This is a genomic window from Kocuria sp. CPCC 205231, assembly GCF_040980965.1.
GTDB lineage: Bacteria > Actinomycetota > Actinomycetes > Actinomycetales > Micrococcaceae > Kocuria > Kocuria rosea.
Map to the genome: position 1 here is coordinate 1 of NZ_JAVKPP010000014.1, position 111695 is coordinate 111695.

Below are 111695 nucleotides of genomic sequence, written 5' to 3' on the forward strand. Positions count from 1 at the left end.
GAGGGTGTCCTCCCAGGAGGCGTACAACGTATGTCCGCCGCGGACCATCGTCCCGAGCATCACCCCCGGGGTGTCGACGCCGAAGCGAGCCGCTTGGGCGCGCGCCTGCTTCTGGGTGAACGGGGCGACGTCGCGCACCGATGCCATGCGCGGTGCGGCACGGTCGTGCTTGACGACCTTCTTCGCTTTCTGGTGGTGCTTGAAGCCCCACAGCACGAACAGTGCCGCCGCCACCAGCCCGAGGGCGGCGGCCAAGACGATCTCGGTGGTGCGCCACGGGAGGTCACCGGTGACCACGCCCAGGGACCGTTCCCAGTACCCGGTGGGCAGCGAATTAGCACGCGGAGTCAGGGCATGTCCGGCGGTGTTCACCACGTAGAGGATCGCGGGGATACCGACTAGGGCGAAGAGCAGGGTGAGCAGCAGGGCGACCTCCCCGCCGCCGGTCTTGTACTTGCGGTCCAGGGAGCTCATCGTTCGCCCCTCTCCTGGGCGGCGCGGGACTTGGCCTCGTGCCACTTCTTCTCGGTGTCGTGGACCTGGGACCGGCGCTCGGTGGGGGTGAACTCCATCGAGAACGGGATCCCCGCCCTCGCGCCGACCTTGATGAAGAACTTCCCCTGGCCCGGCGGCGGGGAGGTGGTGCGATCGTCGAAGTACCATTCCCGGTTCTCGGGGTCTTCCAGCCAGGCCCGCAGCTCGGCCTCATTGATGGCCGATGCGTCGGTGGGGGTGTACACGTCGTCGTTGGTGTACTGGATCTCCTCGTCGCCGCGGCGGTTCCAGGCGGGCGGGTCCTGCCAGGCGGCGAGCTGTTCCTGCTCGCGCATCGACAGCGGCACGGACTCGGTCAGCAGCGGCATCTCGGATTTGGCCAGCCCGCCGAGGATCTTGATCCCGCAGCGGTCCATGATGCCCTTGGCCTTCGCGCGGTCCTCCTCACCGCGGACGGCCATCAGGTCAGACGGGGTGTGGGAGGCCATGATCTGCCCGACCCCCATCTCCCGGTTCAGACGGGTCAGCGCGTTGACCTGATCCACGATGCCGGGCCCGGCCGCCAGGGTGTTCCACAGCTCATCGAGGATGAGCAGGAACCGCTGCCGCTCAATCACCCCGTCATCGGCGAGCATGTTGGAGGTCCGCACCGTTCCGGTGCCAACCGACCAGCACGCCAATAGAGTGGCCGCCCGCAGATCGGACTCGGACTGGGAGATCCGCGAGAGGTCGAAGACCATCGGCCTCGAGGCGTCGATCTTGTTGGTGGAGGGGCGGGCGAACATCTGCCCAAACGCCCCGGTCCCGCACAAGGAATTCAGCGAGGACTCCAGACCCTCCGTGATGGCCTCGTAACGCTCATCGTTGCCGCGGTCCAGGGAGACCTCGCGCACCTCGACCGGCTTGTCCTTGAGCACCTGGCGCAAATCCGCCATGACCGGGACCGTGCCGGATACGGTGTGGCGGGCTTCCAGGACAGTGAGGCACCGATCCAGGATCTGATCCTCGCGCTCGTCCAGCGGCTTCTTGCGCAGAATCGCGATCAGCGACCGGATCAGGTCGAAGCGCCGGGTGTGCAGATCGGCCAGCAGCTCCTCCGCCTTGGCCGCAGAGAGCAGCTTGGCCGCCGCCACGGCGCCGGCGTCATCGAGCGGGTTGATGTGGCCCACCCCGCGGCCCAGCGGTAAGACGGCCCCGCCCAGGGCCTCGATCATGGCGACGTGTTCGCCCTTGATGTCGCCGAGCACCATCGGCCACACCCCGAAGGCGGCCAGCCCGATGGCCATCCGCCGCAGCAGGGAGGACTTGCCCAGCCCGGGGTTGGCCATGATGAAGGCCGAGGGGTTGGCGATCACCCGCAGCTTCTGGAACCAGGAGATCGGGTCACAGCACACCGGCTCCCCCGACAGCAGGTTCCGCCCCAACGGCACCCCTTCCAACGGGGAGCCCCCGCCCATGGGGAAGGGGAAGAGCCCGCACACCTGGTAGTTGGTGCCGCGCATCTCCCGGATCGGGTGCAGCAGCTGCGCCTCGCCCAGGCCTCGGCCCTTGTGGCCCCGCGGACCCGGGCGACGGGCGGAGGAGGCGGTGACGGAGGTGCTGCCGGTGCGCTGGGGCTTGGCGAACACCTTGCCCAGCTTCGTCCGGGCGAAGGCACGGTCCAGGACGGTGGTCGAGGCGGCACCCCGGCTGGCCGGGAGGATGATCTGCTTACGGGCCTTGGTGCTCATCAGAGGGCGTTCCTCACGGTCGAAGGCAGGGCCAGGTGGTCCGGGATGACCACACCGAGGGGCAGGCCGGCGGCGAAGGCGGAGTCCTGGGCGCCGTAGGCCTCCTCCAGGCGGATCCTCGCCGAGGTCCCGAGGTTCTCGATGATGGCCTCGGCCTCATCCAACTCCGCTTTGGTGCGGACGGTGGCGGTGACCACCAGCCCGAAGTTCAACAGCCCCGCCCCGTCGGCCTCCTCAGCGGCGGTGGCCTGGGCCGCGCGGGTTTCGCGGGTGTCCCGGGCCGTCGCCCGGTTGCGGGAGGAGGCGTTGAAGGTGGCGGTGTTGATATCTGTTTCCACCATCTGCGCCGCCCTCGCCGGATCAATGGGGCGGTAGAGCAGCGTGACGCGCTTGCGCACCAGCTCCGGGTTCGGGGCGATGAGGGCTTGGAGCACGTTGGCCTGGACGGTGGAGCGCGGGGGCACCGACATCGCCCAGGACTTCGACCAGGAGTTGTTGTGGTGGTAGCAGTCCCAGAAGGTGTCGGCGGCCTGCGGGCCGACCTCACTCCAGTCCAGCTCCGGGGCCTTGCCGACGGCGTGGGCCCGGTCGAAGAGGATGGCCTCGGCCGGGTCGTAGGCCACCCGGATGACCTCGCACAGCTGCTGCGCTGTCAATGGTGCGGCTACGCCGGCTCCTGTGTCGTTGAGGGACAGGGTGAGGTTGGGCAACCGCGCCGCCAGATCATCGGCGACCTCGGCTGCGTTGCGGATGCGCCCGCCGGCCCGCACGGAGGCTTTGAAGGTCACCGCGATGTAGGCCCGGGTGACGGTGGCGCCGGTGGGCAGCATCTGCACGGTCTCGTTGATGACGTCGCGGGCGAAGGCCGGGGCGTTCTCGGCCATGCGGGCTTCGATCTTCCGGGCAAGCCGGTACCCGGAGTCCGGGGCGGTCTCGATCGTCACCGAGGCCGCGGTCAGTCCCGGTTCGTCGGTGAGCATGCCCAGCCAGTGCGCCCAGCGGTCCACCCACCGGTTGATGTGCTCCTGATCGACCATGCCCCCGCCATCGGGCTCGGAGGAGAACACCACGGTGTAGTGGTGCTTTTGCGGGACCTCGAGCAGGGCGAAGGGGCGGCCGTAGCCGTCGACGTGCTCGGTGATCTTCGACCGGGCCGAGATCCCGGGCAGCTTCGTCGTGCCCTCCGGCACCCGGGACACGGGCCCGGCCCGGTAGACGTTGGCGCCGGCGTAGACGGTGTTGGCCCACCCGGCGCGGCGCACGATGCGTTCGATGAGGGTGCGCCCGTGCTTGTTCTTCTGCATCGAGAGCGCGATCAGGGTGAGGATCACGGCCTCGAAGGCCAGGGCGACCAGCCACATGTTGAGCATCATCAGCAGGATCCCGCCGAGGACCCCACCGATCAGCAGCACGGTGCCAGCGGTCGAGAGCCCGGCCAGGCCCTTGGAGGTCGGGGTGCGGAAGTTGCCGTACACCCGCGGACGGTTCTCGTCCGTTCTAGCTTCGGTCTGCGCCATCAGGGCGGGCCTCGTTTCCGGTCTCGTTGGCAATCTGCGCCTTGAACGCACGTACCTGCTGCTGTGCGGCCTTGGCCGTCTGTCCCGTGCCGGCGGTGCCGGTCGGCCGCGCACCGGTACGTGATCCCGTGGGACTGGTGCCGGCACCACTGCTCGGGATGGGTCGGGCCCCGGTGCCGCTGCCCGGGGTGGGTCGTGCTCCTGCGCTGCTGCCCGGAGACGGGTCGGCGCCTGTGCGGGAGGTGGTCGCTCCACTGCCGCTTGAACCAGTCGCAGGTTGGGCACCTGCCCCGGCTGATCCGCCACTCGAGGAGGTTTCGGAGGGGCTGCCTCCGGCGCTGGACTGAGTGGCCTCGGTGACTGCTTCGCCGGTCTTCTGCGCGGCGTTGGCGGCTGCCATGCCCGCAGCGACGGGAGCAGCAGCTGCGCCAGCTGCAGCAGCACCAGCGGTGCTTGCGGTGCCCGCAGTTCCTGTAGCGCTGGCCCCCGTAGCACCGGTGGCTCCGGTGCTCGAGGACGGTCCAGACGCTGGGGACATGGGCCCGCCCTTGGAGGAGACGGAGGACTGCGACGGCGATGCGGAGGAGTCGGAGCCGAAGCCACGCCCCGACCGAGCCAGGTGAGAGGCGCCCTGCGGGATCGCCGCGCCCATCGCCGCGATCCCCAGCGCCCCGCCACCACCACCGGAGGAGGACATCGAGCCCAGCACGGGACTGAGGAACCCGATCAGCACGGGCAAGGCGAACACGGAGGCGACGATCATCATCAGCCCGGCGGCGAACTGGATCAGCCCGCTGCCGGAGTCCTCCCACACCCCGGTGGTGGACATCTTGATCGCCAACCCGTAAATCAGGGCCGCAGCGGGCTTGTAGAAGGCGAAGGCCAGGGTCCAGGCAATGACCTTCTGGAAGAAGTTCTTGCCCGTCTCGGTGTTCAGGAACGCGGCCGAGAGCGGCAGGATCCCGGCCATCAGGAACAGCATCCCGGTGCGCAGCACCATCAGCATCAACTGGATGAGGTTCACGACGATCGCCACGACCCCGCCGACGATGATGAGGATGACGTTGCCGCCCAACCACACCGGAGCCGCCGCACCGGCACTGGTGGCGTTGTCCAGGGCCAACAGCTTGAGCACATCGGTCTGGAAGTCCTCCCCGAGGGCGGAGTCGATGATCTGTACGGCCAGGGCGTCGGTGCCGGCCACCAGGACGTTGAGGATCGTCACCCCGGAGGCGGTCACCACGGCCAGGGTGAGCAGATTCTTCAGCAGGTCGCGGGCCGGTTCAGCACGCTGGGTCCAGGCCATCTGAGCCCCGGCGATCATCACGCTCAGCGCGGCCACGGCCAGGGTGAGGTAGAAGGTCTGGTCCTGGATGAAGCCCACCGACCCGGACAGGTTCCCCGCCCGGGCGGGGACGAGGAAGCCGATCAGGCTGGTGGCCCCACCGATCAGCGCCGCCCCGGAGGCCAGCACGGTGGCCGTGTTCACCAGGCCGGCCCCGTCGCCGCGGCGGGCGTTGGTGGCCAACACGATGCCCAGGAACAGCACCCCGAACACGCACACCCCCAGCCCGATCCAGCTCGCGTAGCTCAGCAGCAGGTCGATGTAGGCGTTGAACTCCCCACGCGCCGGAGCCTGGGAGGCGGGTGCACTGTTGCTGGTGAGGTTGGCGCTGCCGATCCGAGTCCACATGGAGCCCAGGGAGGCGATCGTGTCGACCACCGCAGCGGTCACACCGTCGGCGATCTGATCCAGCGCATCACCGGCCGCTCCGGTGAGTGCGTCGCTGACTCCTTCCTTGACCTTGCAGAAGCCATCGAGTGCGAAGCACTTCTCTTCCTCAGCCATCGTGGGGTCCCCACTCGATGTACCCGTTCAGGTCTGACACCTGGCCGGAGACGGGGCCTGTGTCGCCGTTGTCCTGCAGGGCGAAGCGCCAATCGCCGTCTTGCCACATGAGGTCTGCGCTACTGGTGATGTATGTCTTCTCGGTCCCGTCGTCTCCTGCCAGTACGACCTCGACCGTGGCTCGCTCGCCCGTGTACGAAAGCAGTCGGAAGCCGGCAACCTCGACCGGGACCGTGGAAGCATCCCCCGCGGAGACCCGCTGCTGGACCTGCCCCACGGCGATGTCCTTACCGGGGCCCTCAATGGCAAGCTCCTTGAGGGTGTCCAGCAGAAGCTGGGGATCGTTGCTCGAGGCCAGCATGTTCGCCGTCGTCAGCAACGCCCCTTCAGGAGTGTGGGAGTAGCAGGAGCGCACACCCGTCGACTCGTCCACGGTGCCCGGTCCGTGCTCCTCCGAGGACGGTGCGTAGATCGCCCCAAGAGCTGTCCACTCGACGTCCTCCGGCGCTTTCGTGAGAGTGGTGCCGCCGGTGGCGTCCAAACCGCACTCCGACTCCCCGTCCGCCACCGGTTCGGCGGTGGTGGCTGGCGCCGGGGCGGCTTGGGTGGGCTCTTCTCCCTCGGGCCACAGCCACAGGACCACGCCCAGCACGATCAGCATCGCGACGAGAACGGCTGAGATGAGGAAGCGGGGGGTCTTCCACCATGTGCTGTTGTCGTCGGTCTCGATGTGGTCTGTCACGTGTTGCTCCTCGTGTGTGGGGGCTGCGTCTGGTGGTGGTTATGCCCCGGCGATGAAGGTCAGGATCGAGGCTCCACCGGAGATCAGAGCCACGGCCAGGACGATCTTGATGATCCCGGATACTTCTTCAGTGGTCTCTCCGCGGCGGGCGTCGAAGGCCATCTTTCCGCCGACCACCAGCAGGCCCAGCACGGCGATGCCCAGGGCGATCCATTTGCCGACACCGACCATGCGGTTCCAGGTGTCGCCGATGCCGGGAGGGGCCAGGGGGCTGGAGTCGGGCAGGTTGGCCGGCAACGCCAGCACGGTGTCCTGGGCGGCAAGTACGAGGTCGATCATTGGGGGGTCCTCTCGGAGATGAGTTCATCGACTGCCTCACCGAGGGCGGTGAGGACTTTCCTCGGCTCACGGGCCATGGACTCCCAGTCCGTGGCTCCGGTGAGTCGGAGTTCTTCGATCCACGGCATCACCCAGGTGGAGGGGACACCACCGGAAATCACGCGGGTCGCTGCTACTAGGGGTTTCGGGGTCTTGCCCGGGGTGCCGGCCACGATCACCAACCCCGCGAGCACTACCTCCGGGTGTTGCCCGGAGGCCCAGTCCTGGGCGGCATGTCGAGCTGCTTCCAACCCGCGATGCGTCTGTCGGGCAAGAAGGACAACGACAGCAGGTGGTGCCTCTGGGGTGGGAGAAGGCCAACGGTGATGGCATTCGACACCGCCCAGCAGCTCCCGGAAGGTGGTCTCTCCCGCTCCGCCATGGGCGCCTAGCCAGTACGGACCAGCGGAGGACGTGGGGAACCGTTCGAGCCGTCTGTCGCCGTCCAGTGCGGAAATACCCTGCTGGGGCGCCTGCGCCCCCCGAAGCACCGGGGGCGGCTCAGGATGGGTCTCCTCCAGGAGCGAGACCGTCTGGGTCCCCGTGCCGGGTGCGACGAACCCCGTCCACCGATTGCCCATCTAGGCTCCTAAGTTGAATCCAGTGCACCGAGGTGCATCTTCATGGGTCACCCACGGAAATGAATTGAACATGTTCAACTATAGGCGGTTTCGAGCTATGGTGTGCAACCGTAAGCAACTTTTTCCCACTCTGATCTACCGGAGCCGCCGTGATCGCCGGAGCGCTCTCCATGACTGAGTCGCTGGACAGACTCTTCAACGGGCTGCCCGAGCGACTCACCGTGGCCCAGCTGACCGAGGTTCTGGGGCTGTCCAGCACCACGGTGACCTACCGGTGGCTGAGGGATGGGCGGGTGCCAGCCATACAGCTGGGCTCGCACTGGATCATCCTCCGGGACGACGTGAAAGAGCACCTGCGTGCTCACTACAACGTCTCTCAGCAGCCCAACCTCGGAGTGGGGGATACCGACTGATACGAAAGGCATCCCCATGGCGCAGGCGCTCGACCGTCCGCGATGCACCGCAACGATCACCGATGACGACACCGTTGAAGTCTCCATCGACGGTGTGGTGACCCCCCTGAACTCGATGGACGACGCCATTGCCCAGCTAACCGAGACCGCGCGTATCTTGGGTCGGCCCGTCAAAGTCGTAGCCGTCGACCCGTCTTCGGGAAGCGAACTCGAGACCTACCTGATCGTTGGACCTGACGGGGAGGTCTCCACCGACGGGACGGCCACCCGTCCCTCTCGGACCGGGCGTCGAGGCAGCCGTGCGGTCAGCCTCGATGAGCTCGTGCCCGCCGAGTCGGCCCCAGAGCCACTGCTAACCGAGTCCGAAAGTTCCTCTTTTGAGGAAGCCGAGCCGATGCCTTCCACTATCGTCACGCCGACTCTCGAGAACGCGTCGCAGCCCCGTCCCATGCAGGCAAAGTCCATGCCCTCCAGCGCCCCGGCGCTGCAATCATCGGACACGACCGTCTGGGACATCGACTCCGCCCCCAGTTTCATCGCCACCGACAGCTCCCTGGCCGACGCACCAGCCACCCACGGCTGGCGCGGAATGCTCAACCGCATCGGGATGCACCTGCCCCCCGGGCCTGGGGAAGTAGCCGAACGAGAAGACCTGGCCGCGGTCTCACGGCACTGGATCGGCTCCCGCACCATCGCGGTCGTCAACCAGAAGGGCGGTGCCAACAAGACCCCCACCGTTGCCCTGCTCGCCGCCCAGTTCGCCCGCCACGGCGGGGCCGGCGTGCTCGCCTGGGACAACAACGAAGCCATGGGTTCCCTGGGCTGGCGCACCGACGGCGCCGGCCACGACTCCACCGCACTGGACCTTCTCCACCACGCCAATCACTTCCTCACCGCCGAAGCCAAAGCGGCCGAGCTGGCCGCCTTCGTCCACCACCAAGCCCAGGATGCCTACGACGTCCTGCGCTCCGACGAATCGCCGTCCAATACCCACGAAATCACCGGGGCCGAGGTGGACGCCTTGCACCGGGTCGCCGAGAAGTACTACCGGCTCGTCATCATGGACAGCGGCAACTCCACCCGGGGCGAGAACTGGGCGCACATGATCGCCCACACCGACCAGATCGTCATCGCCACCACCACCGAGTCCGACAAGGCCCAGGGCGGGGTCAACGCCCTCAAGGCCCTGCACGCCGGAGGCCCCCATGCCGGGGAACTGGCCCGCAACGCCGTCGTGGTCATCTCCGAGCTGATGCCCTCGCACAGCACCAAGGCCCACGCCATTGCCCAGGAGTACGCCCCGTTCGTGCGTGAGGTGGCCATCGTCCCCTTCGACCCGCACCTGGTGCAGGGCCGCATCCACCACCGACAACTACGTCCAGCCACCCGCCGGGCCTGGCTGCACGCCGCGGCCCTGGTCTCCCAAGGCTTCTGATGGCAGGGCCCCGCCCCCGAACCCTCGGCGTGGCGGCGCTGCTTCTTCCCGGACTGCTGGTGGGCCTGATCATGACCGTGACCATGCTCGTGGCCACCCTGGCCGAGGATGAAGACGCCGCGGGCCTGTCCAGCAGCTGCACGGCCACCGCCGTCGGCACCAACGAGAAGGCCAATGTGGTGTCCGTTCCCAACGGCTGGGGGCCGCTCGTGGACGCGGCCGCCAGACAAGCCGGACTGTCGGCCAGTCTGGTCGCCGCGCAACTGGCCCAGGAGTCCGGGTGGAATCCGGACACCACCAGTCCCGTCGGCGCCCAGGGCCTGGCCCAGTTCATGCCCTCGACCTGGAACACCTACGGCCGCGGCGGCAACCCCTTCGATCCCGAAGATGCCATCGCTGCCCTGGGCCGCTACATGGCAGCCCTGAAAAGCCAAGTTCAGCCCATCGCCGGGGACGATCCGGATGAGCTCGTGCGGCTGACCCTGGCCGCCTACAACGCCGGACCCGGTGCGGTGCAGCAGCACCACGGCGTCCCGCCCTACCCGGAGACCCAGCAGTACATCGAGAAAATCCTCGACGGCGCCCAGGGGAACTTCTCCGCCGGCTGCAAGGCTCCTACCGGTGCCAGGGCCTGGGACGGCGACCTCGGTGACGGGCAATGGACGACCCCGCTGCCCGGCGGTGTCTTCACCTCCGGTTACGGCGGCCGCGCCCTGGCCGGTGTCCCGTCCTGGGCCAACCAGCACGTGGGCGTGGACATCGCCACCCCTGGGGCCGGCAACGGCAGCGGTGGAGTCGTCGTTGCCCCCACCAGCCTGCGAATCACCGGGTTCAACGCCGCCGATGGCTGCGTTATCGCCAAAGAGAACGGGTCCGACCCCGACTTCGGCTTCGCGTTCTGTCACCTGCACTCCTGGGACGTGACCAAGGACCAGAAGCTCAAACGCGGGGACATCATCGGCGTCGAGGGCAACCGCGGACGCTTCGGCATGGCCACCCACCTGCACTTTGAGATCTACAAGCCCGGCGCCCCCGACCTCGTCTTTCCCTACCAAGGGCACAACCTCGACCCCGAGCCCATCCTCAAAGAGAAAGGTGCGTGGCCGAGATGATGCGCCACCCATTCAGCCTCGCCGCAACCCTGCTGCTGTGCGCATTGCCGCTTACCGCCTGCGACTCGCCCAGCGAGGCCCAGCAAAGTTCCCCAGAAGCCACCGCCTCCACCGCGCCGCCACAACTGGGCGAGGGAACTTTCGCCACCCCGGACGACGCCGACCGAACCGACGTGGATTCCACCGCCGAGGTCGCCGCCCTGATGCTCCATTTCTGGGACACCGCCACCGACCGCACCGAGACCGCTGCCGCGATCCGGGCCAAGCCGCTAATGTCCGCCGACTGGGCCGCGCATCAGGTCGAGCCCGAACGCAACGCAGCAGGTGCCCCGTGGCTCGCGGCCGCTGAGCACCAGGGGTACAGCGCACCCACCATCGTCCCCGTCCACGGCGACGTCAATCAGGACGTCGCTCCGGACAAGGCCATCCGCGCCTACACCGTGGAATGGACCTGGAATACCCGCGACGGGGCCACCGTCCACGAAACGGGTCGTCGGCAGGTCACCCTCTACCTCGAGGAGCACGACGGCCAGTGGGAAGTCGTCGGCCATCAGTCCCGCGACATGGGTGACGCCGAGTAGGTAGATGAACGAAGGAGGCCGGCCCTGCCGTTGTGGCGGGGCCAGCCTCTTTTACCTACTGTGTGGAGTCGTCCCGAGAGGAACTTTCCTTCTTCTCGATGACGTCCAGGATCGCCTGAAGCCCTTCAGGATCGATCTGACCGAGAGCCCGGGCGGCGAAGTTGCGGACCTCGGCTCGCCGGAGGGCGCGGACCGTGTGGAGTTCTTGCTCAACCTGCTGAGGGAGCGGCCCATCTTCCTGCACGAGGTATCTCGGGTCCACCCCGAACACTTCCCCCAGCGCCCGGAGCAGTTTCTCGTCGGGACGCACCCGGGTGTCTGCGGTCTTGAGGTAGTGCCATTTCGTGCGTGAGATGGCCACGCCGCGGTCTTTGAGGCCTTGCTGGATCGTGGTGAAGTCGTAGGGCTGGCCGGCTTCGGTGCGCAGGGTATCCAACAGCAGGTTGATCTTGTCGGCCAAGATCTGGGCTGAGCGTTCCCGGTTGGCGTCCCCCACGTGGTTTCTCCTCATGTCACGATCCAGGCGTAGATGCTGCCCAGGAAGGCCAGCCCGTAGATGAAGCCTGAAATCACCTGCGGACCGGTGTGGTCCTGGAGCCGGATGCGGCTCCAGCACACCGCCAGGCCCACCGGAACGAACAGCAGCCCGATCACACCCCAGGATGTTGTCAGGGCAACAATAGTTCCGCCCATCATCATGCCGTGCCCGGAGATCTTCCACCACGGACTCACCACAGCGATCACCAGCCCGGCCAGGAACGTGGCCACGAGCAGCGCCACGATCTCGATCGGTCCCTGCAGCAGGATCGCCGCCGTGAGGTAGCTGAGGACCAGCACCAGCACCCCGGCCATCACCGGTCGGCGGTGCTCCTTCACGCTCACGTGGTGGTCAGTGAGGACCCCACGGCGCACCAGCAGGAGGACCACGGCCAGCGGAACCCCGCATACGATCAGGGCCGCGCTGATTCCCCACCACAGCGAGACCGCAGATGGGTTCGCCCCCCAGGGCAGCGCGATGAGCAGTGCCGCCAGCAGCACCGGTGGCTGGAAGGCTTCCGTGGCGGTTCTCTCCCAGCGGGGGACGACGATCGAGGTGCTCATGATGTGAGTTCAAATCTCCTCTCGGCGGCCTGCAGGGCACACCGTTGCTTTTCCGACAGGCCCGCGTTCTCTGCCCGCAGGGCGTCTTCGACGGCAATGACGGCACTGTAGAGAACCTTCTGGGGATCAGCCGACAGAGCGCTGGACCAACCCGGAGGGCGTCCACCAGGGCTCCACCGGTCCGCGCCGAGTTGGGCCCACACCGGGGCGATCCTCAGGATGTCCATGCGCAGACCCATCTTCAGGCGCCGGCCTTGGGCGTAGAGACCCAGCCACGCCACGGCCAAGCACACCAGCACAGCCCCGGGCAGGAAGACCGGGCCGAACGAGGCCCGCAGGGCCACAGCTACAGCATCCCACGTGTCTGAATACCCGAGGACTGCGTAGCCGGCCTCGAGCGTGCAGCCGAGCACGAGCAGGGAACCTCCCACACCCAGGCCGAGCAGCCCCGGCCACAGCAGGCGGTCGTGCCCATGCTGGCGCAGGGTGAGTTCCCGGAAGGCGACACGGGCAACATCGGCGGCGTTCCAGGCTCCCATCACCATGATGAGCAGCGTGTAAACCAGTGTGCCGCCCTGGGCAAGGTGGTCCGGAATGAACGCTCCCGAGGTCGGGCCCCGGTCGATCGAGAAGAACGCTGCCGTCAGTCCCAGCAGCAAGGCGCTACCTATGGCGGCCTCCCGCAATGTCCGCGACCGGCTCCAGTCCCTGCGTTGCAGGGACTGGACGAGGGCCGCCCGCAGGCACCATACGGCGCTGAGTGCGAGCAGGTTGCGCACCAAATGGAAGATGTTCTCCCCGCCCAGCCACGCATCCACGGTCCGTTCGGGAACCATGACCCCGTTGGCCGAGAAGGCCAGCGCCGCCAACGCCGTGCCCACCCAGACGAAGTCCACTCGGCGTCGCCGCGCCACTCGTGGCAGACGAACGACCACTGCCACGGCGGCGAAGAGGAACGCCACGGCCTTGAGCAGACTCAACACCGCTCCGAGGCTCATCAGAAGGCCTCGAGCAGAGGATCCACCTGCTGGATCAGTCGGGCGGCCAACCTCGTGGCGGCGTTCTCTGCCGCGATCTCCTGGGCCGTCCAGGTCGAGGACCGCCCGAGAAGGGTCTTGATCCGTCGGGAGCCCCCGATGTGGGCGAAGGCGTTCCCCAGCGTCAGCTCGCATCCACCGTGCATGAGGAGGATGTGTCCGTACTCGTGCAGGATCACGTGCCGGCGCAGCAGCTTGCTTTTCCCGGCAGCATGGAAAATCCAGGACCGCTCAGCCATCTCCAGCCACAACCCCGTGACGTCCTGACCCAACCACGCCGGCGCCGGCTCGATGTGGATGGGCTTGCCGTGCCGACGCTGCACCTCCAGATGAAGACCCTCCCAGGTGAGATGGTCCGGCAGCTCAGCCAGCACATCGGAGTCGGAACGGGAAACAGTTCCCCCTAGCCAAGACATGCCCTCCAGGCTACCTGGAACTTGAACATGTTTATGTTGAACATGTTCAACATGTATTAGGGTGGATGCAAGCCGCGTAGCACTTTGCGCCTGGCCGTAGGTGACTCAGGCCATCGCTGCTTGACTCGTGTACCGGAGGGATGAAAAATCACCGAGACACACCTGATACCGCTATCGGTAGCAGTGTCGATATGCCATGATCGACCCATGACCGAGTACCAGCAGCCGAAGTTGCAGGGCCACAAGGTGGCCCTGATGGCGCGTGTGTCTCCAGAACAGCACCGCGCGGCGATCGAAGCATCGCACCAGGCGGGGCTCAGCATGGCCGAATACATCGGCGCCTTGATCGACCGCGACGCTGGAAGGTCCAACAAGCTCGACAACAGGGAGGAGCCGCGCCTACCGCTGGCTAATTCCGCTTAAACGACTGACGACCCGCCTGGCAGGGCGGGCCGTCGAAGTCATTCGGCTGTCTCAGGTCGCCAAACTCGCGACAGCCGTTCCAACAGCTAACTGAATCGGAACCTGTCATGAATCCAATACCAGGGGACTGTTGTGTCCCCTAGTGTACCTGAGGCGCGTCCGCAAATGGACCCCTCTTCACTCAGTCACGCCGATTTTCGGTCACATTCCACCCCTGACGCTGCCCTCGAGACCGCTGGGAAGTTCCCCTCACATCGCCGGCGGGTGCGGGTGGAACACGAGCAGTCCAAGGCGGTCGTGCTGCGGGCGGTGCCCAAGGGTTGCCAGCTCGCCAAGCACATCGCCGCCTGGCGCCGGGCCGTGCTGGAGCACCCCAGCCTGGAGTTGATCCGTGCCGATGCCCGGGCGAACCTGCTGGCCGTGGTGGAGATCATCTGCCGCCAGCAGGACCCCGCCTCGCGCACCTGGCGCACGACCTGGGACTGGGTCGCTGCGAAGATCGATCGCTCCCGCTCCACCGTGGCGCGGGTGATCCGCCACCTGCGCGACTGCGGGCTGCTGGCCGTGGTGGCCACCGGCCGCAGCGCGGGGCGCACCCCGCGTGCCACCGGCCGCACCCAGGGCGAGGCCCCCGTCTACGCGCTCATCCACAGCACCCCGCAGCCGGCCCTTGAGCCTGTGGAACTAACTGACACCCCGGTCCCCACGAAGTGGGAGAGTCTTTCCCCGCACGCGCGCGAAGAGGTTTCCCCGAAGGACGCGGCTGCGCCGCGACCCACCCGAAAGCGCGCCGCACAGCGGCGCGAGGTGGTCGCCGCCCTGAGCCGTCGTACAGCCCCGCTATGGCCCCGTCATGCAACGACGGAGCCCTTGACGAGGCGGGTGACCCGTCGGGCGCGGAAGGAGGCTCAGCGGGCGGCTGCCCTGGAGCTCCAGCACGAGGCCATCGTGTTGCGCCAGCTCACCACCGCCCACGTTGGAAGCGTGTGCAAGCCGTTCTTCGAGGCCGGGTGGACCATCGCCGACGTGCTCACCGCCCTGGACTGGACGCCTCAGGGCACCCGCTACGGCTTCCTCACCGTGGAGGGCATCGAGAATCCCGCCGCCTGGCTGGCCGCCCGGATGCGCGCCTGGACCCACCCCGACGGCACCCCCCTGCGGTCCCGCGACCAGCGGGTCGCCGCCGAGGCCGCCCAGCGCCGCGCGGCAGCACGCGCGGCCGCCGAACGCTACACGGCCCGCATCGCTGCCTCCGCGGCCGTCCCAGCGAACTCCCCCGCCCCTGGCCCCCGCCGACCGTTCCGGCAACGCTGGGCCGCCCAGATCGCCGCCGGCCAAAACCAAGCGGCTGCTGCGTCCGTCTCGGTTCCATAGCCGGGCCCCCTTGGCGTGTCCGGTCGGCGGGGGAGAATCCGCCCCGTCAGCACTAGTCAAACCGCATATGTATACGAACTAAATGCACATATTGGCCTGACTATCGAATAGGTGTTCTATCCTGGCGGCATGAGACACCCAGTTCCGCTCACCATTGACCGCCCTGTGCTGGTCTCTGCGGTCCTGGTCCGAGTCCCGGCTGGCTTCCCCTCCCCTGCCCAGGACAGCTTTGACGACGGCCGGATCGACCTCAACGAGGTCCTGATCAGAGACGTCACCTCCACCTACGCATTCCGGGTCACCGGAGACTCCATGGAAGGAGCAGGGATCTACCACGGGGACGAAATCCTCGTGGACCGATCCATCACCCCCAAACACGGTGATGTGGTGATCGCCGTCTACGACGACGAGTTCACCGTCAAACGCCTGCACGTCTACGAACACGGCGTGGTCCTCCACGCGGAGAATCCCGCTTATCCCGACATCACGATTCCCTCGATGACCCAGCTCCAGGTGTGGGGTGTGGTGACCTACTCGATCCACCATGTCCATTCCCGGAAACTGCATTAGCCGGGCCAGACAAGGTGGTAACCGGTGATTGCCCTGGTGGACGTCAATAATTTCTATGCTTCCTGTGAGGCACTGTTCGAGCCCTCTCTGGCGGGTAAGCCGCTGGTGGTGCTCTCCAACAACGACGGCTGTGTCGTCGCCCGTTCTGCGGAGGCGAAGGCCCTGGGGATCAAGATGGGTGACCCCTGGTTCCAGCTGCGCGCCAATGCGGCCCGGTGGGGACTGGAAAAACGGTCCTCCAACTACCAGCTCTACGCCGACCTGTCCGAGCGGGTGATGCTGCTGCTGGCACGCCACGCGCGGGGGCAGGAGGTGTACTCCATCGACGAATGCTTCCTCATCCCACCCGACGGGACACCCGCAGAACAGGTGCGGTGGGCGCGCCGGCTCAAAGCCACCGTGGCCCGCAATGTCGGGCTGCCGGTGAGCATCGGGATTGCGAGTTCGAAGACGCGGGCGAAGATCGCCACCGAGGCCGCGAAGAAGCTGCCCGCCACCGGTGGAGTGGTGCACTGGGACCAGGCGCCGGAGGGGTACTGGGATTGGCTCATGGCGGCCCTGCCGGTCACCGAGGTCTGGGGCATCGCCGAAAGGCTGGCCAAGCGGCTGGAGGCGATGGGAATCCAGACCATCGCCCAGCTGCGTGATGCCGACCCGGCGGCCATCCGCCACAAGTTCTCCGTGGTGCAGATGCGCACTGTCCTGGAGCTCAACGGTTTCCCCGCTATCCCCGTCGAGGACGAGGTGGCCACCAAGCAGCAGATCCTGGTCTCCCGGTCCTTCCCGGACCCCATCTGGGACCCGGAGATCGTCGGGGCCGCGGTGGCCGAGTTCGCCCAGCGCGCCTCCCGCCGGCTGCGCAAAGAAAGCGAGGTCACTGGGCGCTTCACCGTCTTCGCCACCACCTCCCCGCATCGGCCCGGGCCCACGCATAACGTCTCCGCGCACGTGCGCCTGGCCGTGCCCACCAACGAGCCCACTCCCCTGGTGGCCGCCGCTCGGGCGGCCCTGGTGCCCAAGCTCATGCACGGGATGCAGTACATGCGCGCCGGCATCCTCTGCATGGACCTCGCCCCCGAGGGGGCCGTGCCCGTGCTGCCCGGCGTCATCGAACAACCAGCACCCCTCGGTGAGTTGATCGACGCCGTGAACCGTCGCTTTGGCAGTGCCACCCTCGCTTTGGGCCGACTCGGCACCCACTCCCCTGCCCCATGGCGCAGCCGGCAGGCCGACCTTTCTCCTAGCTACACCACCGACTGGGCAGAGCTGCGCACGGTCAGCTGAGCGCCCATGACCGACCGCACCACCGTGGATGCGGCCCGCGTCCCCGTGCCCACATGTGCACGGCAAAAGCTCCATCGCGCCCCTGGCTTTTCCCGCACCCATGGACACCGGGACCCAGCATCCCGCCTGTCCACAACGGCCAGGCTCCTTCCGCCGCAAGCTCACCTCAAATCCCGGCCGTTGTGGACAGGCTCATTCCAGCGTGCGAACCCAAGAACAACCGACACTCCGTGCCAATGTGTCATAAAGGCACGATGGCATAAGGTAGTAAAGGAAGAGACTCATAGGCACCATGCCTATGAGTCACAAAGGCACAACTGGAAAGGTGGCTCTGGCATGGCTCCTCCGCTCACCATCGCCGTAGCTCAGCAGAAGGGCGGAGTCGGTAAGACAACGACCACCGCCAACCTCGCCCACGCCGGCTGCCGCGCCGGCGCCCGAGTACTCGCTATCGACCTAGACCCCCAGGGCAACCTCACGCGGACTCTCTATGACCAAGAGATACCGGACGGTCAGCCCATCACCGCTGACGTACTCACCGAAGATGAACCCGCTCCACTTGCCGACGTCATCGTGTCCACCGCATGGTCCGGGCTAGATCTGGCTCCCACCGTGGATCGGGATCTTGCTGCCGTCGAGCGGGACCTCACCCAGAATCCGCGCACCCCCGCCAGGGTGAAACTGCTGCACGATGCCATTCAGGCCAGCGAGGTCGCCGCCGGCTATGACGTCGTGCTCATCGACTGCCCACCCAATATCGGAGCTCTCACCCTGGCTGCATTGGCAGCCGCCGATCGCGTCCTGGCCGTCACCGAGCCCACCCTTTTCTCTGCTGACGCACTCGTGGAAATCGAGGAAAGCGTGGCCCGAGTCCGCCAGCACTACCAAGTACCCGTGACGCTTTCTGCGGTGCTGGTCAATAAATGGCGATCCAACGTCATTGAAGACCGGCACTGGAGACTGTCCTTGGCCGAGCAATTTGGGGATCTATTGCTGGACCCTCCGGTGCCGCAGCGCGTCATTATCAGCCGAGCCATTCAAGCCGGAGTGTCTCTGAGCCAAATGGGCGCTGACGCCAAGCCGATCGTAGAGCTCTATGACCGTCACTACCGGACCCTCACTGCCTAGGAGATCCACCGATGCCGACCCAGCACGCACCCAAAGCCTCCCGTCGCCGTCGCAGCGGTGCGGACCCTATCGCGCCAACGGCACCGGAGCAGGAGGCGCCCGCTCCAGCTGCTGAACCGGCACCCCAACCCGAAACGCCACCGCAGCCCACATTGACCACCGAGCAGCGTGACCGTCTCCGCGTGACAGTGCCGAAACCTCTGCTCACCGAGCTGAAAAGGGCCTACGTCATCGACGCCGGCCCCGGCGTTTCCTGGTCTGACTGGATCACCGGACTGCTCACCACTTCCCTAGATGACCTGCACACCAAGTACGGCGTCGAGGAGTTCACCGGCCCCGGAGTGCTCAGCCCAGGACGTCCACGCAGTCAGTAGGCACTCTGCAACATGATGCCTATGTGCCACTCTGCCTATCTGTCGCAAAGGCACAATGACACATAAGGCGCACCTGGACGAAGGCCGACCGACTAGCTACGGGTCGGCCTTCATCCATTCGCGGCCGCCGCAAGAAGAGCAGCGGGGAGTTTCCCATGGTCGCCGGACTGCGGTTCTCCGGCTGCATTAGCGGCAGTGGGCCGGGTTCTTTCTTCCAAGGACAGGCGACGGGATGAGGTGCCAGGCCAGGGCCGCGCATCGAGCTACTGGCGGCGCGTGGAGACCCCCGAAAAGGCTCGGGGCCCACACCCAGCACACACCCGTCCCAAAGCGCCAAAGGGACCCCCTGCGCACATCCTGGGGCGCGGGGCGCCCCGCGCCTAAAAGTCGAATAAATGCCGGCCGCGTGTCACCAAAGAGTCAACAAACCAAGAAAAAGGCTTGTCATATTTACGCGGGGGGACTAGTATAGAAATATAAGAAAGGCCGAAAACACGGAAGGTAAAACCAATGACCACCAAGAACAAGACCCGCAAGACCGCCGAGCAGCGTCAGGCCGAGGCGAAGGCCCTGCACGAGAAGCTGGCCAACCAGGTCGAGGGCCTGGCGACCTCGGGGGAGTGGCAGAAGTTCCTGGACTACGCCGCCAGCTTCCACAATTTCAGCATCAACAACGTTCTGCTGATCACCGCCCAGTGCCCGCACGCGACCCAGGTCGCCGGCTTCCGCCAGTGGCAGGCCAAGGGCCGCCAGGTGCGCAAGGGTGAGAAGTCCATCAAGATTTTCGGCTACAGCTCCAAGAAGATCACCGAGACGAACGAGCAGACCGGAGAGGACGAAGAGAAGAAGATCACCATTTTTCCGATCCTCTCCGTGTTCGACATTTCCCAGACCGACCCCATTGAAGGAGTCGAGGCCCCGGCTCACCCGTCCCGCCGCCTGGAGGGCGCCGATGACGCTCAGCTGTACGCCCGCACCGCCGCCTACCTGGAGGGAATCGGTTGGGCCGTGACGCGCGAGCCCATCCCGGGGGAGGCCAACGGCTACACCACCACCGACGGCACCCGCCGCGTCGTCGTGGAGGCGAACGTCTCCGACGCCCAGGCCGCCAAGACCGCTATCCACGAGGCCGCCCACGTCCTCCTGCACGCCGATGAGGACCACGCCGAATACATCGCCCACCGTGGCATCAAGGAAACCGAGGCCGAGTCTGTGGCCTACATCGTCGCCGGAATTTTCGGCCTGGACACCGCCGCAAACGTCCTGCGCGCTACGCACACCCTCACCGAAGCCCTCGACCCCATCGAGGCCGACGAGGACACCGAGCCCACCACCTGACCATCCGACCCCGTGCCGGGGGAGGGCCCCCGTCCTCCCCCGGCACTCCTCCACCGTCGACCAGGAGACCCCCGATGGCTACCGTGACCCTCTACACCGCCCCCCACTGCACCAATTGCACCGCCGCCGCCCAAGCCATGGACCGTAAGCGCATCCCGTACGCGCCGATCAGTCTGGCCACCGTCCCGGCGTCCCTGGATTACGTGAAAAACCTCGGCCACCAACGCGCCCCGGTGACCGTGATTGAGGACGACCACGGCGCCGTCTTGGACCACTGGAGCGGATACCGCCCCGACAAGCTGATGGGTCTCGCCCGGACGCTGAGCACCTGAACACCAGAGGGGCGGCCCGCCAACACCAGCGGACCGCCCCTCCCGTCGCCGGCAGCAGCATCCCTACGGGATACACGCCCCCACCCCGGGCGCCCCAGGCCACCCCCGCCCCCAGAAAGGACCCCTGCCATGTCCATCACCTATACCCCCGCCACATGTGCCCCGGTCGAGGTCACCGCAGCGGCCCAGGCTGCCGGAGTGCGTCCAGAGTTCCGCGTTGTCATGGCCGCAAACGCCCACGACCGCGCGTGTGCCCTCTCAGACCACCAGGAGCCCATCCAGGGCACCGCGGCTGTCATGGAAGCCCTCAGCGCCACCCTGGAGGCGCTAATCGGCAAACACCACCGGCTGAGCGTGGGCACCACCTGGACGATCCATACCGGCCACCTCAGGAGGGCCCGCTGGACCGTACTCGTGGCCGCCGACGACACCCACTCCGCCGACGTCGTTCTCTACATCACCCCGGCCTAGACCCAATCGGCCGGGGCCCGGCCCCGGCCTAGACCCAATCGGCCGGGGCCCGGCCCCGGCCTAGACCCAATCGGCCGGGGCCGGGCCCCGGCCTACGCTGGGATAGCCGACCCCGCCGGCTCCCGCGCCCTCCCGGAAGGACCTCCTGAATGAGCCAAGAACTCACCGACGCCCAATCCGCCGCCCTGAGCAGCTGGAGGCAGTCTCAGGACAAAGCCGAACAGGCGCGCAAGCTCACCGAAGAAGCAGCCCAGGACGCCCGAGAAGCCGTCACGGCCCTGAGCAGGAACGGCATGAGCCAGAAAGCGATCGCCGCACTACTAGGGATCGGCCAGCAGCGCGTCTCCCAGCTCATCATCCGAACGCCCCGCCACTGACTCCAGGCGGGGCTGCGCCCATCGAAGGGAACACCATGAGCGTCGAGCCCACTCTCACCTATCAGCTGGACTCCACCACCTACGAGGTACTGACCGAGGCCCTAGAGCAACACGCGGCCCATCAGGAGCTCCTCACCCGTCAAGCACAGTTCGCCCCCACCGCCGAGGACCGCATGACCTTGCTGCACGAGGTCCTGCACGCCGAGGAGTTGCGCCGCACCATCGAGGCCGCCCACAGCGCCGGCCAAGTCAGCATCACCCTGGCGCCGAGCACCTACCAGCTGCTCACCGACGCGCTGTCCGGCTACCACGACGACCAGATGCACGCCGCCGAAGAAGCCACCCAGGACCATGACGACCCCGATGACGGCGACCCCGCCCGCCAGGCGGCCGCCGCCGCCGATCGGCTGCACCTCCAGGCCGTCGAAGCCGCGACCTGCACCCATCACTGACACTGATCCCAAGGACACGCAGATGAAGATCGGCGGCACCATCCGCACCCCAACTACTATTCTGTAGCCGCATTCTGTGCTACAATATCAGCATGGGAGTTGAGTGGACGCACAGCGCAGGCCGACATGGCATCAGCAGGCAAAATGCCCTGTACGCGATGACGCACGCCGAAGTCAGCGCTGAGGTCGAGGGGCATCCCGGTGAGGTGACGGTCGTCTACGTGGGACACCCCCACGGGCAGACGGAGAAATACCTCGAAGTCATCGCCGCCCACCGTCCACCACGCGACCTGGTGATCTTCCACGCGATGGAACTCACCGACCTGTACTGGCATCTGCTCTACGAAGGAGAGTGACCCTCATGGGTGATTACGACGAGCTGGCCCGGCGCGCCGAGCACGGCGGGTTGGCCGTGAGGCCGGGCACCGTCCGGCGCGGACCGGAGGCGGCCGAGGCCGCCCGGACCGCCCTGATGGCTGCCACCGGGGCGACAACAGCTGAGGGGGCTGCCCGTATCGCGGTGGGTCGGCCCGCGCTGGGCCATGAAGGGAAGTCCCCGGTGGTTCGTGCCCGGGTCCCGCAAGCACTCAAGGACCGGCTCCACCAGATTGCTCAAGAGCAGCACCGCAATGAGTCCGAGATCGTGCGTGAGGCACTGATCGCCTACATCCGTCTCGGCGAGGGGGCATCAGCCACAGCCGATCAGTGACAACGCCGGCCACGGCGCCGCACCACCGGACCGGATCGGCGCAGCCGCAACCCCGAGCACACTCACCACTAGCCGCCACCGTGCCTATGTGCCATAAAGGCACATAGGCACATAGGCACAGTGAGGCCGAGATCCTCAGCACTGCACGAATACAAATGGAGGAGTTGCCATGCCCAGCTACACCTACAAAGACGGCGAACTGGTGGAAGTCCCCGACGTCGTCATCACGGAGTCTTGTGAGCTCTCCGAGCCGATCACCGTCACGGTGGTCATCAAGACAGGGGCCCATGTGGTGTCTCTGGCGAAACTCACCGGATCTGTCACTGTGGAGAGCGGGGCGTCCCTTAATGCCAAGGGGCATGTCTTGGGAACCGTCAATGTTGCCGCTCATGGTGAGGCGACGTTCCACCAGCAAGCGTCGGGCACGCTCAACATCAGCCAGGGTGGGCGCGTGCGCCTCACGGAGACATGCATTGCCCTGGGGACGATGAACATTGACGGCGAGTTGGTCAACGAAGGCGTTCGAGGCGTGCAAGTGCACGGTACCGGCACTGTTGAGGACCGCCCGGGCTCTACGGTGCGGCAGCCGGACGAGACATGGCCGGATGGCACAGTCGTCTACAGGGGTTGATCATTGACACGGTGACCATGAGTTCCGGGCCCGTGACTGTGGTTGGTCTCGACAGGTGTCCTTGCCGGGGAAGTCAGCCAGGGCCTGCTGTGCTTTTTCTCCTCCGGCCTGGTGGGTGTCTGTGACGGCGCTTTGGGGGAGATGTCGTCGTTCAGCGGCTGTGCATTCGTGGGCTCCATGAGCTCCGGTGAAGGGTGCTTCCAGCCGGCGTGGTGGAGGTCGAGTACGTACAGGGCAACAAGGCCCGCCAGTCCGAGGAAACTGCCCAGCGCTATGTTGCTGAGCCAGGCCGGGCCCTGCTCCACTCCTTGAGAACCGGCGCCTAGGCCCAGGCCCAAGAACACGGCCAGGCACCACAGGCCGCCGGCGATTACCACTAGCAGCCCCAGTCCTTTCCATCCCAAGGTGGTGTGGGTCTGTCCGCCCCGGAAGGCTTTGAGGTGCTCGCGTTCCAGCGCTGTCCCCAATATGTAGGCAGTGGCGATCTGCCGTCGCTCATAGACGGCATTGGCGGTACGGCTTACCCCTCGGCAGATCAGGAGCAGCAACAGCATCACCACACCGATCTCCCACAGGTGATTCTCGATCAGCCGTCGTGCGCTCAGTTGCTCTGCGAGATCGGCGGCCACCTGGAAGCACTGTCCCGTGGCCCAGGCCAAGAGGAAAACCACCATGGCCCCTTCGATCAGCAGCCGCCGCCCGGGGATGGCCTGCAACGCGACCAGCCGCCCCATGGCTTCGCGCTGGAGGCTCTGGGCCACGGCACGGTCCTGCGTCGAGACAGAGACCTGTGCCTGCTCCTGCCAGTACGCGACCTGACGACGCAGTCGCGTACCGGCAGTGAGCTGGCCCAGCGCCCCAAGCACCCCGGCTACAGAGGCCACAGTCGTCAACAGGGGGCCGAGGACATCAGCAAGTTCCTTCACGAAGGTCAGTATGGATCGTGAGATCTCAGAACATCCTCGCGGCGGCCCCTGATCCGCTTTGCCCTCCCCGTCCCCGGCCTTCTTGAGCGTTCCTCGCCGGAGCCGTTCTCCACCGAGCTGCTGGGCATTCAGGAACGGTAGGTGAACCAGGCGCGGACCGGGGCCTTGAACGCGGTGATCAACCAGAGGATGTCCACGATGAGCACGGCCACGGTGAGAGCGATCAGCACCACCGCCCACCCACCGAAGAGCAAGGACCCGAAGACCCCGAAGACGGTGCCGATGGCGCTGAGGATGGCCAGGACGATGCCGAGGATCCGCGCCCAGTTCCGGCCTTTCTTCAACCCGCTGTAAACCAAGGCGTAGAGGCCGATGGCGATCACCGCGGTGATGATCGTGCTCACCATCGAACCGGCCGCCTGGGTGGCCGCGAGCTGGGCTTGTTCAGTGGTGAAGCCGAGGCGTTCGTAGGCGGCGGTCAGATCCACCGTAGAGGTCACCACCAGGGAGACCAGAAGGTTGAGCAGGTACAGCCCCGCCGGGGACTGTAAGAAAAACGGTGTGTGAGGGTCCGGCCTGATCCGAGAGGAGACGGCCGTGTCAGACTCCACGACCGAGATGACAGGCACGATGATCGACCCTGTGACGGGAGAGATCATCGATCAGAAGGACCTCGCCGAGTGGCTGCTGGCCCAGGCGAAGGAGCAAGGCGTGAGCCTGGTCGGGCCCGGCGGGCTGCTGAACCAGCTGACGAAGAATGTCCTGGAAACCGCCCTGGAAGCCGAACTGACCGAGCACCTCGGGCACGACCACGGGCAGACCCCGATCGCGGCCAATATGCGCAACGGGACCCGGGTGAAGACCGTGCTGACCGAGATCGGCCCGGTCGAGATCGAGGTGCCCCGGGATCGGGACGGGTCCTTCGAGCCGGTGATCGTGCCCAAGCGCAAGCGGCGTCTGGACGGGATCGACCAGATCGTGCTCTCGCTGTCGGCCCGCGGCCTGACCACCGGGGAGATCTCGGCGCACTTCGAGGAGGTCTACGGGGCCAGGGTCTCCAAGGACACCATCAGCCGGATCACCGAGAAGGTCGCCGGTGAGCTGGCCGAGTGGTCTTCGCGGCCGCTGGACCCGCTCTACCCGGTGCTCTTCGTCGACGCGGTCGTGGTGAAGGTCCGCGACGGGCAGGTCCGCAACACCCCGTTCTACGTCGTCATGGGCGTCACCGTGCACGGGGAACGCGACATCCTTGGAATCTGGGCCGGTGACGGCGCCGAGGGCGCCCGGTTCTGGCTGCAGGTGTTCTCCGAGCTGAAGAACCGGGGCGTCGAGGACGTGCTCATCGCCGTCTGTGACGGACTCAAGGGCCTACCAGAGGCGATCAACACCACCTGGACGCAGACGGTGGTGCAGCAGTGCATCGTGCACCTGATCCGCAACAGCTTCCGCTACGCCGGCCGACAGCACCGCGACGGGATCGTCAAGGCGCTCAAGCCGGTCTACACCGCCCCGTCCGAGGCCGCGGCGAAGGACCGGTTCACCGAGTTCAAGGCCGAGTGGGGCCAGCGGTATCCCGCGATCGTGCAGCTGTGGGAGAGCTCCTGGGCGGAGTTCGTGCCGTTCCTGGAGTACGACGTGGAGATCCGCCGGGTGATCTGCACGACGAACGCTATCGAGTCGATTAACGCCCGTTACCGGCGGGCGGTGCGGGCGCGCGGGCACTTCCCGAACGAGGCTGCTGCGCTGAAGTGCCTCTACCTCGTCACCAGATCTCTTGATCCGACCGGCGGCGGTAGAGCACGCTGGGTGATGAGGTGGAAGCCGGCGCTGAACGCGTTCGCGATCACCTTCGCCGGACGGTTCGAGAGAACCACTCACTGATGAAAACCGCCGGACCCCACACACCGTTTATCGGACAGTCCCGAGTATTGAATTGGGGGGTGGCGGGTGCTACGTCATTTGTCTGTATGGCGGGTTTGGTATTGACGATAATGGAGTGCTAGGTGGCTCGGTAGGCCTTGCAGGCGGACCTGCCGGCGGAGTCGACGCCCAGATTGGGACAGCGGATACTAACTATTCCAAAGAGGGATCTTGGGGGCCATTTGTAAGCGCCCAATTACTTGGAGGTGATGTAGGATACAATTGGTCTAAAGATGGGAATTACTGGTCTCGAAGCTACGGCTTGAATTCTGTCGGAATTAATGGTGGAGTGCGTGCCAGCGTAGGAATGATTGACCTCTGGTAAGGATTGAACCCCATGCCCCCTATGGCAATATCATTTATTTTCGCAATAGTAACCTTAGGTGCTGGACTATATTTTAGAAAGGCATGGGCAAAACGTATTGGAAGGTTTTCGGACTCGGGCAAAGGTTCTGCTGAAGTGGCGACACTCACTGTCGCCGCAGCTCTGGGCATCCTGATACTGGGTTCAACTGCTTCAATCTTCCTTGACCCCGAGGATGAATTTAATCACTCCACTGGTGTGACGCTCGGTATCGCCGCTCTTATCGTATATGCAGGGTCTAGGACCACTGGATTTCTCCATAATCGAATGGCAAAAACGCTCAGAACAAGCTCTAATATTTATGCGCGTGTAGATGAATCGTTAGAGGATTACTCTCAAGCGTTGCGAACAATGAGCAAGGCGTATTTGATTGCGGCAACACTCGGTGGTATTTCAGGTATATTATCGTTAATTTATTAAAATATATAAACAGCTTGATTGGCGGCGGGTGGCCAGATTTATACAATCTGGCCACCCGCCGCGACGCGCCCACATTGTCTAAATTGTGTACCACAGGGGTGCTTTCTTGCTGCATCACCCAGTGGTTTTACGGGCCATTCACAAATAAGTAAGGGTAGGTGTCGTCCGCTACTGCTGGTGGCTACCGGCAGCGAGCAGGGCGCGTAGGCGGTGGTTCTCGAGGTTCCAGAACCCGCGGGCAACCCTGCGCATCGTCAATCAACTTCCCCACGTCGACTCCTTTGTGTCTCGAAACCAACCTCTAGTACACATCTCTAGGCACCGGGATAAAGCACATAACTGCGAGACACTCGATGCTGCGGAAACTTACGGGCGCAAAAAATCTTGGCGAGACGTCTTGCATCCCATGCCTTCAGAGACACCCCGGATGAGTCGCACATTACTGTCAGACCAATGCCTGCCATGGTTACGATGAAGTTCATTATTACTGGGTACTAACCGTAGGAGGAATAATGCCGTTCGAGGTTTTCGACAAAAGGATGACTCCGCTGGCCAAGGCTCCGAGCGTGACGATCCAGAAGCGCGGGGTGATCTCGCTGAACAAGGCCGCCCATGACCTGGTTGGCAACGCTGAGACAGTGGAGCTGCTCTACGACCGTGACCGCCAAGTCATGGCACTACGCGCCACCGATGACTCCTCCCCGCACGCCTACGCAGTTCGCAGCGGCTCCAAGCGCGGGCCCGGGCAGGCGATCGTCTCAGCCACGGCCTTCACCGCGCACTACGGCATCAATACCACGGCGACGAGGCGGTGGAAGCCTTTCGTGGAGAACGACATGCTCTGCGTGGACCTCACCACCGAGGGCACCGTGATTACCGGCAACCGCACCAAGACCACGGCACCGGCCGACGATGCGCCCACTGATGTGTCCACCGACGACGACTCCGACCACCCCTGACCCCACTCCCCCACCCGGATATCGAAAGGAACACCACCCATGGCCCAGAAAGTCGAAATACACCTCGAGGACGACCTCGACGGCGGCCCCGCCAACGACACCCTTACCTTCGCCCTGGACGGCAAGGACTACGAGATCGACCTCTCCACCACCAACGCCGAGAAGCTGCGGGAGGCACTGCGCCCGTTCGCGGCGGCTGGCCGCAAGACCACCCGTGGTGGTGCCCGCGGCACCCGGTCCCGCGCCTCGGGTAGTGACCCGGACACCGGGAAGATCCGGGCCTGGGCGAAGGATAACGGCTACGAGGTCTCCGACCGCGGCCGCATCCACCAGACCGTCAAGGACGCCTACTACGCCGCTCACTGAGTCAGTAGCGCCCCCGCCCGGCGTGCCCACCCTCACCAAGGACTCCGGCGGATACGGCACCGTGATGAACCCCTACCAATTCAAGGGCGGCCTGCACGATAGAAACACCAACTGGGTGAAGTTCGGCCACCGCTGGTACTCCGTGGAATGGGGCCGCTTCTCCCAGCAAGACACCCTGGACGCACCCCTGGACCCGGCGAACGCCAACCGCTACGCCTTTGCCGCCAACGACCCCATCAACAACTCCGATCCCTTGGGGCTTTACTCCTGGGAGGAATTCTGGGGCAGCACCGCCGGGGAGGTCACCAAGGGCGTTGTAGGTCTCCTGGGAATAGCCGCCAAAAGGACACTTCCGGGGGCGATCATCGGCGGAATAGCCGGCTGTGTCGGGGGAATATGGGGTGAGTCAGTAGTTAATCCCAATGCAGCAACGCGCGACTACGCGGGCGCGTGCGGAGGCGGTGCGGTCAATGGAGTCATCGGTTTCAGTTTTGGCAAGGTCGGGATAGCAATGGAAAAGGCTAAGAAAAGGATGTGATATGCAAGCAATGCTCATCACCTTGAACTCGATTTGCATGGTTCTGCTGATTGTGACGGTATTGACCGGGCGCTACAAATTCCAGTGGGGCGATACGAAGCTCGTGATGGCTGCTCTGACGATCGGCGCAGTGTCGCTCGGCGGATCGCTGATCATCATTTCCTTAATGTAAATCAACCCGCTCTAACAATTTGAGCCATGACGGCAATGCACAGCCCCGGAGCCTTCCAGCAAATCAAGGCTCTGGGGCTGTGCCACGCCATGTGCAGGCAGGGCCCAGCACCAAGGCGCCAAGTGAAACCTGTTGCACACAAGGGTCGCAACCCGACGCTTCGATCCAAATAACTCCATGCCCCTCATGTCTACCCGCTTCGGCGGAAACATCATCCTGGTCTTCCCGACCCCCTTAGCAAGCGAACCCTAACCACTAGTAGCTACGGAAGGGTCCAGGATCAGCTATAAACTTGAGACTTCCATCCGCACCTAATGTCGCCTATACGCGGCATGTGCATCACGATGTCCCTAAAAAATGCTTGTCCCTAGGTCAGCTATGGCCAACCGAAGGAATAGGCGTTGACACAACGCCTTAGTGTTGCTTTGAGGTATACCCCAGCGCAACAGTGTCGGCGCCCTGCTTTTCACGTGGCTTTAGGGTCCTTTTACGATTTTTGCCACAGATGTGTGCAAGGCTTTAGACATGGCGCAACATGCAGGGCAGCGGATCGGGTACGCCCGAGTGTCGAGCACTGACCAGAACCTCACCCGGCAGCTGACCGCCCTGGGGGAAGTGAACAGGTTGTTCGAGGAAAAATACTCCGGGGCCAAGCGCGAGGGGCGCACGGCCTTGGCTGACCTGATCGGCTACGCCCGGGCCGGGGACACGGTCGTGGTCTCCTCGATGGACCGGCTGGCCCGCTCGGTCGTGGACCTGAATCAGATCGTGGGGGAGCTGGTGGCCAAGGGCGTGGTGGTGGAGTTCGTCCACGAACGGGTCACCTTCCAACCCGGTGATGCGGACCCGTTCGCAGAGTTCCAGCTGAACATCATGGCCTCCTTCGCCCAGCTGGAGCGGGCCATCACCAGGGAACGACAGGCCGAGGGCATTCGTGCTGCCAAGGCCCGCGGCGTCTATCAGGGCAGAGCCCGCAAGCTCACCACCGAGCAACTAGCCACCGCCCGCGAGCTGGTGGCCACCGGGGTGCCCAAGGCCCAGGTCGCTCGGCAACTGGGCATCGACCGTTCCACGCTCTACCGGTCCCTGGCCCGGAATCCATAGTGGCCGGCCCGCCGACGAGGGCCGGCCACAGCTTCCAAAATCCCGACTCGAAATCCAGGACTCGATAGACGATGACTCAAAAAGCTCACAACAGCCCAGAATCGAGTCACCCCGGCCGGCTGCTCGGCTACGCCCGAGTGTCCACCACCTCCCAGAACCTCGATGTGCAGCTGCGTGCGCTCACCGAGGCCGGGGTGCCGGCGGAGCTGGTCTTCACCGACAAGATCAGCGGCACCCAGGCAGAGCGCGCCGGGCTGGCCGCGCTCATGGCCGAGGCCCGGGAGGGGGACACCCTGGTGCTGTACTCCCTGGACCGGCTGGGCCGGTCCCTGGTGCACATGGTCACCACGATTGACGAGCTGATCCGCCGCGGGGTGGCGCTGCGCAGTCTCACCGACACCATCGACACCACCACTCCGGTTGGCCGTTTCCAGCTCAACGTGTTCGTGGCGATGGCCGAGTATCAACGCGCACTGATCGTGGAGCGCGTCCAGGACGGACTGGAGGCCGCCCGGGCCCGCGGCGTGCAGCTGGGCCGCAAGTCCCCGATCACCCCCGAGCAGGTCCGCGCTATTCATCGGCTGCACCGGGCGGGGCTGTCCCACTACAAGATCCACCGCCGCGTCGGGGTATCCAAAGGCGCGGTGGGACGGGTGCTGCGCGGGGAGATTAAGTCCCTGGCGCATGTGAGTCTGGAGCTACCCGAGGACGAGATTGACGTCTGGGACGCCGAGGCACTGGCGGCCACCCATGATGACCCCGCGCCGAGAGGAGGCCGCTGATGCCCCGCCTCGTGATCCTCTACCTGCTGTGGTGGGTGCGGCTGTTCTACCGTATCGGCCACGCGGTAGCGCACTGGGTGCTGCGCATCATCCCGATGCCCTCGGCGCTGCGGCACCGTGTGGCCGGCACCGTGGCCATCGCCCCGTATCTGTTCTGGGTGTGGGACGTGGTGGGCATCAACGACAACACATGGTCGGCGATCGCAGTGGGTGCGGTCATCACGGGGCTGCTGTTGCTGCTGGTCCATCGAGCGGAGGCCCGCCGTGCAGTCCGCGGACGTTGAGCGCTTCTACTCCCACGTCTTGAAAGGACCGGACCCCGACTCGTGCTGGTTGTGGCTCGGCGCCATCAGTGATGACGGCTACGGCCGCTTCTGGCTACCCACCGCTAACGGTCAAAGAGCGGTTGCCGCCCATCGTTTCTCCTTGGCCACCGTCCACGGTGGGCTGGGTGCGATCGAGGGACTGACCGCGTTGCACTGGTGCGACGTTCCGCTGTGCGTGCACGCCACCCTGGAGCCCTCCACGCACCTGTTGTTGGGCAGTCGGTCGGAGAACATGGCCGATCGGGCGATGAAGGGTCGGATGCCCTCGGCCACCGCAGCCCGGTGGCGGCGGCTGTCGAGGGCCGAACGCTCGGCGCGGTCCCGGCAGCTGCGCGAGGAGTTGAAAACCCGCGGGTGGGACGAGGACGTGGTGCGCGAGCTCGTGCACGGCATCGACCCCGACCACCCAACCTTGTTCTAGGTTCATCAGCCAAGGCCGGTGCCGATAGCGAGCATTCCGCCTTGTGTTGCTATGCCTCCCAGGGCGTTGACCGCGACAGGTTGAGTCCAGCGGTTGGAGAAACGCTCCCAGGTTGATCGCCGTTCCCCTGACCGTTCAGCGGCTAGGTCGAGTGCAATTTTCAATCCCTTGCGCGCCAGGTTGAAGTCGAACAGGCCAGTACGGCTGTAATCGGCATACACCCTGCGCAGTTCTTGTGTGGTCGCCCGCAGGAACTCCCGTAGGTCTTCCGGCAACTCAGGGTCATCCTCGGTCTGCTGCTCAATCTCCCGCAACAGGTCGAGAGCGGCAGATCGCTGGTCAACGGGCAGGCGGAGCCCGTGGGCTCGCATGAGGGCACCAAGTTGCCGGAGAGCCGCCATCATGTCCACGGTGAATGGCCCCGCACCACCGGGTCCGCGCCAGCCACCAGGGTAGGCAAAGATTGCTTGCGCCCATACGTTGATGTACCGATCGAAGGACTCCAGCTCCGGGTCGTCCCGCTTAGCTTGGTCAAGCCAAAACATGCACGATTCAAGTAGGCGAACTGCCTTCCTCATGGAAGGCATCGAGGGACCAGGGTTGCGCAAGCGTTGAGCTGACAGATCGTTGTTGGGGGCGGTCGCATTCGCGGTTGACCACTTCGTGAACAGATGGTGCAGCTCCGCTGCGGGATTATCCTTGATCACCCTGTTTTCTGCGTCGTCGCTCATGCGACAGACTCCAATGTTTCGGTGTCCTCGCCCACTGCATTCGCTGCGCCCGGTACTTCCTTAAGCAGGGATCGAACCTCAGCAGCCGACAGCTCAAGGCGCTGAGCAATCTCCGGCACGGCGACCCGCTCACCCTTCATGCCAGCCACCACGCGCGCCTGTGCTTCCTTGGCCCGCGCCGCCTCCTGCTCCGCCTTGGCTCGAATCTCCGCGATGCGCTGCTCGGCCGTCTCCATGATCTGCTCGGCCTCGCCCTGGGCGACAAAGAACTCTTCACCCAGCTCTAGCAACCGCCGCTCCCGGGCCATCGACTCCGCGGCCGCCCGGCGGGCTCGTTCCCGCGCCTCAGTCTTCGTCGCACTCTTACGCTGCGCCATCACCACTCCTTCACATCTGCAACACCATTCCCTTCCATTGAACACCAATCCCGCCCTAACGGTCATAGACCAACTTCTTCACGCGGACCCGTTCCGCCGGCCGAGCCGGCGGTGCGCAAGAGGGCGCCTATCCGGCGGCAGTGCTGTGAGCTGTGGTGGGGGCTGTGGATCGCCTCCGAGATTCATCCTCCGGTCTCTCCGCCGGGCCCACAGCCCCCACCACAGCTCGTGCAGGGTGTCCACATGAACAGCACATGTGGACACCCTGGTGCGGTTGCACCCAATCGACCTGGAGGGTGGACAGCTGATGCAACTTTTCGTGTCCTCGTTCCTCGTCCGCTTTATGGCATCACCTGCCCACACTCCAGGTCTCGTGGGTACAACCGCGTCACTTTCGTGACGGACAGCCTGGGTCGCTCCGACCCGATGACTCGCAAGCTCGCATCGGTCCTTCACGCCCTGCCAGACCGTCACACCTCATGCATCATTGATAAATGAGGATGAAAACGCGATAGATTGCTTCTGTGATGACCGTCCACAAGCTCAGCGCTGGGGACGGTTATGCCTACTACACGTCCGAGGTCGCCTCCGCTGATGAGCTGCGCGCTGAGGGCCGGGAGCTGGGTGACTACTACACCGTGGAGGGGATGCCTCCGGGGCAGTGGGTGGCCCACTCCGAGGCCCTGCTGGGGGTCTCCGGGGAGGTCACCGAGGCGCAGATGGCGGCCCTTTTTGGGGAGGGCATCCGCCCGGATGCGGACCGTATCCTGGCCGCCGGCGGCACCGAGGCCGACGTGGCCCTGGGGCAGAAGTACCACCGCTATGCCAGTGCTGACACGGAGCTGACCCGGCGCCTGGATGAGGAGATCGCCCGGCACGAACGCACCACTGGGGCGGCCCCGACCCGCGAGGAACGCCAAGCCATTCGCGGCCGTGTCGGTGGCCAACTGTTCCGCGAAACACACGGCCGTGACGTGCGGAACAAGGAGGAGCTGGGCCGGTTCATCACGGCTCAGACCACCCCGAAGCAGCAGACCGTGGCCGGTTATGACCTGGTGTTCTCCCCGGCGAAGTCCGTCTCCCTGCTCTGGGCTCTGGGCGGGGACGAGGCCCGCAAGGCCGTTGAGGCAGCGCACAACGAGGCCATCGCGGAGACACTGAGCTTCCTGGAGCAGGAGGGTACGTACACCCGGCGCGGCCGCAACGGCGTGCGGCAGATCGACGTCGAGGGCGGGTTGGTAGCCACCCAGTTCCGACACTACGACTCCCGGACCGGGGACCCGCAGCTGCACGATCACGTGGTGATCGCCAACAAGGTCAAGGGCGCGGACGGCAAGTGGTCCTCCCTGGACGGGCGCACCCTGTACCGCATGAACGTGGCCGCCTCGGAGACCTACAACGCCAAGGTGATGGAGAAAGTCACCGCTTCCCTGGGGGTCGCCACTACGCCGCGCATGGCTGGTGGGAACGAACCGATCTATGAGATTGCCGGGGTGGACCTGGACGCGATCCACCACGCCTCCTCCCGCCGGGCCGACATTGCCGGGACCTTGGAACGGCTGCACGCGCAGTTCACCGACCGCCACGGCTACGCCCCCAACGCCAAGCAGAAGATCGCCCTGGCCCAGCAAGCCACCCTGGAGTCGCGACCGGCGAAGAAGTCCGCCCGGCGCCTGTCCGAGCTGGTCGATGAGTGGGGCAAAGAGTACGGGCAGCAGGTCAAGATGCCGGTCGGGGAGGACTTGTTGGCCCACGTGCGTGCGGCCGCCACCGGCCTGCCGACCGGCCCGGACACGGCGCAGATCGACGTCTTCGAGCACGCCCGCCTGGTCGTCCACGAGCTGTCGCAGAAGCGGGCCACTTGGAGTGTGAATCACGTCCACGCCCAGACCCGCCGGCACTTGAAAGAGGCCATGATCGGGCGCACGGTGCCCGATGAGCTGGTAGCCGCGGTGGTCCGGGAAGCCACCAGCACGCACAGTTTGTCGGTCACTCCGACCGCTGATGTGCCGCGCCTGGCGGAGTTCACCCGGGCCGATGGCACGAGCCAGTTCGTGCGCTCCGACGCCGCCGTGTTCACATCCCGTGAGGTCCTGGAGACGGAGCACCAGGTGCTCGCCGCCGCCCAGCGCACCGTCATCCCCGCCGTCTCTACTCAGACCTTTGACGAGGTGCTGGCCGCCCACACCGGCCCACTCAGTGAGGGCCAGGTGGCCCTGGCCCGGGCCTTCGCCACTGACGAGAAGCTGCTGAGTTTGGGCATCGGCCCGGCCGGTGCCGGCAAGACCACTAGCCTCTCCCTGGTCGCTGATGCTGTCCGTGCGACCGGCGGAAACGTCGTCGGCTTGGCTCCCACGGCTGCTGCCGCTGCCGTCATGTCGGAGGACATTGGAGCGCAGGCGACCACGATTGACGCCTTCCTGATCGCTCACCGCACCGGGCGCACCGGGGCGGCCCAGCTACACGCCGGGGACGTGGTGATCCTCGATGAGGTGGGCATGGTCACCACGCCCAAGCTGGCCGAGCTCGTGAGCGTGGCGGCCCGGCACGGGGCCGTGGTGCGCGCCATCGGGGATGACCGCCAGTTGGGCGCCATCGGTTCCGGTGGGGCGCTGCGGCTGCTGGACAATGAGGTGGGAGCGACCCGCCTGGAGGCCGTGCACCGCTTCCGCGCGCACGGTGAGGCGGCCGCGTCTTTGGCACTGCGTGAGCCGCCCGCGGCCGGGGCGGACGTCCCGTGGGCCTGGTATCTGGAGAACCGCCGGGTGGTCGCCGGGGACACCGAGGCCATGACCGACACCGCACTGCGCGCGTGGATCACCGACACCCAAGCGGGCAAGCGGTCCCTGCTGATCGCCACCGACAACACCACCGTGACCGACCTCAACGCACGGGCTCAGGCCGCCCGGATCGCCACCGGGCAGCTCGATGCGTCCGGGGATTCTGTGGTGCTGCGCGACGGGCTGACAGCCCACACCGGGGACGTGGTGGTGACCCGACGCAATGACCGGACCTTGCAGCTCAACGGCGGCAAAGACTTCGTGAAGAACAACGACGTGTGGACCGTGGAGAAGGTTGGGGCGGACACCGCCACGCTGTGCCACACCGGCCACGGCGGCAAGATCACCCTGGACGCCGACTACCTGGCCCAGCACGGCCAGCTGGGTTACGCGGCGACGGTGCACCGCGCCCAGGGCGCGACCGTGGACACCGCCCACGCCATCGTGGATGCATCCACCGACCGGGCCGCCGCCTATGTGGCCGCCACCCGAGGACGGGAGAGCAACCAGCTCTATGTCGCCCTGAGCGAGGGACAGTCCCGGGACGAGGTGCTGGAGAGCATCGCCGGCGCCTACGACCGGAACCTCTCGGCCCACGAGACGGTGGCCGCCGAGGCCATGCGCAACGGTGACGTCGCCACCCTGGGCGAGGTCTACCGCGAGACCGCCGACGCGGCGTGGACGGCCAAGACCCGTGCGATGGCCGTGGACGCCATGGGCGCGGACAAGGCCGCGGACTTCACCGAGACCGAGGCGTGGGACGCGGTGGCCACCCACCTGCGTGCTACCCAGCAGGCCGGCATGGACCCGGCCGAACTGTTGTCGCGGGCGGTGAACCAGCGCGGCTTTGGCGGGGCGGAGGACCCGGCCGCGGTGCTCGCGTGGCGGCTGAAGCAGCAGATCGAGGCCGCCCAGCGAGTCCTCGACAACACCGACCGCCGGCCCCTGGGCAACCTCACCGACGAGCACCTGGAGCGGCTGGCTGAGCGCACCACGGCCGCCCAGAATTCGCCCCAGGTCGAGGACCCACAATGGGCATCACACCCCTATGCCTGGATGCCCTCCGCCCAGCTGGCCGAGGCGAAGGCCAGCGCGGAGGCCGAGAACCTGGCGCTGCCTCCCGAGCTGTGGGACTCCACCACATCACTGCACCTGGACTGGGCAGCCCGCACGATGGGCGCCGAACTAGAGCGCCGGGCAGGTCTGTCCCCGGAACAGGCGGCGGTCGAGCAGATCGCCCGCGGAGAGCGCACCCGCACCGACACGGACGTGTCGATCGGGGAGGCGATCGCCGCCGAGCAGCAGGTGCGGGCCGTGGCCGCCAAGACCCTGCCACCGGCCCCGGTGGCGGACGGGCGACGGGTGAGCGAGGACCTGGCCCCCACCCCGCTGATCACCGACGCCCAGGTGCCGGTGCAATACCGGGAGCAGCTGGAGCGGCTGCGCACCCGCATGGAGGAGCGCGTCATGGTGCGCGGTGCCGAACTGGCCGAGAACCGCCCCGAGTGGACTTCGGCCCTGGGCCCGGTGCCGGCCAAGCCGACCAAGGCGGCCGAATGGCACCAGGTCGCCGCTGAGGTCGAGGCGTACCGCAACCGCTACAACATTCCCGCCCACGAGACCGCGCTGATCCCCCAGGCCCACCAACAGGACCCGGTGGCGGCCGCGCTGGTGGCTCGCGCCACCGCGCTGCACAAGCACTCCGCCCTCACCACCGCCGCCCCGCAGACCCCGGAGCAGATCCGGCAGGCCGTCGATGAGGCACACGTGGCCGAGCGGGTGCGCACCACCCCGGCCCCGGCGCAGGAGGCCGCAGAGACGCTGCGCGCCACTCGTGGACAGGCCGCCGATCCGTTGCCGGCACCGCAGGCCCGGGAGGCCGCGGTCACCGAAGCCGCCAAGGCCCCGGTAGCCGAGGAGACCCGGCGGCTGCTGACCAGGGAGGAGCTGATCGCCCACGTAGTGGCCCAGCACCGGGCCCAGACCCAACAGGCCACCCCGACCACCGATGCAGCTGCCCCCCACGAGCCGGCGACCCCCACGCCGGCTACTCAGCAGAAGGAGCCCACCGTGTCCGAGAACGCCCAGAACGACGCCGCCAGGAAGCCCATGAAAACTGACCTGGAGCGCAGCCAAGCCGAGGTCATCAAGCGCTTCAAGGCCGCTAATCGTGTCGAGCAGAAGTCCCGCCGGCAGGAGGAGAACGCCGCGGCAACGCGCCATGCGGCTGACCGCATTCGCCGCGACGGTGGCCGCAGCCTCTAAGCAACCACACCCACTGAGGGCAATCATTTAGGAGGCCCGCCAGGGCCGAGGAAATGTGCGGCAGCCCTTGTTCGGGAATGCCAGTGGCCGGGACCCCTGGGAAGGAGGGACCCCGGCCACTGTGGGACAGCGCACGAGTGCCTGTCCCCTGGAGGGGAGCAGGGCGCCTACTGGGAAGGGACGGCGACCTGCCCCAGGTCTATGTGGTCACCACGACCAGTCGGCAGGAGGATGCTCACAGGCCAGCGTGCGGCGGAAGCTTTTCTCGACGTGGGAGGTCCCGCACTCCCCGAAGGGACCGCGTTTGGTGAACAGCACGGCAGCGTGGCGGTCGAAGTGATTGGTCCACCAAGCCGACATGCCACCACCGGCCTGACACACCATCCACTCCTCATAGAGTGACTTGAATCGGTCCACGGCTTCCGTGTGGGCCCACCACTGCGGGCACCAGCGCATGGCCTGGTTCATGTCCACGGACTCCACCCGTGCCACCAACTGCTCCACCCACTCCACGAACTCCTCCGGGGTGAACTGCTCGCCGGTCTCTGCTTGCTGTTCGCTCATGAGCGCTGTCCTTCCGTGATCCGCTCCAGCACTGGGGTGATGCGGGCTTTCAGGTCCTTGTCCTCGAACCACCGCACGGTGCGCACGATCGTGCCGCCCCCGGTGGAGGTCTTCACCCAGGCGTGCCCAGCCGGCAACTCCGAAAGCTTCGAGACCGGCATGATGTCGCGCTGCTGAGTCTGCACTGACCGGGAGGCGACCCCCCGGGAGGTGGAGGTGCTGCGCACCTTCGCGTCATAGGTGCCGATGAGCTTGCGCAGCGACTCCAGGAACTCCGCGTCATCGGAGCCGCCGCCGTAGACCTTCACCGCGGCCGCCGACCACAGCGTGTCCCACCCGGTGCGGGCGAGCATGTCCACGCCCTGGCCCTTGGTCTGGAAGTAGGCGGAGACCACAATGCCCATGGAACCGAAGTAGGAGTACCACTCGGGCAGCTGCTTGAGTTTCACCACGTTGCCGACCTCATCGAGGTCGGCCACCAGGGGCACCGGCAGCCGGCCCCCAGCACGGCGGGCGGCGTGCTGGGCGGCGGTGACCACCGCGTAGACCAGCGTGGAGACGAACGCCGCCCCGGAACCGGCAGCGTCTTGGGTGAGCAGGATCAGGGTGTCCTTGCTGGTGGCGAAGCGGTGCGGATCGAACACCGGCACCCCCGGGGTGGGAGTGGTCCAGGCCAGCAGCTCGTCATGGACCAGCGCCGAGGACATGCGCTGGGCACTGGCAGCCACCGACCCACGAGTGTCCTCGGGCTGATCCCCCATGCCCTCCAACGCCGCGGCCGGGCCGGTGTGCCCGGCCTGTTTCAACAGCTGGGCCGGTTCCATGAACGCGGCCGAGGACACCCAGCGCAGCACGTCCGCCAGCGTCTTGCCGCTCTTGGCCGCGGCCAGCAGGCACCAGGAGAGGTAGTCGCGGCCCTGGGAGTCGAACTGCGGATCACCCTTGCCGCCGGCCGACCCGGCGGCGGAGGCCGTCTGGAAGATCGAGGCGACTTCCCCGGCGGAGACCGTATCGGTGACGGTGGCCAGGAGATTGAAAATCATGGCCGGGCGAGAGCTGTCGCGCCAGATGCGCTGGGGGTCGAACAGCCACACGGTGCTTCCCGTAGTGGTGCGGGCGGCCAGGACCTCGGCCACCCCGTCGACCTTGTTCGAGGTCATCACGAATGCCCCCGGCGCCTCGGTGGCGTGTCGGATGACCTGGGAGGTGGTCTTGCCGCGCCCGGTGCCCCACACGTGCGCGGAGCACTCTCGCCAGCCCTGATAGACCGGGTTCTTGCCCACCAGCCCGATGGTCAGCCCCGGGCCGATGTTCTTGGCCTCGGGGTGCAGCCGGTGAGCCTCCGTGGTGCGCGCCGCAGCCATCGCCGGGTTGATCCGCCCCGGGGGACTCATCCGCCGGGCGGCCTCCTGCGTCTTGGACGGGGTGCGGGTGCCCCAGATCATCAGTGCGGCCACACCGACCACCACCTCCAGGCCCACGAGGAAGGTGGCGGCCACCGGCCAGTCCACCACCCCGGTCGCCAGCTGGATGCCCAAGGTGAACGGGTTCCACGGCAGATCCCCGGCCACCGGGGTCAGCACGTCTCCGAGGTGGACCAGGCCGACCGCACCCATCACGGCGGTGAACAGGATCAGCACGCCGATAAAGCTCTTGTTCTGGTCGTTGTTCATGCGTTCACCCGGGCTTGTGCGACCGCCCAGGCGGCGTTGGTGTCGTGCACCCGTAGCTCCCCGGCGGTGAGGTTTGTCTGGAACGGCACCCCGGGGGCCTCCCCGGTTTTGAGCATGAACCGGCCTCGGCCAGGCGGGGGCGAGGTGCGCCCGGTCTTGGGGTTCACCGAGCCCTCGGCCGACCAGGCCACCAGCAGCGCCTTCTCCTGCTCGGAGAGCGGGAACACGGTCTCCAGCATCCCCATCTCGTTCTGGGCGAGTCCGCCGAGGACCTTCATGGAGGAGCGCTCCATGAACCCGGTGGCGATCTTGGTCAGCTCCTCGGTGCTCAGCTGGAGGTCTTTCATGGAGTGGGTGATCAACAGCTGACCCAACCCCTTGGTGCGGTTGAGCCGGGTGATGCCGTCGATCTGGTGGACCAGCAGCTCGGAGGCGCGCAGGGCCTGCCAGAGCTCGTCCATGATCATCAGGTGGTGGCGTTCTTCCATCAGCCCGGCCTCGGCCAGGGTCTTGGCTGCGGAGATCCCGGCTTGGGCGTAGGACCAGCACACGATCTGCACCGCCGCCCGCAGGTCCAACAACGTCTCATCAATGGCCGACAGATCGAAGTCCACTGACTGATCAATCTCCATTTCCTCGGAGGTCTGCCGGCAGAACACGTCCCCGAACGGCCCGTGCGCCCCCAGAGCGTTGAGGCCGGCCAGCAGGTTGCGCACCTGCCCCCGATAGGAGGTCTCGTCATCGACCAGGATCGCGGCCATAATCGCCGGGCGGGCCGCGGTGATCACGTCCACCACGTCTTGGATGATCGGCTGCCGGCCCTGGGCCTCGGCGTGCTCGGCGGCCTCGGTGATCGCCATCGACAGCACCGTGGGCTCCTGCTGCCGAGCATCCAACGGTGCCTTGAACACCAGCTCCAGCAGCCCGGTCAGCGCATTGAGGCGGCGGCTGTGAATCTCCGCCCGCATCTGCCGCTGCAACGCCTCAGGCAGCTCACCCAGCCGGCGCCACAACGGCCCGGCATCCAAGGGATTGATCGACCCCACACCAGGAGCCACCCGGATGACCTGACCGCCCACCTCGACGGTGAGCCCGGCCAGGTCCGGCTTCACATCACTGGCCCCGACGAACAGGAACCCCTGGTCCACCAGGGCCAGGGCCATGCGCACGGCCACCGAGGACTTCCCTCGGGCCTGGAGCCCGAGGATGAAACAGGAGGGGGAGGAAATGATGCCCCGCAAAAACAGGTTGATCGGGTCCCCGCACACCACCGAACCATTGAGCTGGTTGCGCCCCAGCACCGCCCCCACCAACGGGGAGGAGGTCCCCACGGCAAAGGGCCACAGCCCGGCCGTCTGATTGGAGGTCGCGGTGAACTCCGGGGGTGCCTCCACCCAGGAATTCATCCCGCCGTGGGGCACGTCCATGCCTTTCTCCGTGAGCTCCCGCAACTGCCCGGTGCCGGCCGCAGTGGACCGGCCGAAGACCTTGTTGAGGACCGCATCGGTGAGCTGGTCGAAAACAGACATCACAGCGCCTTTCGCACATCAGCCGGAATCGTGGCCACGGCATCGGGCACCACACCTAAACCGAGGTTGAACGCGAACGCCGCATCGTCGTTGTAGTCGCACTCCCGCAACCCCAGCTGCACCCCCTGGGAAGCGTTGCGCCGCAACGTGGCCGCCACCCGCGGCAATTGCTCGGGACGCTCCACGGTGGCGGTGACCACGATCGAGAACCGCACCAGAGACGCACCCTCGGCCTGCTCACGCTCGGCCTTCCGCGCCTTCTCCAGGGCGATGAGCTGGGAGCTGGTGGGCCGGCGGTTCTTCTGGTTCGCCGCGAACTGCGCGTTCGTCAACGACTGCTGCACCTGGGTGGCCGACTTGTCCGGGGACTGCGGCCGGTAGAACACCGTCACCCGCTTCTGCAGCATCTCCGCGTTCGGGGCCAGGAGGGCCACCAGGGCGTTCTCCCGGAAGGTGCCGGCCGGCGGGCGCCACATCTGCCACGACTTCGACACCACCCCACCGTGCTCATACCGGCCCGGAGAACCCACCACCCGGGCCGCCGAGGGGCCGACCTCCTCCCACCGCAGCCCGGTGCCGGCCTCCGACAGCCGGGCCTTCTCGACGGCGGCCGCCGCCAGGGGGTTGTAGGCGACATAGGTCTGGTCGATCAGGTCGTGTTCCTGCATCAGCGACACCGACCCCGCCCCGGCCTGCTCCAGCTGCTCCAAGAACCCACTGAGCAGCGAGGACACGTCCGTGGCCAACTCCTCGGCGGTGCGCTCGGGCACGCCCTCACCCGCGTTAGCTCGGGCGCTGAACGTGAGCGCGATCCACTGCTCCAGCTTGGGCACGTCCTGGTTGAGGTTGGCCACCACCTCGTCCATCGTCGCCCGGGCGAAGGCCGGCACCGACTGGGACCCCGCCTGAGCCCGGCCCACGGCCACCGCATCGGGCAGCCGCTCCCCCGGATCGGTCGTGGACTGGGTGGTGACCGAGACCTGCACCAGCTCGGTGTTCGACCCGGCGTCACGCTGGAACGCCGCCCAGGTGCCCACCATCCGGTCCACCCGGTCCTGGTCCAGCAGCCCCAGCCCGGAGGAGTTGGCGATGACGAACACCGTGCCGGTCTTCAACTTCGGGTGCCACAGCATCACCCCGCGGTGCCCGAACAGGTCGGTGAAGGACACCGGCTCGGTCGCCGCCAGCACGCCCGGGGCGCGGAAGGACCCGTCCGGGATCTGCGAGGTCGGACCGGCTTTGTAGGTGGTGCGGTTGCGCTTCTCCGCCTGGGCGAACATGCTCCGGGCGATCCAGCGTTCGGGCTTGGAGCGGCCGTTGCGGTCCTTGGAGCCGAGCACGGTGGCCATGATGAACGCAGCCACGGCGATGCCGGCGGCCACCCAGATCTGGGAGGCCATGATGAACAGGAACACCAGCACCGATCCGACACCGAGGACCACGGTGGAGGCCATCGAGAACCCCAACAGCCCGGCCGTCTTGTCCTCGGCGATGTTGCCGTACTGCCGCACGATCACCTGGTTGCTACTCACAGATCCTCACCACTTTCGATGGATTGCTCAGCGTCCCGGACGACTTCCCGTAGCCCGAATTCGATCCGTTGGCCGTTGACCAACGGTTTCTTGGCGCCTGTGGCCGAGGACCCTTCCCCGGCCGGGTGTCCAGTCGGCTCGGCACCATTGGTCGGAGCCACCGGCTCGGCACCGGTCGGCCCCGCCGCCTCGGATGCCCCACCGGCCGTTGCCGGGGACGGGCTCGAGCTCTGCACGTTCTCAGCACCCGAGGCCCCGCCGGTGCCGGCGGCACTGCTGGGGGCGGCACCCGTGCTCGGGGTCTGCACGTTCTCCGCGCCCGAGGCCCCACTGGTCGTGGTTCCTGGTGCGGAGGTAGGAGCTGCACCGGTTGCGGTGCTCTCCACGTTCTCGGCACCGGCCGGCCCACCGGCTGAGGAAGACCCACCACCAGGCGCGCCAGCAACAGCCGATCCCGGCGCCCCGGTCGTATTGGAGGCACCGCCCCCAGCACCCGAGGCACCCGAACCGGCGCCAGCGCCCGAGGCACCCGAACCGGCGCCAGCGCCCGAGGCACCGGCCCCGGCAGCTCCAGCGCCACCGGCTCCAGCACCCGCAGCGCCTCCGGCCGCTCCAGCACCAGCAGCGCCACCGGCCGCTCCAGCGCCAGCAACTCCAGCAGCGCCACCGGCCGCTCCAGCACCGGCAGCACCACCAGCAGCTCCGGCACCGGCCCCGGCAGCACCACCGGCCCCGGCAGCTCCGGCACCCGCGGCGGCTGCCCCGGCGGCGGCGGTGCCGACACCTGCGGTGAGTGCGCCGATGGCCACGGCACCACCGAGCATCGCCAGCCCACCAGCACCCATGCCGCGCGGACCAGCGCTGACGGCCGGGACCATCACGCGGGCCAGTGCGGGCATCGACAGGCAAGCGGAGAAGATGATCACGGTGCCGGTGAGCAGGGTGATCACATGGTTGGCCACCTCACCGTCACCGGTACCCCTGATCCCGTTCATCAGCGCCAGCCCGAAACCGTAGAGCACGGCCGCGACCGGCTTGAACAGGATCACCGAAATCAGCCAACCCACCGCTTTGTCGAACGCCTTGCGTCCCCGCTCCGTGGTCGAGGCCGCAGCGAAGATCGGCAGCAGCCCGCACAAGGCTCCGGCCACCCCGTAGGAGAAGATCACCAGGGCCGCGTTGAGGATCGCCCCGAGGATGGCGAAGGGAGCCAACACGATCAGGATTCCAGCGGTGGTCAACGCCATCTTGGACCCGGTCACGGCGTCCAGGTCCATCGACTGTCCCAGCCCGTCCCGGGCCGCGTTGCCGGCGATCGTATCCACCAGCCACGGGGCCACCTCATCGGTAACCGCCAGCGACAGTGCCACCATCGACACCGCCAACCCGGACACCACCACGGTGCGGATCAGACCCATCACCAGGTTCTCCGCCGACTCCCGGTTGTGGTCCCGAGCGATCTTGATGACAGCGAAGGCGGTGCCGATGATGCCGGCGACGCCGACGAAGGTCGTGGTGGCAGTCTGCACCCGCTCGGTGGCCGATCCGGCGCCCATTGCCGGTGCGCCGATATTCAGCCACCAGGTGCCCACGAAATCGAGCATGGTGGTGAAGATCTCGACCAGCCACCCGGCCATGAACAGGATCAGCTTCTCCACCGTGTCCCCGGCGATACCGCTGGCGAGGTCTCCGAGCAGTCCCATTAGACCTTGGGCCCCCACTCGATGTAGGGCTGGCCCTGGTGGAGGTCGGCCGTCATCATCTTCGTGCCCGAGGCCGGGTCCAGCTTCCAGTCCCCGTCCTCCCACACCAGGTCAGCCTGAGCGAGGGCTTTCTGCTCCAAGCCGTTGCCCGAGGGGAAGGAATAGACCAGCTGGTAGGAGGCGACCTCATCGGTGTAGTTGAGCTGGGAGTAGCCGAGCAACGTGGACGAGGCCGTTGTGGTCCCGTCGTCGCCCTGCTCCAGTCCGTCGCGGATGCGCTGAGCTTTTTCCTCGATCTGGTCGCGGTTGGGACCTTCCACCATTGCTACCTCCACGTCCTCCGCGGCCTCCTCGCTCAGCGAAGGGTCTAAGGCCATCGCGTAGGTCGCCGCAGCCATCAGCGCCCCGGCCTCGGAGTGAGCGAAGCCGACTCGCAGCCCCGAGTCACGTCGTTCGCAGCCGCCGAACTCCGGGGAGGAGGGCACCACGCTGTAGCCGGCGGCCACCCAGTCCAGGACCTCGGGGGCCTCATCGGCCACCGAGGAGGTGTCGGTGCTCAGCTGCGCCTGGCAGTCCCAGGCGAAGTCCTCCCCGGAGGCGGGGGCAGCCGCCTCGGCTTCCCCCTGGGTGGGGGCGGTCGAGGCAGCGGGGGCCTCGGGGGCCTGCACCTCATCGGGGGTAGTGAGGTTGCGGATGGTCACCCCGGCCACCGCGACCAGCAGCAGGACCAGGGCGATCAGGGCCGGGCCGAACCAGCGGGGGCGGGTCCGGGTTGTGTCGTTGTCGTTCGTGGCCATCGGGGGGTTCTCCCTGTCGTTATTGTGCCGGTTGAGGATCGGGGGCGGCTCAGCCGCCGGTGATCATGTTCCAGATCGCCCCGGCCGCCCCGAGCAGGGCGGCGGCGACCAGCGGCCACACCGGGGCCTCGACCTCATCACCGCGGCGGCGGTTCCGCCCGGCCGTGACGAGTCCGAAGATGAAGTAGACGAACAGCACCAGGCCGGCGGCCCAAAGGATCCAGCCCAGGATCATGGTCACGTTCTCCATCCCCGGGGGCTGGGTGGGAGTCGCGTTGATGGCCGGGATCATCAGGGCGTTGAGGGTGTTGACGAACATTGGGGGGTTCCTTTCTCAGTGCCCGGTGTGGGCGATTTTTTCGATCTTCCGCAGCACGGTTTTCAGCCGGGTGCTGGAAGGGCTGGGGGTGACGCCGACCTCGCGCCACGACGACTCATAGGGGACCGTCATGGCCACCGGGAACATGCGCGCCACACTGCGGGCGAAGGACAGGGTGGGTTTGGTGATCCGGTTCTTGGGCCGGTCGTGGACGATGACCAGACCGACCAGCTCATAGGGCAGCTGCCCGGTGGCGGACTTGCGCGCCAGCTGGGCGGCCGCTTCCAGGGAGGACGCGCTGGTGGAGCACACCAGCAGCGCACGTCCCGCCCATTCCGGTTCCTGCACGGCCGCGTCCACGATCGCCTCGGAGCACAGCCCGGCCAGCGTGGAGGTGCCCACCCCGCCGGAGGCACCGACGAGCCACAGCGTGGCCGGGGTGACCTCCACCGGGGCCGCCGGCTCCTCCTTGGGCACTGGTTCCTCGGCCAGGGCCTGCTGGAGGTTCTGCGGGCCGCGGATGGAGTCTCGGGACCCGAGGATCGGGTCCTCCTCCATCGGGTCCTCCTCCTCGATCACCTCGGGGGCGGCGACGAAGGGGTTGCGGGGACTGTCCACGATCACAGTCCCTCCCGCACTGCTGCCCCGGCGCGCAGCCAGGCCCGGCGGGTGGCCGGGGTCATCGCGGAGAACCGCACCCGGCCCTCCACCAGCGCCCGGTCATAGGGGATCGTGGCCACGGCACGGGCGTAGGGGGCGAATTCCTTGGCCAGTTCCTTGGCCTTGGTCTTCTGGTGGCTGGGCTCGCAGCACAGCACCACCACCACCGCGTTGCGGGCGAGGTCCTGGGCGTGGGTGTCTCCGGCGTGCAGGGCGGCCAGCACCCGGGAGGCACCCTCGGCGGCGTCATCGACGGACTTTACCGGGATCACCACCTGATCGGCGTGGCCGATCATCGCCTGCCAGTTCGCCCCGCGTTCGGTGTTGCCCGAATCCATCACGATCGCCCGGTAATACTTCGCGGCCACCGCGTGCAACCGGTCCACCTCGTCCCCGGTGACCATGTGCCGCTCCTGGTCCCCGGAGCGGTCATCGGAGCGCAGCACGTCGTAGCGGTCCGCGGGCTGGTGGTGGACGTAGCCCAGCAGGTCACCGGCCCGGGCATCGGAGGTCATGAAGTGCTCGGTGCGTCCCAGCAGGTCCACCACGGTCGCCTCATGGCCGGCGTCGAAGGTGCGCCAGCCGAGTGAGCCCAGGGAGTTGTTGTTGTCCCAGGCCAGCACCCCGCCACCGGACAGGCGGGCGAACACGGCGGCCAGGCAGATCACCGTGGGGGTCTTGCCGGCCCCGCCCTTGGGGTTCAGGACCGCGATCGTGCGCGGGCCCGCCCAGTGGGCGGAGACGGACGCCTCGTCCTGACGCTGGCTCAGCTCCGCGGCCGAGGGCGCCAGGCTCAGGCCCAACTGGTTCAGCGTCCCACGCCAGCCGTGCTGGGCCGGGGCGTCCACCTCGGGGCGGTCCACGAAGGAGGGCAACGACTCCCGCCGGCTACCAGTCGTCTCGGACTCCGCCACCGCCCGGGCGGTGGACGGGCGGCCGCCGAGGAACGGATTCGGTGCCGTGGCACCGGCCGCAGCCGGTGCAGCGGGGGCCTGCTCCTCCGCCGCAGCCGCCGCCGGGACGGTCTCCCCCGACGCCGGCTCTACCGGCTCAAGCTCGGCAGCAGACACCGGCTCCACCGGGGCCGACACCACCGATTCCACGGCAGGCACCGACGCGGGCTCAGCGGACTCGTCCGGCTCCACCGGGGCCGAGGACTCGACGGTGGCCGGCGCCGGAGCCACACTTTCCTGCCGGGACGTTCCATCAGCGCCGACCAGGAAGGTGCGGGACCCGGAGGGGTCTTCGATGTGCAGCTGCATGTCCTGGCTGGTCTGTTCCGCCAGGGTCTTTGCCGTAGCCATCACTGCCCGCCGGGCATCGCCCACGGTGGAGTGATTCTCACGGGTGATCTGCCCGGCGGTGTCCAGCTCCACAGCACCGGTGGAGTCGATCGTGGCGGTCATTCTCATCAGGGGGTCTCCTTGGCAGTGGGGGTAGGGCTCGCAGTCGATGAAGTGCTGGCAGTGGGGCTGGCTGTGGGGGTGGGACCGGTCTTGACAAGGGCGTAGAGGGAGCCATCGGTGGACCCGTCCACCCGTGTCAGGGCCATGCCGTTGTCCGTGATGACGTCGGGCACCGCCGCCTGGTCAGCCCTGGTGGTCGCCTCGGTCGCCCCGTCACGGGTGACCTGGAGCTGCTTGCCGTTGTCAGTGACCCAGGCGTAGCCGGCGGCCAGCTTGGCTTGGCCATCGAGGCGGTGGACAGCGGTGGCTTCCACATCGACCAACACCGCCGAGGCCAGCAGCAGCCCGTGGACCCGATCGGCCTGCACCGTGGAGGTGGTGATCTGGGTGCCGTCGAGTTCGCGCACCGCGATCTGCTTCACCGCAGTCGCATCGGTGGCCTCATGGACTTCGTAGAACCCGACGATCGTCTGCTTCCCGTCCTTCCACGCCGCCACCACCCGGCCCTCCACGCTGCCGAGCACAGCGGTCAGCTCCGCACCCTTAGCCGGGGCCGGCAAGGTCGCCGGCTTAGGCAGGGCGGCCGAGTCGGTGCCGACCCGCCACACCTTCCCGGCCTTGGCGTCGGCGGCGATCAGGTCCTCCCCCTGGGCCTCCAAAGGCTTAGCGGCCGCCGGCACCACCCGCGAGACGGTGGACCCGTCCGCTCTCACCAGCAGGGATCTCTTGGTGGGCAGGTCCAGTCGGGGCCCGGTGCCCCCGTCCAGGACCACGGTGGCCTCCTGTGGGACCTCGACCCGGATCGGGGCCGAGGAGTCGGGCGTGAACAGCACCAGCTCCTTGCCCGTGGCGGCCGCCAAACGGGTCTGCCCGTCCGCGGTGAACACCGCCAGCTGGGTCACGGTGAACGGTGCGCTACGGCTCCACTGCTCCACACCCGTGGTCGGATCGTGGCCAATGAGCTTGCTGCCCTCGACACTGACCGGGCGGCCTTCCCAGTCCAGGACCGCCTTGACCTGGGACCCGGACATGGGTGTGGCCCAGGCGCCGTAGGTGTCCCATCCGGCCGGGGCCGGCACCGGCAGCTGCGCTGGGGGCGGGGTGTGCACCACCGCGACCGGCTCCCGGTCATCGTCGGTCAGGTTCATCGCCACCGAGGCCCCGGCCATCAATCCCAGAATCCCGACGCTGCCCCAGATCGCCAGGGCACGACGACGCTGGCTCCCAGACCGGGCACCCGCTTTGCGTGTGCTGGCGCTGCTCCCACCCTGCCGTCTGCCGCTACTGGTGGTCGGCCCGGGGCCAGTCGGGGGCTCGTACTCCTCCAGGGTGCCCAGCTCGGCATCCACGACCATCTCGAACACGGACCCGTCCTCGGTGTGACCCTGCACCCGGCATGCCTTCAACCCCAGCCGCCGGCACGCCTCGGCGGCTGCATCAGCGGCCACCTCGTGCGCGGTGGCGGCATCAAGCACCGGATAGGTCAGCACTTCCCCGTTGGCATCGGCCACGATCTGCTCCGCCCCGAAGGCCAGGGTGATCACCGGCCAGGAGTGCACGGCCGGGCTCACGAGGCGACCTCCCCGGCGGGCAGGTCGTGGGACTGGTGGCCCACGACCTCCCAGGCCCCGGAGTGGCGCTCCAGGTAGATCGTCACGTGCCGGGTGCCGGTGCCCTCGGCAGGTTCCCCGTCGCGGCTGGCCCACCGCCAGGTCACCTTGTACGCCCGCACTGCCTTATCGTCAGCGACGTCGCGGGTCACGTCCCCGATCGCCGGCACCGCCTGAGCCCGGCTGTAGGCCCCGTGCTCGGCCGGGCCGAGCCACGCCCCCTGGGAGGAGTTGCGCTCAGGCTCGACCTGCTGCGCTGCCCACTCGTCCGACATGAGCGGCTTGGTGCGGATCGCGGCCGCCGTCTCGGTGCGGTCGCTGGCCGTATCCCAGGAGTGCAGCAGGAGCGCAGCCGCTCGGGCGGTGGAGTCCACATCGGTGCGGTCCACGTCTTGAACACGCGGGAACGTCCCATCCCCGGGCACCTCCGGGGTGGGGAAGCTGCTCGACGTAGGCCAGGCGGCAGGAGACGAGCTGGCCGAGGCCGCCGCACTGGACGGGGCGGACGTCTCCTGGGCCGGGCTGGTCGAGCACGCCACCAGGGGCAGGGCGCACAGGGCCAGGGCAGTGATCAGGTGGGGGCGGCGGCTCATTGGGGCCACGCTCCTTTCTCTCGCAGGATCGGCTCGGGGTCGATGTTGAAGCCCTGATAGGGGAAGACCACGTCGGGGGCGCCAGGCCGGTAGATCTCGAAGTGCAGGTGGGTGGACATGCCGAACTGTCCCCGGTTGCCCTCCACACCGATCACGTCACCGCGGGTGAGCTTTTGACCCTTCTGCACGCCCCAGGAGTTCAGGTGGCAGAAGGCGAACCCGAAATCCGGGTCGTCCCCGTCCTCCTTGGCGATCACGCACCCGTCCGCAGCGTTGAACCCGGTGATCCGCAGATCAGTCGGGGCGATCACCGGTCCGCCGGCACCGGAGCCAGCACCGGGGGTGGCGAAGTCCAGGCCCATGTGGTTCTGCGCCCACGCGGGCACCCCCGGCACGTTGCGCCGCCCGTAGCCGGAGGTGAACTTCCCCCCGGGCAGCGGTGCGGTCCACTCCCCATCCCCCAGGTCCCCGTCCCATGCCTTGCCCCCGGTGGGGGCCTCACATCCGGGCGAGAACTCGATCTGACCACCGGAGATGATCGTCTCCACGTACCGCTCCGTCTCCGCGAACGGCGGCACACCCTTGTGCTGCTGCACCGCTCCAGGCCCGGCGTTGTAAGCAGCCAAGGTCAGGCGCACCAACTGGTCAGCGTCATCACCAGCCAAGGGCTTCACCTCATTGCGCAGCGCTGCCATGTAGCGCCCATAGGCAGGAATTGCGTCCTCGGGATCAGTGACGTCCCCGCCCTGGCCGTAGGCGGCCCAGGTGTCGGGCATGAACTGTGCGATACCCTGCGCCCCGGCGGAGCTGCCGGCGCGGGGGTCCCAGTTGGATTCCTGCTTGAGCTGGGCAGCCGCCACACTCACCGGCAGCCCCGCCGTCTTGGCCGCCTCCTCCACCAGCGGTCCCCAGCCGTTAGGGACGTTGATCACCGCGTCCTCGGAGTCCTCACCGGAGACGACCGTGGAAGGGGTGCAGCCGCCTGCCGATGCCTGCATGTCCGACACCAGCGCGAGGCCGGCGACACCCACCACGGGCACGCCCACAGCCACCACCCCGACTAGTGCCAGAGCAGCGAAAACTAGGCCGGAGGAGCCCTTGGACTCGTCTTCTTCCATGAGCCACCTCCCTTCCCAAAGTGGTCAGCCCAACTACGTGTATTATACACACAAAAGTGGATATAAGACATTCCATGTCCATTAGTCACATAATAAGTTCCCTCCAACGCAGTAGAGCAATATCCCCACGTGAGGGCAATCCGCTTGGGATTAGAGACGGAGTTCAGACAAGATGAACAACATGCCCGCCGTAGTGCGCCCCGAAGGCCAGTCCCCACTCGTGGCTCAGGCCGCCATAGTGTTCGGCAATACCGTTCGACTGTCGATCATCCGTGCGCTCAAAAACGGGCCGGGCCGCCGCGGAGAAATCGTTGAGCGCACCGGATTGGGTGTAGATACCCTCAGCACCCAGCTGCGCGAGCTCCAAGACCTCGGGGTGGTACATGCTGCGGTGATTCCTGGCCGTGGCCGGCCTATGCTCTACAGCCTCAACGAGGCGCGAGTGCAAGAGCTGTATAGCGCCTTGGGTGCCTATGCCCTGGGGGAAGCGTCGACTTAACTGCTGGCGGCAAGCCATCTTGATCATCCTTCCGCGAGCCCCTTCCCGACCTCGCTCGGCTGGACCGCCACTCTGTACCGGCCCAGCCTCGATGATATGTATGCAAATGCGGCTGCCCCAATTGCCCCCGGGGGGTCGCGGTATCGCCCCACGCTAGGGGGAAGGTCGCTGTATCCGGGGGCTCTCGCGGATAAGTGCCAATCCACAGGTGTCCCCTAATCGAGGGACGAGGCGCGGCACAAGGGAGCTGGACTCGTCATGGTTCCAACGGAGTGGATGCGGCTGCCAGTCAGCAACGTGACACGCCCAGCGGCTTCCTAGCGCTAGCAAAAGCAGTGTGAGATGGTGAGCACATGAAGGAGTACACACCCCCCAAGCTGTTCGGGCAGCGCGTCGCACTCAACATGCGCGTGAAGCCTGCTCAGCACCGCCGCGTGGCGGAGCGGGCAGCTGCGCTGGGCCTGTCCCAGGCTGACTATGTGGGTGCTCTGGTTGATCGTGACTATGGGCTGCCGAACCTGATTGACGACCGGCAGAACCAGGACAAGGACCAACTACCTCTTGACCATTAAATGACTGACGGCCCGCCGTGGTGGGCGGGCCGTCTAAGTCAATCAGCTGTCGCTAGTTTGGCGACCGGGGACAGCTGGTTCAACAGCTAACTGAATCGAATCTGTCATGAACCCAATACCAGGGGACTGTTGTGCCCCTTAGTGTAGCCGAGACGCGTCACCATGTGGAGTCCTCCCGGCTCCGTGCCGCCGACGTGACGTTGGCCGCTGACCTGCCAGAACGTCAGCACCTCCAAGAGTTCCCGTCGCGTACCCGTCGTGTGCGGGTGGAGCATGAGCAGTCCAAGGCCGTCGTGCTGCGGGCTGTGCCCACGGGGTGCCAGCTCGCAAAGCACGTCGCCGCCTGGCGCCGAGCCGTGCTGGAGCACCCCAGCCTGGAGGTGATCCGTGCCGATGCCCGGGCGAACCTGCTGGCCGTGGTGGAGATCATCTGCCGCCAGCAGGACCCCGCCTCGCGCACCTGGCGCACGACCTGGGACTGGGTCGCTGCGAAGATCGATCGCTCCCGCTCCACCGTGGCGCGGGTGATCCGCCACCTGCGCGACTGCGGGCTGCTGGCCGTGGTGGCCACCGGCCGCAGCGCGGGGCGCACCCCGCGTGCCACCGGCCGCACCCAGGGCGAGGCCCCCGTCTACGCGCTCATCCACAGCACCCCGCAGCCGGCCCTTGAGCCTGTGGAACTAACTGACACCCCGGTCCCCACGAAGTGGGAGAGTCTTTCCCCGCACGCGCGCGAAGAGCTTTCCCCGAAGGACGCGGCTACGCCGCGACCCAGCCGAAAACGCGCCGCGCAGCGGCGCGAAGTGGTCGCCGCCCTAAGCCGTCGTACAGCCCCGCTGTGGCCCCGTCATGCGACGACGGAGCCTGTGACGAAGCGGGTGACCCGTCGGGCGCGGAAGGAGACTCAGCGGGCGGCTGCCCTGGAGCTCCAGCACGAGGCCATCGTGCTGCGCCAGCTCACCACCGCCCACGTCACCAGCGTGCTCAGGCCGTTCTTCGAGGCCGGATGGACCATCGCCGATGTGCTCACCGCCCTGGACTGGACCCCTCAGGGCACCCGCTACGGCTTCCTGACCGTGGAGGGCATCGAGAACCCCGGAGCCTGGCTGGCCGCCCGGATGCGCGCCTGGACCCACCCCGACGGCACCCCCCTGCGCTCCCGCGACCAGCGTGTCGCCGCCGAGGCCGCCCAGCGCCGCGCGGCAGCGCGGGCGGCCGCCGAACGCTACGCGGCCCGCATCGCTGCCGCCGCGGCCGCCCCAGCGTCCTCCCCCGCCCCTGGCCCCCGTCGGCCGTTCCGGCAACGCTGGGCCGCCCAGATCGCCGCCGGCCAGAACCAAGCCGCCGGCGTCGTCTCGGCTCCGTAGCCGGGTCCCTTGGCGTGTCCGGTCGGCGGGGGAGAATCCGCAGCATCGACACCAGCCAAACCGTATATCTGTACTAGCTTATTGTGTTTATGGGCTGAGCTTTAGAATATGTGTTCTATCCTGGCGGCATGAGACATCCAGTACCGCTCACCATTGACCGCCCCGCGCTGGTCTCTGCGGTCCTGGTCCGAGTCCCGGCTGGCTTCCCCTCCCCTGCCCAGGACAGCTTCGACGACGGCCGGATCGACCTCAACGAGGTCCTGATCAGAGACGTCACCTCCACCTACCTCTTCCGCGTCACCGGAGACTCCATGGAAGGCATCGGGATCTACCACGGCGACGAAGTCCTCGTGGACCGCTCCCTGACCCCCAGGCACGGCGATGTCGTGATCGCCGTCCTCGACGGGGACTTCACCATCAAAACCCTCCACATCCACCCCGAGAAGGTCGTGCTGCACCCGGAGAACCCGGCCTACCCCGACGTGGAGGTCCCGTCCCTGTCGACCCTGCACATTTGGGGTGTTGTGGTCTACGGCATCCGCCACCTCAACCAGCGAAAGCTGCACTAGGACGGTGGACGACGGTGATCGCCCTGGTCGACGTGAACAACTTCTACGCCTCCTGCGAGGCCCTCTTCGAACCCTCCCTGACCGGCAAGCCACTGGTGGTGCTCTCCAACAACGACGGCTGCGTCGTCGCCCGCAGCGCCGAGGCCAAAGCCCTGGGCATCAAGATGGGCGACCCCTGGTTCCAGCTGCGCGCCGACGCCGGACGCTGGGGGCTGCTCAAACGCTCCTCCAACTACCAGCTCTACGCAGACCTGTCGCAGCGGGTGATGCTGCTGCTGGCCCGCCACGCCCTGGGGCAGGAGGTGTACTCCATCGACGAATGCTTCCTCCTCCCACCCGCCGGCACACCCGCAGAACAGGCGCGGTGGGCGCGCCGGCTGCAGGCCACCGTGGCCCGCAATGTCGGGCTGCCGGTAAGCATTGGGATCGCCAGCTCCAAGACGCGGGCCAAGATCGCCGCCGAGACCGCCAAGAAGCTGCCCGCCACCGGTGGGGTCGTCCACTGGGACCAGGCCCCCGAGGGGTACTGGGACCGGCTCATGAAAGCCCTACCGGTCACCGAAGTCTGGGGCATCGCCGGGCGGCTGGCCAAGCGACTGGAGGCGATGGGCATCGAGACCATCGCCGACCTGCGCGATGCCGACCCGGTGGCCATCCGTCACAAGTTCTCCGTGGTGCAGATGCGCACCGTCCTGGAGCTCAACGGCTTCCCCGCCCTCCCCCTCGAGGACGAGGTCGCCACCAAGCAGCAGATCCTGGTCTCCCGATCGTTCCCGGACCCGATCTGGGACCCGGAGATCGTGGGCCAAGCCGTAGCCGAGTTCGCCCAACGCGCCTCCCGCCGACTGCGGAAGGAAGGCGAGGTCACCGGGCGCCTCACGGTCTTCGCCAGCACCTCCCCGCACCGGCCCGGACCCACCCACAACGTCTCCGCGCACGTACGCCTGGCCGTGCCCACCAACGAACCCGGCCCCCTGGTGGCCGCCGCCCGGGCCGCGCTGGTGCCCAAGCTGATGCACGGCATGTCCTACATGCGCGCCGGCATCCTCTGCACAGACCTCGCCCCCGAGGGCTCGGTACCCGTCCTGCCCGGGGTGCTCGAGCAACCCGCTCCCATCGGGGAGCTCATCGATGCGGTCAACCGCCGCTTCGGCACCGGCACCCTCGCCCTAGGCCGACACGGCGCCCACTCCCCCGCCCCCTGGAGCAACCGCCAAGCCGATCTCTCCCCGCGCTATACCACCGACTGGAACGAGCTCCGCACCGTCTCCTGAACACGCACTTCTTAGCTGGGCCGTACTAGCACTGACCTACTCCCCCACCCGATCAAGGCGCCACTCCTCCTTGGGGCTGGGTTGGCGGACGATGGCTGCCGCACATTTCCTCGGCCCTGGCGGGCCTCCAAAATGATTGCCCAAGGGAAGCCGCGGGAACCTCCGAGCCCGGACTGGACCGCGATCATTACCAGCACCTTGCTTGCGGTAGAGGTGGCATACGACTGTGGTGGGCTAAAAGGATGTTTTGGAATAAATAGAGGCAAATCCTCCGATTGAGTGATGTGAGGGGGTAAAGATGTCCAGCGAGAATGGGAGCCTTGGGGGTCCGCTCAGCCCTTTGAGCTCCGACGACTCGGTCGCTCTGTGGGCACTGGGGTCCACGAGAGGCAGCAGGCGGGGGCGAGCTGGCATCCGCGCAAAATTCGACCATGTGTGCCCTGCTGAAGTCTTCGCAGGGTGGGCATGTCGCTGCATGAAGTAGGAGCCCAGCATGAAGATTGTCGGCAGGATCCGATCCACGGCGGCCCATGAGGTTGAAGCCGAGGGCGAGGATTACGTTGTCGCCCTCGGGCAACTACTAGCGTCCGTCCCCGAGGGATTCGAGCTACTCCACGTTCGCAGGGACCCTTAGGTGGCCGCCCTTCCGCGTGGTGTCCAAGCGGATGCTGACGCCCCTGCCGACCGCTCGTCGGCGGGGGCTTTTGTCCGTCCGATCATTCCCAACCTCTTCCTCAAAATCATCCATTCTCACCATTTACCCCATTCATGTAACGGAGTAAATTGATGGTAGGAGTACCGAAGTCAGACCTGTTGGCGAGGATGGCCTCAATACTTCGACATCGCCCACACGCTCTATCCCCACGGTGTTTCCGGCGCCGGCACCGCCGGAGTCGTTGCCGACCTCCACGACGGTGCCGCCGCCGGGCACAGCCTCTACGTCCAAGACCCGCTCTTCCCCTGAGCCCAGGAGGGCATCATGACCACCATCACCCTCTACACCCTCCCCGGGTGTGTTGACTGCCAGGCCGCCGGCCAGGCCATGGACCGCAAGGACATCCCCTTCGGCCTGATCAATGTCGCCTCCCTGCCCGTGGCCGTCGACTTCCTCCGCGGCCTGGGCTACCAGGGAGTGCCCGTGACCGTGGTCCGAGACGACGATGGCACCGTCGGCGACCATTGGCACGGCCTGCGCCCGGACAAGCTCCACGCCCTGGTGCGACGGCGCGCCGAGCTGACCTAACCTGTCGCCCGCAGATCCACGGCACCCCCCCCCGGACCCCGCGAAGTCCACCGCCCCCAGGAGGACGCCATGACCATCCAGCCCGAACAGCAGGCCAGCAAGCACCGGGCAACCGCCCAAGAAGCGGCCCGCGCCGCCCAGGAGGTCCTGGCCGAGATCGAAAAGCTGCGCGCGGCCACCCAGGCCGCTGCCGACAGCGAGAAGTTCACCGAGTGGCTCACCCGCCACGCCCAGCGCCTCGAGGTGCTGGCGCGGAAAGCCCAGCACCTTGCGGATGCCGCCACCGAGGCGTGCGTCAATGCCGGCCACCTCGACGGGGAGCACTTGGTGGAGGTCACCGCCACCGCTTGCCGCGCCCGTGACGATCTCTGCCGCGTGTACTTCTCCATCACCGCCTGAGTCCCGTCGACACACCTCTGCATTCCATTTACTCAAGGACTCCATTTACTAAACTGAGGCAAACACTCAAAGGAGGCACTGCATGGACATCCTTGCCACCGTGCTGCAGAAGGGTGGCGTGGGCAAGACCACCACGGCCTACCACCTCATCCGTGCCGCCCAACGGGCGGACAAGCGCGTGCTCGCCATTGACATGGACCCGCAGGGTAACCTGACCACCGCCCTGACCCCCGAACGGCTGCCCCTGGATGAGGTCAGCCTGGCCGATGTCATCAACCCCCAGCAGGCACCGGGGGAGGAGCCCGTCACCCTGGCCGACGTCATCGTGGCGACCATCTGGCCCGGCGTCGACCTGGCCCCCACCGTGGGGCGGGCCCTGGCGATCATCGAGCAAGAACTCACCCAGGCCCCCCGCACCGAGGACCGCGCCCGGACCCTTCAGCGCGCCCTTCAGGGGGTGGGGGAGCGCTACGACCTGGTCATCATCGACTGCCCGCCGAATCTGGGCATGCTCACCGTCAACGCCCTGGTGGCCGCCCACGGGGCCGTGCTGGTCACCGAAGCCGGGCTGTTCGCCGCCGACGGGGTGGCGTTGATGCGCGACACGATCGGCTCCGTCCAGCAGCACTACAACCCTGAGCTCACGATCCGCGGGGTGCTGCTCAACAAGTGGGAGCCGACGACCCTGGCCGGGCGCGAATGGCGACTGACCCTCCAAGAAGCCCTGGGGGAGCAGCTGCTGGACCCGCCCATCCCCAAGCGCGCGGTGATCCGCGACGCCATCGAGACCGGCGACGCCCTGGACCGCATCAAGGGCGGCCAGTCCATGGCCGAGCTCTACACCCGCCACCTGGCCAAGATCACCAGCCGCTGAAATCCGCCGGCACGAAAGGAACGACCCCGACCATGAGCACCACAGGACGCCGCCGGAAATCCACCTTCCTCACCGGCCAAGACGCCGTCGCTCCCTCCATCACCGACACCACCGCCCCCGCCGCTCCAGCGCCGGAGGCCCCCGCACCCGCCGCACCACAGGAGACGGTGCCGGCCCCCGCTGCCGAGCAGCAGAAGGGCGAGCAGAAGAAGGGCAACGCCACGGACACCCGCCGTCGCCTCCAGGTCCAGATGGACATCGATGACCTCGCCGAACTTCGCTCGGCCTACAACCACGTCGCCCAACGAGGGCAGACCCTCAGCGACTTCGTCGCCGGCATCATCACCGACCGAATCCACCAGTACCGCGACGAGGTCAACGACGGACGACCCTTCGGCGGTGCAGGCACCGTGACCCGGGGCCGCCCTCCCAAGTACTAGCTATGGATCCTTACACCCCATTTACTCCATTCAAATAATGGAATAAATGGGGTGTATTGGCTGAAGCGCCTAAGCCATTCAACCGGTGGCCCTGTATCGGATCAGGACCAGCAGCCCGTCACCGGCTGCTCACCGTGCGGAGAAACCGCGGTGACGGCCCAGGTACTTGAGTCCTGTCCGAGACGTTCCATGGCCATGTCGCAGCGGTAGTCGGCCAGCACAGGGCCTGCCGTCACGGACCACCCGGTAGGCCGAGTGCTGTCCGGTGGGGGAGTGGAGGGCTACTGGGCGGCGTAGTAGGCGTCCTTGACGGACTGGTGAATCCGGCCGCGGTCGGAGACCTCGTAACCGTTCTCCTTCGCCCAAGCCCGGATCTTCGCCGTCTCCGGGTTACCACCGGTGGAGGAACGGGGCCCGGCGGTCCGGGTGGACTTGGCCTGGGCCCGCCGGCCAGCAGCCGCGTAGGGGCGCAGGGCCTCCCGCAGCTTCTCCGCGTTAGCGGTGGAGAGGTCGATCTCGTACTGCCGGCCGTCCAGGCCGAACTGAACGGTCTCCTCAGCAGGACCGCCCTCGAGGTCGTCTTCCAGAATGATTTTCACGCTCTGCGCCAATTCAGCACCTTTTCATTGACTTCATCATGGCTTGCACCGGGATATATACGCGGCGGGATTACTCTAACTGAATCCATTTTCTATGGGCTAGCTGAAAATCTGCTCAGAGACCTTCCCTGTCAGGGTCTCGAGGGCGTCCCCTCATTGGAAGAGACCCTCATCAGGTGTTTCTCCTCGTCCCAGAACATCAAGTCCATGCCCACGCCCAAAACGAATTGGCGCAGGTCCTCCCCGGGGTCTTCGGGTACCACCACGACGCACTTGGGCTCATTCCCGGCGATGTAGCGCCGGTAATCCAGGAGTTGCCCCACAGCCATGCGAATGCTTTGCCGGGAGGCTGAGCTCTTCACTTCGAAGAGCTCGCGTTCATCGGGGTCCCAGACATCGGTGTAGAGCGTGGTGGAGGAGCCGGCGGGCTGGATCGCCAGTCGCAGGTCAACGTAGAGGGCTTCGCGAAGGTGGTCCTCGAGTTGGCGCTCGGCCCGAGTGGTTTCCATGGCCGCGGTTTCGGCGCGGTGCACGATCTCCGCTCGAGTCTGCTCTGCGGGGACTTCCGTGACCGTGAGAGGGCCGGTGATTCTGCCGGCCATGTGCTGATCGGCGTTGGGGTCCGCCGCCGGGGCGGCACCGACGCGCGTCAGGGTGAAGACGATGACGTTTCGGGGGTTGCCGTAACGGTCCGGCGCGGGCTCGTAGCGCCAGCCGGTCTCAGGGTCCGTTTCGAACTGACCGACGTAACGATGCGTACGGGTCTGCGTGCCGGAGATGTATCCCTCGGCGAGAAAAAGGTGAACTTCTCGACCCTCAGTGAGGGAACGGCGAAGGGTCTCGTTGCGCCGGATCATCTGCTGATCGTTCTCGGCGCCTTCACCGGTGTAATCGAACACCGTCTCGGACTCGGTGACCCACCCGTCGTACTTGTAACCGTACTGTTCGCCGGCTGCTGGATCGGAGAACAGGAACATCAGTTGTCCCCCGGCAGGGGTCAGCATGCCTCCTTGGATGCCACCGCCGTACTGCTCATTTAGCTCTGCGCGGGTGAGAACTGAGCCAATCTCCAGGTCCACCTGAATTTTCTTTTCGTTCACGATGGTGACTGTATATGGACGATGCCGGATTTCCTTCGTGCGCGACATTAGCGTTTCGGATTCCATGGCACGGACACCAATGGCCGGTTGGCCGTGAGCCGCCGCCTTCGAATGGTGTGGTGGGATGGACTTGTCTACTTCCTGCCCCGAAGGATCAACCGTGACTCGCTCGTCCCGTCCTCGCCGGACCCCTACGGTCCACACCGCCACGTTGTCCGATCTGATCGGGGCGGACCTCCTCAAGCCGGGGGAGGAACTGGTGTCTGCTCTATCGGCGTGGCCAGCGACGGCATCGCTGAATGCCGACGGGAGCATTAACTACGATGGGCGGTCCTATCCGACACCGTCTGCTGCGGCCCAAATCGTTCGTGAGGGGCGGGCGACCAACGGCTGGAGCATGTGGGGCGTGCAGCGCCACGGGAAGCTGATGCGCCTGACAGTGCTGCGGGGGCAATTCGAGTCCGGACACGTTCCGCCCGTCTCGACCGACTCGCTCAACGAGAGCCCCGCGGCCGCCCTGGAGGTCGAAGATCTTCCTTTGGATGAAGACCTCGACCAAGACGCTCCTGATCCTGCCGATGTGAAGCCCGCGCCGGCGCCGGCGGAAGACTCTACTGAGGACCCGGGCCTGATCACGTCCTTCGGCATGTTTTGGCGTCGGGACCAGGTCGACTGGGGCAACCGCAACCGCATCCTCGGCCACAAGGCTGGCAACGAGACAGAGGTCGACTTCGCCGGACAGATCGGTGTCTACCTCCTGCACGACGGGGCGCGCACCGTGTACGTAGGCAGGGTGTCCAAACCCCGCATGGGACAGCGCTTGTTCGAGCACACCAAAGACCGCTTGTCAGGTCGGTGGGACCGCTTCTCCTGGTTCGGGCTACGCCCTGTCTTGAACAGGGGCGTGTTGGGGGAACCCGCCGCCACCTTTGGCACCGATTTGGTGGTGGCCACCATGGAAGCGATCTTGATCGAAGGTCTCGAGCCGCCGCAGAACCGCCGTCAGGGCGATGGAATGATGGGCCAGGAATACCAGCAGACCGTCGACGAGCAACTCCAAGAGCGCCACGCGATGGCTACGATGCTGCGCGTCTTCCAGGGGCGTCACGAAAGCTGACGGGTCCCACCTGCCGATTTCGAGGCCGCCCACTACGATCAGATCACTGCGCCCCAGCCGGAGACGCAGCGCGTATAAAGACGGCAGAAGGACCGTGACGGTTCAGTCGGACTTTATCGACAACGCCGTGATGGCCGAGGTGCAACGCCTGGAAGCCAAGTACAACGGGGGTCAGCCCTTCCCCAGGGCTGCCCCATGGGGCGCTGACGCCCATACGGACTCCGGCCGACAAGATGATCGCTACCCCGCCCTTGGACGGGGTAGCGATCGCATCGGCAGTGTCGCCGCACACCGGCTGCCTGTACGTCACCACATGACCGGTGCCCTCATCGGCCTATGGCTGTAGCCAAGCGGCAAGATGAAGTTAGATTCCCTGGGAGTCCACGATTACCTCTTCGTCCCGCCCGGTCCGAGTCGTGAACCCGATTTTTCCGTCCGGTGCCGCTTGTTTGGGGAACGCCATGTAGAAGATCGACGCCACGTTCCCTACCGGTACCTCTGCGTTGGGGTCAGGCGTGAGAGTTTTTGGATCGGATTCGTCTCCCTTGTCTGCGGCGAAGGCAAGGAGCATTGCACCACGGGTAGGCGTATGCAGTGAGGCCACAGTGTGTTGGGCTCGACTTACCGCGGGATTTGACTCGAGGAGGGTCGGTGTGGGGGTCCCTCCACTGATGATCTCCATGGCCAAGCGCTGACGTGTGGAGCTTCCTGCGAAGGCGAAATCACGTTCCTTGCGGCGCAGGCGCTTTTGGATCGGCAGTATGTAGTTCGTACCTGCCAAGCGCCGTGCGTCCACATTTTTCAGCTCGGGGTAAAAAACTAGCCAGTCCTCGAGGTGCCCGTCTTTCACCGCGGCGTCAAAAAAGGCGAGTGTGGGCTTGACGGACCAGTTAAGACCCCATTGATACTCATCCAGCAGCCTTCGTACGGTGGCGTTATCGAAGATCCCGTAGTGCGCTGCATAGGTCATGGTCTTCCCGGTCGTGTACACGTCGTAGAAATCGTCTGTCCGGTGTAGCCCATCCAGGAGCCGGCGCGCCAGTCCGAAGTGGTGTTCGTTGATCTTCCGTTGCTCAGAGGCCCGCGGGGAGTACAGCTGATTGTTGAATTCCTGAACCTTGCCGCCCACGCCTTTCATGGTCTCGACCGCGTTGTACATCTTGTTGGCCGCGGTGGGCTTGAGCCACGGCGACCGCTGGAACACCATGGGCGGCACGTCTGCCGGTCGGACCACTGGCCGGCCGTTCTCACGTAGTTTGCTGAATCGACGCAGCTCCTCACGGAACTCTTCCTCGTCGCGGACGATGTCCTCGAATGCCTTGTACAGGTCGACGGTTTTTTTGGACTTCGTCGACGTCGACACCGCCCGCCCGATGAACAATCGGATGAGATCGCGGTACCCGGAGCGATACCCGAACCAGCGCCCCATCTGCATCAGCGTGTCTGCAGCCATGGTTTTGCGTGTGTAGTAGCTGACGGTCAGCCCCTCGACGGTGAACCCGCGACTCAACTTTTGGCCACCGACGATGATCTTCCACACCCGCTCTTGTGTCAGGAAGTTCGCGTCTTCGCGGTTGTAGTCCTCATTCTTGTCGCCATTGATCACTACGACGGAGGACACCCCGGCGCGGATCTTGTCGATGGCCGCGGCGATGTAGGGCATGAGGTCCCGGAAATGCTCCGGCACGGCCTCCCCGGTCTCGGCTCTGGCCGCACTTACGGGCTGGAAATCGTTCTTCCAGAGAGCGTCGAGCCGCTGCAGGGCTGAAGGTGCTTGGTAGTTGCTCTCCTGCCACACTTGCCGCACTAGCTCGGCCAAGTCAGAGTGGTCGGCCTGCTTCATGGACTCGTGCACCAGCATGGTGTGGTGCCTGAATCGATACGGTTCGGGTTGCCATCCATTGGACTTGCGGCCTTTGGCCTCTCGGAACAGTTTGATCGCACCCGAGAGCACGAAGCTGTCGACGGCTTGCTGCATCTCCTGCCGGCGTTCGTCCTGCTCCTCCGGCAACGCGAGTAGGTTCCGGACGTAGGCGGCCTCGTTGGAGGTTGCCGGCGTCTTCGGTTCGTCGTCCTCCGATGGACGGTCTAGATCGTGGAAGTCCTTCCCGCCCATGTACGCCGGCGACGGTGTCAGGCTAACGATGAAGTCCTTGGGGAAGAGGTCTTGGCTGTCCTCGGGGTCCACGAACACGTTGGCGAACGGTGTGGCCGTATAGGCAACGTACTGGGCCCGCGGCATCAGAGTGAGAAGGGTGGAGATGTAGCCGTTGATGCTCGTGCGCTCCTTCTCCTCTTCCTTGTCGCGGGCTTTCTTGGGCCGGGTGGTGTTGACGGAGGCCTGGTCGGCCTCGTCATCGATGATGAGTGCGGGAATTTCCCTGAGATTGGTCTGGAGGGACTTGAGGTCGTTCACCAACTTCTTCAGCACCGTCGAGTTCTTCTTGACAACAGCGAGCCGTACGTCGGTGCCAAAGAGATTTTTTTCGTGGTAGACGCCCAAATGGGGTACCGCTAGGGAGTCGGTGGACTTGAAGTCCAGGATGCCCAGTCCTAGCTTGAGGGCCTTATAGTCGTCCGATTCTCCGGTGAGGCGACGGATCGAAGGCTTGCCTACGTCTCGTGGGGGAATTTCAAAGGAGGTGAATCCGTGTGGCCAGTCTTGGTCGTTCGTGCTGGCGTAGTCCACCCCCACCTCGTCGATGAGTTCCTGATCGGTGGGATCAATGCCGAATAGAATGTTTTCCCGCCCCACCAGCTCCATGTCGAAACGCCGCTGGGTCTGGTTGCGCAGGTTGTCCATCATGCCGGTCAGCACGATGACGAGACGGTAGCCGGCATCAATGGCTTTGGCGGTGACACCGGTGAAGTTAGCGGTCTTGCCGCTCTGCACGTGGCCCATGACCAATCCCTTGGACTGGTAGATCTCACCCCGAGTCGGATCCGCCAGGCGTCGGACGACCTCGTCGGTGCTCACATCCAGGTCTTGGGCTACTTGCTCTCCGAGCTTCTTCGCCACGACCTTTTTGTAATGCGGCCAGTAGAACTCATGGGCAAGCACCCGGTCCTTGGTGTACCAAGGGTCCCACGCCCCGTTGTCAATGGTCGTAGTGGTGTCCTCAGGAACAGGAAATTCTTGATCAATCCGAATCCGTGAGGTGCCCTCAGACCACAACAGATCAGCGATAACCTGCCGACGCTCAGGTGTGGCCTTATCGGTGCCTTCCGTCCAATCCTCGTCTACGGCGTTGTCCCACCGGCCCAGAAGTAGGTGGAAGCGGTGACGCGGAGGGTCGTTAAGCCCGGCATCGACGATGTGGTCAACCAAGCGGGACTCGTCGACCGAGTCCTCGTGGGCGAACGTGGTGACCAGGCGCTGGAGGTTCTCCGGCCCGTAGTCTTCCATGCTGCGCAAAGCTTTGACGATAGCTTGGGGGATTTTCTTGTCCTGGACGGTGTCCATGGGGGTCTCCTGGGGGCGTTCCATTGTGGAGCGGGGATATCGGACGAATTCCTCAGTAGATTTGCGTCACCGTGGCCGGCGGTTCGACGAGAACACCATCCAAGGGGGCTCCTGGCGTGGCGTGGTCCAGGTCGGTCACATCCACGGCGTAGGACAGCCGTGTGACCAGCTCGACTCGTGGCACGGTCGCGGCCAGTCGCTCGTGAGTGACGGCTGGGAAGTCGTCATCCACCAGGTAGGCCTGAGGACCGGCACGCCACAAGAATCGCTCGTCGTAGAGCGGTGCATCGATGTCCAGCCAACCGAGGTTTTCCAGGTGGTCGTCGAAATCCGGTCTGCCGGTGTCCAACAGGCTTCGCACCCGGGTGATTTGGTCGGACAACGTCACGCCGTTGCGCGTCCCGGCGCGCGTGAGCTGAAGCGAGACCAACCACAGCGGTCGGCCCGGGGAAGCCTGGAGCTGGGTGTCCCCGGAGATCATGTGAACCCGACGCTCGGATACCGTGGTCTTCACCTCAACGTCGTAGGTAGCGAACACGAAATCGTGCTCCTCGGCCAATGGCCCCAGCCAGGAGTCCAGCGCCGCCCCGGCACCGATCCGTTCCACCAGGCCCTGGAGCACCAGCAACTCACCGAGCAAACCGATCTGCTGCTGCTCGCTGAGCCGCCGGCGCGCCTTGAGTAGCATCCGGAGTTGGCGCAACGCGGAGTCCGCGGCATCGGCGAAGTTCTGCCCCGAACGCATCCCGTCCACCACCGACAACACCATGCCGTAGGCCTCCATATGCGCATGGCGCGCGTCGATGCTGAGTACTAACATCCCGTGGCCACCGGTGGTGCTCTCGGCGCCGACTGTGACTCGCTCCAGACCGTGGACATCGGGAACACTGCCGTCGTCGGCGACCTTTAAGTGCAGGCGCTCAGCATGCGGGTCTAGGTGCAGGACGGCACCGAGCTGCTGGTCGAGAGCATGCGTGCTGACGTGCCGGGCTGTGAAGAAGTCCTCCAGATTTTCCGGAGTCAGCCGGTCAAGCGGTGCGGGGCGGGCGCTGGTCGGTGTGGGGGTCATGGGCGGGTCTCCACATCATGGACGGCAGCGGTCAGGATCGTGTTCAGCACGTCGAGCTCATGGGTAATGCGGGGGCCGTGGTTGTCCCGGGCGAAGTGGTCCCCGACCAGCAACGCCAGCAGGGCTTTGACTACCGGGGCGTCGTCGTTGCGTCCGCCGTCGATGCCTCCCAGCGATGTTCGGTGCCGGACGTTGAGGAGTAGGACGTGTTCCTCGAGGTCGATGTCGACTATGCGGTCCTCGGGCAGCAGCGACCATCGGGTGCGGAACGGCTGCTCGCCGGGGACAAAGTCTGTGGCCTTGTGGAAGGCCTGGCGCACGACGGCCGGGATGCCTGCGCCCGGTTCCACCACGGTGATCCGTCGGGCTGTCCGGGACCGGGACTGCTCGCCCTGCGCCCTGGCGACTTTGAGGTAGTCCTGGAAGCTGTACCCGTCTTGCGTCCGAGCCGTCAACAGCGCTTCACGGAGCGTGGCGTCAATGGTGACACCGGCCTTCTCCGGGTTAAAGGTGACGTGTGTGCCAAGGTCGTCGATGTCGAGGGCCAGGCGTGCGAAGCCCAGGTCACGGTCCGGAGTAACAAGGCCGTTCCACGCCCCTTGCTGCAGCAGGCGGTCGCGCCGGTAGACGTACAAGCCTTGGGTTTCGATTGGGGGTCGTCCATCTAAGCGGTAGCCTCGTGCGCCGATGCCACGTTTGTGCCATATGGAGCCGTGCACGGCACTGTGATGCCCAGGAAGTTCAAACTCCAGCGTCCAGGGAAACCCCTGTTGCGTGTTCCGTTCGTCGGGGAACGGATCGAGGGCAGGCACGATGGCCGGCAGACCGTCCCAGTTCCCCTCCCGCTGTACCAGCTGTACCGTCAGGTCGCCGCGGGCGAGAATCCGGTGGAACACCGTGCCTAGGTGGATGCGCAGGGCGTCAGTGGTGCGGCTCAGCCAGGAGCTTTGTTCCCGAGGATCTCCCGCGCCCAGGAAGGTCCGGACGTCCCGCCACTCGACCACCGTGCCGGTCTGGAACCCAGCGGGTAGTCCCAGATGCTCCAAGTAGTCGCGGGCGTCATCCGTGTCGAAGGACTCCACCACGGGTGTGGTTGCCAGCGTCTCGCGGCGCAGGCGCCTTCCGGTGGGGAGGTGATGGGACGCGCGGGACCAGACCAGCAGGGTATCGGCCTGGCTGAGGGACGCAGCCTTGAGGCCAATCCCGAAGTGCCCCAAATCCGTCGAGTCGTAGTTGCGCTGACGGGCGTACGTCATCGCGTGGTCGATCTCCACGGAGTCCATGCCGCACCCGTCGTCAATCACCTGCAGGCCGACGGCGTGACCGCCCTCCAACAGGAATCTGACCACAACGGTCGTGGCGCCGGCGTCGACGCTGTTGTCGACCAGATCCGCCACGGCCGTCTCGAGCGTGTGGTGTCGCCCCACGGCCGAGACCACCGCGGGGTCTGGAGGAACCTCACGAGAGCTGACGGGCTGGGGGGCTGAGGACATCAAAGGTCCCGAAACTCACTCTGATCAAGGGCCAGCACGGTGCTGTTTTCCCTGACTGCGCGCACGGTGTGCTCCGGGAATCCCGCAGCCTTTTCTGAGAACACATCGATACTCACCTCCAGGACATCGGGGCCTGCGGCCTGAAGGTTCTGCAAGATTTCGTCCACGAATGTCGTGATCTGGCCTCGCAGGTTCCCTTGGGGGTCCAGTTCCAGGCGAGCCTTGTAGCGGGCATTCGGAGTCCTCTGCTGGATTGGATCCACGGCCGTCCCGCCGCTCCCGTTCCCACCGTTATCGCTGTGCCCGGGGCCCACTGTTGCTGTGGGCGTCCCCGGAACGCTGATGCCCGGATCGGTAGCCGTCGTGCCGTCCCCTTCTGAAATGCGCTCCATTACCCGGGCGGCTTCGTCCGCGCGTTGTTTGAGGGCCAGATCAGGCCGCACCAGCAATGTCGTGTCAATCAGATCCGGGGCAACCCTGTCATCGAATGGGATGTAGAGGCCTTGGTAGAGACCGGTTGTCTCGTCATACCCCCCGGCCAATGCAAAACCCTGCTGGGCCCAGCCGGCGTCATACTGGACCTGGTCAACGGCGCGTACTAGAACAGATTTGTCCCGTAGCCGCGCCAGGTAGGGGTAGCGCGCCAGGTAGGCCCACAGATGGCCCAGCGGCACGTGTCCTTTGTTCCATACGTTCCGCAAGCCATGGTCCAGGTCGAGCCGAAGAGAGCGAGGATCTGTTTCGATGCGCAGCTGGTCGTCCTTGACCAGCTTTGCGCCGACGCGGTGCAACAAACGCTTTTCGGAACCTTCAGTCCTGACCCGGCCGACCTCCATCGGATCAAGCGGTTCAGGCTGTTCCGCATACAGCGCCCAGATCCACGTGGCCAATATTTGGTCGTCGACCGTACGGGAAGTCTCGGTGACCTTACGCTCGGCCAGCTCGGCGTTCTGCTGTGTAAGGTCCAGCTCTTTCTTCCGCTGGTGGACGTCCTTCCAGGCGAGGTGCTGCCGTACTGTGCCTTCCAAGTTGTTCCAGCCATTGGAATCCGCGGCAAGGCCCAAGAGCATATTCATATGGACCCGTTGACCAGTCCCCTTGTGTTTGAGCAGAGAACGCATTTCCTCTACCGCGGTCGACGCCGTGGACCGGGAGTCGACGCGGAATCTCGGGTGGAGCACGACTAGACGAGCCTGATCGGTGTCGGGCACGTCCGCGCTGGATTCCGGAGCCACCACGACATCGGTGAACTGCTCCGCCTTGACCCTGACGAGGTCCTTCAATCGGGAGACGACCTCGTCGTGCACCACCTTCTCGTCCAGGTTGCGGGCTTGGTCCTGAACCATCCGGTTGACCGACGGCTGGGTGTCATACCAGTAGCGGTCACCCTGAGCGAAGAAGTGCACGGACTGCTCAGCTAGTGCTCCAAGTGCGGAGGTCAGATTGCCTAGGGCGTCACCGGGCAGCACCACGCCCAGGGCAATCCTCTTGCGGTCCGCGCCTTTGTCTACGGCAGCGAGTGTGGGTGTCGCCGCTAGGAACACCGCGCGGGCCGTGCGCAGGGTTAAGGAGCGTTTTCCAAGCAGGAGGCGGTCCTCGTCGATGGCGCGTGCCACAGAGGTTTCGCTGTCGATGTCTGCCTGGATGATGCTGTCCCACCGGGCGTCCAGGTACTGGACCACCTCGCTGCGCGCACCGCCTTCGTCCAAGGGCACGGCGCCGGGCATGATCAATGGCGAGGGGTCCTTGCGCTCATAGAGGGCCTGGACTACGGAGCTCATCAGCCGGAGCACGCCGCGGGTGCGCTGAAATCGATCCAAAGCCGACCAGTCGTTGTACAGGCGGTCCAACAGCTCCGGGTGGATGGGGTAGGCCGCCCGTATGCGTTCCACGTATGCGGGCTGGGTAGCCTCACGCGGCACCTCGGACTTGTTCTCGACGTAGTAGTTCACGATTCGCCGTGCAGCCACAGCGATCGTGTCCAAGGCTTGCGCGTCGGGCTCCATGAACAGACGGCGTCGGACAATTTCATAGGACTCGTCCTTTGATGCCGGTGCCCACTGGTGGGCCACACGGCGTACGACATTGTCCAAGCGGACCAGGGCGGTTTGGCCATGCATGCCGCCGACCTCAAGGTCGGAGCCGATGATCTCGTCAGAGCTGTTGCGGGCGTCACTGGCCGGCACGGAGATCAGCAGCAGGCACCCGGGGACAGCGGCCACCGCTTGTGTAAGAGCCTGGGCAAACGTGAACTGAGTCTCGAAAGAGCCGCCGCAGAGCCTGTCCGTGCCGTGGAGCTGTCGGGCATAGGCCACCCACTCGTCGATCAGCACGACCGCCGGACCGAAGTCGCGGAACAGGTTGCGCAAGATGTTGCCGGGGTTGGTGCCGGTCCGGTCGGCTTCGGCCACATAGGCGTAGGCCGCGGGGCCGCCGAGCTGCCAGGCGAGCTCGCCCCACAGGGTGTGCACCTGAGTGCCGTCGGGCTTGGTGGTGGGCTGGCCAGGTGGAATTTCATTGCCGACAATCGCCACGCGGCGTACGTCCGTGCGCAGCTTCGCCCCGGAATCAGACACAACGTCCTGCACGTCCTGGGGAAAGGCCGTTAGATCGGTGCCGGAGAACAAATGCCACACAGCGAGCATTGAGTGCGTCTTGCCGCCACCGAATGTGGTCTGAAGGTTGATGACAGGATCACCGGCATTGGTCCCCGCGACGCGTGCGACCGCCCGTGAAAGCAGGTCGCGCAAACCAGCAGTCAGGTAAGTGCGTCGGAAAAACTCGACCGGGTCGGAGTATTCCCGATCGGCAGGTGCGCCCTTGTCGTCGACCGCCACCTGATAGAGGTCTGCGGCGAACTGTGAGTTCGAGTAGCGTCCGGCGGCCACATCGGGGTGAGGTTCCAACACCTCCCACCATGCGGAAATCTCCTTGTCACCGGTGGCCAGAGCCACGGGTTTGGAGGCCTGCTTGCGGGCACGGGTCTCGTAGGTGCCGCGTTGCAGGTCCTGTCGGAGGATCCGGACCTCGTCGGCCTCCGCGACAGCACCCGCTGCCCGGAGCAGTCGTTCTCCGGTATCCAGGGCACGGTAGGCGTCATCGTGGGAGAACGACGTGCTGTGGGCCCAGTCATTGCGGACCTGCCGGAGTTCACTGGCCATGTTTTGCTCGGCGCGGCCCAGGTGCCCGTTGAACGCCCAACCAATTGGATCAGGCAGACGCTCGGTCAATACGCGAAGCACGACTTGGGGATCGTCTACCGAGTAGCGACCATTAGCTGAGCCAGACTTCTTGGCATCTACGGCACGCACGAGCTCGGTCCAGGAGGTCCCCGGGCTGATTTGGGGATATAAGACACGCTCGATTAGAGGAACCGTCCCGCTGACGACCAGTTCCAGCATCCTGCCGACACGTTGGCTGTTGCTCTGCGCCATGTCAGTCGCCTTCCATATCGATGGCCATCTGTTGCCCGTGGGCGTCCGGGAGACCAAGTTCCACCCTGCCAGCCTTGTCCACCAGCTCCGCCCATGCGGAGCCTAATACGTTGAACAGTCCAGCAACTTCGCCGTCCTTCGCCTGGCCGACCTCGTAGAGGCGATAGGCAAGCATCTGAATCGCATCCTGCTCCACGCGTTGCGATGCTGCCGCCAGCAGCGGGGCAGTGCCGTCAAGACCGTTCCGCTCCAGGGAGTGAGCAATCTGCAGCGTCACTTCCCAAAGAGTGATCCGGTCGTCGGCGTAGACATTCCAGCGAGTATCGAGATCGGCGGGTCTGCGTAGGCGCACCTCACCTCGTGGATTGGCCACCACGCCGGCGGCGATCAAGCCGTCGACGGATGTGTTAAAGGCGCGAGACATCGTGTCAGCATCACCGTATGGTCCGGTCCCCCAGCCGTACTGCGTGAACCAGCGCAGACAGAAGCGACTGTCGGCATCCAGCTCGCTGTCCTCCTCGGCCATGATCTGGCCCAGGGTGTCGTTGATGAGGGTTAGCGCTGTGCGGACGGTCATCTTCCTGCCGTCTGGCTCATGGACACCGGAGTAACGCGAGAAGATCGCCATGCCCGGGCCTATGGTCGCCTGGGCTAGGTCCACCGGTGCGATTCCACCCTGTTGCATTTCAGCCAGGGCTTTGGGGAGTTCGCGCTTAAGGTCGTTGAGAAAACCGCGACGGGTGGTGGCTCGCGCGGTTACTTCTCGTGGGCGTAGGGAAAGTACGATAGACGAAGCTAAAGAATTGGTGCCAATACTATTCATGCGTCCGGAGCGTTCAGAACGAACCGGCCAAGTTGCAGTAATGACCCAACCACCCCGAATCATTCCCTCTAGCATGGTGGCCCAACCTGTGGATGCTACGCCTTCCTTAGTGAGTTCCTGTTGTTTAAAGGCGTAATATACGGTGACCGGATATTCCTTAGCGCCGCCATCCTCGCGCACCTTGTTAAATACTCTTTCAAAACCAATCTCGAAAAATTTCTCAGCACCCTCGCGACCATTGTGACGGTACGGGTTGGCCACAAGCTCTTCAGCTTTAGGAACAAGCATGGTGGAAAATAAATCCGGGTGAATAGTGCGTAAAGTGCGACGTAACCATACGTAGAAAAAATCAGACAACCCGGAATAACCAATACTGTCATAGTATGGCGGGTCCGTGGAAATCACCATATTGGAGTAATCGCAAGAGACTGCATCGGCAGCCGAAACTTGAGCTTGAATACCGGCAGGGGTGTGTTCGATTGCCTCAGACACTGCTTCCAGCATTTTACCCCAAGATCCTGAAGAAGCTGCGAAAGGGTTGCCTTCGGCATAGTCCCATGCCAAGGGAATTGCTTGTCGTGAAAAAAGATTCCGCAGGATCTCCATTTGTGGATTGCTAGCCCAAGTGGTGATCGAGCTCTGGTAGTCAGTGATTCGGCTGACGACCATAGCCAAATAAGTGCAAACTGCGTCGGCGTAGGCCGCAGCATCAGAACCGCCGGAAGAATAGGGCTCCCCCTCAACGCGGCCACCAGTGCGGGAATCAATAAGGATGCGGTCGCGCACCTCGCCCACTAGGTCGCAGAATGTCGTCAGTAACGTTAGTTGCCGCGGGGTGAATAGATCCGCAAATTCCGTCAACCCGTAGGCGGGTGTCCATAGAGCGCGAGGATCATACGACAATGATCCTTGCGGCACACTGTCCGGACGGTTGACGTTTGCTGATTTAACGTGGATATCAGTAGGGGCCAAGTAGATTCGGCGACGCTGTCCCGTGACTGCTGTTGCCATGAGCATGGAACGCATACGGCCGGCCTTTCCTTCGGCCTTGATATGCTCAGCAGGCACCGCGGATTCGCATGCGATACAGACCGCCTTACCTCGCCCGCGCATGGTGCCGTCGTCGTTCTTTGGGGCCTCGGTCGGGTCATGTCCAATTTCAAATCTAACGCGTCGTCCTCCCTGCGCGGAGGGATCATTCACGACGTGCGGTACCAGGTACGCTTCCTTGCCTTTCTTTTTGCCCAACCACCACTTGCTGGTAAGTGGCATCTCTATACCGCACGCCGGGTTAGGGCAGGTGACCGTCCGTGCCCAAATCCAGGCGATCACGTCAGCCTGACTCCCTTTGTCAAGGGTTGCCTTAGGGTACAGGTGTCCGATACGTCGTTCAGCCTCGTCTCGGATCCACTGCCCGTATCGACGAACGTCCTCGGCCAGCCCTTTTGCGCCTGTCCAGACTACGGTCCGAGAGTCTTCAGCGTCCGGGAAAATCGGGGGCTGGTCGCGGAACCGGGGTGGAATCTCAATCAGCGCCTTGTTAATGAGCGCAGCCACGGGATTCAGGTCGCTGGCATGTGCCTCCAGTCCTAGACGTTGCGCTTCCAATGGGATGGTGCCCCCGCCGGCAAAGGGGTCCAGCACTGGAGGCGGATTACCGCCAGTCGATTTCCAAATCTCTTCACGCACACGGTCCAGTACTTTTGGATCATTGCTATTTTCCCATACCACCAGTTCGCGAATGATGTTGTGTAGGCGTTCTCGCTCAATGCGCTGGGCCTCATCTGTAGGGAAGCGATCTGGGTGGGCTGAGGGGTCATCAACCAGTTGAGCGAAGAGTACGGCGCGGGCAGTAGCCAACGGCTTGCGCGACCACCACAAATGAAGTGTGGAGGGATGGCCGTGCCGGATGGACTTCTCACGCCCGGAAGCTTTGTTGATGTCCTCCAGTGGGAGTGAGACCTCGATCAGCTTTCGTTTGTGAGACCCCGATGCATCGCGGGTTAGCGTCGGTTCGCCCAAATCAGCATTATCAAAATCCAAATCCAGGACAGGGATGTCCGTCATTCACTCGCTCCGTTGTTGGGCAGGCTGCTTAGTCGTCGTTGAGCACCTCGAGCGGCCAGGCTGCACTAGGTGATGAGATTTCATCATCCCACGTAGTGAACGTACCGACATGCTTGAGGAGTGACGCACGCATAGTTGGCGTTATTGATGGAAGTGTCCTCGTCCCCCCGCGTGCATGGGTCCCAACGCTAAAGACCCTAGTGCTGCCAGAGGGTAAATCTGTGCAGCACTGCGCTGAGATTCGGCCCTCCGTCTCTGCCCGAGGAGCGAGCTACTCAAGCAAACGGGACCAAGCCGGGGACGGAGTGGGCTGTGAGTTCATCTGCCGTGTGTCAACGGCAAGCGAAAGCTGACCCCTTTTCGCCAGCACCGCCTTCTTCTACGACCCACTCACCCGAACGGACCCCTCACCCATTGCCCAGAAAGTCAAAGTACACCTCGAGGACGACCTCGACGGCGGCCCCGCCAACACCTCCCTCACCTTCGCCCTGGACGGGCGCGGCTACGAGATCGACCTGTCCGACGCCAACGCGGAGAAGCTGCATGAGGTACTGCGCCCCTTCATGGCGGCAGCCCGCAAAGCTCCCACCGGCCAGGGGCGCCGCACGCGCGCCACTGGCACCTCCAGCTCTGCAGGTGAGACCGCGGCCATCCGGGTCTGGGCCAAAGAGCACGGCCACCCGGTCTCCGACCGCGGCCGCATCCACCAATCCGTCAAGGACGCCTACTACTCCACCCACTGACCCCACGCCTGAGTCGGCACGAAAGCCTGACGCATCCCGTCCAGAGGTGGTGCGCAGCCGCGACCGCCTCAGCGTTAAGAGCGACCGGCGCGGCTCCGACGGAGCCTGCGCCAGAAGCCGGCGCCACGGAACCAGGTCACGGTGTCGACGGCACGTGAAAACTGACCCCGTGGCGGCAGGCGGATCAACGGTGTACGGGGGGTCAGGAATCGTCGGTGGTGTCATCGCCAACCGAGTCCTACTGGGAAGTGACGGCGTCAATGTCCTCCGCAGCCTCTGCCGCCTGAGCCTCCTGGGCCGGCGCCGTGGTTTTGGTGCGGTTGCCGGTGATAACGGTGCCCTCCTCGGTGAGGTCCACGCACAGCATGCCGTCCTCCACGAAGGGCTTCCATCGCCTCGTCTCGGTGGTGTCGATGCCGTAGTGGGCGGTGAAGGCGGTGGCCGAGACGATCGCTTGCCCGGGGCCTCTCTTGGAGCCGTTGCGCACCGCGTAGGCGTGCGGGGAGGAGTCATCGGCGGCACGCAAGGCCATGACCTGGCGGTCGCGGTCGTAGAGCAGCTCCACCGTCTCGGCGTTGTTTACCAGGTCGTGGGCGGCCTTGTTTAGCGAGATCACGCCCCGCTTCTGCATCGTGACGCTGGGCGCCTTGGCCAGCGGAGTCATTCTCTTATCGAACACCTCGAACGGCATGATTCCTCCCATGGTCAACGAATAGTAGGCACAGTATGCATCGTATTCATTGCTCTGTATGCCTGCACACTCACTGAGTCTGTGCATCGAGGCGTCTTGGAAGGCATGGGATGCGAGACGTCTCGTCCGCGAAATTTGCGCCCGCATGTTTCCGCGGATCGGCCTGTCTCGCATCCTTGTGCTTTATCCATATCTCTAAAATCGGATACTCAACGATAGTTGCGAGACAGATGAGGTGGACATGGGTAAGTTGGTCGGCTACGCGCGAGTGTCGACGCGGCAACAGGATGCAGACCGTCAAGTGGCTGACCTGCTGAGTGCCGGTGTGCGGGGCGATGACATCTACACCGACCATGGAGTGTCTGGGGGCCGTGGCTCGCGCCCGGCCTTCGATAAGGCAGTGGCGGCACTCGAGTTGGGGGACACACTGGTCATCACGACGCTGGACCGTCTGGGACGGTCGACGCAGAACATGCTGGCCTTCGCCGAAGCGTTACGAGGCAGAGGAGCCGGGCTGCGGGTGCTCAACCTGGGTGGGGGAGACGTGGACACCCATACCCCGATGGGTTCGATGGTCTTCACTGTCATGGCCGCCCTGGCCCAGATGGAACTGGAGATCAAGCGAGAGCGGATCACCGACTCGGTGGCCAAACGGAGGGCCGCCGGCAAGGACCTCGGCGGGCGCCGGCAGACCTTCACTGACTCCCAGATCCGCAATGCCCTCCGGCTGATCGACGGTGGGGAGCCGGCCACCCAGGTCGCCCGTGACCTCGGCATGTCCAGGGCCACCTTGTACCGGCGCATCCGGGAACTGCCGATGCCGACACTCCTTTGAGCGAACGGTCGTCGACGAATTGAGTGAGGCGTAGGTTTCTCCGTCCGGCGACCGTGGCGTGCTGGAGGGGTGCGGTATATGCCTCGCTTGCTTGCGCGGTGGGGCTCGCAGACTTCATGAAATCTTGAGGGTTACTCAACCGGAGCTCAAGGTGCAGCGCTGACTCTGAGCGCAGGACGGTCCCGGGGTGCTAGGACTTCGGGCACGGCTCGTGGCTGGAGCCCTTGGGGTGTCGGGCGGGCCTGGGCTATCGGGGGAATCACGAGTGGGACATCCAGAACGGAAGGATCCGCCCTGGCGGGTCCCACAAGTGGTGTCCGCTGCTCCTCGAGGCGGTTGGTGGGCATCGACGCGGCTCATGGGCAGGCGCTGATCGGGTTGATGGCGGTGCACATCCTGCCCACCGAGGACCAGATGACTGGCGAGCCGACCTGGGCACTCGTCGCGGTAGATTCGCGAGATCATCATCGATACCGGGTGCCGGGCCCCGGCAACCGGGCTTTTGACCGGACCGTGGGGCCGCACTTCGGCCAGCGGGCTGGTCCTGGACCTAGGAGTCACCATGGTCGTGTCCCTCACCGGTCGGGTCTTGGTGGTTGACGATGAGATCGATCTAGCGCGGTTGATCGAGGGGTACCTGCGCGCGGCGGGGCTTGAGGTCGTCGTACGCCACAACGGCCTGGATGCCGTGGCTGCGGTGCGGACGTTCGTCCCCGATGTGGTGGTGCTCGACCTGGGGCTGCCCGGGATCGACGGGATCGAGGTGTGCCGTCAACTGCGAGCCTTCTCGGACTGTCACGTGCTGATGCTCACTGCCCGCGACGACGAGGTGGACAAGATCGTGGGGCTGTCGGTGGGAGCCGACGACTACGTGACCAAGCCGTTCAGCCCGCGCGAGCTCGTGGCCCGGGTCCAGGCCATGCTGCGCCGGGCCCGCACCCGCCCCGCGCCCACACCGGCACCGGTGGGACAGGAGCGGGTGATCGGGGACTTGGTGGTGGACGAAGCATCCCGTGAGGTCCACCTGCTCGGAGAGCTGGTGGACCTCACGCGCATCGAGTTCGACCTGCTGGCCGCCCTGGCCGCCCATCCCGGGCGGGTGCTCTCCCGCCGGCAACTGCTCGAGATGGTTTGGGATGCGCAGTGGATCGGGGATGAGCACTTGGTTGATGTGCACATCGGGCGGATCCGCAGGAAGTTTGGGGAGGACGTGGCCAGTCCGCGGTTCATCCACACCATCCGCGGCATCGGTTACCGCATGGGGGCGGGGCGATGACCGCCGCCGCGCCTGAGCGCATCAGCTTTTGGGGCCATCTGACGGTGCGGTTGATAGTGGCGCAGATCTTGGTCCTGTTGGCCGGTCTGGTGATCGTGCTGCTGACTGCTGTCCTGGCCGGACCGTCGATGTTCTACGACGAACTCATCGACGCCGGTCACGCCAAGGAGGCCACCGAGTTGGGGTTTGAGCACTTGGAGGAGGCTTTGCGCCCGGTCAGCCTCATCGCCATGGGTGTTGGGGCGGTTCCGGCTCTGTGCGTCGCCGGGCTGCTCAGCTTCTACCTCCACCGCACCATCGGAAGGTCCCTGGCCTCCTTCACCGCCGCCGCACGGGCGGTGGCCGCCGGCCACTACGACGTGCGGATTCCCTCGACCGGACTGGGGCCGGAGTTCGACTCCCTGGCGGGCTCCTTCAACGACATGGCGGCCAAGCTCCAGGCTGTGGACACCACCCGCCGGCAGATGCTGGCCGATCTGGGACACGAGATGCGCACCCCGCTGGCCAACCTGAAGGGACACCTGGAAGGCATCGAGGACGGAGTCATCGCCCTGGACGAGCGGACCACGGCGATCCTGCAGGCCCAGACCACCCGGTTGGAGCGGTTGGCCGGGGACATCCGGGCCCTGACCGGGGCCGAAGAGGGCCTTCTCCATCTCCAGCCCACTGCCGTCGACATGGCGCGACTGGCCCAGCAGGCGGTGGCGGCCATTGAACCTCTCGCCGTCCAGCAGAACATCACTGTCACGACTACCGGTGCCAGCACGGCCCCGGTCGTGCTGGATGAGCAACGGATGGGGCAGGTGCTGAGCAATCTGCTGGAGAACGCTTTGCGCCACACCCCATCGGGAGGGACCATCACCGTGCACACCGATCTGGACCCGGTGTCGGTGACCGTCACGGTCACCGACACCGGGGAGGGCATTCCTGCCGAGGCCCTGCCCCACGTCTTCCAGCGGTTCTACCGCGCCAACACCGGTCGAGAAGCTCACCGCGGTGGCTCCGGGCTGGGACTGGCCATCAGCAAAGCCCTCGTCGAGGCCCACCGGGGGACCCTGGAAGCCACCAGCCGCGGACCTGGGCAGGGGGCCAGTTTCCGGATCCGCCTAACCCGAGACCACCTCCAGAACTGACCTGTCCCCATGGCCACAGTGACGAGGCTGCTGACGACTGACCCTGCTGGCCTCTGGGGCCGCCCGCAGAGATACGAGAGGTTCCCAAGCTCACGACCAGAAGGAGCTTTGCAGACACCCCTTTTGCATAAGGCCGGTTAGCGGCGAGCTGTACTGCGGTAGAGGTTCCCCAGCGGGCGTCGCACGCGTGGAGTCCACCCCGCAGACTTCTCCTTGGGGCGACAGGACAGCGAGCAACCGTGCTCTACATGTGGCCTGCTGTCACTTGTTGTACGAGAACAGCCCTGCCGTTGGCGTTGGACCTCAGGCCAGTGGGGATCCCTATTGGTGTTGCCTCGATGCCATTAGAGGCCGAAGGCTCCGCCGCTGACGAGGATGGCGATGCCGAGGCCGATGAGCACGATCGGGAACAGGATGTGTTCCCAGCGTTCCAGGACCTCGGCGATCGGCCGGCGGGTGGCGACGAACTTGGCCAAGCCCACCAGCACCGCGACCAGGGCCAGGAACACGATGCAGTAGGCCACTACCGCGGTCGGGCCGACACTGAGGAAGACCGGGACGTAGACCCCGATGTTGTCACCGCCGTTGGCGAAGGTCACCCCGGCCACGGTCCACACGGCCACGTTCTTGCCCTCATCGTCGTCATCGTCATCGTCCCCGCGACAGGCCTGCCAGGCGGCCCACAGGCCCAGACCCAAAGGGATGAGCCCGAAGTACGGGATGGCCTCTGGGGGCAGGAACGCCCCGGCGCCCAGGGACACGACCACGGTCGCGCCGAGGATGCCGGCGAACCCCAGGTACTGGCCGAGGGTGATCCGGGTCGTTGTGCCGTGTTGTCCCGCCCCGCGGGCGAAGAACAGCGAGAGCACAATGATGTCGTCGATGTTGGTGGCGATGAACAAGCCGATGGCCTGCAGGACCGAGGACAGGATCACGCGCCTACCCCCGTGTCGCAGCAGCCGGGCAGCGAGCAGGCTGGGTCCAGGCAGGGGCGCTCTCGTCGGCCGCGAGGGTGACCTCGACCAGCGCGGTCAGCGCCTGCGCCAGGTGTGCATCGGCGATCTCATACCGGGTCTGGCGGCCCTCGGCCGTGGCGGTGGCGATCCCGCAGTCCCGCAGGCATGCCAGATGGTTCGACACGTTCGACCGCGTCAATCCCAGGTCTCGGGCCAGATCCGCCGGATAGGCCGGGCCCTCCAGCAAGGTCATCAGAATCCGGGACCGGGTCGGGTCGGCCATGGCGCGACCCAGCCGGTTCATCACGTCCAATCGCGCCGCACTAATCACCATGCACTGAACTATACAGCTGCGACTGAATCGTCGGGCAGTCTCTAAGGTCAGCGGGTGGGCTTGTTGTCGGCGGGGGAGCGTGGGTCGAAGGTGAGGGGGCCACCGTCGCGTTGCTTGAGTTCCTCGTACCAGCGTGCGGCGTCGACTTGGGAAGCGGATTCGACGGCGCGCTCGGTGCGGTCGCCGCGGAAGATCGCGCGCAGAATGAGCCAAAAAATGATGCCGATGCAGATGGACGGCAGCACGGCCGCGAAGTACTCCATGGAAGCATTCTCCCTTGAAGATCTGGACGGACGCTGGCGCCGGGTGTGTATTCAGCGCGATGCTTGGGTGTTTGGTTGAGGTGTTCCACGGGGACGGGTGGCGGTGTACCACTGGGCGCAGAACACAATGATTAAGGTGACGTCTACGGCGTCCCCGCCGTAGTACATGATCTGCGCTCCGATGCGTGCGTCGGCGGATTCAACGCCGACGGGTGGGTGACCGTAAAGCCACTTGGCCAGGATCGAGTGGACTGTGAGGAACCCGATGAGCGCTGACGCCCGCAGGGGAAAAGAGCTTCGGTGGGGGTTCGGGTCGATTCCCACTATCGCGACGGTGAAAAGATAGCCGGCCAGGATGACGTGGGCGTGGACGAGCGCATGCAACCACACCGAGGTGTGCATCAACTGGTACAGGTCGGTGGTGTACAGCGCCCACAGGCCTCCGGCGTTGAGCACCACGGCGATCACCGGATGGGTCAGCCCACGCACGAGAGCGGTGCGCAGAACCCGGGAGAGTGCCCGGGCCTCGGGTACGGGCAAAACGCGCAGAGCGAGGGTGACAGGAGCACTGAGCACTAGGCACAGTGGCGCGATCATGCTCAGGAGCAGGTGCCCGACCATGTGCGCGGAAAAGCTCGTCCGGGCGGCGTCAGCCAGCGGGCCCACCAGTCCGGCCCCGGCACAGAAGAGCCCGGTGTACCACAGGATGGTGCGGTGGATCGGCCACCGTCCACGGGCTCGGTGCACCCACAGCCCCGCGACGTAGCCGGCCGCGGCCAGGCTTAACGCTAGGAGGGTGAGGTATTCGAACAGAGCCCAGCCGAAAAAGCTGTGATCGTGACTCATCGCGGTCACCTTAGTGCAAACTGGCGCAGGAGGGAGGCGGGAGTGCCGGTCCTGAGCTTTTGACCGCGTTGCCTTCCGATGTTGGGACAACGCCACGGCTGCACGTCGTGCAGGAGGCCCAGCAGCGGTCCAGAGACGCCCTTCTTTGAAGCCACCCCCAAATGTTGAGCTTAAGTAAAGACGGGGTGTAGATACCTTCAAGCTTGGCCAATATCGGCTTCTCGCCCTGTTTTCCGGGTTGTAGAGGACGTAACTTTCAGCGTGAGAACCCCCAGTTCTCATCGGCCGATGGCCCGGGCAGTCCCCTGGGTCAATGGTGTGAGGGTGCCCTGGCTCGGCCTCCCCCGAAGTCAGGGCACCCTCTTATAACTGGACTGGCACGGCCTTGAATCGTTGTGGAGACGACGGTCCCCTCAGCACCTTTCGCGCAGATGCCGGACATGCGGCACCGATCCGCCTACTTTTCTTGTGCTGCCCGTGAGGCCTGCCCCTGTCATCGGAGGCTCATGGAATCTTCAGGGGAACGTGAACGTCTTGCCGCTGGGACTTTGCCCAGCGCACGCCCGGAAGGCCGCACGACAGGGGTCCCCCGCGATTGCGGCCACGGCTACGGGCCGTCCACTTCGTGGGTTTTGGTGGGCCGGTGCGAGCAGGGAAGTCGTGGGCGTCATGTCACGGGCGGAGCCACTCGCCCTGGCGGGATTGAATGCTGCACAGATACGGCCCACGCGCCGCTGGGTGAGTATCGGTGCGGCCCGGAGGCTGGTGGTGACCGGGTCGATGGCCTTCCACGTTCTGCTGGCCTGAAGCGAGGAAGCTGGGGGCTTCCGCAACGTGAGGGACCGTGCTCATAACGGTCGAGACGCCCTTCCGGTTGCCACGGATCCGTCGCCGTGGGAGAACAGCCTGGTGACAGCGCCGTAATCAGTCGGTGGAGGTGCGGCGGGGCAGATGAACCCGGAAGCTGGTTCCGCGCCCGGGTCCATCACTGGCGGCCTCCAAGGTCCCGCCGTGGGCCTCGACCAGGGATTTGCTGATGGCCAGGCCCAGTCCCGAGCCGACGCGGTGGGCCTCCCGGCCGGTGTTCGCGCGGTAGAAGCGCTCGAAAACGTACGGGAGGTGTTCGTTGCTGATGCCTTCTCCGGAGTCGGTGACGGTAACGGTGGCGGCCTTCGGGGTGTGGTCGGTGTGCACGGTGATGGTGCCCCCCGGCGGGGTGTGGCGCAGGGCGTTCTCCAGCAGGTTGCTCAACACCTGTCCCATCCGCTCCCGGTCCAATGCGACCGGGGCGGACTCCATGCCGGTGCTCCGCGAGGTGATCGACACGCCCTTGCCGAGAGCGTGGGGCTCGATGGCCGCAACCGCCTGGACCGCCAGGTGCTCGGGGTCCTGGGGGGTGAGCTGCAGACGGGTCATGCCTTCCTCTGCGGCGGTGAGCTGGCGGATGTCGATGGCCAGCCGCTCCAGCCGGGCGATCTGGGCGTGGAGGATGCCGGTGGTCCGTTCATCCCACTCGACCACTCCGTCCTCGATGCCTTCCAGGTGTCCTTTGAGACTGGCCAGCGGGGTGCGCATCTCGTGGGCTAGATCGGCCAGCATCTGGCGGCGGGTGGTGTCCACGGCGTCGAGCTTGGCGGCCATCTCGTTGAAGGATGAGGCCAGGGAGTCGAACTCCGGGCCCAGCTTGGAGGAGGTGACCCGCACCTCGTAGTTGCCGGCGGCCACTTCGCCGGCGGCGGTGGTGAAGGAGGCCAGGGACTGTCCGATCGCGCGGTAGAGGTAGAAGGTGAGCATCCCGGCGAGGTAGAGGGCCGGCAGCCCTCCGATGGCCAGGGCGGTGAGGCTCACCGAGCGGAAGGCGTGTTCCAGGTGCACCAGTCCGGTGGCCTCACTCGCGTGGCCGGCCTCGATGAGCTCGTGGTAGAACATCTTCGGCCCGACCAGCACCGCAGTGAGCACTACGATGATCAGCCCGATGGCCAGTACCGCGGTCTGGGCCAGCAATAACCGCACCGTCAGCGGACTCCAGGACCAGCATCGGCCTGTCGGCATGGTGGTGCTCATCCTTCGGTGCCGATCCGGTAGCCGACCCCGCGGATGGTGTGGATGAACCGCGGGCTGGTGGCCTCGTCGCCGAGCTTCTTGCGGATCCGCCCGATGTGCACGTCCACCAGGTGCTCGTCCCCGGTCCAGACGGTGTCCCAGACCATCTCCACCAGCTGCCGGCGGGAGAGCACCAGCTGCGGATGGGCTGTCAGGCACAGGAGCAGGTCGAACTCGATCCTAGTCAGCGCCACCGGTTCCCCGCCCAGGCGCACCTGGCGGGCGGCCTTGTCCACCACCAGGTCCCCGATCACCAGCTCTTCCCCCGCCGGTGCCGGTGTGGGCGCGGGGCGGGTGCGGGCCCGGCGCAGCATGGCCTGGACCCGGGCCACGAGCTCGCGCGGGCTGAACGGCTTGGTCACGTAGTCGTCGGCTCCCACCGACAGCCCCACGATCTTGTCCACCTCGTCGTCGCGGGCAGTGAGCATCAGCACGTGACAGTCCGAGAAGGTCCGCAGTTGACGGCACACCTCGATCCCGTCGATCCCGGGCAGCCCCAGATCCAGCACCAGCACGTCCGGGGCGAAGTCCCGCACCGCGGTCACGGCCTCGGGGCCGTCGTGGCGCACCGCGACCTCGAGTCCCGCCTTGCGCAGATAGTCCGTGACCAGCTGCGCGAGGTCGATCTCGTCGTCGACCACCAGAATCCGTCCGGTCAGGGGCGGGGACATAAGGGCTCCTTGATCAGTGGAAGGGATCCTGTGTGCGGGCTGGAAGGCTGCACGACCGGCGGTTGGTCTGAAGCAAGACGGCAGCGGGGGCATTGAGCGATGGGGTCTTCCGACTCGATGCGGGTCGGCTGGTTGTGGTCCTCCCGGTGGTGTGGGTCAGGCAGAAGGGCGGGCGGCCACCCTCCCAATCTTTTTGCATCTGCTCATGCATGCAAATAGTTGCACATTAGGGGACAACAGAGCGCAGAAGTGGGGATATTTATGAAAAGTCAAGTATTGCTAACGTGAATACTGGCGGGTAGTCGGGGAAACACGGGCTGGTGTTCCCGAAGGCTGCGCCCACGGGACGGTGTCCCGTGCGCCAATCAGGATCTGGGGGATCCCACAGCGGCCGGCGACTGTGCCGACCGACCAACGATGAGGCAGCAACTGCCGAACCAGTGGGGGAACACATGCTTAAGTACCAGACTCAGACGGACAGGCTGGGCAAGATCGAGATCCCGGTCAGCGGCATCCGGGTGACACCGATGGACACCAATGAACTGCACCGGTGGATTGCGGCCACCTGGGAGGAACGGCGCAAGACCGTGATCCTCGGCCATAACCTGCACAGTCTCTTCACATGGGAGGTCAACCCGACGTTCCGCGCCTTCTACGACAAGGCCGACGTGGTACTCACGGACGGCTTTCCCATCCTGAAAATGGCCAAGTGGTGCTCCGGGCGGCCACTCAGCGCCAGGCGCCACCGTATCGGCACCATGGATTGGCTGCCCGGGCTGATCCGGAGCACCCCGGTGCGGCGCGTCGCCGTCATCGGCGCGAGCCCGGACAGCAACGCCGCCACGGTCGCTCTGCTGCGTGCGGAGGACCCCGAGCGCACGGTCGACGGCTGGGCCGGTGAAGGGTGGAACCCGGAGCTCGAGGACCGGGTCGTTCGGGCCCTTCAGCAGTTCCAGCCGGACTTCGTCATCGTGGGCCTGGGGATGCCGCTGCAGGAGGAGTTCCTGAGCCGGCACTGGGAGGAGTTGCCCACGGCGATCTACGCGGCCGTCGGTGGGGTGATCGACCAGTACTCCGGGATCCAGAAATCGGCTCCGCGCTGGCTCGGGCCCATGGGTCTGGAGTGGGCTTACCGGCTGGCCACCCAGCCGCGGCGGCTGGGTCACCGGTATCTCATCGAGCCGTGGATCCTCGCCTACCTCCTGGCGGCCAAGGCCGCCCGTCCAAGCGTCGGAGCGGCAGCAGCCCGCTCCTGAGCCGGCTGTGAACGGCGGGTCCGGGCGCCCCGCCCTGGCCCACCGTCTCGTGCGGACCGGCCTCCTCAACGTTGCCGGTCACAGCAACTCGCCCGTGGGCCGGAGCGGGACCTAGGGTCCGCTCCGGCCCGCAGCGGCCGTCTCCAGGGCGTCGAGCATCGCGTCCTCCTCGTCCTCCCACGTGGGGCGGGAGCGCCGGCGCTGCGGCCGGGGCCGCATGAGCGACTTGAGGTGGGCGGGCATGTCGTCGGCCATCTCCAGCTGGCGAATCACGAGCTCCTCGTCGCCCTCGCCGATGTAGTTGCTGTCCTCGTCGCAGAACCTGGCGAGCCGCCGCTCCATCTCCTCGGCGAGCTGACGGTCCCACGCGTCGTTGCGCGCCTGCTGGCGGGCCGCGTAGCCGTAGGCCACGAAGAACAGGGCGCGAACGCGTACCACTGCAGCGAGTGAGGCAGGTGCGGCCCGGAGTCGGTCTCCGGCTCCGGGGCCGGCGGGGGGTCACTGCGGGGGCCGGGTCCTCGACGTCAGCGGAGGGCACCGGGTCCTCATGGGGAACGAGCGGCTGTCCTGGCGCGAGGGGGAGCGACCGGTGAAACCGGTGTCGTCGTGACGGTGGGTCATCGGCTGCAGGTCTGATCCTGCGTAGACCGGCCGATGGCACGATGCCCGCCACGGGCATGGCACCCGGGGCACGGCTGTGGCCGTGTCCCGGGTGCCGTGGCTGTGCAGGGCCTACGCCGGCACCGTGGTGGGGGTGTCAGCTCTTGCGGCGACGGGACATCACACTCAGAACCCCGATCACCGCCAGGGCCAGCGCGCCCACGGCGGCGCCGAGGATCCACCCGGGGACAACACCTCCCGGGTTCTCCCGTGCTGCCGCGTCCTGGGCCTGGGCGGAGCTCTCCGAGCTCTCGGCAGGGGCCTCGGTCGGGGTGCCGCTGAGGCTGGGGGCCGGGGTGGTGGTGTCGGCGCCGTCCCCGACGTCGTAGGTGTAGGTGCCTTCGATGGGGTGGCCGTCGCTGGAGACCACCCGCCAGACCACCTGGTAGGTCTCGTCCTGGGCACCGGTGTCGGACAGGGGCTGGACCACCTGGGCGCCGGCGCGCTCGAGCGGGCCCTCGGTCACGGACTGTCCCTGGGAGTCGGTCACCAGCACCTGGTGGCCGATGTCCATGATCTCCCCGCTGTAGGTGAGCTCGATCTGTTCGGGGGCGGTCTCCAGCACGGCGTCCTGCTCGGGGAAGGTGGTGAGCACCTCGTCGTGGGCGGCGGCGGGGGCCAGCCCCAGGGCGGTCAAGGCGCCGACCGCGCTCAGGGTGGCGGCGGTACGGCGCAAAGTGCAGCTGTGGCTCAGCATGGCAAAAGGGTCCCTTCGAGGGGCAATGAATGAGTGGGGTCAGACAGGGCTGTCGAGCCGGTGGCCGGCAGCGCAGAGCGAGTCGTCGAGTCTGCCTTTCCCGCCCACGGCCACTGCCGGCCCCCGATCTGGGTGGCGGTGTTCAGCCGGCGGACAAGCCCGTGAGTCCGGCCGGGTGCAGAAGACTCCGACGAGAGGCCGCCGGTGGTCCACGGTGAGAACGCACCGGGCGCAGCAGCGACTGATCCGTCAGCGCGTGCGGGCGCCCCTGCGGGACGCGTCGGGGTCGGTGGGCCACGACCGGGGCGGACAGCACCCGCCACAGTCGAAGCACACACAGTTCTAGGGCCTCGAGCAGACCGACGACTGCTACCTCGCCGTGGCGCAGAAACCCGTAGGTGACCGCCGCAGCCACCACGTGGCAGATCAGCATGCCGGTGTCACCACGCACCAGGTGAGTCTGTGCCTGCAGCACCAGATCCGGTCCGGTGGGCGGTGAAACCCCCGTCGCGTGGTGAGTGGCATCGACCACGGTCGTCACGGACCCGGCGACCGCGAAGAGCAGGTGGAAGATGGCCTGGCTGGCCAGCACGCTGGCGAGCAGCCTGGACCGGGAGAGCACCCGGCCGGCCAGGGCCATGCACACCGGCCCGGACAATGCCAGGGGCAGTACTACCAGCATCATCGGAGGGAGGTGTCCGCCAGCGGCCACATGGGAGGCGGCGGCGAAGCCGGTGGCCACCGCGGCTCCGGCCCACCCGCGGGCAAGACGTCGCGCCCGTGCGCTCACGCCTTCACCCCCTTCACAGCATCGGCCGGTCGGCTCGGTGCTCTCATTATGTGTCGCCCCTCGACACCGCCACCAATCTGGAATGCCCTCCAGGCAGGTGCCGGTCCGGTCATCACCGCGGTGCGCCTGATCCGGCGGCCACGCCACCGTCAATGACCCGGTGTGGCCTCCTCTGGAGCCCTGGCTCAGGGCCGCCTGGTGGATTCGTCCCGCTCGGCGAGTCCGGCCATCATCGCGTTGTAGGCCTTGAGCTCGGCGTCATCGGTGCGGTCGGCGGCTCGGTCCACGCGACGGTTTTCCTTCTTGCCTTCGATCGCCCACATGATCGCCACGACCACGGCGACGACAACGGTGGGGAACTCTCCGATCCCCCACATCAGGGCCCCGCCGAACTGCTGGTCCTCGATCGGGCTCCGGCCCCAATCCCGGCCCATGTTCGCGAACCACCACGCCTGCAGCAGGGTGTCCGAGCCCATCAGGGCCACCCCGACGAAGGCGTGGTAGACCATCGTGGCCAGCAGCAGCATCAGCCGCATCATGTGGCCGGGACGGTACGGGATCGGATCGATGCCGATCAGCACGAGCATGAACAGATACCCGGTGATCAAGAAGTGGGTGATCATGAACACGTGCCCCACGTGGTACTGCAGGGTGAACCCGAACAGTGGGGTGAAGTAAAAGATCACGATCGAGGCCGCGAAGTTCACCCCGGCGACGATCGGGTGCGTCACGATCTTGGAGAACGTGGAGTGCACCAGGGCCAGGATCCACTCGCGCGGCCCGCGGGAACCGTCCTGGCGGGGCTCCAGGGCCTTGAGCACCAGCGTCACCGGGGCTCCCAGGACCAGGAAGATCGGCACCACCATCGTCAACATCATGTGCTCGACCATGTGCGCGGAGAACAGCACCAGGCCGTAGACGGCGACCCCACCGGAGGTGACGTAGAACAGCACCGCCAGCCCGATCAGCCAGGAAAGGCTGCGCAGCACCGACCAGGAGTCCCCGCGGCGGCGGACCTGCACGAACGCCCACAGGTAGACGGCGGCGAGGAAGACCACCACCGCCAGCCACAGCGGATCCACCCGCCAGGTGGTGAACCAGGAGGCGGCAGTGGGCTCCGAAGGCAGCGGGTACCAGGTGAGGATCTCGGCCGGGGTGGCATCCGGGGCGATCTCCTCGGGCACCGGTGGGGCGGTGCGGGACAGGGCCACGCCCACGCCCATGACCGCCCCCATGACCAGCACCTCCCCGGCCACCAGCTGCCACACCGCGCGCCGGGCGGCGAGACGGCCGGCCTCCACACCGGGGATCAACCAGCGGCGGTGGGCCAGCCCCGCCAGGCCCAGCCCCAGGGTCAGGGCGGCCTTGAGGAGCACCAACTGCCCGTAAGGGCTGAACAGCTGCTCCCAGGAGCCGATGCGCACCGCCGCATTGATGGTCCCGGAGAGGAACACCAACAAGAAGGCCCCGAAGGCGACCGCCGAGAAGCGGCGCAGCACCACCGCGGCCATCGGCACCCGGCCCCGGACGCCGGCACCGCGGCCGGCCCCCGCGGGCAGCGTGCCGGTGCCCGCGTCAGACCCGCTCAGCTGCGGAGAGAGCCAGGCGAGCACCACCAGCCCACCGGTCCACAGGCACACGCCCAGCAGGTGCAGGCCCAAGGAGTTCACCGCACCCATGTGGTCCGCGCCCCCGGCAGCGTGACCGGTGAGGGCCATCGCCACCAGGGCCGTGCACGCCAGGACGAAGGTGAGCAACAGCCCCATCAGGGCCCGGACGCCGAAGACCAGGGTGGTGACCACGGCAGCGGCCACCACGGTCGCCGCCTGAGACTGCCCCAGGGAAAGATCCGTGGCGTAGTACAGCAGCTGCTGCGCGTAGGCCTCGTCCCCGCCCACCGGCACCCCCGCCACATCGGAATAGGACAGCACCAGCACCGCCACGGCAGCCACCGTCCACACCACCGACGCCACCTCGGCCAGACCCATGGTGGCCGTGAACAAGGGGTGCTCCGCTTCCTGGCCCCCGTTCCGCCCGTCTGTGCGGCGGCGGAGCCCGTCACGAGTTTTCGGTACGACGCCCAGAGCGAAGAGCAGGGAACCCATCACCACGACCAGGGCACTGTTGTGCACCACCTCGACCACGGGCAGACCCCAGCGCACCAGCGCCCCCGGGTCAGCCGCCAGACGAGCGGCCCCCGAGCCGCTGTAGAGCATCGCCAGAATCAACACCGCCAGAGCCACCACCAAGGCAGCAGCGAGCTGCCCCGGCCTCACCCTGTGACCACCGGGCTTCGCCTGCCCGGTGCGCGCCTGCCCGGTGTGCTCGGGCGTTCTCGTACTCATGAGCTAATCTCCTTCACCCGCCTCTGAAGGAGGGGACGGGTTGCCTCCATTGTCCTCGCCGGGCACCCCACCCCCGCCCCACATGATCGGCCGCGCCCCTCAACAGGTCTCAGCGACGGCCTCCTGGGCTGCGCCAGAACTCTCACCGCCCCGTACGCGGCATCTGGGTGGCTCGGGGGTCAGTGGGGGTGGCCAGCAGCTTTTCCCTGTACTGGATCTCGGGCTGCTGGCTGATGAGGATCGACTGCGCCAAGAAGGTCACGGTCGGATCCTCCGTGCACCCCAGGATGGCGGCAACCATGCTGGGGCCGGCCTGGTGGTGGGGGATCATCAGCTACAGGTCCCATCTCCCCGGCCCCTGGCCCCTCAGCCTCCTCGAGTTTGGCGAGCTGCTGAGGAGATGCCCAGCATCGCCGCAACTTTTCGTGAGGCGGCCGGGGCGAACCCATGAAGCCCACCGTGGCCGCCATCCTCATCCATCCATGCCACGACCGGCTGGATCGAGACTGAGGGTAGTTCCCACACCGAAAGCCACCCGTGCATCTGCCTGGCCTGTTGTTGGTAGGTGTCGGCAATAACGTACTGGACACACAAGAAGGGCATGCCCATCCACGAAAGGATGGTCACGCCCTCAGCTCAGGAACTCTCCACCGCGCACAGTCTGCACTGCACACAGCGGTTTCCGCAGTGCCCCCTAGCTCCTGACATCGTCCCAGGTGGGGAGCAATGTCCATCGAGATGCTTCCCCGGTCCTTGGCAGGCCGAGCGCCAGTCTTGCCCCTCTATTTTACTTCTCCCTCCCGATCGCGAGCTAGGGCCATGCCCCTAACGGTTTGAACCGGCTCGTTCTAAAACCGACAGAAGTGGTTGCCACTCGGGTCTTCCGAATCCAAGGAAACTCGCATGACTCCACAGAACTTCGTACGCCAGCGTCAGGCCAACCACGCCTGGTGGTGCTGCGCCACGTGGAGGAGGTCTGATCGGACGGAAGTCTGGACAAGCCCACACCGGACCCAGGGGGCTGAGACCGCGTCGCCAACCTGGTCGGTCCGTAAATTTCCTCGCGCCGTATGGCAGTCCTTCAGATGGGTGCGGTATGCACCCGTGGGTGTACCTGGGAAATCAACTCCGGGATGGATGCTGCGCAATGACCTGGCCGACATGCTTTAGATGTCGGCGCACCAAAAATTGCCTCCGCAACAGCGGTAGGGGCTCGGCAAAATAAATCCCCGCATCTCGCCAGGAGATCAAAATGTCATCCACACGCGCATTGTCCACGCATACCGCCATGCCCAGCAGCCGGCGCTACTTCTCCAAGGCCGTATTGTCCATGGCCTCGCTCACTCTCGCCGCAGGCGGCCTCGCCACCCTCGGAGCACCGGCCCAAGCCGCGGCCACCCCGACCACCCAGGTGCAGCCCACCGTGGTGGAGACCCAGGGGCAGCAGAAGGGCTGTGATGTGGATGCTTACAAGCCGCATTACAAGAAGTATCAGGGGAAGCATTACGCCGCGTTCCCCTTCAAGGTGAAGTGCGAGAAGGGCTACACCAAGGTGCAGGTGAAGCAGTACTACTACGCCGAGGACAAGTACGGGAATTCTCACGAGCACGGCAGCGACTACTACCAGTACAGCTTCAACCACCACGGCGGTGAAACCTGGGGCGGGGGGCAGTGGCGCCACTTCAATCACCACCAGGACAAGAAGGTGTACCACGTGGTCAAGTACCGCTACTGGGACGGTCACGGCTGGTCGGACTGGTACAAGGACGTGAGCCACAAGACCGGCCTCGGGCACTGATCGCACTTTGGTGGGGGCCAGCCAGCTTGTGGCTGGCCCCCACCCTTCGACACCGGTGAGGGCCCCATCCGCACGCCGTCGTGGCTGGTGACAGCACCCCGCAGCATTCCTCTTGCACCACTGGATGCAATTCTTGGGCAGCAGAACCGTGGCCTCCAGGTCCTCGACGGGGGCTCCCGAAGTGCCGGGTATCGATGAACACTCCTCACTTGTCGCCCATCACAAAGACATTTCTGGGTGGGACAGTGATCGGGCCGAACCAGAAACCCCAGATCGGACCGGGTCTACTCCCCGGGATCACGGACCAGAAGGTCCGCGGGGGCGCTGTCATGAGAGGGTTGCAGCATGTCCCATCCTGCGTCCCCCGGCGTCTCCCCACCCGATGAACCCCGCAGCGCCCAGGGATCCTCCCCGGCCGGACCTGGGGCCGAGAACCTTCCCGCGAAGGCCGCCCCTGGGGCGGTCCTGTACGAGGAACGGTTGTCGGCCGCGTGGTGGATGTGGTTGCTCGTGCTCTTCGCGGGCCTGGTGGGTTTCATCGCCCTGGCCCCGATCAACATGTGGGCCGGGACGGCCGTCGGGGCCGTGGTCGCCGGCGGCACTGCGGTGGCGTTGATTGTTTCGAGCACCGGGATCGTGATCACCGGGGAGTCGTTGCAGGTGGGGCGGGCCCGTATCGAGCGTCGGTTTGTGGGCGAGGCCGAAGCGTTTCGCGGCAGCGCCGTGCAACGGGTGCGGGGCCCCGAGCTTGACGCCCGCGCCTACATGAACTTCCGCGTCTCCGTGGGCCCGGTGGTCCGCATCCAGATCACCGATCCCGTGGATCCCACCCCTTATTGGTTGACCTCGACCCGTCACCCGGAGCGCATCGTCGAGATCCTCTCCGCCGGCTGAGACCGGCGTCCTGTGAGGGGCTCGTCCGGTGACCAGCTCTCAGAGGCTCCGGAGAGTATTGAGGATGGGGATGGGTGTCACCCAGATGGCCTCGGCTTCCACCGGGGCCAGATCGATCGCGGTGTGCTGGTTCCCCGGTACACCGGTGGTTCCGCTGGCTCCCTGGGCGATGACACGAAAAGGCCCGCCCGGCACGAGGCCGCAGGCGCGGAACCGGGTCAGGAGTTGCGGGTCGGCATCAGAGAGACGAACGATCTCGTATCGTCCCGGCCTCGCCCTGGTGAGCCGGGTGGTGTTGAGTGGGCGACGGGTGCGTCCCTGCGCGGTGGGGATCGGGTCCCCGTGCGGATCGGCCGTAGGCTGTCCCAGCTGGGCGTCGATGCGCTCGATCATCGCGTCGGAGACGGCGTGCTCGAGACGTTCGGCCTCGTCGTGGACCTCCTCCCACGGATACCCCAGGGTGGTGACGAGGAAGGTCTCCAGCAGTCGATGCCGGCGCACCATCGCGACCGCGTACGCGCGCCCCTGCGGGGTGAGGGTGACGGGTTTGTAGGGCTGGTACTCGACGAGCCCCTGGGCGGCCAGTCGCTTGACCGTGTCGGTGACGTTGGGGGCGGAGGTCCCCATCCGCGCCGCCAGGGCTGTGGTGGTGATCGGCGGGTCGCCCCATTCGGTGGCCGACCAGATCGCCTTGAGATAGTCCTGGGCGACCGGGGTGATCTCACTCAAGTCCATGGGATCCACGCTACCGAGTGCCGCGCCGGAGCTGCCGGGCCCACTCAATCGGCCCCGGTGGCGGTCAGGATGATCAGCGCCAGATTCAACGACACGATCAGGGCCACGACCACCCAGGCGGCGACAGTCAAGGCCACCTTGTTCACGAAGGCGCCCATCAGATCCCGGTTGCTGCTCAGTCGCACCAACGGGATCAGGGCGAAAGGGATACCCAGGCTCAGCAACACCTGGGACAGCACCAGCGCCCAGGTCGGGTCCACCCCGACGGCGATAATGACCAGGGCCGGGATCAGGGTGATCAGCCGGCGGGTGAACACCGGGATGCGCACGTGCAGCAACCCGCCCATGATCGCTGATCCGGCGTAGGAGCCCACCGAGGTCGAGGCCAGCCCGGAGGCCAGCAACCCGATGCCGAAGGCGACCCCGACGGCCGGACCCAGGGCGGCGGTGATCGCCGCATGGGCTCCTTCGATGCTGTCGGTGCCGGGCACCCCGGCGAGGTTACCCGCGGCCAAAAGCAGCATCGCGATGTTCACCGACCCGGCCACGAGCAGGGACAGCAGCACGTCCCACCGGGTGGCGGTCAGCAGCCGCGGCAGGGCCTCGGCGGGCACCGAGTGCCCGTGGCGGTCCCGCGCCAGGGCGGAGTGGGCGTAGATGGCGTGGGGCATCACCGTGGCCCCGAGCATGCTCGCGGCCAGCAGGACCGTCGGGGTGCCCTCGAACCGTGGGACGATCCCGGCGACGGCCTCGTCCCAGGACACGGGGCCGAAAAACAGGCCGGTGACGAAACCGGCGGCGACGATCGCCAGTAGGCCGGTCACGACGAACTCGAAGACCCGAGGGCCCCGCTGAGTCTGCAGGACCAGCAGCAGCATCGAGATCACCCCGACGATCACGCCCCCGGCCAGCAGCGGGATCCCGAAGAGGATGTGCAGGGCGATCGCCCCGCCGATCACCTCGGCCAGGTCAGTGGCCGCGGCCACCAGCTCGGCCTGGACCCAGTAGGCCAGCCGCCGGCCCCGGGGCAATCGGTCGCCCAGCAACTCGGGCAGGCTCGATCCGGTGACCAGCCCGACCTTCGCCGAGAGGTACTGGATGAGTACCGCCATGGCATTGGCGGCCACCAGCACCCACACCAACAGGTACCCGTACTGGGCGCCGGCGGTGAGGTTCGCCGCGACGTTGCCCGGGTCCACGTAGGCGACCGCGGCCACGAAGGCTGGACCCAACAACCAGGGCAGCGGTTGGCGGCGCACCCACCGCTCTCCTGGGGAAGTGGCGGCAACACCTGTTGAGCCGGTGCGCCCGGTCCCGGTCCTCATAGAAAGTTAAGCTATACGAACTTTCCGGCGCGGGGAATGGGGCCCGGCCTCGAGGGCTTGGTCATGCCCCCAGACGTGCGCGCGCAGGAGGGGCTGGGCGCCTCGACAGTCGATCACAGGGGCATGGAACTCCGGACGGTGCTGGCCTCCTGGGGTGGGGGAACTGTCAGCCAGTGGGGGTGTCCTGGGTTCAGGAGATCTGCTCGCCCAGGGATATGCGGCGGAGTCGGCCGAGACCGGGCATAAACCGGCCGACATGAGCGGCGTAGGAGGCGTAGGCCTGTCGGTGGGTGCGCAGCAGGTAGGGCTCTTCGACGAGACGGACCTGCAGCTCCACGGCCACCAGCAGGCACAGCCACGCCGCTGCAGTGACCACGGTGGGCACCAGGAGGGTCAGGCCGCCCAGGGTGGTGAGCATCGCGGTGAAAATCGGGTTGCGGACCACGGCGAAGGCCCCGGTGGTGACCAGCTCGGTCCGCTCGGTGGCGTCGACACCCACCCGCCAGGAGGCGCCCATGCCGGCCTGGGCGGCCAGTACGCCGAGGAAACCCACCACGGTGACGATCAGGCCGGCCCAGGGGAAAACCTGCGGGAGCCGGGGTGCGGCCACGGTGCCGGTGAGGGCCAGGGCGGGCCCGGCCGCACCGAGGACCAGGGCGGCCGCGAACAGGATCCCGCCCCACCACTCGGGCGAGCCGGGTGCTCCGCTCACCCCGCGGAAGCCGGTAGACCCGGTGCGGCGCCGGTGGATCCACGACCGCACACCGAAGGCCGCCACCAAACCGGCCAGGTATAGGCCCAGCGCCAGAGCCGGGGCCACTTCCGTCATCATCACGGTCCTCCTCGATCGGACGAACGCAGTACGTCCCGGGTGACCCGCTGGTGCGCCCGAGGGGTGCCATTAGGCCACTCCTCAACAGTACACAGAAACCTGTACCGTAGGGGGATGACCACGGTGACCCACACCCACACTTCGGCCCTGTCCCGGCTGGGCCATGCCCTCTCCGACGGGACCCGGACCCGGATCCTGCTGGCCCTCCGAGACGCCCCGGCCCGGCCCTCGGAACTGGCGCAGACCCTCGGCGTGTCCAAACAGGTGATGTCCAACCAGCTGGCCTGCCTGCGCGGGTGCGGGCTGGTGACCTCCACTGCTGAGGGGCGCAACACCTGGTACCGGTTGGCCGATCCCCGCCTCGGGTCTGCCCTGGGGGACCTGCTGGAGCTGGTGGTCACCGTGGACCCGACCTGCTGCTCCCCGGAAGGATGCACCTGCACATGAGCTCCCTGACCCTGGACCCCAAGCCCATCACCGATGCACGCCGGGCGGTGCTGCACCGGCGGGTGCGCTGGATCGTGGCCGGCACCATCACCTACAACGTGCTCGAGGCGGTCATCGCCCTGACCGCCGGCACCATCGCCTCCTCCTCGGCGCTGATCGGCTTCGGCCTGGATTCGATCGTGGAGGTCCTCTCCGCGGCGGCGGTGGCGTGGCAGTTCGCCGCCCCGGACCCGCACCAACGGGAGAAGGTGGCGATGCGGGTGATCGCGTTCTCCTTCTTCGGCCTGGCCGCCTTCGTCACCGTCGATGCGATCCGCGCCTTGGTCGGGGCCGCCGAGCCGGAACACTCCCCGGTCGGCATCGGACTGGCCGCGGTGAGCCTGGTGATCATGCCGTTCCTGTCCTGGTTCGAACGCCGCACCGGCCGGGAACTGGGCTCCGCTTCTGCGGTGGCTGACTCCAAGCAGACCCTGTTGTGCACCTACCTCTCGGCGGTGCTGCTGGTGGGCTTGGTCCTCAACAGCACCCTGGGCTGGGCCTGGGCCGACCCGCTGGCCGCCCTGGTGATCGCCGCCGTGGCGGTCAAGGAGGGGGCGGAGGCCTGGCGCGGGGACGCCTGCTGCTCCCCGGTGGCCGTCCTGCTGGATGAGGACGGCGACGGGTGCGCCGACGGGTGCAGCTCCGGCTGCGCCTGCTGCGCCCACTGAACACGGTCAGCACGCCCCGGCGCCCGGAGACGAGGGCGCCGGGGCGCACAGCTTCTCAGGAACCGAGGTAGACGGAGATCGCGGTGAACAACGCAAATCTGCCGGTGAGCAGGATCGGTCCCGGCACGCTGGTGTCGCCTTCGTGGGCTTGGTCGGGCATCTCCTCGACCACAACGCTGGCTAACGTTCCGCCAGCCAGTGCGAGCACGGACAGAGCCTAAATTTCCGGGGCTTGAAGTGGCTCCTGTCTCCACCGCTGTGTGGGCGACGACTCCCCGCGCAGCGCCCACGCACCAACAAGTCACCTCACTCAAAGCGCAGAGCTCCCCGTTTTTCTCGGGAAATTAGCAGGAAAAATACGACAACAATTCAGGTTTTCATCGAGTCTTGACCATTTCTTTACGGTCTCTATACATTCCCGAATTGGATTGTGATTGTTTCGTAATCTCCTTGTACTCTTCAATGCGTGCCGACCACTGATCCTGTCGGCGCCCTCGTGGCACATCGCCGAGTTCTGCCGGTGCCCGGGGTTCCTGAAGAGAAATCGCTTGGCAGAAGCGGGGGAACCATTACCGGTCCCGGTGTACCGGGGCCTTGGGGTTAAGTCGTTCAGAGCGCGCGCGTTCTGCGGCCGGGTGTCTCCCACCCGCATCCGACAGCTCACCTCGTAGGCAAAGGGAGGAATTCAACCATGTCGCTTTTCACGCAGAACACTGCCCGTCACCGTGCCGAGACCTCCTCGCGTGCCGTGCGTACCACCACCATCGCCGCCGCCGCCGGCGCCGCACTGGTGGGCTCCATCGCTCCGGCCCAGGCCTACGCCGAGATCCCCGCCGCCTCCGGGTCCTCCTATGCGGCTCCGGCTTCGGCAACGGCCAACCTGGCCTCCGACTCCTACCGGGCCCCGGTCGCCGCGCAGCCCGCCGCTCCGGCCCCGCAGCAGAGCGCCGCCACCTCGAGCGTGACCCCGCAGTCCAACGCCACCACCGAGATCGCCCCGGCCGCCGGCGGCATCGTGGGCACGGCCATGCAGGGCGTGGGCACCGGCTACGTCTGGGGCGGGACCTCCTTCGGGGCCTGGGACTGCTCCGGATTCACCGGCTGGGTCTACGCCCAGCAGGGCATCGACATCCCCCGCACCAGCTTCCAGCAGATCGCCGCAGCCACCCCGACGTCCACCCCGCAGCCCGGTGACCTGGTGTCCCAGAACGGTGGCAACCACATCGGCATCTACATCGGTGGCGGCAAGATGGTCTCGGCGCTGAACCCGACCCAGGGCACCTTCGTCCACTCCGTCAACGCCATGCCCGTCGACGGGTACTACACCTACCGGTAAGCCTCGCCGATGCGGTGATGGCCAGCCGGTGGGCTCATCCGTCAGGTGCGGAGTGCCCCGCCAGGATCATCGTCGATGGACCGCATGGGTGCTCCCCGCGGCTGTAGCCGCAGACTCGAACGATTGCCACGATCCTGTCGATGTGCGCCCGCCCGCGAATCGGCACACGGGGAGCAGTCCTGCGGAGAGGCTCGGAGAGTGCTCATGGCCTTGCCCTGTCTTCCGCTGGACGCGGGCAGTGCTCATCCTGCTCCGCCTCGGCATTGGAGCGAGGGCTCCTGGGGGTGCAGCGATGGCTCGGGGGACGAGGATGCCGCAGTGGCGGACGGCACCCCCGTCCGCCTTCACCGTATGAATACGAGCTGGACATTGCCCGATCATCAAGAGAAGCCCCCATCTCATTTGATACAGATTCTGCTGTACGGTTATTGCATGAGGATCTTGTCCCCGGTCGAGGTGATGTCCCGTTTCGGCAAAGCACTGGCCGATCCCACCCGAGCCGCGGTGCTGCTGCAACTGCAGCAAGGCCCAGCGGTGCCCTCGGAACTGGCGGCCCGGATCGGGGTGAGCCGGCAGATCCTGTCCAACCACCTGGCCTGTCTGCGCGATTGCGGGCTGGTCGTGGGCGTGCCGGTGGGGCGCAACGTGCGCTATGAACTCTCGGACCCGAAGCTGGCCCACGCGTTGGAGGACCTGCTGGGCACGATCCTGACCGTCGAGCCGGTGTGCCGGTGCGGGACACCCGAGTGCGCCGCCGAGGACCTTCCCGATGACGCCACCACCCAGAAGATTCCGGCATGAGCGGCGAGCACGATCATTCCCACGCCGGCGCCGGGCGGCGGGGGAAGCTGGCGGTGGTCTTCGCCATCACCGCCACGATCATGGTCGCCGAGATCATCGGCGCGGTGATCTCGGGCAGCCTGGCGCTGCTGGCCGATGCCGGACACATGTTCACCGACTCGGCCGGACTGCTCATCGCCCTCACGGCTGCGACCCTGGCTTTGAGACCGGCCACGGACAAACGCACCTGGGGGTACCAACGCGCCGAGATCGTCGCCGCGGCCGCCCAAGCCTCGGTGTTGCTGGCCGTGGGCGGATTCATCGCCGTCGAAGGTGTACGCCGGCTATTGGAGCCTCCCGAGGTCGAGTCCACGGCCATGCTGTGGTTCGGGGTGATCGGACTGGTCGGCAACATCATCGGGCTGGTCATCCTCGCCTCGGGCCGGGGCGAGAACCTGAACATGAAGGCCGCGTTCCTGGAGGTGGCCAACGACGCCCTGGGCTCGGTAGCGGTGATCGTCTCGGCGATCGTCATCGCCACCACCGGGTGGACCCGAGCGGATGCGGTCGTGTCCTTGTTGATTGCCGCCCTGATCGTGCCGCGGGCTCTGATGCTGCTGCGCGACACCATTGAGGTCCTGATGGAAACCACCCCGAAGGGCCTGGACCTCGAGCAGGTGCGCACCCGCCTGGAAGCCCTGCCGCACGTGGTCGGTGTGCACGATCTGCACGCTTCGCGCATCGACTCCGACACCCCGGTGCTCTCGGCCCACGTCACCGTCCACGACGGCTGCCTGAGCGCTGAGCACGCCGGTGTGGTGCTGGCGGATTTGCAGGCCTGCGTGGCCCGTGACTTCGACGTGGCCATCGAGCACTCCACCTTCCAGATCGAACCGGCCTCCCACCGCCACGATGAGCCCCTCCACCCCTAGCCCCCTCCACCGGTACGCCCTGCTGCCGGAGACAGAACGGACACCCCTGTGAGCACTACCGCCAGCCCGCCCACCCCACAGCAGAAGCCCTCGAAGGCCAAGATCATCGTGTGGGTCCTCCTGGCCGCCGTTGTGGCCGCCGTGGCCATCCCGATCCTCATCGCCCGTGCCAACTCCACCCCCGATACGGTGCCCCAGGGCCAGGGCCAGGGGCAGGTCGTGCGGGAGAACAGTCGGGTGCTCTCCCAGGCACCGGACGAACAGGCCGTGCTGGTGGAGTTCCTGGACTATGAGTGCGAAGGGTGCCGGGCCGCCTACCCCGTCATCGAGGAGCTGCGGGCCGAGTACGCCGACACGGTCACCTTTGTCCACCGCTACTTCCCGCTGCCGGGCCACCGCAACTCCATGAACGCCGCCCTCGCGGTCGAAGCCGCCGCCCAGCAGGGACAGTACGAGCCGATGTACCAGCGCATGTTCGAGACCCAGGAACAGTGGGGAGAGTCGGCCGAGGACCAGAGCGCGGTCTTCCGCGGCTTCGCGCAAGCCATCGGCCTGGACATGGCCGCCTTCGATGCCGCGGTGGCCGATCCGGCCACCCAGCAGCGCATCGAACTCGACGTCGCTGACGGTGAGGCTCTGGGCGTGGGCGGAACCCCGACCTTTTACCTCGATGGGGAAGTCCTGAACCCGGAGACGCTGGAGCAGTTCCGAGCCGAGATCGAAGCCGCCGCCACCAGCTGACCCCCTCCATCACGAGACCACTGACCGCTTGCACCTTCGAGGGGCCCTCCCATGACTGATACCACGACCATCGACCGCCCCCACGGCGCCGAACCGGACGCCGCGGCGCACCTGCCCGGCTTCGCCCGCCACCGCCCCTTCGCCCTGGTCCTGCTGGTGACCGGGGTGATCGGCTGGATCGCCTCGGCGATCCTGGTGCTCGAACGTTTGGAGCTCTACCGCGACCCCGACCACGTCACCAGCTGTGACATCAACCCCTGGGTGTCCTGCGGGCAGGTCATGGGCACCTGGCAGTCGGAACTGTTCGGCTTCCCCAACCCGCTGATCGGCATCGTGGCCTTCGCCGTGGTCATCACCACCGCCATGGCCGCCGCCTCCGGGGCACGGTTCGGGCGCTGGTACTGGATCGGCCTGCAGATCGGAGTCACCGCCGGGGCGGTGTTCGTGATCTGGTTGTGGTCCCAGGCGCTGTTCACCATCTACATCCTGTGCCTGTACTGCATGATCGTATGGGCGGCGATGATCCCGCTGTTCATCCTGCTCACCGTGCGCAACCTCGCCCACGGCGTCATCCCCGCCCCGCCCCGGTTGGTGCGGTTTGCCTCCGAGTGGGCCTGGACCCTGGTGGCCATCGCCTACGTGGCCGTGGCTGCCTCGGTGTTCTTCCGCTTCTTCACCGCCTTCACCGGCCTCTGATCCACCCCTGAGCGATTCCTGCCATAGCGCCCCTTCAAGGATGTCATGGCCACGATGTTCAGCGATCCGACAACTGCCCCCTGGATCTTGCCGCAACACCTGTTGCTGGACGTCCTCGAACAACAGCCAGAGGGCCCCTGCCATGGCAGGGGCCCTCTGGCTGTTCCCGGCGGGGCCGTGCATCCGGTGACACGACGCGCTCCGTTTGAGGGATGGAAGCGGCCACCAGCAGTTGGACACCCACGCGAGTGCTGCCCCTGCTCATCGGAGGATCCCCGTATTGACTTCGAAGTCGTTTGTATAGCTTTCCTCAAGACGTCGTGAAGATTCCCCGTAGCTTGCTCCCTGGTTGCTCTACGGGCTGTTCGGCCGAGCCAGTGAGGGCATAATTTGCAAGTGAGAACACCCCGTTCTCATCACCCCGTGCACGGGCGTTAGGGTGCCCCAGTCTTTGCTCCCCTTAGGCTGGGGCACCCGTCGATAATGTGGAGGAGCGATGTAGCCCGGATCCGGAGAATCCGACGGGCACAGGACCGCCTCTCAGATCCTCAATGGGCAATCCGAAGATGAGACCCCCGAGGCGTCCCCAATGAGCACCATCATCCTGGTGGTCGCGCTGATCATTCTGTCGGTGGTGGCCGCGGCCAAGAAGCTCACCCACGGCATCATCCCCGCCCCGATTGGTGCGCTTGGCCTCCGAGTGGGCCTGATCGATGACCAGTGCCCTTGGCAAGCACAATCACATCGTCGCTTAACGATCAATCGCAATTAAGCGATAACATCGACTCATGACGAACATCAGTTGTGTGGCCGACCTGGACCCGGCCGTGGCCCTGTTCCACTCCCTGTCCGATCCCACTCGCCTGGCCATCGTGGCCCGCCTGGCCGGCGGTGAAGCTCGAGTGCGGGATCTGGTGGAGGAAACGGGCCTGGCCCAGTCCACCGTCTCCGCCCATGTGGCCTGCCTGCGCGAGTGCGGGCTGGTGGCCGGACGCACCGAGGGGCGGCAGATCTTCTACGCTCTAACCCGCCCGGAGCTGATGGATGTGCTGGCCGCCGCCGAGACCCTGCTGGCAGCCACCGGTTCCCAGGTCGCGCTGTGTCCCATCTATGGCACGTCCGTTCAAGAACCCTGACGAATATCCCACCCTCACCGGGTCCGCCCACGCCCTGAGGGCGAAAGCGGTCGCTGGTACGCCTTCGGGTGCCCATGACGGGCGCGGCGGCCCACCCCCGGTGACAGTGCCCCGGTGATGGTGCCCGGGGCATCGGCTTCCGGCAGCCTTCCCATGCCTGCTCGGTCGGCCGCTCGGCACAGCGCAGCAGGCCAGGTCCCGGTCGGCGGCTCCCCCCACCTACGGAAAGACAGGTTATGGAACTCATCTCCCCCGTGCTGCAGGCGATCGGCCTGTTCGCGGCCACCAACATCGACGACATCATCGTGCTCTCCCTGTTCTTCGCCCGCGGAGCCGGAGCCCGGGGCACCACCGTCAAAATCGGGATCGGCCAGTACGTAGGCTTCGGCGGCATCCTTCTCGCCTCCGTGCTGGTGACCCTGGGCGCCAGCACCTTCCTGCCACCCGAGGCCATTCCCTACTTCGGCCTCATCCCCCTGGTCCTGGGCCTCATCGCGGCCTGGAAGGTCTGGCGCAGCGACGACGATGACGATGACGAGGGGAAGGTCGCCGGCAAACAGGTCAGCATCTGGACCGTCGCCGCAGTCACCTTCGCCAACGGCGGGGACAACATCGGGGTCTACGTGCCCGTGTTCGTCACCGTGGGCCCGACCGCGATGGTGGCCTACTGCATCGCCTTCCTGGCGATGGTCGCGGTGCTGGTGGCCCTCGCCAAGTACGTCGCCACCCGCAAGCCCATCGCCGAGGTCCTGGAACGGTGGGAGCACATCCTGTTCCCGATCGTGCTGATCGGCCTGGGCGTGGTCATCCTCCTCGAGGGCGGAGCCTTCGGCCTCTAGCCCACCCGCCGGCTGAACTCAGCCCCACGGTAGGCCCCGGCTCCCTCGTGTCCCCGACCCGGGCGGCGTGAACGGCCAGATCGTCCCACCTCCTGCCTGGACGGTTCACTGCCGTCGATGGTGGAACTAGGCTCGGCGGAAACCCTGCGGGTGCGCCGAGAGGTGGAGGCCATGCCGAGGATGTCCGTCCTGGAGGCCTCCTTCTGTCGCAGCGCGCCATGGGGTCTCGTGGCCCGGCGGATGGTCCCGTGGGCGACCCAGGGGTTCCCCGTCACCGGGGACGTGCTGGAGATCGGTGGAGGCAGCGGTGCGATGGCCGAGGCCATCGCCTGAGCCAACCCCCAAGTGCGGCTCACCACGACCGATGCCGACCCGGCGATGGTCGATGCCGCGCAGGACCGCCTGGCCGGATTCTCCCTGGCTCAGGCGCGTCAGGCCGATGCCATCCGGTTGCCCTTCGAGGACGAGTCCTTCGACACGGTTCTGAGCTTGCTGATGCTCCACCACGTCATCGAGTGGGAACACGCGGTGGCCGAGGTGGCCCGGGTGCTGCGACCGGGCGGGGCGTTCGTGGGATACGACCTGCTGGCCTCACCGATGGCATCCCCGGTGCACCGGGCCGACCGGTCACCGCACCGACTCATCGACCCCGGAGCCTTCGGACCAGTCCTCGACCAGGCCGGCCTGGACCCACTCGCCCTCCGGCTGTCCTTCGGCGGCCGGATACTGCGCTTCGTCGCCCAGCAGCCGGCCGAAGCCACAGAGGGCTCCGGGAAGAGAAAGGGTCAGCCCGAGTAGGAGCCCGAGGTGGCACAGCTACCCATGCCGGAGCATCCGCTCGGCCCATCGGAGGAGCGGACCGGAACAGGCACCGGGGTGGCCAGCTGCCGCTGGAGGGCGGCGGCGGTGTCCTTGGCGGTGGGGCCGACCCCGATCAGGGTGGCCGAGCCGGGCCCGGTCCAGTCCCCATAACCTACGAGGTAGAGCCCGGGCACGGTGGTGGAGGCGGTCCCCATGGTGGGGATCGTCCCGTCGTCGTCGCGCACCTGCAGGGGGCGCAGGTGGCGCAGGGCCGGGCGGAAGCCGGTACACCAGATCACCGCATCCGCCTCCTGTTCCCGCCCGTCGGCCCAGGTGACGCCGGTGGGGGTGAAGCGGTCGAACATCGGAGTGGGGTTCAGCTGCCCGGCGTCCCGTGCCCGCTTGACCGGCGGGATGACGACGATGTTGCCCAAGGCCGCGACCCCGCCGGGATCCGGCAACCCGGCCACCAGGGCCCGGGATCGCTCCGTGGCCACGCGGAAGAGCTCCCGACCGTCGACCTCATCGGGCAGGTACTGCGGGGACCCGTTCAGGCACCAGGTGACCTGGCTGGTCTCGGCGAGGTCGGCGGCGATCTGCGCCCCCGAGTTCGCCCCACCCACGACGACGAGACGCCGGCTCGCATAGGGGACCGGCCCGGCGTAAGAGGCGCTGTGCACCTGGGCGCCGCCGAACTCGCGTTGGCCGGGCACAGTGGGCCAGAAGGGCTGGGACCAGGTGCCGGTGGCGCTGACGACCGCCCGGGCGAACCAGGTTCCTGCGGTGGTCTCGGCCCGGAAGCCCTCCCCCTGACGGTGGACGGCTTTCACGCGCACGGGCCGGTGGACGGGCAGGGCGTAGCGGGTCTCGTAGTCGGTGAGGTAGTCGATGACATGGGTCGCATCCGGGTTCTGTGCCCCGGTGGCGGGCATGAGCCGCCCGGGCAGGGAAGAAAAGGAGGACGGGGAGAACAGCCGCAGCGAGTCCCAGGTGTGCCGCCAGGCCCCACCCGGGGCCTCCTGGTCGTCGAGGATCACGAAGGACAGGTCCGTGCGGCGGCGCAGGTACCACCCCACGGCCAGCCCGGCTTGGCCGCCCCCGATGATCACCACGTCCACCTGATGCTCCATGGTGGTCAGCCTCCCATTTCTTGGTTCCCCAACAAGCCCCGCCCCGTACCTCGGGGCGGGGCCGAGCAACAGGGGGGGTGTGCTCAGTTGCGGATCTGGTCCCACAGGGCCTGGACCCGGGTGTCGATGGCATCGACGATGGCCCGCACACCTTCCAGGGTCTGCTCGGAGGGATCGGCGATGCCCCAGTCCAGGTAACGCTTGCCCGGGTACACCGGGCAGGCGTCCCCGCAACCCATGGTGATCACATAGTCCGCAGCTCGCACCACGTCGTCGGTCAGCGGCTTCGGGTAGGCCCCTGTCAGGTCGATCCCGCGTTCGGCGAGCACCTCGACCACGAGGGGGTGGACTTCGGCGCCGGGCAGGGAGCCGGCGGAGCGGACCTCCACCCCGTCCCCGGCGTGGTGGGCCAGCAGGGCCGCGGCGATCTGGGAGCGGCCGATGTTGTGCACGCACACGAACAAAACCTGCGCCACCGGCTTGTCGATCTTGCCCTGGGACTGGGCCAGGGCCCTCAGCCGGTCGTCGGCGAAATGCCCGGCGGTGGCCGCCAGGTAGGTGCGGATGCGCGCGGTGCGCGAGAGCGTCGTGTAGGACTCGAAGACGTAGCGCTCGACCGTCTCCGGAGAGAAGATCCCCGCATAGCGTTCCGCCAAGTGGGCGGCGGTGCGCTGCAGGACGTGGGTGTCCATGGTCCCGGTGGGCTGGGTCATGACGACTCCTTCGGGTGAGGGGCGGTGTTCAGCAGCAGGCGGACACGCGGGGGACCGACGGGGCGGCCCCGATGGTGACCGGCTGGGGACCGGAGCAGCAGGCACCCGCCGGCTCCTCAGCCACGGCCGGCGCGCAGCACCCCTGGTCCTCAACACTCGGAGCCGGGAGGTCGCAGGAGCCGCCGAGGTCGCTGGAGCAGACCCCGGTCTCGGGCAGCACCAGGCGCACGTCATCGGCCGCGGCCCGGTCCCCGGCCAGGGCGGCGGCGATGGAGCGGACCTGCTCGTAGCCGGTGGCCATCAGGAACGTCGGGGCCCGCCCGTAGGACTTCATCCCCACGATGTAGAACCCCTGCTCAGGGTGAGCCAGCATCTTCTCCCCGTGCGGGGTCACGGACCCGCAGGAGTGGAACTCCGGGTCGATCAACGGACCCAACTGCTTCGGTGCGTCCACGGCCGCGTCCAGCTCCAGGCGCAGCTCCGAGAGGATCTCCAGGTCGGGACGGAATCCGGTGGCCGGCACCAGCAGGTCCACCTCCAGCTGCTGCTCCCCGGCCGGGGTGGTGGCCCGGACGCCCAACCCCTCAGCGGTCGTGGTGAAACCGGTGATGACGAAGGAGGGGTGCACGCCGATCGCGCCGGACTCCACCAGGTGGCGCAGCCGGGTGCCCAGAGCACCCCGGGCGGCGAGCTCGTCGCGGTCCTCCCCGCCGTAGACACTGGTGACGTCAGCAGATCGCACGGCCCAGGAAATCCGGGTGTCCGGCTCGGTCTCGGCCAGGGCACCGAGCTCCAGCAAGGTGTTGGCAGCCGAGTGCCCGGCCCCGACCACGAGCACGTGGCGGCCGGCGAAACGGTCCTGGTCCCGCCCGGTGACATCAGGCAGCGGTGCAGTGATGGTCCCGGCGGCGACCGCGGCGGCCTCCCCCGGTGCCGGCAACCCGGCCTGGCCCAGCGGGTTGGGCTTCGACCAGGTGCCGGAGGCATCAATCACCGCCGACGCCCGGAAATCCTCGAGGGTCCCGTCGGCGTACTGGAGGCGGACCAGGAACGGGGTCGACTCCCGGCTAGCAGAACGGGTCTTGTCCATCCCGGCCCGGGAGACGGCCAGGACGCGGGCTCCGGCGAGAATGTGTCCAGCCAGGACTACGGCCAGGGGTTCCAGGTACTGCTCCACCAGCTCAGCCCCGGTCGGCAGGGCTTCCGGATCTGGCTTGGTCCATCCCCGGGTCTCCAGCAGCCGGGCGGCGGCGTCGTCGATGTTGTAGCGCCACGGGGAGAACAGCCTGGTGTGGCCCCACTGCCGGATAGCCGCCCCCACCTGGGTGCCGGTCTCGATGACCAGCGGGGTGAGGCCGCGCTCGGCCAGGTGGGCTGCGGCGGCCAGGCCCACGGGCCCGGCCCCGATGACGACAACGGGCAAGTCGGTGGTCTCGATCATTTCTTGCAGGCCTTTCACGTGGCGGTGGTCTTGGTGGGCAGCAGCTCGGAGATCAGCGCCTGGATGCGGGTCTTGATCTCGTCGCGGATCGGGCGCACGGCCGCCACGCCCTTCCCGGCCGGGTCGGCCAGCTCCCAGTCCTCGTAGCGCTTGCCCGGGTAGAACGGGCAGGCGTCGCCGCAGCCCATGGTGATGACCACGTCGGAGTCCTGCACGGCCTCGTCGGTGAGCACTTTGGGGGTCTCCGCACTCATGTCGATGCCCTCCTCCGCCATCGCCTCCACGGCGGCCGGATTGACGGCGCCGGCCGGGGCGGAGCCGGCCGAGCGCACCTCGATGCGCCCTTCCGAGAGGTGGGTGAGGTAGGCGGCGGCCATCTGGGACCGCCCGGCGTTGTGCACGCACACGAACAGGACGGAGGGCTTGTCCGTGGTCCCGGCGGGGGTCGTGGCGGTGGTCTCAGCAGTCATGGGGAGCGTCCGTTCTCTCGGAAGGGAAGAGGAAAGGGGGCATGGTTCAGGCGGGGTCGCCGTCGGTGAGCTCGGTGAGCAGCTGCTGCACCCGGGTGTCGATGTCGTCGCGGACCAGGCGCATCCGCTCGGCGCCCTCGATCCCACGGGCGGAGGGTTCGTCGGTGTGCCAGGTCTCGATGGTGCCGGCCATGCCCTCGACCGGCTCGACCTTCGCCTCGTCGCCCAGGACCACGACCCGGTCCACGGATCGCAGCAGGTCGGGGTCAATGGGCTTCGGGTGTCCGGAGGACATGTCGGCCCCGACCTCGGCGATAGCCTCGGCCGAGAGGGCGTTGATCGTGCTGCCCGGCGTGGTGCCGGCGGAGTGGACCTCGACCGCACCTGCTGCCCGGTGTTCCATGAGGGCGGCGGCCATCTGGGACTTGCCGCCGTTCTTGGCGCAGACGAACAGGACGGAGGGCTGGGTGTGGCTCAACGGATACTCCTGGAGGCTCGCGGAAGCAGGGGATTCACGGAATGGGGGTCAGCGGGTGGGGACGGTGGCATCGTCCGGGAAGAGCTTGCGCCCGGCCCACAGAGAGACATAGACCAGGGCCACCAGGACGGGCACCTCAATCAGTGGCCCGACGACCCCGGCCAGGGCCTGTCCGGAGGTGACCCCGAAGGTGCCGATGGCCACGGCGATGGCGAGCTCGAAGTTGTTGCCGGCCGCGGTGAAGGCCACGGTGGTGGATTTCGCGTAGTTCAGGCCCAGGGCCCGGGAGGCGAGCAGGGCGATGCCGAACATGAGGAAGAAGTAGACCAGCAGCGGCCACGCGATGCGCACCACGTCCCACGGGTTGGAGGTGATCGCGTCGCCCTGCAGGGCGAAGAGCAGCACGATGGTGAACAGCAACCCGTAGAGCGCCCAGGGCCCCAGCTTCGGCAGGAACGTGCCCTCGTACCACTCACGGCCCTTGGCCTTCTCGCCCAGGGTGCGGGTGAGGAACCCGGCCACCAGCGGGATGCCCAAGAACACCAGCACGCTCAGCACGATCGACCACACGGAGAACTCCGCCGAGGTGGTCGGCAGCCCGAGCCAGGACGGGAGGACCTGGAGGTAGAACCAGCCCAGGGCGCCGAAGGCGAAGACCTGGAAGACCGAGTTGATCGCTACGAGCACCGCGGCGGCCTCGCGGTCTCCGCAGGCGAGGTCGTTCCAGATCAGCACCATCGCGATGCAGCGGGCGAGCCCCACGATGATCAGCCCGGTCCGGTACTCCGGGAGGTCGGGCAGGAAGATCCAGGCCAGGGCGAACATCAGGGCCGGGCCCACGATCCAGTTCAGCACCAGGGACGCGCCCATCAGCCGGCGGTCCCCGGCCACCCGGTGGGTCTCGTCGTAGCGGACCTTGGCCAGGACCGGGTACATCATCACCAGCAGCCCGATCGCGATCGGCAGGGAGACCTCCCCGATCTTCACCGCTTTCAGGGCAGTGTTCAGGCCCGGGACGAACCGGCCGAGCAGCAGCCCGGCGATCATGGCGGTGATGATCCAGGCGGGCAGCCAGCGGTCGAGGAAGGACAGGTCCTTCATCACCCCCTGGTGGGTAGCAGGGGTAGCAGTGGTGTTGCTCATGATCTGGGGCAGTCCTTCGTATTGACGATGATCTATCGGACACATTAGGGGGTCACATCGACATTGGTCAATGTAGGATGGGGTGATGACTCTCGCACCCGACCTCCAGGCCACCACCGTCGACGAGTGCGCCCCCGGAGCCCCGGCCGGGCAGTGCTGCTCGCTCTCGGGCGGGCCCGTGGGTCCGGCCGATGCCCAGCGGATTGCGAGCCGGCTCAAGGCCCTGTCCGATCCCACCCGGTTGCGGCTGCTCTCGCATGTGGCGGCCCAGGGTTGCGGTGCGGTCTGTGTGTGCGACCTGACCGCGGTGGTGGACATCAGCCAGCCCACGGTCAGCCACCACATGAAGAAGCTCGTCGACGCCGGCCTGCTGATCCGCGAGCAGCGGGGCAAGTGGGCCCACTACTCCGTGGTGCCCGAGGCCTTCGCCGAGCTGCGGGCGTTCCTCGACTTGCGCTGACACCCCGGCGCCGGATTTCTCGGGTTCGGGCTCTGTCTCATCCAGCACACCGCACGAGGGGGTGACCACGATGAGCGGCACCGCGCCCACCCGTCAGGAGATTCACGACGAGCTCGAGCGTATTCGGGCGGACTTCCACGCCCTCGTGGCCGCAGCGACCCCAGCGGAGCTGCGCCGGCCCTCGTCCGGCACCCGGTGGACCAACGGGCAGCTGCTGTTCCACATGTTCTTCGGCTACTTCATTGTCCGGCGTCTGATCCCGCTGGTGCGCCTGATGGGTCGTCTCCCCGGGCCGGTCAGTCGTACCTTCGCCCGGGTGCTGGAGGCCGGCACCCGGCCCTTCCACATCATCAACTACCAGAGCGATCGAGGTGCTGCCCGGGTAGTCCATGGACCCCGGCTGCTCCGGTGGTTCGACCGGACCCTCGACGTCCTGCAGGCCCAGCTGGAGGTCGAGCCCGCGGCCGCACTGGCCCGCGGGATGCACATGCCCGTGTCCTGGGACCCGTACTTCCGGGACTGGATGAGCCTGGGTGAGATCTACCACTACGGCACCCAGCACTACGACCACCACCGGCAACAGCTGACCATCAGCCGGCCATCATGAAGCCGCCCCGCTGCACCAACTCGGTGTTGCGGTCGAGATTGGCCAGCAAACGTCCGGCACTCTGGGTGGGATCGTCACTTCAGGATCGACCAAGCGGATGCTGATTGGGCCATGAGCCAGGGGTAAAAGCAAACTCCGTTCCCTCCGCTTTACATATGGCCGGCTACCGGCCACTTCCCGCGATAACGACGTTGCAGTAGGGGTTCCCTGCCGCACTTTCGCGTGGATGGTTTGTGGACGTCCCCGGTGACGAAGCCGACGGCGTCATAGCCTGGGGCCCTTGCAATCGCTGACATCATGGGGCCATGGATGACCACGCCGCACAGACCTCGACGACCGTACGAATCGACGGACGTCGGTTCGCCGGAGTCACCAATTCGACCGAGGGAGAGGTCGGATCCACCACGATCTTCACCTATCACCAAGAAGACGGGACGGTCTGGGCGGACTACGCCGGCGGAGCGGTCCGCAAGGGATTCCTGGTGGGCACGCGTACCGACGACACCCTGGAGTTCCGCTACTCCCACCTCAACGTGACGGGCGAAACCGCCAGCGGGAAGTGCACCTCGACGATCGAGGTGCTCGCCGACGGCCGCGTCCGGTTCCACGAGTCCTGGGCTTGGGAGTCCCGCCCAGGCACCGGCACTAGCGTGGTGGAAGAAGTCAGGTAGTTCCTGGAAGGCGCCTGCAGGGCCCTGCGCATGTGGAGCACGCCACCGACGGCACGGGGGCGGCTCGGTGTCCTACGGTGAGGCCATGGCGCCTTTGCATCCGTTTAGCGGGGACACCTCGCGCACCTCGGGTGAGCAGGCGTTCCTCGACGCACTGGCCGCCCACATCGACAACTGGGCCATCCCCGGCGTCCCCGCTGATTCCTTCGAGGTCATCGCTCAAATACACCCGCTGGTGGTGATGACCGAAGTCCCCAACGTGGCCGTGCCACCGGGGCAGTGCACCCTGCAGATCGGCTACTGGGACGATGGCCAAGGGTGCCGGGCCCTGGAAGGGGAATGGGGTGATGACCTCCTGCTGGATAGCCACGTCTACAGCCGCGACGGGCTGACCGTCTTCGGGCTCTGCGAGGAGCCGGCTACATACGGGGCCCTGGCCGGCAAGTGGCTGGAGTGCCAGCTGCAGCGCCGGGTGGATCGTCAGGATTGGATCCGCAACGGCAAGATTGTCCGGTCTCGATGGGTGCTCCCGGACACCGGGAAACGGATCGCGCAAACCATTGACACCAACTGGTTCCTTCGTGGAGCTCCGAACCTGGCCACTCGAGTCCGCTGAGCTACCGGGTGGCCCACCGACTCGACGATGGGGAGGGGGTTACCTCTCCATAAGACGGCCCGTACTGACCACGACTCCCTACCTTTCCCCGTCTTTCGCTGTCTTTGCCCGCCTGGGTACGGTACCCTTGTACCTGCAAGGCCCTATGCGATCTTTGTGGTCGACCAAAGGGTCTTGCACCTCGCGAACCCCTGGCCTCGGCCGGGGGTTCTTGCGTTAACCGTCCAGCCAGTGAACTCCGTACTCAGAGTCCTCGGGCCAGTGTCTAGTCAGCTTCATGTACGCCCTGATGGCTGCGGGGACAGGCTTCCCGGGCCTCTTCCGCCAGATCTCGGGGTGCTCCTGGAGATGTTTGTGGTAGGCCCCGTAGGCAATCAGGTCAGCGGCCTGGATTAACTGGCTGTACCGGCTGTCCTGCATGATCACGTCTTCGAGGATCCGCCGGCTGCCGAGCTCGAGACCACGATGGACTTCTCTGTACGGGGTCGCCCCGCGCCCAGCCATCTCCCAAAGGGCCTGTTGTTCTTCGATGGTGAGGGGCTCACCAGGAGCTCCGAGACCCTGCTGACCGTCGTAGAACACCAGCAGATGCGTATCGTTCAGAGCGGCCCAGTCTTCGAGCCAGGCGATGAACTTGGCGTAGACCCTCGGCTTCACCACCTCAGCGGACGCAACTGTCACGACGGTGAAGTCTTGGTGCTTGCTGAGGGCGCTCAGGAGCATCCGGCCGGCTGCGGCCCGGTTGTTCTCCCCGAACTTCTTCTCCTGCTCGGGGGTCTCACAGTAAGACCCTCGCTTCTTGTAGAGGTCCACCGCGTGGATCTCCTTGCTCTTCGGAACGCCGAACTCCCGGTGGATGTCCCGTCGCCCTTGGAGCCAGGCCCCGAGGAGGCCGGTCCAGTACTGGTCCTCCACGATCAAGGCCGTGAGGGTCGTCCCGTTGCGGGAGTCCCCGGAGTCGTCGACGTAACAGAAGTGCATGCCCGCCAGTATCGCTGACGGCATGAACGCTCATGGGCCTGACGTGTCAGGCGAGGAGGCGGCTCCGCTTCTTGTGCGGACATGGGAAAGTGGACAGCGCTTCATCATAATGTTGACATATCAACAAAAGAGGAGTTAGCTGGTGCGTGTTCTAGAAGAAGGCCGTGGAGCGGCTGGGTA

119 protein-coding genes, 2 pseudogenes and 1 riboswitch are annotated in these 111695 nt (G+C 66.4%); of the genes and pseudogenes, 63 read left to right on the top strand and 58 right to left on the bottom strand.

The window, feature by feature from the left end; translation table 11 throughout:
- The 7 genes and pseudogenes from RF640_RS14170 to RF640_RS14200 form a co-directional block, all read right to left on the bottom strand.
- A pseudogene (locus RF640_RS14170) lies at positions 1–474 on the bottom strand (conjugal transfer protein); the annotation flags it as partial.
- The gene (locus RF640_RS14175; RefSeq protein WP_368828192.1) at positions 471–2225 is read right to left on the bottom strand and encodes an ATP/GTP-binding protein; all 1755 of its coding nucleotides are present in this window, start codon (positions 2223–2225) and stop codon (positions 471–473) included. The pseudogene RF640_RS14170 and the gene RF640_RS14175, both read right to left, overlap by 4 nt.
- A complete protein-coding gene (locus tag RF640_RS14180) occupies positions 2225–3742 on the bottom strand; it encodes an SCO6880 family protein (RefSeq protein WP_368828193.1) in 1518 nt (505 codons plus the stop codon). Before RF640_RS14180 ends, RF640_RS14175 begins: the two co-directional genes overlap by 1 nt.
- Positions 3723–5591: a type IV secretion system protein gene (locus tag RF640_RS14185; protein WP_368828194.1), complete on the bottom strand. Its 1869-nt coding sequence runs from the start codon at positions 5589–5591 to the stop codon at positions 3723–3725. Before RF640_RS14185 ends, RF640_RS14180 begins: the two co-directional genes overlap by 20 nt.
- Complete coding sequence (locus tag RF640_RS14190) at positions 5584–6333, bottom strand: hypothetical protein (RefSeq protein ID WP_368828195.1); 750 nt, start codon at positions 6331–6333, stop codon at positions 5584–5586. Before RF640_RS14190 ends, RF640_RS14185 begins: the two co-directional genes overlap by 8 nt.
- 39 nt (positions 6334–6372) lie before the next feature.
- On the bottom strand, positions 6373–6672 hold the full coding sequence (locus RF640_RS14195; protein ID WP_368801013.1) for a hypothetical protein: 300 nt from the start codon (positions 6670–6672) through the stop codon (positions 6373–6375).
- Positions 6669–7292 (bottom strand): DUF6668 family protein, encoded by a 624-nt coding sequence (locus RF640_RS14200; protein ID WP_368828196.1) that lies wholly within the window; start codon positions 7290–7292, stop codon positions 6669–6671. Before RF640_RS14200 ends, RF640_RS14195 begins: the two co-directional genes overlap by 4 nt.
- A gap of 170 nt (positions 7293–7462) precedes the next feature.
- Here RF640_RS14200 and RF640_RS14205 point away from each other — a divergent pair, with 170 nt between their 5' ends.
- From RF640_RS14205 to RF640_RS14220, 4 genes are all read left to right on the top strand, one after another.
- Entirely contained in the window at positions 7463–7705 is a 243-nt protein-coding gene (locus tag RF640_RS14205; protein WP_251356605.1) for a helix-turn-helix domain-containing protein, read from the top strand.
- 448 nt (positions 7706–8153) lie between these two features.
- On the top strand, positions 8154–9140 hold the full coding sequence (locus RF640_RS14210; protein WP_368828197.1) for a hypothetical protein: 987 nt from the start codon (positions 8154–8156) through the stop codon (positions 9138–9140).
- Positions 9140–10252: a transglycosylase SLT domain-containing protein gene (locus RF640_RS14215; RefSeq protein WP_368828198.1), complete on the top strand. Its 1113-nt coding sequence runs from the start codon at positions 9140–9142 to the stop codon at positions 10250–10252. Before RF640_RS14210 ends, RF640_RS14215 begins: the two co-directional genes overlap by 1 nt.
- Positions 10249–10833, top strand: a complete 585-nt coding sequence (locus RF640_RS14220) for a hypothetical protein (protein ID WP_368828311.1) — start codon at positions 10249–10251, stop codon at positions 10831–10833. Before RF640_RS14215 ends, RF640_RS14220 begins: the two co-directional genes overlap by 4 nt.
- Before the next feature lie 55 nt (positions 10834–10888).
- Here the strand turns inward: RF640_RS14220 and RF640_RS14225 are convergent, their stop codons facing one another.
- Genes RF640_RS14225 through RF640_RS14240 form a run of 4 tightly spaced genes read right to left on the bottom strand, consistent with a single transcriptional unit; the run spans position 10889 to position 13345 of the window.
- Complete coding sequence (locus RF640_RS14225) at positions 10889–11329, bottom strand: hypothetical protein (protein WP_368828199.1); 441 nt, start codon at positions 11327–11329, stop codon at positions 10889–10891.
- Positions 11330–11340: 11 nt separating this feature from the next.
- The gene (locus tag RF640_RS14230; RefSeq protein WP_368828200.1) at positions 11341–11934 is read right to left on the bottom strand and encodes a hypothetical protein; all 594 of its coding nucleotides are present in this window, start codon (positions 11932–11934) and stop codon (positions 11341–11343) included.
- Positions 11931–12932 (bottom strand): hypothetical protein, encoded by a 1002-nt coding sequence (locus tag RF640_RS14235; RefSeq protein ID WP_368828201.1) that lies wholly within the window; start codon positions 12930–12932, stop codon positions 11931–11933. Before RF640_RS14235 ends, RF640_RS14230 begins: the two co-directional genes overlap by 4 nt.
- Positions 12932–13345, bottom strand: coding sequence for a hypothetical protein (locus RF640_RS14240; RefSeq protein WP_368828203.1), 414 nt, complete (start codon positions 13343–13345; stop codon positions 12932–12934). Before RF640_RS14240 ends, RF640_RS14235 begins: the two co-directional genes overlap by 1 nt.
- Positions 13346–13594: 249 nt before the next feature.
- Here RF640_RS14240 and RF640_RS14245 point away from each other — a divergent pair, with 249 nt between their 5' ends.
- The 14 genes from RF640_RS14245 (at position 13595) to RF640_RS14310 (ending at position 22850) form a co-directional block, all read left to right on the top strand.
- Positions 13595–13810 (top strand): hypothetical protein, encoded by a 216-nt coding sequence (locus tag RF640_RS14245; RefSeq protein ID WP_047802221.1) that lies wholly within the window; start codon positions 13595–13597, stop codon positions 13808–13810.
- Positions 13811–14080: 270 nt separating this feature from the next.
- Positions 14081–15184 (top strand): hypothetical protein, encoded by a 1104-nt coding sequence (locus RF640_RS14250; RefSeq protein WP_368828204.1) that lies wholly within the window; start codon positions 14081–14083, stop codon positions 15182–15184.
- A gap of 129 nt (positions 15185–15313) precedes the next feature.
- On the top strand, positions 15314–15754 hold the full coding sequence (locus RF640_RS14255; RefSeq protein ID WP_368828205.1) for a LexA family protein: 441 nt from the start codon (positions 15314–15316) through the stop codon (positions 15752–15754).
- Positions 15755–15778: 24 nt separating this feature from the next.
- On the top strand, positions 15779–17038 hold the full coding sequence (locus RF640_RS14260; RefSeq protein WP_368828206.1) for a Y-family DNA polymerase: 1260 nt from the start codon (positions 15779–15781) through the stop codon (positions 17036–17038).
- 336 nt (positions 17039–17374) lie between these two features.
- Positions 17375–18166 (top strand): ParA family protein, encoded by a 792-nt coding sequence (locus RF640_RS14265; protein WP_368828207.1) that lies wholly within the window; start codon positions 17375–17377, stop codon positions 18164–18166.
- An 11-nt stretch (positions 18167–18177) separates the two neighbouring features.
- The gene (locus RF640_RS14270) at positions 18178–18540 is read left to right on the top strand and encodes a hypothetical protein (RefSeq protein WP_368828208.1); all 363 of its coding nucleotides are present in this window, start codon (positions 18178–18180) and stop codon (positions 18538–18540) included.
- 510 nt (positions 18541–19050) lie between these two features.
- Complete coding sequence (locus RF640_RS14275; RefSeq protein WP_368828209.1) at positions 19051–19878, top strand: ArdC-like ssDNA-binding domain-containing protein; 828 nt, start codon at positions 19051–19053, stop codon at positions 19876–19878.
- Between the two features lie 74 nt (positions 19879–19952).
- The gene (locus RF640_RS14280) at positions 19953–20210 is read left to right on the top strand and encodes a glutaredoxin domain-containing protein (protein WP_368828210.1); all 258 of its coding nucleotides are present in this window, start codon (positions 19953–19955) and stop codon (positions 20208–20210) included.
- A gap of 222 nt (positions 20211–20432) precedes the next feature.
- Positions 20433–20681, top strand: coding sequence for a hypothetical protein (locus RF640_RS14285; RefSeq protein WP_368828211.1), 249 nt, complete (start codon positions 20433–20435; stop codon positions 20679–20681).
- A gap of 149 nt (positions 20682–20830) precedes the next feature.
- Complete coding sequence (locus tag RF640_RS14290) at positions 20831–21058, top strand: hypothetical protein (protein WP_368828212.1); 228 nt, start codon at positions 20831–20833, stop codon at positions 21056–21058.
- 35 nt (positions 21059–21093) lie between these two features.
- Complete coding sequence (locus RF640_RS14295; protein WP_368828213.1) at positions 21094–21510, top strand: hypothetical protein; 417 nt, start codon at positions 21094–21096, stop codon at positions 21508–21510.
- A 92-nt stretch (positions 21511–21602) separates the two neighbouring features.
- The gene (locus tag RF640_RS14300) at positions 21603–21866 is read left to right on the top strand and encodes a hypothetical protein (RefSeq protein ID WP_368828214.1); all 264 of its coding nucleotides are present in this window, start codon (positions 21603–21605) and stop codon (positions 21864–21866) included.
- Positions 21867–21871: 5 nt separating this feature from the next.
- A complete protein-coding gene (locus RF640_RS14305) occupies positions 21872–22219 on the top strand; it encodes a ribbon-helix-helix protein, CopG family (RefSeq protein WP_368828215.1) in 348 nt (115 codons plus the stop codon).
- A 169-nt stretch (positions 22220–22388) separates the two neighbouring features.
- Positions 22389–22850, top strand: a complete 462-nt coding sequence (locus RF640_RS14310) for a hypothetical protein (protein ID WP_368828216.1) — start codon at positions 22389–22391, stop codon at positions 22848–22850.
- Here RF640_RS14310 and RF640_RS14315 read toward each other — a convergent pair.
- Complete coding sequence (locus tag RF640_RS14315; RefSeq protein ID WP_368828217.1) at positions 22838–23776, bottom strand: hypothetical protein; 939 nt, start codon at positions 23774–23776, stop codon at positions 22838–22840. The two genes, RF640_RS14310 and RF640_RS14315, sit on opposite strands and share 13 nt — an antisense overlap.
- 128 nt (positions 23777–23904) lie before the next feature.
- Positions 23905–24279: a hypothetical protein gene (locus RF640_RS14320; protein WP_368828218.1), complete on the bottom strand. Its 375-nt coding sequence runs from the start codon at positions 24277–24279 to the stop codon at positions 23905–23907.
- A 127-nt stretch (positions 24280–24406) separates the two neighbouring features.
- On the opposite strand from RF640_RS14320, the gene RF640_RS14325 reads away from it, so the two are divergent.
- From RF640_RS14325 to RF640_RS14370, 10 genes are all read left to right on the top strand, one after another.
- Positions 24407–25657: an IS256 family transposase gene (locus tag RF640_RS14325; protein ID WP_368828312.1), complete on the top strand. Its 1251-nt coding sequence runs from the start codon at positions 24407–24409 to the stop codon at positions 25655–25657.
- A gap of 376 nt (positions 25658–26033) precedes the next feature.
- Positions 26034–26480: a hypothetical protein gene (locus tag RF640_RS14330; protein WP_368828219.1), complete on the top strand. Its 447-nt coding sequence runs from the start codon at positions 26034–26036 to the stop codon at positions 26478–26480.
- 566 nt (positions 26481–27046) lie between these two features.
- On the top strand, positions 27047–27439 hold the full coding sequence (locus RF640_RS14335; RefSeq protein WP_368828220.1) for a hypothetical protein: 393 nt from the start codon (positions 27047–27049) through the stop codon (positions 27437–27439).
- Between the two features lie 39 nt (positions 27440–27478).
- Positions 27479–27805, top strand: coding sequence for an Lsr2 family protein (locus tag RF640_RS14340; RefSeq protein WP_368828221.1), 327 nt, complete (start codon positions 27479–27481; stop codon positions 27803–27805).
- Between the two features lie 22 nt (positions 27806–27827).
- Complete coding sequence (locus tag RF640_RS14345; RefSeq protein WP_368828222.1) at positions 27828–28343, top strand: RHS repeat-associated core domain-containing protein; 516 nt, start codon at positions 27828–27830, stop codon at positions 28341–28343.
- 1 nt (position 28344) lies between these two features.
- A complete protein-coding gene (locus RF640_RS14350) occupies positions 28345–28515 on the top strand; it encodes a hypothetical protein (RefSeq protein WP_368828223.1) in 171 nt (56 codons plus the stop codon).
- Positions 28516–29040: 525 nt separating this feature from the next.
- The gene (locus RF640_RS14355; RefSeq protein ID WP_368828224.1) at positions 29041–29619 is read left to right on the top strand and encodes a recombinase family protein; all 579 of its coding nucleotides are present in this window, start codon (positions 29041–29043) and stop codon (positions 29617–29619) included.
- A 71-nt stretch (positions 29620–29690) separates the two neighbouring features.
- Complete coding sequence (locus RF640_RS14360) at positions 29691–30401, top strand: recombinase family protein (protein WP_368828225.1); 711 nt, start codon at positions 29691–29693, stop codon at positions 30399–30401.
- A complete protein-coding gene (locus RF640_RS14365) occupies positions 30401–30685 on the top strand; it encodes a hypothetical protein (protein WP_368828226.1) in 285 nt (94 codons plus the stop codon). Before RF640_RS14360 ends, RF640_RS14365 begins: the two co-directional genes overlap by 1 nt.
- Positions 30686–30827: 142 nt before the next feature.
- Positions 30828–31148, top strand: coding sequence for a hypothetical protein (locus RF640_RS14370; protein WP_368828227.1), 321 nt, complete (start codon positions 30828–30830; stop codon positions 31146–31148).
- Positions 31149–31153: 5 nt separating this feature from the next.
- Here RF640_RS14370 and RF640_RS14375 read toward each other — a convergent pair whose 3' ends face one another.
- On the bottom strand, positions 31154–31879 hold the full coding sequence (locus RF640_RS14375; RefSeq protein ID WP_368828228.1) for a hypothetical protein: 726 nt from the start codon (positions 31877–31879) through the stop codon (positions 31154–31156).
- Entirely contained in the window at positions 31876–32256 is a 381-nt protein-coding gene (locus tag RF640_RS14380; protein WP_368828229.1) for a hypothetical protein, read from the bottom strand. The genes RF640_RS14375 and RF640_RS14380 overlap by 4 nt, the downstream gene beginning before the upstream one ends.
- Positions 32257–32783: 527 nt before the next feature.
- Here RF640_RS14380 and mobF point away from each other — a divergent pair.
- The gene (gene mobF, locus RF640_RS14385) at positions 32784–37301 is read left to right on the top strand and encodes a MobF family relaxase (RefSeq protein WP_368828313.1); all 4518 of its coding nucleotides are present in this window, start codon (positions 32784–32786) and stop codon (positions 37299–37301) included.
- Between the two features lie 207 nt (positions 37302–37508).
- Here the strand turns inward: mobF and RF640_RS14390 are convergent, their stop codons facing one another.
- The 13 genes from RF640_RS14390 to RF640_RS14450 all read right to left on the bottom strand — a co-directional run bounded on the left by RF640_RS14390 (position 37509) and on the right by RF640_RS14450 (position 51190).
- Entirely contained in the window at positions 37509–37865 is a 357-nt protein-coding gene (locus RF640_RS14390; protein ID WP_176338328.1) for a DUF4913 domain-containing protein, read from the bottom strand.
- Positions 37862–39538, bottom strand: a complete 1677-nt coding sequence (locus RF640_RS14395) for a type IV secretory system conjugative DNA transfer family protein (RefSeq protein ID WP_368828230.1) — start codon at positions 39536–39538, stop codon at positions 37862–37864. The genes RF640_RS14390 and RF640_RS14395 overlap by 4 nt, the downstream gene beginning before the upstream one ends.
- Complete coding sequence (locus RF640_RS14400; RefSeq protein ID WP_368828231.1) at positions 39535–41067, bottom strand: hypothetical protein; 1533 nt, start codon at positions 41065–41067, stop codon at positions 39535–39537. Before RF640_RS14400 ends, RF640_RS14395 begins: the two co-directional genes overlap by 4 nt.
- Entirely contained in the window at positions 41067–42599 is a 1533-nt protein-coding gene (locus tag RF640_RS14405; RefSeq protein WP_368828232.1) for an SCO6880 family protein, read from the bottom strand. Before RF640_RS14405 ends, RF640_RS14400 begins: the two co-directional genes overlap by 1 nt.
- The gene (locus RF640_RS14410) at positions 42596–44302 is read right to left on the bottom strand and encodes a hypothetical protein (protein WP_368828233.1); all 1707 of its coding nucleotides are present in this window, start codon (positions 44300–44302) and stop codon (positions 42596–42598) included. Before RF640_RS14410 ends, RF640_RS14405 begins: the two co-directional genes overlap by 4 nt.
- Positions 44302–45099, bottom strand: a complete 798-nt coding sequence (locus tag RF640_RS14415) for a hypothetical protein (protein WP_368828234.1) — start codon at positions 45097–45099, stop codon at positions 44302–44304. Before RF640_RS14415 ends, RF640_RS14410 begins: the two co-directional genes overlap by 1 nt.
- Positions 45100–45148: 49 nt before the next feature.
- Positions 45149–45418, bottom strand: coding sequence for a hypothetical protein (locus RF640_RS14420; RefSeq protein WP_075872775.1), 270 nt, complete (start codon positions 45416–45418; stop codon positions 45149–45151).
- Between the two features lie 15 nt (positions 45419–45433).
- Positions 45434–46036 (bottom strand): DUF6668 family protein, encoded by a 603-nt coding sequence (locus RF640_RS14425; RefSeq protein ID WP_368828235.1) that lies wholly within the window; start codon positions 46034–46036, stop codon positions 45434–45436.
- 2 nt (positions 46037–46038) lie between these two features.
- A complete protein-coding gene (locus RF640_RS14430; protein WP_368828236.1) occupies positions 46039–47490 on the bottom strand; it encodes an AAA family ATPase in 1452 nt (483 codons plus the stop codon).
- Entirely contained in the window at positions 47490–49055 is a 1566-nt protein-coding gene (locus RF640_RS14435; protein WP_368828237.1) for a hypothetical protein, read from the bottom strand. Before RF640_RS14435 ends, RF640_RS14430 begins: the two co-directional genes overlap by 1 nt.
- Positions 49052–49687, bottom strand: a complete 636-nt coding sequence (locus RF640_RS14440; protein WP_368828238.1) for a hypothetical protein — start codon at positions 49685–49687, stop codon at positions 49052–49054. The genes RF640_RS14435 and RF640_RS14440 overlap by 4 nt, the downstream gene beginning before the upstream one ends.
- Positions 49684–50733: a transglycosylase SLT domain-containing protein gene (locus RF640_RS14445; protein WP_368828239.1), complete on the bottom strand. Its 1050-nt coding sequence runs from the start codon at positions 50731–50733 to the stop codon at positions 49684–49686. The genes RF640_RS14440 and RF640_RS14445 overlap by 4 nt, the downstream gene beginning before the upstream one ends.
- A gap of 235 nt (positions 50734–50968) precedes the next feature.
- On the bottom strand, positions 50969–51190 hold the full coding sequence (locus tag RF640_RS14450; RefSeq protein WP_368828318.1) for a hypothetical protein: 222 nt from the start codon (positions 51188–51190) through the stop codon (positions 50969–50971).
- Between RF640_RS14450 and RF640_RS14455 the strand changes: the two genes are divergently transcribed.
- From RF640_RS14455 to RF640_RS14495, 9 genes are all read left to right on the top strand, one after another.
- Positions 51113–51304, top strand: coding sequence for a hypothetical protein (locus RF640_RS14455; protein WP_368828314.1), 192 nt, complete (start codon positions 51113–51115; stop codon positions 51302–51304). The genes RF640_RS14450 and RF640_RS14455 overlap by 78 nt on opposite strands.
- Positions 51305–51657: 353 nt before the next feature.
- Positions 51658–51876 carry a hypothetical protein gene (locus RF640_RS14460; protein ID WP_062737455.1) on the top strand — a complete coding sequence of 73 codons (219 nt, stop codon included), beginning with the start codon at positions 51658–51660 and terminating at the stop codon, positions 51874–51876.
- 266 nt (positions 51877–52142) lie between these two features.
- Entirely contained in the window at positions 52143–53243 is a 1101-nt protein-coding gene (locus RF640_RS14465) for a hypothetical protein (RefSeq protein ID WP_368828240.1), read from the top strand.
- A 128-nt stretch (positions 53244–53371) separates the two neighbouring features.
- Complete coding sequence (locus RF640_RS14470) at positions 53372–53812, top strand: LexA family protein (protein WP_368828241.1); 441 nt, start codon at positions 53372–53374, stop codon at positions 53810–53812.
- A gap of 14 nt (positions 53813–53826) precedes the next feature.
- Positions 53827–55086, top strand: coding sequence for a Y-family DNA polymerase (locus RF640_RS14475; RefSeq protein ID WP_368828243.1), 1260 nt, complete (start codon positions 53827–53829; stop codon positions 55084–55086).
- 979 nt (positions 55087–56065) lie between these two features.
- Complete coding sequence (locus RF640_RS14480) at positions 56066–56329, top strand: glutaredoxin domain-containing protein (protein ID WP_368828244.1); 264 nt, start codon at positions 56066–56068, stop codon at positions 56327–56329.
- A 69-nt stretch (positions 56330–56398) separates the two neighbouring features.
- On the top strand, positions 56399–56728 hold the full coding sequence (locus RF640_RS14485) for a hypothetical protein (RefSeq protein WP_368828245.1): 330 nt from the start codon (positions 56399–56401) through the stop codon (positions 56726–56728).
- 82 nt (positions 56729–56810) lie between these two features.
- Complete coding sequence (locus tag RF640_RS14490; protein WP_368828246.1) at positions 56811–57602, top strand: ParA family protein; 792 nt, start codon at positions 56811–56813, stop codon at positions 57600–57602.
- A 32-nt stretch (positions 57603–57634) separates the two neighbouring features.
- Entirely contained in the window at positions 57635–58042 is a 408-nt protein-coding gene (locus RF640_RS14495) for a hypothetical protein (RefSeq protein WP_368828247.1), read from the top strand.
- Between the two features lie 281 nt (positions 58043–58323).
- Here the strand turns inward: RF640_RS14495 and RF640_RS14500 are convergent, their stop codons facing one another.
- Positions 58324–58653 (bottom strand): Lsr2 family protein, encoded by a 330-nt coding sequence (locus tag RF640_RS14500; RefSeq protein WP_368828248.1) that lies wholly within the window; start codon positions 58651–58653, stop codon positions 58324–58326.
- 119 nt (positions 58654–58772) lie between these two features.
- A complete protein-coding gene (locus RF640_RS14505) occupies positions 58773–59741 on the bottom strand; it encodes a hypothetical protein (protein WP_368828249.1) in 969 nt (322 codons plus the stop codon).
- A gap of 124 nt (positions 59742–59865) precedes the next feature.
- On the opposite strand from RF640_RS14505, the gene RF640_RS14510 reads away from it, so the two are divergent.
- Together RF640_RS14510 and RF640_RS14515 are read left to right on the top strand one after the other, a co-directional pair.
- Positions 59866–60858, top strand: coding sequence for a hypothetical protein (locus RF640_RS14510; protein ID WP_368828250.1), 993 nt, complete (start codon positions 59866–59868; stop codon positions 60856–60858).
- A 94-nt stretch (positions 60859–60952) separates the two neighbouring features.
- On the top strand, positions 60953–61204 hold the full coding sequence (locus tag RF640_RS14515) for a hypothetical protein (protein WP_368828251.1): 252 nt from the start codon (positions 60953–60955) through the stop codon (positions 61202–61204).
- An 18-nt stretch (positions 61205–61222) separates the two neighbouring features.
- On the opposite strand, the gene RF640_RS14520 is transcribed toward RF640_RS14515, so the two are convergent.
- The 5 genes from RF640_RS14520 to RF640_RS14540 are packed head-to-tail and all read right to left on the bottom strand — an operon-like array spanning position 61223 to position 73207.
- Entirely contained in the window at positions 61223–64321 is a 3099-nt protein-coding gene (locus tag RF640_RS14520) for a Z1 domain-containing protein (RefSeq protein WP_368828252.1), read from the bottom strand.
- Positions 64322–64373: 52 nt separating this feature from the next.
- The gene (locus RF640_RS14525; RefSeq protein ID WP_368828253.1) at positions 64374–65390 is read right to left on the bottom strand and encodes a PD-(D/E)XK motif protein; all 1017 of its coding nucleotides are present in this window, start codon (positions 65388–65390) and stop codon (positions 64374–64376) included.
- Entirely contained in the window at positions 65387–66829 is a 1443-nt protein-coding gene (locus tag RF640_RS14530; RefSeq protein ID WP_368828254.1) for an ATP-binding protein, read from the bottom strand. The genes RF640_RS14525 and RF640_RS14530 overlap by 4 nt, the downstream gene beginning before the upstream one ends.
- 53 nt (positions 66830–66882) lie before the next feature.
- Entirely contained in the window at positions 66883–70317 is a 3435-nt protein-coding gene (locus RF640_RS14535; RefSeq protein WP_368828256.1) for a DUF499 domain-containing protein, read from the bottom strand.
- 1 nt (position 70318) lies between these two features.
- The gene (locus tag RF640_RS14540) at positions 70319–73207 is read right to left on the bottom strand and encodes a DUF1156 domain-containing protein (protein WP_368828257.1); all 2889 of its coding nucleotides are present in this window, start codon (positions 73205–73207) and stop codon (positions 70319–70321) included.
- A 413-nt stretch (positions 73208–73620) separates the two neighbouring features.
- On the opposite strand from RF640_RS14540, the gene RF640_RS14545 reads away from it, so the two are divergent.
- Positions 73621–73950 carry an Lsr2 family protein gene (locus tag RF640_RS14545; protein WP_368828315.1) on the top strand — a complete coding sequence of 110 codons (330 nt, stop codon included), beginning with the start codon at positions 73621–73623 and terminating at the stop codon, positions 73948–73950.
- Between the two features lie 238 nt (positions 73951–74188).
- Here RF640_RS14545 and RF640_RS14550 read toward each other — a convergent pair whose 3' ends face one another.
- Complete coding sequence (locus RF640_RS14550) at positions 74189–74614, bottom strand: hypothetical protein (protein WP_368828258.1); 426 nt, start codon at positions 74612–74614, stop codon at positions 74189–74191.
- A gap of 268 nt (positions 74615–74882) precedes the next feature.
- On the opposite strand from RF640_RS14550, the gene RF640_RS14555 reads away from it, so the two are divergent.
- From RF640_RS14555 to RF640_RS14565, 3 genes are all read left to right on the top strand, one after another.
- A complete protein-coding gene (locus RF640_RS14555; RefSeq protein WP_368828316.1) occupies positions 74883–75476 on the top strand; it encodes a recombinase family protein in 594 nt (197 codons plus the stop codon).
- 562 nt (positions 75477–76038) lie between these two features.
- Entirely contained in the window at positions 76039–76752 is a 714-nt protein-coding gene (locus RF640_RS14560; protein WP_368828259.1) for a response regulator, read from the top strand.
- Positions 76749–77885 carry a sensor histidine kinase gene (locus RF640_RS14565; protein WP_368828260.1) on the top strand — a complete coding sequence of 379 codons (1137 nt, stop codon included), beginning with the start codon at positions 76749–76751 and terminating at the stop codon, positions 77883–77885. The genes RF640_RS14560 and RF640_RS14565 overlap by 4 nt, the downstream gene beginning before the upstream one ends.
- 344 nt (positions 77886–78229) lie before the next feature.
- On the opposite strand, the gene RF640_RS14570 is transcribed toward RF640_RS14565, so the two are convergent.
- From RF640_RS14570 to RF640_RS14595, 6 genes and pseudogenes are all read right to left on the bottom strand, one after another.
- Positions 78230–78820: a cadmium resistance transporter gene (locus RF640_RS14570; RefSeq protein ID WP_368828261.1), complete on the bottom strand. Its 591-nt coding sequence runs from the start codon at positions 78818–78820 to the stop codon at positions 78230–78232.
- Positions 78817–79175, bottom strand: a pseudogene (locus tag RF640_RS14575) (ArsR/SmtB family transcription factor). Before RF640_RS14575 ends, RF640_RS14570 begins: the two are co-directional and overlap by 4 nt.
- Positions 79176–79222: 47 nt before the next feature.
- Entirely contained in the window at positions 79223–79438 is a 216-nt protein-coding gene (locus tag RF640_RS14580; protein ID WP_368828262.1) for a hypothetical protein, read from the bottom strand.
- Positions 79439–79489: 51 nt separating this feature from the next.
- On the bottom strand, positions 79490–80284 hold the full coding sequence (locus RF640_RS14585) for a cytochrome c oxidase assembly protein (protein ID WP_368828263.1): 795 nt from the start codon (positions 80282–80284) through the stop codon (positions 79490–79492).
- Between the two features lie 924 nt (positions 80285–81208).
- Positions 81209–82297 (bottom strand): sensor histidine kinase, encoded by a 1089-nt coding sequence (locus RF640_RS14590; protein ID WP_368828317.1) that lies wholly within the window; start codon positions 82295–82297, stop codon positions 81209–81211.
- Positions 82298–82344: 47 nt separating this feature from the next.
- Positions 82345–83058 (bottom strand): response regulator, encoded by a 714-nt coding sequence (locus tag RF640_RS14595; protein ID WP_368828264.1) that lies wholly within the window; start codon positions 83056–83058, stop codon positions 82345–82347.
- Positions 83059–83510: 452 nt separating this feature from the next.
- Here RF640_RS14595 and RF640_RS14600 point away from each other — a divergent pair, with 452 nt between their 5' ends.
- Positions 83511–84314, top strand: a complete 804-nt coding sequence (locus RF640_RS14600) for a WecB/TagA/CpsF family glycosyltransferase (RefSeq protein WP_368828265.1) — start codon at positions 83511–83513, stop codon at positions 84312–84314.
- A gap of 111 nt (positions 84315–84425) precedes the next feature.
- Here the strand turns inward: RF640_RS14600 and RF640_RS14605 are convergent, their stop codons facing one another.
- The 5 genes from RF640_RS14605 to RF640_RS14625 form a co-directional block, all read right to left on the bottom strand.
- Positions 84426–84752, bottom strand: a complete 327-nt coding sequence (locus RF640_RS14605; protein ID WP_368828266.1) for a hypothetical protein — start codon at positions 84750–84752, stop codon at positions 84426–84428.
- Positions 84753–85071: 319 nt separating this feature from the next.
- Positions 85072–85671 carry a copper resistance protein CopC gene (locus RF640_RS14610; RefSeq protein ID WP_368828267.1) on the bottom strand — a complete coding sequence of 200 codons (600 nt, stop codon included), beginning with the start codon at positions 85669–85671 and terminating at the stop codon, positions 85072–85074.
- 142 nt (positions 85672–85813) lie between these two features.
- On the bottom strand, positions 85814–86413 hold the full coding sequence (locus RF640_RS14615) for a hypothetical protein (protein ID WP_368828268.1): 600 nt from the start codon (positions 86411–86413) through the stop codon (positions 85814–85816).
- Between the two features lie 233 nt (positions 86414–86646).
- Positions 86647–88806: a cytochrome c oxidase assembly protein gene (locus RF640_RS14620; protein ID WP_368828269.1), complete on the bottom strand. Its 2160-nt coding sequence runs from the start codon at positions 88804–88806 to the stop codon at positions 86647–86649.
- Positions 88807–88948: 142 nt separating this feature from the next.
- A complete protein-coding gene (locus RF640_RS14625) occupies positions 88949–89137 on the bottom strand; it encodes a DUF305 domain-containing protein (protein WP_368828270.1) in 189 nt (62 codons plus the stop codon).
- 957 nt (positions 89138–90094) lie between these two features.
- Here RF640_RS14625 and RF640_RS14630 point away from each other — a divergent pair.
- Together RF640_RS14630 and RF640_RS14635 are read left to right on the top strand one after the other, a co-directional pair.
- Entirely contained in the window at positions 90095–90604 is a 510-nt protein-coding gene (locus tag RF640_RS14630; protein WP_368828271.1) for a hypothetical protein, read from the top strand.
- A gap of 345 nt (positions 90605–90949) precedes the next feature.
- Positions 90950–91498, top strand: a complete 549-nt coding sequence (locus tag RF640_RS14635) for a DUF3093 domain-containing protein (protein WP_368828272.1) — start codon at positions 90950–90952, stop codon at positions 91496–91498.
- Between the two features lie 39 nt (positions 91499–91537).
- On the opposite strand, the gene RF640_RS14640 is transcribed toward RF640_RS14635, so the two are convergent.
- From RF640_RS14640 to RF640_RS14650, 3 genes are all read right to left on the bottom strand, one after another.
- Positions 91538–92233: a metal-dependent transcriptional regulator gene (locus RF640_RS14640; RefSeq protein ID WP_368828273.1), complete on the bottom strand. Its 696-nt coding sequence runs from the start codon at positions 92231–92233 to the stop codon at positions 91538–91540.
- Between the two features lie 44 nt (positions 92234–92277).
- Positions 92278–93492: an Nramp family divalent metal transporter gene (locus tag RF640_RS14645; protein ID WP_368828274.1), complete on the bottom strand. Its 1215-nt coding sequence runs from the start codon at positions 93490–93492 to the stop codon at positions 92278–92280.
- 256 nt (positions 93493–93748) lie between these two features.
- On the bottom strand, positions 93749–94390 hold the full coding sequence (locus tag RF640_RS14650) for an isoprenylcysteine carboxylmethyltransferase family protein (protein WP_368800751.1): 642 nt from the start codon (positions 94388–94390) through the stop codon (positions 93749–93751).
- 114 nt (positions 94391–94504) lie between these two features.
- On the opposite strand from RF640_RS14650, the gene RF640_RS14655 reads away from it, so the two are divergent.
- Positions 94505–94837: an ArsR/SmtB family transcription factor gene (locus RF640_RS14655; RefSeq protein WP_368828275.1), complete on the top strand. Its 333-nt coding sequence runs from the start codon at positions 94505–94507 to the stop codon at positions 94835–94837.
- Positions 94834–95544: a cation transporter gene (locus RF640_RS14660; RefSeq protein ID WP_368828276.1), complete on the top strand. Its 711-nt coding sequence runs from the start codon at positions 94834–94836 to the stop codon at positions 95542–95544. The genes RF640_RS14655 and RF640_RS14660 overlap by 4 nt, the downstream gene beginning before the upstream one ends.
- A 55-nt stretch (positions 95545–95599) precedes the next feature.
- Here the strand turns inward: RF640_RS14660 and RF640_RS14665 are convergent, their stop codons facing one another.
- Positions 95600–95752, bottom strand: coding sequence for a hypothetical protein (locus RF640_RS14665; protein ID WP_368828277.1), 153 nt, complete (start codon positions 95750–95752; stop codon positions 95600–95602).
- Positions 95753–96039: 287 nt separating this feature from the next.
- A riboswitch (cyclic di-AMP (ydaO/yuaA leader) is annotated at positions 96040–96230 on the top strand.
- A gap of 5 nt (positions 96231–96235) precedes the next feature.
- On the opposite strand from RF640_RS14665, the gene RF640_RS14670 reads away from it, so the two are divergent.
- From RF640_RS14670 to RF640_RS14715, 10 genes are all read left to right on the top strand, one after another.
- Entirely contained in the window at positions 96236–96880 is a 645-nt protein-coding gene (locus RF640_RS14670) for a C40 family peptidase (protein WP_368828278.1), read from the top strand.
- A 432-nt stretch (positions 96881–97312) separates the two neighbouring features.
- The gene (locus RF640_RS14675) at positions 97313–97681 is read left to right on the top strand and encodes an ArsR/SmtB family transcription factor (protein ID WP_368828279.1); all 369 of its coding nucleotides are present in this window, start codon (positions 97313–97315) and stop codon (positions 97679–97681) included.
- Positions 97678–98592: a cation diffusion facilitator family transporter gene (locus tag RF640_RS14680; RefSeq protein WP_368828280.1), complete on the top strand. Its 915-nt coding sequence runs from the start codon at positions 97678–97680 to the stop codon at positions 98590–98592. Before RF640_RS14675 ends, RF640_RS14680 begins: the two co-directional genes overlap by 4 nt.
- A gap of 48 nt (positions 98593–98640) precedes the next feature.
- Positions 98641–99333 (top strand): DsbA family protein, encoded by a 693-nt coding sequence (locus RF640_RS14685; protein WP_368828282.1) that lies wholly within the window; start codon positions 98641–98643, stop codon positions 99331–99333.
- Positions 99334–99384: 51 nt separating this feature from the next.
- On the top strand, positions 99385–100029 hold the full coding sequence (locus tag RF640_RS14690) for a vitamin K epoxide reductase family protein (RefSeq protein ID WP_368828283.1): 645 nt from the start codon (positions 99385–99387) through the stop codon (positions 100027–100029).
- 589 nt (positions 100030–100618) lie between these two features.
- The gene (locus tag RF640_RS14695) at positions 100619–100801 is read left to right on the top strand and encodes a hypothetical protein (RefSeq protein ID WP_368828284.1); all 183 of its coding nucleotides are present in this window, start codon (positions 100619–100621) and stop codon (positions 100799–100801) included.
- A gap of 16 nt (positions 100802–100817) precedes the next feature.
- On the top strand, positions 100818–101165 hold the full coding sequence (locus RF640_RS14700) for an ArsR/SmtB family transcription factor (RefSeq protein ID WP_368828285.1): 348 nt from the start codon (positions 100818–100820) through the stop codon (positions 101163–101165).
- Positions 101166–101401: 236 nt separating this feature from the next.
- Complete coding sequence (locus tag RF640_RS14705) at positions 101402–102004, top strand: cadmium resistance transporter (RefSeq protein WP_368828286.1); 603 nt, start codon at positions 101402–101404, stop codon at positions 102002–102004.
- A gap of 171 nt (positions 102005–102175) precedes the next feature.
- Entirely contained in the window at positions 102176–102337 is a 162-nt protein-coding gene (locus RF640_RS14710) for a hypothetical protein (protein ID WP_368828287.1), read from the top strand.
- A 12-nt stretch (positions 102338–102349) separates the two neighbouring features.
- A complete protein-coding gene (locus tag RF640_RS14715) occupies positions 102350–102802 on the top strand; it encodes a class I SAM-dependent methyltransferase (RefSeq protein WP_368828288.1) in 453 nt (150 codons plus the stop codon).
- On the opposite strand, the gene RF640_RS14720 is transcribed toward RF640_RS14715, so the two are convergent.
- From RF640_RS14720 to arsB, 6 genes are all read right to left on the bottom strand, one after another.
- Positions 102790–103935, bottom strand: coding sequence for an ArsO family NAD(P)H-dependent flavin-containing monooxygenase (locus RF640_RS14720; RefSeq protein ID WP_368828289.1), 1146 nt, complete (start codon positions 103933–103935; stop codon positions 102790–102792). The genes RF640_RS14715 and RF640_RS14720 overlap by 13 nt on opposite strands.
- An 83-nt stretch (positions 103936–104018) precedes the next feature.
- Positions 104019–104648, bottom strand: coding sequence for an arsenate reductase ArsC (locus RF640_RS14725; protein ID WP_368828290.1), 630 nt, complete (start codon positions 104646–104648; stop codon positions 104019–104021).
- Positions 104649–104676: 28 nt separating this feature from the next.
- Positions 104677–106089, bottom strand: coding sequence for an FAD-dependent oxidoreductase (locus RF640_RS14730; protein ID WP_368828291.1), 1413 nt, complete (start codon positions 106087–106089; stop codon positions 104677–104679).
- A 14-nt stretch (positions 106090–106103) separates the two neighbouring features.
- Positions 106104–106559 (bottom strand): arsenate reductase ArsC, encoded by a 456-nt coding sequence (locus RF640_RS14735; RefSeq protein ID WP_368828292.1) that lies wholly within the window; start codon positions 106557–106559, stop codon positions 106104–106106.
- A 46-nt stretch (positions 106560–106605) separates the two neighbouring features.
- Positions 106606–107037, bottom strand: a complete 432-nt coding sequence (locus tag RF640_RS14740; protein WP_368828293.1) for a low molecular weight phosphatase family protein — start codon at positions 107035–107037, stop codon at positions 106606–106608.
- A gap of 48 nt (positions 107038–107085) precedes the next feature.
- A complete protein-coding gene (arsB, locus tag RF640_RS14745; RefSeq protein ID WP_368828294.1) occupies positions 107086–108180 on the bottom strand; it encodes an ACR3 family arsenite efflux transporter in 1095 nt (364 codons plus the stop codon).
- Between the two features lie 85 nt (positions 108181–108265).
- Here arsB and RF640_RS14750 point away from each other — a divergent pair, with 85 nt between their 5' ends.
- The 4 genes from RF640_RS14750 (at position 108266) to RF640_RS14765 (ending at position 110534) form a co-directional block, all read left to right on the top strand.
- Positions 108266–108640 carry an ArsR/SmtB family transcription factor gene (locus RF640_RS14750; protein ID WP_368828295.1) on the top strand — a complete coding sequence of 125 codons (375 nt, stop codon included), beginning with the start codon at positions 108266–108268 and terminating at the stop codon, positions 108638–108640.
- A 70-nt stretch (positions 108641–108710) separates the two neighbouring features.
- The gene (locus RF640_RS14755; protein WP_368828296.1) at positions 108711–109247 is read left to right on the top strand and encodes a DinB family protein; all 537 of its coding nucleotides are present in this window, start codon (positions 108711–108713) and stop codon (positions 109245–109247) included.
- A gap of 305 nt (positions 109248–109552) precedes the next feature.
- Positions 109553–109918 (top strand): hypothetical protein, encoded by a 366-nt coding sequence (locus tag RF640_RS14760; RefSeq protein WP_368828297.1) that lies wholly within the window; start codon positions 109553–109555, stop codon positions 109916–109918.
- 85 nt (positions 109919–110003) lie between these two features.
- A complete protein-coding gene (locus RF640_RS14765; RefSeq protein WP_368828298.1) occupies positions 110004–110534 on the top strand; it encodes a hypothetical protein in 531 nt (176 codons plus the stop codon).
- A gap of 216 nt (positions 110535–110750) precedes the next feature.
- On the opposite strand, the gene RF640_RS14770 is transcribed toward RF640_RS14765, so the two are convergent.
- On the bottom strand, positions 110751–111515 hold the full coding sequence (locus RF640_RS14770) for a DUF3800 domain-containing protein (RefSeq protein ID WP_368828299.1): 765 nt from the start codon (positions 111513–111515) through the stop codon (positions 110751–110753).
- Positions 111516–111695: the final 180 nt, after the last annotated feature.

Coding starts and splice junctions, on each gene's coding strand:
- RF640_RS14175 (WP_368828192.1), bottom strand. CDS start 2,225: ATGAGCACCAAGGCCCGTAAGCAGATCATCCTCCCGGCCAGCCGGGGT.
- RF640_RS14180 (WP_368828193.1), bottom strand. CDS start 3,742: ATGGCGCAGACCGAAGCTAGAACGGACGAGAACCGTCCGCGGGTGTAC.
- RF640_RS14185 (WP_368828194.1), bottom strand. CDS start 5,591: ATGGCTGAGGAAGAGAAGTGCTTCGCACTCGATGGCTTCTGCAAGGTC.
- RF640_RS14195 (WP_368801013.1), bottom strand. CDS start 6,672: ATGATCGACCTCGTACTTGCCGCCCAGGACACCGTGCTGGCGTTGCCG.
- RF640_RS14200 (WP_368828196.1), bottom strand. CDS start 7,292: ATGGGCAATCGGTGGACGGGGTTCGTCGCACCCGGCACGGGGACCCAG.
- RF640_RS14205 (WP_251356605.1), top strand. CDS start 7,463: ATGACTGAGTCGCTGGACAGACTCTTCAACGGGCTGCCCGAGCGACTC.
- RF640_RS14210 (WP_368828197.1), top strand. CDS start 8,154: ATGCAGGCAAAGTCCATGCCCTCCAGCGCCCCGGCGCTGCAATCATCG.
- RF640_RS14215 (WP_368828198.1), top strand. CDS start 9,140: ATGGCAGGGCCCCGCCCCCGAACCCTCGGCGTGGCGGCGCTGCTTCTT.
- RF640_RS14220 (WP_368828311.1), top strand. CDS start 10,249: ATGATGCGCCACCCATTCAGCCTCGCCGCAACCCTGCTGCTGTGCGCA.
- RF640_RS14230 (WP_368828200.1), bottom strand. CDS start 11,934: ATGAGCACCTCGATCGTCGTCCCCCGCTGGGAGAGAACCGCCACGGAA.
- RF640_RS14235 (WP_368828201.1), bottom strand. CDS start 12,932: ATGAGCCTCGGAGCGGTGTTGAGTCTGCTCAAGGCCGTGGCGTTCCTC.
- RF640_RS14245 (WP_047802221.1), top strand. CDS start 13,595: ATGACCGAGTACCAGCAGCCGAAGTTGCAGGGCCACAAGGTGGCCCTG.
- RF640_RS14255 (WP_368828205.1), top strand. CDS start 15,314: ATGAGACACCCAGTTCCGCTCACCATTGACCGCCCTGTGCTGGTCTCT.
- RF640_RS14265 (WP_368828207.1), top strand. CDS start 17,375: ATGGCTCCTCCGCTCACCATCGCCGTAGCTCAGCAGAAGGGCGGAGTC.
- RF640_RS14270 (WP_368828208.1), top strand. CDS start 18,178: ATGCCGACCCAGCACGCACCCAAAGCCTCCCGTCGCCGTCGCAGCGGT.
- RF640_RS14275 (WP_368828209.1), top strand. CDS start 19,051: ATGACCACCAAGAACAAGACCCGCAAGACCGCCGAGCAGCGTCAGGCC.
- RF640_RS14280 (WP_368828210.1), top strand. CDS start 19,953: ATGGCTACCGTGACCCTCTACACCGCCCCCCACTGCACCAATTGCACC.
- RF640_RS14285 (WP_368828211.1), top strand. CDS start 20,433: ATGGCCGCAAACGCCCACGACCGCGCGTGTGCCCTCTCAGACCACCAG.
- RF640_RS14290 (WP_368828212.1), top strand. CDS start 20,831: ATGAGCCAAGAACTCACCGACGCCCAATCCGCCGCCCTGAGCAGCTGG.
- RF640_RS14295 (WP_368828213.1), top strand. CDS start 21,094: ATGAGCGTCGAGCCCACTCTCACCTATCAGCTGGACTCCACCACCTAC.
- RF640_RS14300 (WP_368828214.1), top strand. CDS start 21,603: ATGGGAGTTGAGTGGACGCACAGCGCAGGCCGACATGGCATCAGCAGG.
- RF640_RS14305 (WP_368828215.1), top strand. CDS start 21,872: ATGGGTGATTACGACGAGCTGGCCCGGCGCGCCGAGCACGGCGGGTTG.
- RF640_RS14310 (WP_368828216.1), top strand. CDS start 22,389: ATGCCCAGCTACACCTACAAAGACGGCGAACTGGTGGAAGTCCCCGAC.
- RF640_RS14325 (WP_368828312.1), top strand. CDS start 24,407: ATGATCGACCCTGTGACGGGAGAGATCATCGATCAGAAGGACCTCGCC.
- RF640_RS14330 (WP_368828219.1), top strand. CDS start 26,034: ATGCCCCCTATGGCAATATCATTTATTTTCGCAATAGTAACCTTAGGT.
- RF640_RS14340 (WP_368828221.1), top strand. CDS start 27,479: ATGGCCCAGAAAGTCGAAATACACCTCGAGGACGACCTCGACGGCGGC.
- RF640_RS14350 (WP_368828223.1), top strand. CDS start 28,345: ATGCAAGCAATGCTCATCACCTTGAACTCGATTTGCATGGTTCTGCTG.
- RF640_RS14355 (WP_368828224.1), top strand. CDS start 29,041: ATGGCGCAACATGCAGGGCAGCGGATCGGGTACGCCCGAGTGTCGAGC.
- RF640_RS14360 (WP_368828225.1), top strand. CDS start 29,691: ATGACTCAAAAAGCTCACAACAGCCCAGAATCGAGTCACCCCGGCCGG.
- RF640_RS14365 (WP_368828226.1), top strand. CDS start 30,401: ATGCCCCGCCTCGTGATCCTCTACCTGCTGTGGTGGGTGCGGCTGTTC.
- RF640_RS14375 (WP_368828228.1), bottom strand. CDS start 31,879: ATGAGCGACGACGCAGAAAACAGGGTGATCAAGGATAATCCCGCAGCG.
- RF640_RS14380 (WP_368828229.1), bottom strand. CDS start 32,256: ATGGCGCAGCGTAAGAGTGCGACGAAGACTGAGGCGCGGGAACGAGCC.
- mobF (WP_368828313.1), top strand. CDS start 32,784: ATGACCGTCCACAAGCTCAGCGCTGGGGACGGTTATGCCTACTACACG.
- RF640_RS14390 (WP_176338328.1), bottom strand. CDS start 37,865: ATGAGCGAACAGCAAGCAGAGACCGGCGAGCAGTTCACCCCGGAGGAG.
- RF640_RS14395 (WP_368828230.1), bottom strand. CDS start 39,538: ATGAACAACGACCAGAACAAGAGCTTTATCGGCGTGCTGATCCTGTTC.
- RF640_RS14400 (WP_368828231.1), bottom strand. CDS start 41,067: ATGTCTGTTTTCGACCAGCTCACCGATGCGGTCCTCAACAAGGTCTTC.
- RF640_RS14410 (WP_368828233.1), bottom strand. CDS start 44,302: ATGGGACTGCTCGGAGACCTCGCCAGCGGTATCGCCGGGGACACGGTG.
- RF640_RS14415 (WP_368828234.1), bottom strand. CDS start 45,099: ATGGCCACGAACGACAACGACACAACCCGGACCCGCCCCCGCTGGTTC.
- RF640_RS14420 (WP_075872775.1), bottom strand. CDS start 45,418: ATGTTCGTCAACACCCTCAACGCCCTGATGATCCCGGCCATCAACGCG.
- RF640_RS14430 (WP_368828236.1), bottom strand. CDS start 47,490: ATGAGAATGACCGCCACGATCGACTCCACCGGTGCTGTGGAGCTGGAC.
- RF640_RS14440 (WP_368828238.1), bottom strand. CDS start 49,687: ATGAGCCGCCGCCCCCACCTGATCACTGCCCTGGCCCTGTGCGCCCTG.
- RF640_RS14450 (WP_368828318.1), bottom strand. CDS start 51,190: ATGTACCACCCCGAGGTCTTGGAGCTCGCGCAGCTGGGTGCTGAGGGT.
- RF640_RS14460 (WP_062737455.1), top strand. CDS start 51,658: ATGAAGGAGTACACACCCCCCAAGCTGTTCGGGCAGCGCGTCGCACTC.
- RF640_RS14470 (WP_368828241.1), top strand. CDS start 53,372: ATGAGACATCCAGTACCGCTCACCATTGACCGCCCCGCGCTGGTCTCT.
- RF640_RS14480 (WP_368828244.1), top strand. CDS start 56,066: ATGACCACCATCACCCTCTACACCCTCCCCGGGTGTGTTGACTGCCAG.
- RF640_RS14485 (WP_368828245.1), top strand. CDS start 56,399: ATGACCATCCAGCCCGAACAGCAGGCCAGCAAGCACCGGGCAACCGCC.
- RF640_RS14490 (WP_368828246.1), top strand. CDS start 56,811: ATGGACATCCTTGCCACCGTGCTGCAGAAGGGTGGCGTGGGCAAGACC.
- RF640_RS14495 (WP_368828247.1), top strand. CDS start 57,635: ATGAGCACCACAGGACGCCGCCGGAAATCCACCTTCCTCACCGGCCAA.
- RF640_RS14510 (WP_368828250.1), top strand. CDS start 59,866: ATGGACTTGTCTACTTCCTGCCCCGAAGGATCAACCGTGACTCGCTCG.
- RF640_RS14520 (WP_368828252.1), bottom strand. CDS start 64,321: ATGGACACCGTCCAGGACAAGAAAATCCCCCAAGCTATCGTCAAAGCT.
- RF640_RS14525 (WP_368828253.1), bottom strand. CDS start 65,390: ATGACCCCCACACCGACCAGCGCCCGCCCCGCACCGCTTGACCGGCTG.
- RF640_RS14535 (WP_368828256.1), bottom strand. CDS start 70,317: ATGGCGCAGAGCAACAGCCAACGTGTCGGCAGGATGCTGGAACTGGTC.
- RF640_RS14540 (WP_368828257.1), bottom strand. CDS start 73,207: ATGACGGACATCCCTGTCCTGGATTTGGATTTTGATAATGCTGATTTG.
- RF640_RS14550 (WP_368828258.1), bottom strand. CDS start 74,614: ATGACTCCGCTGGCCAAGGCGCCCAGCGTCACGATGCAGAAGCGGGGC.
- RF640_RS14555 (WP_368828316.1), top strand. CDS start 74,883: ATGGGTAAGTTGGTCGGCTACGCGCGAGTGTCGACGCGGCAACAGGAT.
- RF640_RS14560 (WP_368828259.1), top strand. CDS start 76,039: ATGGTCGTGTCCCTCACCGGTCGGGTCTTGGTGGTTGACGATGAGATC.
- RF640_RS14565 (WP_368828260.1), top strand. CDS start 76,749: ATGACCGCCGCCGCGCCTGAGCGCATCAGCTTTTGGGGCCATCTGACG.
- RF640_RS14580 (WP_368828262.1), bottom strand. CDS start 79,438: ATGGAGTACTTCGCGGCCGTGCTGCCGTCCATCTGCATCGGCATCATT.
- RF640_RS14585 (WP_368828263.1), bottom strand. CDS start 80,284: ATGAGTCACGATCACAGCTTTTTCGGCTGGGCTCTGTTCGAATACCTC.
- RF640_RS14595 (WP_368828264.1), bottom strand. CDS start 83,058: ATGTCCCCGCCCCTGACCGGACGGATTCTGGTGGTCGACGACGAGATC.
- RF640_RS14600 (WP_368828265.1), top strand. CDS start 83,511: ATGCTTAAGTACCAGACTCAGACGGACAGGCTGGGCAAGATCGAGATC.
- RF640_RS14610 (WP_368828267.1), bottom strand. CDS start 85,671: ATGCTGAGCCACAGCTGCACTTTGCGCCGTACCGCCGCCACCCTGAGC.
- RF640_RS14620 (WP_368828269.1), bottom strand. CDS start 88,806: ATGAGTACGAGAACGCCCGAGCACACCGGGCAGGCGCGCACCGGGCAG.
- RF640_RS14625 (WP_368828270.1), bottom strand. CDS start 89,137: ATGATCCCCCACCACCAGGCCGGCCCCAGCATGGTTGCCGCCATCCTG.
- RF640_RS14630 (WP_368828271.1), top strand. CDS start 90,095: ATGCCCAGCAGCCGGCGCTACTTCTCCAAGGCCGTATTGTCCATGGCC.
- RF640_RS14635 (WP_368828272.1), top strand. CDS start 90,950: ATGTCCCATCCTGCGTCCCCCGGCGTCTCCCCACCCGATGAACCCCGC.
- RF640_RS14640 (WP_368828273.1), bottom strand. CDS start 92,233: ATGGACTTGAGTGAGATCACCCCGGTCGCCCAGGACTATCTCAAGGCG.
- RF640_RS14650 (WP_368800751.1), bottom strand. CDS start 94,390: ATGATGACGGAAGTGGCCCCGGCTCTGGCGCTGGGCCTATACCTGGCC.
- RF640_RS14655 (WP_368828275.1), top strand. CDS start 94,505: ATGACCACGGTGACCCACACCCACACTTCGGCCCTGTCCCGGCTGGGC.
- RF640_RS14660 (WP_368828276.1), top strand. CDS start 94,834: ATGAGCTCCCTGACCCTGGACCCCAAGCCCATCACCGATGCACGCCGG.
- RF640_RS14670 (WP_368828278.1), top strand. CDS start 96,236: ATGTCGCTTTTCACGCAGAACACTGCCCGTCACCGTGCCGAGACCTCC.
- RF640_RS14675 (WP_368828279.1), top strand. CDS start 97,313: ATGAGGATCTTGTCCCCGGTCGAGGTGATGTCCCGTTTCGGCAAAGCA.
- RF640_RS14680 (WP_368828280.1), top strand. CDS start 97,678: ATGAGCGGCGAGCACGATCATTCCCACGCCGGCGCCGGGCGGCGGGGG.
- RF640_RS14690 (WP_368828283.1), top strand. CDS start 99,385: ATGACTGATACCACGACCATCGACCGCCCCCACGGCGCCGAACCGGAC.
- RF640_RS14695 (WP_368828284.1), top strand. CDS start 100,619: ATGAGCACCATCATCCTGGTGGTCGCGCTGATCATTCTGTCGGTGGTG.
- RF640_RS14700 (WP_368828285.1), top strand. CDS start 100,818: ATGACGAACATCAGTTGTGTGGCCGACCTGGACCCGGCCGTGGCCCTG.
- RF640_RS14705 (WP_368828286.1), top strand. CDS start 101,402: ATGGAACTCATCTCCCCCGTGCTGCAGGCGATCGGCCTGTTCGCGGCC.
- RF640_RS14710 (WP_368828287.1), top strand. CDS start 102,176: ATGCCGAGGATGTCCGTCCTGGAGGCCTCCTTCTGTCGCAGCGCGCCA.
- RF640_RS14720 (WP_368828289.1), bottom strand. CDS start 103,935: ATGGAGCATCAGGTGGACGTGGTGATCATCGGGGGCGGCCAAGCCGGG.
- RF640_RS14725 (WP_368828290.1), bottom strand. CDS start 104,648: ATGACCCAGCCCACCGGGACCATGGACACCCACGTCCTGCAGCGCACC.
- RF640_RS14730 (WP_368828291.1), bottom strand. CDS start 106,089: ATGATCGAGACCACCGACTTGCCCGTTGTCGTCATCGGGGCCGGGCCC.
- RF640_RS14735 (WP_368828292.1), bottom strand. CDS start 106,559: ATGACTGCTGAGACCACCGCCACGACCCCCGCCGGGACCACGGACAAG.
- arsB (WP_368828294.1), bottom strand. CDS start 108,180: ATGAGCAACACCACTGCTACCCCTGCTACCCACCAGGGGGTGATGAAG.
- RF640_RS14750 (WP_368828295.1), top strand. CDS start 108,266: ATGACTCTCGCACCCGACCTCCAGGCCACCACCGTCGACGAGTGCGCC.
- RF640_RS14755 (WP_368828296.1), top strand. CDS start 108,711: ATGAGCGGCACCGCGCCCACCCGTCAGGAGATTCACGACGAGCTCGAG.
- RF640_RS14760 (WP_368828297.1), top strand. CDS start 109,553: ATGGATGACCACGCCGCACAGACCTCGACGACCGTACGAATCGACGGA.
- RF640_RS14765 (WP_368828298.1), top strand. CDS start 110,004: ATGGCGCCTTTGCATCCGTTTAGCGGGGACACCTCGCGCACCTCGGGT.
- RF640_RS14770 (WP_368828299.1), bottom strand. CDS start 111,515: ATGCACTTCTGTTACGTCGACGACTCCGGGGACTCCCGCAACGGGACG.